A 104,461-nucleotide genomic window follows, 5' to 3' on the forward strand; every position below is an offset into this window, starting at 1 on the left:
AAAAGATCTTGATTGATTATAACGTCGCATGTAAAGATTTGCGTTACGATAAATGTTTTCATTATGGATATAATTTTTGAAGCCTTGATAATAAACGCTAAATTTAAAATCCCATTTTTCAGAAGCATGCATAAGTCCTAATTCTAGATTATTAGAACGTTCTTTTTTCAGGTCTTTATTACCATATTCAAAGGAATTGGTGGCTAAATGTTTACCATGATAATAAAGTTCCATTGGCGATGGCATACGTTCATTATGTGAAGCACTTAAAGATAAGCGATAATCTGGATGGAAATCCCACATTAATGTGCCTGAATAAGAAACGGCGTTATCACGATAAGGAGAAAGATCTGGACCATCTTTCTCATCACTTAAATTATATTTACTTTTATCGTATTTAATTGGTATTTCTTGTCTTTCCCAACGCATACCCGTTTCTAAAATAAAATTACGCCAGTTGATTTGTTCCAACGCAAAGAAGCTAAGTTGCTTTTCTGTATTTTCTACTAATGGATGTTGGTCATGTTCATTTCGTTCGCCACTTAAGTTATTAATATCATTAGTGACAATAGAAGCTAAACGAGTTGCTTTACTCTTTTTGGTTTGATATTGCACACCCACTAATCCATTAAAATGCTCGGTAGGCTGATGATAAATTTCTAAACGACTATTAAATCCTTTATTGTAAAAAAAGGCTTCTGGCTTACCTGACATTAACGCCGCAGTATGTAATAAAGCATTTTTATAGGCTTCGGATTCTGTGCCATTTAAATGAGCTTTCCCATCATGTTTCTCATCATGATAATAATCCGCATACGCTAAAGCGACTTTAATACGATCAATCCCCCACATCGGTTGTCGCCATTCCCCACGCAAATCGTAACGCTTAGAATGCATATCAATCACAGGCCCTGGTGCAGAAATATCATGCTTATGTCCATAAACATTGCTGTGGCTATGTTTTTCACCGCTCAATTCCGTACCACAATGGAAATGTAAATTGCCGATCATATCTTCATCACCCATTAAATGAGGATAAGCCAATAAATAAGATTTTACTTTGGTGATATTAAGAAGGTTTGTGGTATCAAATAAATGTCCTGAGCAATAATCAAATTCATGATTATGCCCTGGGATACCATAATGATCACGACGTTCATTATAAGAAACACCTAGATAACCTTTATCACCGACCCAAGACAATCCCACTGTACCAACCTAAGATTTATTATGGCTATCAGGCAAATAATTGAGTTTCTGTCCTAAATCAATTTCAGGAACACGATAATTATCAGCTTTACGTGTCAAACCTTCTACTCGAGCTACGAAATATTCGCCTAAATTCAAAGATACACCCGCATTCAGCACACGTTCTTTACTGGCAGTATCAAAACGAGAAACCACTTCACCTTCATAGTTTTTATCTTTAACAGAGGCAGTAGGAATGCGTCTATCCACAATATTCACCACACCAGCAGGCGATGCCATACCATACATTAACGTAGAAGTACCTCTCACTAATTCCACTTGTTGTGCTAATAATGTATCTGCGGCAACGACATGATCTGGTGACATTGATGACATATCAATAATATCAGAACCATTTTGCAACAATTTGATTCTTACCCCTTCCTGTCCACGAATAATCGGTGCACTGGAGCCGCCACCAAAGGGACTAGAATGCACGCCTAATTCAGCGGCTAAGGCATTCCCAAGGGTAGCTGAACGCTTTTTAAATTTTTTTCCTTCAATAGACACATCACTCGCTTTACGTCCTTGCTGAAAAGCTAATGACTGCACATCATCTGAAGTGGAGGTTGTCACAACCACTTCATCCAACATGTCATTGTTATCTTGAGCCATACTCACCCCAACATAGCAAGCAGAAATCACCGCTAGTGCAAGCAAATGAGGGCGAAAAATGTATTTTGGTTTATACATATTATTTATTTAACCTATTTTTTACTAATTATTTACTAAACCTTAATTTACAAAGAAAAATAAGTTTAAATATAAAAAACAAAAAATCAATAAAAAAATAAAAAATTATTAAAATATACCGATTTTAAACTGTCTTATTTCATTATAAAAAATAATGATTTTTAATTAAGGTCAAAATAATTTCATTCAATGCTTGAGTTTATTGACATTGCAATGTATGGTATCGCCACCATAATTCATTATGATTAATTATTTATAGAGGTTAAGATGAAAATTATTCTGTTAGGCGCACCAGGTGCAGGCAAAGGGACTCAAGCTCAATTTATTATGAATAAGTTTGGTATCCCTCAAATTTCAACAGGAGATATGTTCCGTGCAGCCATCAAAGCAGGTACAGAATTAGGTAAACAAGCAAAAGCATTAATGGATGAAGGTAAATTAGTGCCAGATGAATTAACTGTGGCATTAGTGAAAGATCGCATTGCCAAACCAGATTGTGCAAACGGCTTTTTATTAGATGGCTTCCCTCGTACGATTCCGCAAGCGGATGCATTAAAAGATTCAGGTGTGAGCATTGATTTCGTATTAGAATTTGATGTACCTGATGAAGTTATTGTTGAACGTATGTCAGGTCGTCGTGTTCATCAAGCTTCTGGTCGCTCATATCATATCGTTTATAATCCACCTAAAGTTGAAGGTAAAGATGACGTAACAGGCGAAGATTTAATTATTCGTGCTGATGATAAACCTAAAACGGTTTTAGATCGTTTAGCGGTATATCATAAACAAACTCAACCTTTAGTAGATTATTATCAAGCCGAAGCAAAAGCGGGTAATACGCAATACTTCCGTTTAGATGGAACAAAGAAAGTTGAAGAAGTCAGCCAAGAATTAAGTACTATCTTAGGTTAATTGGAAATCAAATGAAGAAGGCGAATACAATATTCGCCTTTTTTATTCTTTTTAGACCCTAAAGTGCGGTCTAATTTTCAGAAATTTTTTATTGATACGGATTAGCTGATTCCTTAGGATTCAACATTAATATCAAATCCTATTTCACCGCATTTTCAATTTCAGTAATCATCGTATCCATAGATTTTAAACCGCCAAAAGCTAAATACCAGTTAGCTGCATTTAAATAAACAATATGATTATTTTTAGCGGCTTTGGTAGGTTTAATTAAATCATTATTAAGTACAGTTTGGGCATTATTGACTTTATCGGTAATCGCCGCTGTACGGTCAACCACTAATAAATAATCTGGATTTTTTTCAGCAATATATTCAAAGCTCACACTGTTACCATGAGTTGAAGCAGCAAGGTTAGTATCAATAGGCGTGAAACCAAATTTTTGATAAACCATACCATAACGAGATTTATCGCCAAAAGCACTGATTCGACTTTCATTAACAATAGTCACTAAAGCTGTTTTTCCTTGAGTCAATTTTGCGAGTTCTGCTACACGAGTATCTAATTGTGCTAATTTTTCTTTTGCTAATGCCTGTTTATTAAAAATTTGGCTCAATGCAAGAATGTTCGCTTGAAAGCTTGGATAATGGTTAGCATAATCTGTGGTCGAGTAAAAAACTGGGGCGATTTCTTTTAATCGGTCTAACACTTTTTCTTGGCGACCTGAAGCAATGATTAAATCAGGATGAACTTCATTAATTTTCTCAAAAGCTGGTTCAGGTAAGGTTCCTACATTGGCATATTTACTATCATCTGCAAATTCGGCAAGATAGTCTGGCATACGTCCTTTTGAGCTAGCTACAATAGCATCTTTTACGCCTAACTCACGTAATGTATCAAGAGTACCGAAATCTAAGACTACAACTCGTTTTGGATTTTCTGGTACCACTTGTTTACCTGCAAAGTTTTCAACCGTAATATCAGCGGCATTGGCAGTTGCCACACCGAATGCTGCAATAAAACCTGCGGCTAATGTAGTGAATGTTTTTTTCATTGTGTTTTCCTCTATAAATAAAATTTGGGGATTGGGTGAATCGAGTTCATCCCACCTATTTAAAGTAGATAGCAATTTTATTATCGTTAATTTCTTCAATTGGAATATGCATACCATAGATTTCTTGCAATACGGAGGTTTGCATAATGTGTTCAATACAGCCTTGTTGTACTAATTTACCCTCTTTCATAGCAATAATGTAATCAGAATAACAAGAAGCAAAATTAATATCATGAATCACAATTACAACGGTTTTATTCAATTCCGTAACTAATTGACGTAACACTTGCATAATTTGTACAGAATGTTTCATATCTAAATTATTCAGTGGTTCATCGAGTAAGATGTAATCCGTATCTTGAGCTAAAGTCATAGCAATATAGGCACGTTGACGTTGCCCACCACTTAGCTCATCAATATATCGATAACGAAATTCCTCTAGGTTCATATAACCAATGGCATTATCAATAAAAGTGCGGTCATTTTCTGTTAAATTTCCTTTGGAATAAGGAAAACGCCCAAACGACACTAAATCTTCAACTGTCAAACGTAAATTAATATGATTAGACTGTTTTAAAATAGCCAATTGTTTAGCAATATCCGAACTTTTTTGTTCATGAAGTAATTTACCATTAAGATATACTTCTCCACTATCTGCAACCAATAAACGGCTAATAATGGATAATAAAGTACTTTTACCCGCACCATTAGGGCCGATAAATGAGGTAATTTTACCTTCTGGAATAATCACTGAAACTGAATCTACAACCTTTTTGGAGCCATAGCTTTTATTAATATTTTTAATTTCTATTGCCATTTTTTATTTGCTCTCAACAGTAAGTAAATGAAATATACTCCACCCACAAAATTTACAATAATGCTCAATGTTGTATTAAAGCTAAACACTTGTGATACCAACACTTGTCCTATGATTAAAGTTAACACAGAAATCAGCATGGCAGCTGGAATCAATATCAAGTGGCGATAACTATGAATAAATTCAAATGTCACATTCATCACTAATAGCCCAAGGAAAGTTAATGGCCCTACAAGCGCGGTGGAAACTGAAGTTAAAATAGCCACAATAACTAACAATTGTCGGATCATACTTTGATAAGGAATGCCTAAATTAATCGCTTGATCTCGCCCTAAAGCTAGCACATCAAAATAGCGCATATAACGTAAACTATAAAAAATCACAATAAGCAATACCGCTAAAGCTAACCATAAAATATTAATATTAATTCGGTTAAAACTAGCAAAGCCAATATCCTGTGCAATTTGGAATTCGTTAGGATCAATCAACACTTCCATAAAGGTGGTGAGGCTTTGAAAGAAAGTGCCAAAGATAATCCCGACTAATAATAAAAAGAAAATATTTTGTTGTTCACGTTTGAATAAGGCGTAATACAAGCCTAATGCAAACAGCACCATTAATCCTGTACAAATGACAAATAAAATAATCGGATCAATTGACTGCAAAGTCTTCGAGCCAAATAAAAAAATAATTAAGGTTTGAATTAACAAATACAAAGAATCTAACCCTAAAATACTGGGAGTCAAAATACGATTATTCACCACCGTCTGAAAAATCATAGTTGCCAAGGCAATGGCAGCACCTGTCACTATAATTGCAACCAAACTCAATGAACGATGATGTAATGCATATTCCCAACGATTAGGCAAGTGATAAAACAAATACATAGCAATCGCTACTAATGTCAACAAGCCAAGTACCAATAGCTGACGTGCACTTTTATTCTGCGGTTGATTATTTTTAATTTTAAACATGACGATACCGCTTAAATAACAAATATAAGAAAATTGCACTACCAAATACCCCAACGACAGCATTGATAGCAATTTCATAAGGGAAAATCACTGTTCTACCTAAAATATCACAAGCTAACACAAATACAGCCCCTAAAAGTGCGGTATGAGAAAGAATTTTTTTCAAATTATCCCCTAAATAAAGGGCCACTAAATTAGGAATAATTAATCCTAAAAAAGGAATCACGCCGACAGAGACAATAATAATGGAAGTCACAGTGGCAACAATGGCTAAACCCAAATAGAGAACTTGTTGATAATTTAAGCCTAAATTAATCGCAAAATCTTGTCCCATACCAATAATCGAGAATCGGTTAGCAAACATATAGGCAACAATTAATGCTGGAATACTGAAATACAAAATCTCATAACGACCTGACATAATCAACGAGAAATCCCCTTGTAGCCAGCCTGCAAGATTTTGTAGAAGATCTTGTTGATGGGCAATAAATGCGGTTATGGAACTAATAATGTTACCAAACATAATCCCGACTAAAGGCACAAAGATAGTATCTTTAAATTTGAGGCGAGATAAAATACTCATAAACAGTAATGTGCCAAGGAAAGCCACCATAATGGCTATACTGGTTTTAAGCAGCATTGAAGCGGAAGGAAACAGCAACATCGCAATTAAAATGCCAAGTCTTGCACTATCCATTGTTCCTGCGGTGGTTGGTGATACAAATCGATTGCGACTCAATTGTTGCATCACTAAACCGCAAATACTCAAGGCGGAACCAGCGATTAAAATACTCACTAAGCGTGGTACTCGGCTAATCAAAAAGACTTGCCATTGTTCCATATTAAATTGCAGTAAACCTTGCAAATTTACTGTACTTACACCGAGAAACAAAGACAAAAGAGATAAAATCAGTAGTAATAAAACTAAATATCGACGACGAATCATATTTTATAATGATAATTATTTTTAACGTTATATTAGCATGTCAATTTTTTCCTGCAAGCCATAAAATAAAAAAGAGTTGATCCAATAAGATCAACTCTTTTATTTTTATTTATGTCTTAAATACATTTTACTGTATCAGGACATCATTACCATTGGTAACCTACACCAACAGAGCCACCGACGTCACCACGAGAGTTGGTATTACCTTGAAGTTTCAAGACAAGTTTACCATTATCGCTAGCACGTGAATAACCTACTGCTAATGCGCTTTCACCACGGTATGCACCTGCTGAAGCGGCTACCATAGATTTACCAGGCATATAAGCTTGTGGTAAGCCAGCAGCCGCATTGGCACCTGCAACACCAGCACGTAATTGTTTATCCACTTTATTCACGTGGTTATGAACATCAGCTAAGCCACTACGTAATTGGCTAACATTAACAGCGTCATGATCTTCAACACCATTCGCTACATGTTTAATTTGGCTACCGTTCACGCTAACTGCGTTGATAGTTTTACCATTAGCATCTTTACCCGCGACAGAACTAATTGTTGTGCTTTGAGCGCCATTGTTAATAGTCATACTACCACCATTGATGGTTGTAGATTTATTACCTTGTTTAAATTCAGCACTTTCTAAGTTTTTGAGTTTCTTAGCAAGTTGAACTTCAAGTTTTCCTTTACCATCAGCTTTCACATTCACGTTACCAGCTGCACTTTCAAATTTTTCTGAAGCTGCTTTATCCACACCTTCACCTGCGATGGTGACTGTTGAATTAAGTTTTTGTTTATTCACAACTTCATTATTGCCTTTGAAGTTTAAGCCATCATTTAATGTTGCGATTTCTTCTTTTTCGCCGTTTGGTTTCACGTATTCAATACGGGTTTTGCTTTCACCGTTTTTACCATCGTTACCATCAAGTCCTTTCGTACCATTTTTCACGCTGATATTCGCTGAAGCACCATCTTTGCCGTCTGCTCCTTTAGGACCAGTTAAACCGATAGAACCATCCTTACCATTAATTGCAACAGATGAACCATCTTTGCCATCGACACCGATATAACCATCTTTGCCTGGTTTACCATCTTTACCTTTTTCTCCAACAGTCACAGAATCAGCTTTGATATTTTTATCTAAACCAACCACTAATTTACCATCTTCAACGAAAGTTTTGATGTTAGATGCATCATATTCGCTATTAGCTTTAGTACCTTTACCAACGATATCCACTTGATCACCAAGATTTTTCTTAATTGCATTGCCATCAGTATCTTTCACACCAAATGCATCAGTTTTTAAGGTCTTGATTTCATTATTAACAATATCACCAGCTAAGTATTTCACATCACCAATATTAGCACCGTTAGTATCTTTGTTATAGACACGTGTACCATTTTGTTTGATTTCAGTAGCACCAGAGGCTTGATTAATAATTTGTTTATTACCATTATCTAAACCATTTTTGGTGACACTTACATCACCCATATGAACACCTTTACCGTCTATAATGGTTTTATCACCCTCTTTAGAAGTATAGGTTGTGCTACCTGCGGTAATTTCAGTCTTAGAACCATCCACATTCACAATCGTGTTACCTGCTGCATTCATAGTATTTTTATTACCATTGCCATCAACAGTTTCCACGCTGGTCATATTTTTCAAGTCTTTATTAAGATCATGTTTAACCTTACCATCTGCACCAACAGATGCCTTGATATTGTCATTATCACCATTAGTAAAGTTTAAACCGTCTTTTAATTTAACAGACTGATCGTTTCCACCATTCGCTTTATATGTTAATTTCGCATTTGCAACAATTGACTCACCATCGACTTTAATATCATAGGTGTTTGTTGTTTTATTATGGTCAACTAAAATTGAACTATCACTAGATGTAACTTTAGTACGTCCTTCATCAACATATTTTTTATTAGTTACAGAGTTAGGCTTATTATCAACATTGGTTACATACATATTTTTAGCGGTAATTTTATCACCTTCAATATGTGTGTCGCCCACTTTGATATCACCAGATTTGATAATAGTATCACCAATAGTCACGCTACCATCTTTACCTAATTTTAAATCTTTAGCTAAACGAACTTTTAAGTTGTTTGTGCCATCAGATACCACACCTAAATTATCTTCTTTCGTTAATTTAGTTTCATCTGACACACCACCAATAACATTAACTTGTTCGTTAAGTTTTTTCTTGATTTCTTTACCCGTTGCAGATTTACCATTAGTTAAGTTCGCAGCTTCAGCATCACCACCGTAGATTTGACCATCATCCATAGTAGCAACTTCATGAGTTACATGGTTATGGTCTTCATATACGATGCGGTCCATGCCGTTTTTACCATTATTGCCATCGGTACCGTCAACACCGTTTTTGCCATTTCTTACAGAAATATCTGCTGAACTGCCATCAACTCCGTCTTTACCATTACCACCTGTTAAACCGATATGACCAACACCATCTTTACCATTGATAGAAACTGCGTTAGTACCATCCTTACCATCTTTACCATATACGATGATGCCATCTTTACCATCAATACCTACGCCAGATTTACCATCTGAACCGTTGACACCGATTGTACCGTTTTTGCCATCTTTGCCGATTTGAATATCATTGCCTAATGCAATATCGTAAGTACGTACATTGTTAGAAGAATCTAACTCACCACCTGTTAAGGTAATATTAGAATCAGATGTAGTTACTTTAGTATCATATGCATTCACAGTGTAATCATGATTTAATGAACCATCGGCATTCTTACCTTGATCAACAGTTGCATTAGTACCAGCATCATCAGTTTTCACTTTCACCGCAGTGCCTTCAATACCTTTGAAATTCACAGTATTGTTATTCACCACTTTACCAACGTTTTTAATATCGTTTTCAGATTCATCATAACCAATATTCCAACCCATATTATCAGCATATTGTTTATTAACTACGCTAGTATTGGTGGTTGGTGCGTTAGTAACATACATGTTATTGGCATTGATAGTGTCGCCATTAATTGTTGTAGCCGTTACACTGTTAAGATTTTTAAGGTCTTTATTTAATTTAACAGTTAATGTATCTGTACCGTCTGCAACAACTGCAATATTACCAGTTGCACTTTCAAATTCAGTGCCGTCAGCTTTGTATACTTTCGTTTTGTCAGCTCCTGCTTGAGTACCTTCACCTTGTACTTTGACAGTAGTGTTCAATTTATGAACATTTTCTGTCGCTGTATTGTTACCGGTGAATTTCAAGCCATCGTCCATAGTAGCAACTTCATGAGTGACATGGTTGTGATCTTCGTATACGATGCGATCCATGCCGTTTGTACCATTCTTACCATCAGTACCATCAACGCCATTAGATCCATTCTTAACATGCATATCAGCAGATGCGCCATCTTTACCATTGATACCAATGTGACCATCTACACCATCTTGACCATCAGCACCAGTAGCTGTAATCGTTACGCCATCTTTACCATTAGCACCTTTAACACCAACAGAACCATCTTTACCGTCTTTACCACCAACATTTACATTGTTAGCTAAACCGTAAGTTACAGTAGAGCCATTAGCTTCATCAGTTACTGTCGTTGTTAAGTTTCCATCGTTTGTAAATTTAACAGTTTCAGAATCTGTAATATTAGATTTTACAGTTTCATCTTTATTGGCTACATTAAAGGAACTCATAGAACCTAATTTAGATAAATCAGTGCTTACTGTATAAACAGTATGACCATCAGTAGCAGTAGATGTATCAACTTTTACATTGTTACCAGCTTTAACTTCTGTTTTTGCTGCTTTTAATTGGCTTACATTAACCGCATCATTATTATCTACCCCATTGGTTACGTTAGTGATTTTTGCACCACCTACGTTAACAGTATTGGTAGTATCACCTAATGTGATAGTTGTATTACCATTAGAAATAGAAGTAATACTGGTTAATGCAGAATTAAGACTTGCTTTAACCACACCATCAGCTAATGTTTCCATTGTAATATTTGTAGTATTTACAAAATCTAAACCTTTTTTAAGTTTAACAGTTTTATCTGCACCACCATTATCTTTATAGGTAAGATCTGTATTTTCAGCTACTTTGTTATAGTCTACTTTAATATCGTAGTTATTGATTTTTTCATCTGTATTGTTATCTACAACAGAAATACTTTCATCAGAAGAAGTTACGGTTGTACGGCCATCATCAACATATTTCTTAGTTGTTGCATCCGTCTCATTAGTAACATCGCCATTAATAGTCACATTATTAGTAGTAATATGATTACCGTCGATAGTTGTAGTGCCACCATTGTTAGTCACATTGACTACTTTACTATTTACAGTATCACCATTCACTGTAGTTGCATTCACTGTGGTAAAGGTGACATCTTTTTTGGTTGCAATAGATAAACCATTGTCGCTTTGAGTTAAAGCAATGTTATCGCCTGCATCATAATTAAAAGTTTCATCTAATTTAAGATTATCTGTGGTAATCCCTTTATTTTCACCAGTAGATGCAGAAGATGTAATAGTTAATCCTTTTTCAACTGTATCCACCGCTTTTTTAGTTTTATCAGAAGCAGTAACAGTGATTGTATTTTCTGCTGCACTGGTATCAATATAATCATCACCAGTCACATTCACTGTAGATCCTAGTTTTTGAACATTGGTTGAACCTGTTTCGCCAGCAAATGTTAAGCCTTTTTCCTCAACAGTTGTCACAGCATCTTTCACTTTATTGCTGACATCAACTTTAACCGTATTAGAATCTTCATCTGCGGTAGTTGTAACATAGTCAGAACCTTTCACAACCCCAAATGTTGTAGTATCTTTATCCACAGTTAAAGAACCACTATCACCAGTTACAGTAAATTTAGATCAGGCATTATCAATTTTAGTTTTGGTTTCATCATTTAAATCGTAAGAAACATCAATACCTGTTGTACTACCATCTGAAGCTGTTTTAGTTGTAGTTGTTGCCGTTGTACGGGTACCATCAACAAAGTTAACTGTATCAGAGTCTTGGATATTAGCTTTCTTAGCTGCATCTTCTGAGCCATTGCTTGTAGCGTTAAAGCCACTCATACTGCCTAATTTACTTAAGTCTGTACTTACAGTGTAAATAGATTCACCATTTTCACCTTTGGTTTCTTCAACCTTAACATTTTGACCTTGTTTAACAACAGTTTTAGCTGCTTTGACAGTTTCATTATTCGTAATGAAAGTATTCAAATTTGTTTCATCAACACTGTATTTTACGCCATCTGTATTGGTTTCAGATTTAATGATGTTACCATCACCAACAAATTTAACCGTTGGTACATTGTCTTTTGTTAACGTTACATCTTTTTGATCACCAGATTCAGCTGTTACACCAAATTTTGCACTGATATTTGTTACAGGAGTATTAGTTGCATTGTTGATATTGTTAATAACATTTTCAGTATTCACTGTGTAAGTTACTGTTTTATCAGTTAATGCCACATCCATGTTATTATTACCAGATTTAAATTCTACAGTTGGTTCTGTTTCGCCACCTAACGCAACATTAGTAGTTGTCTCGCCTGCTTTTACATTGAAACCTTTTTGTAATTTACTAATATTATTTGCATTGTTAGTAATATTGGTTGTGTTATTAGTAATTGTTTGTTTCGTTTTATCGTTTAAATCAACAGAATAATCCGTAGTGATTGCACCTGTTGAATCAGCTGCACCTGGAGTACCAATTACAGTCACACCAAAACCATCAGAACCCGCGGTCTTAGCAGAAACAGTTGTTGAAGAAGTGCCTGAACCGGTTTTGTCAACAGATAAATTGAAACCTTTATTCACTTCTTCAACTACAGCATATAATTGGCTACCATTGATTGCATCGGTTGAAGTATTAGAAATTAAACCTGGAGCTACATTTTGAATACGACGGGTTTCAACGCTAGAACCTGCCGTGCCCACAGAAACTACGCCTACGTTACTTGCACCACCAGCAAAGTTATGGCTATAACCATTCACCATACCAGAGGTATAATCTGTAGATAACCCTTCTGTAGAAGTACCTTTCTCAGTATAACCAGATTTATCTCCTAAAATCACAGAACGAGCCGCAGTAGATGTTACATTGTTACCTAATACAAAAGTATTTTCAGTGCTAACTGTATTGCTATTACCAATTACCATTGAGTTGCTACCTGTCACAGTATTGGAATTACCGATAACACGAATAGCATCACCAGAAGTGACTTTATTGTTATTACCAAAGATACCAGAATTAGTGGCTGCAAATGCCGTGCCTGCATCTTCAGTACCATTGTCATTACCTAAAGAAAAAGATCCCTCACCGGTTATGTCGGTTGGGTCACCGATAGCAACGGCTTTATTAGCTGTGACTTTATTTTTAGTACCAATAGAAATTGAATTTGTACCTGTTGCAATAGCTTGATCACCAATCGCAATTGACGCTTCTCCACTTGCTGTCGCAGATGCTGTGGTACTATCGTCATCACCACCAATCGCAATAGCGTTTTTAGCTGTAGCTTTCGCAGCGTAACCAATTGCTGTAGCTCCCGCACCTGTAGCTTGAGAGCTTACCCCAGCGGCAAAGGCATTAGCCGCAGAAGACGCAGAATAAGAACCGATAGCGGCAGTATTCACCGCTGTAGCTTGTGCACTGGTACCAATAGCAATAGTGTCCGCTTTAGCTGCATTAGATGTACTACCAATAGCAACCGCTTGTTTTTCAAGAGCATTAGCACTTTGACCAAATGCCATAGCATAATCACCCTTTGCATCAGCTTTTGTACCCAATGCCATGGTACCTAAGCTCTCAGCTTTTGCTTCAGAACCCAAGGCAATTGCGTTTTTACCCAATGCAGCTGAAGAGTTACCACCTGCAATACTATTAGAGCCACCTGAATAGGCACCAAAACCTAAAGCAAGAGATTCAAATCCTTTAGCATTAGATGCAACCCCAAGAGCAGAGGCGTAATGCCCAGAAGCATCTGCATTAGCACCAATTGCAACAGTATTATAGCCACTTGCATTGCTATAAGAACCTAATGCCATACCATCCGTACCACTAACTGTTGCATGTGCCCCCATCGCAATAGAGTTATCACGACGAGCCTTTGCATAGTGACCGATAGAAATCGCATCTGCACCTTGTTCACCAGTTTTTGTCGTTTCTTTACCAGTATCAATATCTACACTATCTATATAAGTAATAGATTTATTACTAATTTTACCTGTCGTTGTATTTTGCACAGTTGTACCTGCGGTAGCACCACCACCAAAGGCTATCGAGCGTTCACCTAAAGCTTGGGCGGACTCAAAGGGTTGATATAGCCCAGCAGATGAGGTTGTAGAATAAGCACTTATATTGGCAGAACCGATAGCAATAGATTGAGCTCCTAAAGCTGTTGCAGACTGACCAATTGCATTAGAAGAATTCCCAATACTGTTTGCCATTGAACCAAAAGATTGAGCATAAGTACCAATAGCTGCTGATTGACGACCTACCGCAGTAGATCCATTACCTTGAGCTAAAGAGCCTGCTCCTAATGCTGTCGCAGCAGCCCCTTTAGCTACAGAATATGTACCAATGGCTGTAGTAAGACCCGCATTATCACCATTGTTATTAGGTCCTCCAATCGCATAAGCATAAGCATAATCACCAATTGAAACGGAACCATTAGTAGCAATGCTTTCATTACCAATTGCAACAGAAGCAGCTCCATGACCAACTGTATTATTAGATGCACGAACTACATAATCTGAATTAGGTAGCGAAAAAGTTAAATCAACGCCACTACCGCTAAGAGTATCACTATACTCTATTGTGTTTTTTCCTGCCGCTCCATAATATCTCGTATAAGAGACATTGGTGTTATCTTCGTAGTTAGTCCCTGCATAATATGCACTGTAAGGATTACCATAGTTATATGCATTAGTATAGGTATTGCTAGCAGTATATGTACTGTCTGTAACCTGTCTAGTATATCCATCTGTATCTAGTACTGTACGGTATGTGCGACTACCAAGAATAACATCTGATTTAGCTGGTGCTAAATAAACATAACGACCATTCTCTGATGTATAAATATAGCGCTCTGTATCAAGAGTATCATTATTAATTGATGTTCCTCCATTTAGACCACTATAAGCAAAAGCCGAAGGCACGGCTAATAAGGCACTTACACATAAGGCTGAGGCTGAAACTGCGGTTAATTTTGCAGAAATTTTTCTTGTTTGACGGGATTTAACATGCCCCTTAGCAAATTCAGAAACCGCAATAAACGTTTGCGTAGCATGATTGTAGATGACCTTGTAAAATGATTCATAATTTGACCTATTTGAATAAATTGATTACATGTATCAAAGTAAATGTCGTTTAACCACTAAACTACTATGTAGCATAAAACACAATACCTATACTTTAATGAGCCGTGCAATTATATATAAAATAGGCAATCTTTCTTGTTAATTTACATAATTTTACTTAAAAAATAAGAATTTACTCTTTTTGTTAATTATTAAGAAAATATTAAACAAAATATATAGTTGATTATTAACTACAGGTAAATAATAAAACAAAAAATAAGCAAATTATGTTTACAATGCATGCTAATGTAAATTTTTTGTATCAAAAACACCTCAAAAAACCGCATAAAATACGAATTCTAAAAATAAAGCTAATTGGATTAAATAGTTATAGAAATAATATGAAGAAGGATTAAAGAAAAGATATATGTTGATGATAGCTAGCTGAAAAGAAAATGATTCATTCACGCATCAATAATTAAATGATAATATTATTCAACTATATGATGTTAAGAATAAGGACATTTCTGATATTTATCAATCAGGCGTATCTATCGCTCAAGCTAATGCACAAGCTAACGCACAAGTTAATGCACAAGCAACAAAACATATAAAATTTATTATTAGAGATGAAGAAGGACGAATTATAGGTCAGTTAGGTAAAATTATTGACAGTATAGATCAGTTAGAACAACGTTATCAAAAAGAGCTTCGTTCAAAAGTTTCTGAACATTTTTATAACTTAAAGAAAAAAAAGTCAGAACAAGTTAAAAAATTATTGCTCCTATTTTGTGATGAACAATATGTATCAAAAGTTGCTTTAGCTGATTTATTAGGAATGTCAGTATCTGCCTTAGGTCGACATATTTCAGCATTAGTTGATGAGGGTGTTCTCCTTCCCGCATTTCCTCAGCAAGCGACACATAAAGATCAGGCATATATAGCAAAATTGAAATAAATTTTACATCGCCTCAAAATTCCATTAGCGGTTCATAATGCGACTACAACAATTATATTCTCAATTGTTGTTCTGCGGACTTGGCTTTGATTAGGAATTGACGGCGTTCGCTATCTCGCATTTCACTGCTTGAACCTGGTAATTTCACAGTGAGAGGGTTAACAGGGCGTCCGTTAATGTGGAATTCATAATGTAAATGCGCACCCGTGGAAATACCTGTATTACCTGATAACGCAATACGTTCCCCACGTTTGATATTTTGCCCTGCTTTAACTAGGGCTTTGCTTAAATGCATGTACACGGTTTGATATTCACGCCCATGTCGCATAACAATATAACGCCCTGCACCACCTGGTTGATAAGCAATTTTCTCAATTACTCCATCTGCTGGTGCGATCACTGGGGTTCCAGCAGAAACACTAAAATCAACGCCTTTATGTGGGCGAATGCGCCCTGTCACGGGGTGACGGCGATTAGGGTTAAATGGTGAAGAAACCCTTGCTTGACGTTGTAATGGATAACGAGCGAAGCCTTTACCTAAGGTTTCCCCTTGTCGATTATAATAACGACCATTATCCGCTTGTACAGCATAATAGCTTTTGCCTTCACTGATAATATGAATGGCTTCTACATTACCTTGTCCAGTTAATTGTCCGCCTAGATATTCTCGGCTCACTAACAAGCTAAATTTATCGCCTTTTTTCAATTTATTCATACTAAACTGCCATTGAAGTGCGGTATTTAATTGGCTAATTTGCCGCCCGTCCAAACCTAAGGCACGTAACCCTGCGATAAAAGAAGTGGTGACTTGACCTTTTAACACTTCTTTTTTCCAAATACTTTTCTTTTCTATAACTTGGCGAGAGAATTTTCCATCTTCTAATCGTTCATAAATGCGTTCTTCTTTTTCAGAAACCAACCAGTTTAAATATTCTAACTCACCATCCTGATCGAGAATCCAATACATTTGTTGACCAGCATTTAAGTTTTTTAATTCAGGATAAGCTTTAATTAGATTCACACTGGTATCAGCCTCTAAACCAGAAAGTTCGAGCACATCTTTTAATTTATCGCCTCTCACAATAGTATGGCTAAATTGATCAGAAATGCGTTTGGCTTGTTCTGCTGCATCGAGCAGATCATTTAAGGCATTTTGGGCATTGTCAGGCAGAGATTCATAAACCTCGTCGGAATCAATTTTGATTTCATCAACCTCTTGATCTTCGCCTGATAAATCATCGTCATAAGAAGTTGTACTATTCACTTCAGATAAATTTTTTGAATTTTCTACCGCACTTTCCTTGCTTACAAGTGTAGCACTGGAGGCACTTTGATTAGCAGTTGAATCTGCGGAAAGATTATTCGGCGTCAATTTCTCAAATTGTTGATTTTGGTTTGCTACATCATAAACATTTTTTTCTTCTACACTTTCTTTTAAGCTAAGCAAAATCCCCGCCATAATCGACAAAATAGCCATAAAAAAAATCGCAGCTTTAATCCGTGATTTGCGTTTACGTCTATCTCTTGCTAATTTTACGTGCTGATGCCCCACTCAGTGTGTCCCTTATAATATCAATGCAGATGCTAAATAATGATTCTTTTATGACATAGAAAAAATTAAAGGGTTCATTATACACAATAAAAAAATTTTTATGGGAATAATTTCCATTATTAGACAGATTTTTGCCTTTATTTTCTTGAGAACTTCAATAAAATGAGCTATCGTTAAGAAATTTTTTAATACAAATAAACTTTCCTTATGAAAATCCATGCCATCAAAACGCCACTTGTTGAACTTAAACAGATTAATGTTCTGTTTGGCGAAAAAATAGCGTTGAAAAATATCAATTTAACTATTTATCCTAATACGGTGGTAACGATTGTCGGCCCGAATGGCGGGGGGAAATCTACCCTATTAAAAGTGTTATTAAAATTACAAGCCCCAAGTGAGGGGACTGTAACATATAGCGCTAATCTACGCATTGGCTATGTTCCACAAAAAATTCATTTAGATCCGAGTTTTCCGATTACTGTAGAGAAATTTCTTGGTTTGAAAAAAGGGATTCGCCATCAAGATATTCAAGAAGCATTGCAATTACTTTCCATTAAACATCTGATTCATAACAGCATGCAAAAATTATCAGGCGGTGAAATGCAACGTGTGTTGCTTGCCCGAGCAATCCTCAACAAACCCAATTTATTAGTGCTTGATGAGCCAACTCAAGGGGTGGATTTAACGGGGCAAGCAGAATTGTATCAATTGATTCATGAAACCCGTGAAAAATTAAACTGTGCAATTTTAATGGTTTCTCATGATCTGCATATTGTGATGGCGGATACTAATGAAGTGGTGTGCATTAATCAACATATTTGTTGTGCAGGCACGCCTGAAATGGTGTCGAATGATCCTACATTTATTTATTTATTTGGCGATCAGTTCTCTAAAAATGTGGCGTTTTATACCCATCATCATAATCATCAACATAATATTCATGGTGATGTGTGCTGTTCAGGTTCACAGCATTCAGAACAATGTCTTCATCAACATCAATAACGAGATAATTTATGTTTGAAATTATTTTTCCTGCTTGGCTAACAGGAATGCTACTTTCTTTAATTACTGCACCTTTAGGCGCTTTTGTGGTATGGCGTAAAATGGCATATTTCGGTGATACCCTCTCCCATTCTGCATTATTAGGGGTTGCCATTGGGATTTTCTTAAATGTTAATCCCTATCTTGCTATTCTGATTCTTACCCTAATTTTAGCTATTGCTATGGTGTGGTTGGAAAGCCATTCTCAATTTTCTGTCGATACCATACTTGGCATTATTGCTCATAGCTGCTTATCACTAGGCGTAGTCACGGTAGGATTATTGCAAAATGTGCGGGTAGATTTAATGGGATATTTATTTGGTGATTTATTGGCAGTAAATTATCAAGACTTGATTTATATTGGTGTTGGCGTCATCGTGGTAATATCCGTCTTAATTTATCAGTGGCGACCTCTAATTTCCACCACCGTTAGCCCAGAATTAGCTCAAGTGGAAGGAATAAATATTCGCCGCATGCGATTTATTTTGATGATTTTAACCGCACTTACCATCGCTTTAAGTATGAAATTTGTCGGCGCATTAATTATTACTTCATTACTAATTATCCCTGCTGCCACCGCTCGTCGATTTGCTAAAACCCCTGAAAGCATGGTGTTCATTGCGATTATCTTAAGTATGATTGCAGTGTCATTAGGTTTATTATTATCCGCTTTCTACAATACCGCAGCAGGCCCTTCTGTAGTGATCTGTTCTTCATTTATTTTCTTAATGTCCTTATTAAAGCACTCCACTGAATAGTTTTCGTCTATCTATTGATCAAAATACCGTTCTCTTCCTCCCATGGGAGGAAGAACTTCGTTTTAAAAAATATTAGAAACAAAATTTTCTAAAAAAACACCGCACTTTTAAACATAAAACCATACTAATAAACAACTTAGAGTTTCATTAGTGATAACCTTTCACAAATAAACGTTAGGAATAGCTATTTTTTACAAAGAGCAGTTAGGCAAGATTGCAAGAAATCTCATTCATTGCTTTACAATTTAAGAAATCTCCCTACAATACACATTCCTAACGGTTCACCTTGCTGTGAATCACTGACTTGAACTCAGACAAAAAGAGAAATTTATGACTACTCCATTCAAACCAGAATTATTGTCTCCAGCAGGCACGCTTAAAAATATGCGTTATGCTTTTGCTTATGGTGCAGATGCTATTTACGCAGGGCAACCACGTTATAGCTTACGTGTTCGTAACAATGAATTTAATCACGCTACTCTAAAACAAGCCATTGATGAGGCTCATAGCTTAGGTAAAAAATTCTATGTGGTGGTAAATATTGCTCCACATAATTCAAAATTAAAAACCTTCGTTAAAGATATTAAAACCATCGTGGATATGAAGCCTGATGCATTAATTATGTCTGATCCAGGTTTAATTATGTTAGTACGTGAGAATTTTCCTGAGATTGATATTCACCTTTCAGTACAAGCGAATGCAGTTAACTGGGCAACAGTAAAATTCTGGAAACAAATGGGATTAACTCGAGTGATTCTGTCTCGTGAACTCTCCATTGAGGAAATAGCAGAAATTCGTCAACAAGTTCCAGATATTGAACTAGAAATTTTTGTACATGGTGCATTATGTATGGCTTATTCTGGACGTTGTTTACTTTCTGGTTATATTAATAAACGTGATCCTAACCAAGGCACTTGTACCAACGCTTGCCGTTGGGAATACAAAATGGAAGAAGGCACAACAGATGATGTAGGCAATATTGTAGCTAAAGAAAGTGTACAAAAATTCGAGCCTGAAATTGAGGTAAAAAATGTGGCACCCACTTTAGGTGAGGGACAAACCACTGATAAAGTTTTTCTTTATACTGAGCCACATCGCCCCGATGAGCAAATGACTGCATTTGAAGATGAACACGGCACCTATTTTATGAACTCAAAAGATCTTCGTGCCGTACAACATGTTGAAAAACTCACCCAATTAGGGGTGCATTCACTGAAAATCGAAGGACGTACAAAATCTTTCTATTACTGTGCTCGTACTGCCCAAGTGTATCGTAAAGCCATTGATGATGCTGCTGCTGGAAAACCATTTGATACCAGCTTAATGGATACTTTGGAAAGTTTAGCACACCGTGGTTATACAGAAGGATTCTTACGTCGCCATACTCATGATGAATACCAAAACTACGAATACGGTTACAGTATTTCTGAACGTCAACAATTTGTAGGTGAATTTACGGGTAAACGTAATCAACAAGGTATGGCAGAAGTTGCGGTTAAGAATAAATTCTTATTAGGCGATGAAGTAGAAATGATGACACCTAAAGGTAATATTATTTTTAAAATTGAACGCATGCTTAATCGCAAAAATGAAAATGTAGATGCAGGACTAGGAGATGGGCATTTTGTATTTTTAGATGTGCCTGCCGATATTGATTTAGACTATGCTCTATTAATGCGTAATTTAGTAAATAGTAACACGAGAAATCCACATCAAAAATAAATGTTAAAAATATGTTGCATTTATTAAATTTATGTATATAATGTTTTCCATACCCTAAAAAGTATGACTCCAAATATATTTAGCCCTTTCTATTGAAAGGGCTTTTTTTATGATGAATTTTCTAAATTACGATCTATATCGCAAAAATTCTGCATTTTTCTTCTTTCTTTGCCCGTTCTCTATAAAAATACCCTCTTGCATTTATAGTTAATTGTAAATACAATTTGAGGTAACTATGTTAATTACATATGATATAAATAAATCTCAAAGAAATATTAAATTACGAGATTTATCTTTTGAAAAAACTAAAGAATTCGATTGGGACACTGCTCTTATTTGGCAGGATGAAAGATTTCAATACTTAGAAATTCGATTTATTGCTTTGGGTTATCTAGATGAGCGACTTCATTCTATCTGTTTTACTCCTAGAGATGATAGCATTCGGATAATTAGTTTTCGTAAGGCAAATAAAAGGGAGCAAAGAAAATATGAAAGAGAATATAAGTAAACCATTACCACCTTTAGATGATGAAGATCTTCCAGAATTAACCGATGAAGAACTAGAACAGTTCCGTCCGATTGAAGAAGTGATGTCTCCAGAGTTTATGGCAATGGTACGTCAGCATATGCAAGAACATGGAATTAAATCTCATCGTGGAAAACAAAAATCGCCAACTAAAGAATTAGTATCAATTCGTTTGTCAGCAGAAGTGCTACAAAAATTCCGAGCCATGGGAAAAGGCTGGCAAAGTAAGATTGATAAAGTCTTACTTGATTATGTTCATTCAAGTTTGTAATTTTAGAAAACAAAAACACGAGTCTAAGCTCGTGTTTTTTATTTCAGAAAGGAAAATTATTTTCCCCAAACTTCTTCTGCAATGCTACGAATGAATTCTAACTTCGCCCATTGTTGTTCTTCAGTAAGAATATTACCTTCTTCCGTTGAGGCAAAACCACATTGCGGACTCAAACAAAGTTGATTGATATCCACATATTGTGTCACTTCCTTGATACGAGCAATAATATCATCACGATTTTCTAATGCGCCATCCTTAGATGTTACTAAGCCTAAAACCACTTGCTGATCTTTAATAAAACGTAATGGTTTAAAATCTCCCGCACGATCCGAATCATATTCTAAGAAGAAACCATCTACACGGCATGTACCAAATAAAGTTTCAGCAACAGGCTCATACCCACCCGCAGAGAACCAAGTTGAACGGAAATTACCACGGCAAATATGCATGGTTAATGCAAGATCCTCTGGTTTAGCATCAGCAATTTTGTTGAGCATATAAACATAATCTTTAGCAATTTGGTCTAAATCAAGACCTCGTTCTTTATAAGTTTTACGTTTATCTTCTGCACAAAATTCGCCCCAACTTGTATCATCTAATTGAAGATTACGGCAACCTAATTTATAGAAGATATTCATTGCTTTGATATAGGCATTAGCAATGTCATCTAATAATAATGAGTTGTTGTTTTCATAACGTGGAATTGGCACATAATCCGTTGCTCGTACATTAGTGATAAGATGTAACATTGATGGTGAAGGAATGGTAAATTTTACTTCTGTACCATTGGCAATTTTTTGCACTGAACGAAAATGTTCAACAAAAGGATGAGATTCAGAAAAATCAATTTTATCAATAATTTTTAATGTTTTAGGACGAACATCATGATGTTTGAATTGGACTGAAAATTTTTCTGCGTCTATTTCTTCTACACCATCTAGTGCTGCTAAAAAATCCATATGCCAAAATGTACGGCGAAATTCGCCATCTGTTACCGCATGTAGCCCTACATTTTTTTGTTGGGTCACTAATTTAGCGATTTCTTCGTCTTCCACTTGAGTGAGATCGGCACAAGATATGTCACCACAGCTACATTGATGACGTGCTTTTTTAATCGCCTCTGAACGTAAGAAACTGCCTACAATATCAAAACGGTATGGCGCTTGTGTACGTGGTTGGGCATTGGGGAATAAGTTACTCATTTTAATTTCCTAGATTTTGTTTTTATTGTTGAAACGATTCTAACAAATATTTCTTGCTAATGGGGATGAAAAATATTCCCTCACAATATGAAAATCATTCATATTGTGAGATAGAGATTAAAATAAAGGCATTTACTGATACTATGCCTTTAAAAAGTGCGGTTTAAAAGCAGAAAATTTTAACCATAGGTAATAATTTCTGTATGGTCTAAATGAATCTCGCTTTGTGCAAGTTTCGTCTCTGCAATCACTTTACCCTGACGAATTGAATATCGAGTAGGCACTTGGCGACGTACCGCATCAAAGCCATTTTCTGCGGGCAAAATAATTAAATTAGCTGAATGACCTTCTTTGATACCGTAATCTGTTAAACCTAAAGTTTTTGCACTGTTTTCTGTGATCAGTTTTAATCCATCATTAATTTGTCCATAACCCATTAGCTGACAGACATGGAGCCCCATATGGAGAACTTGTAACATATTTGCCGTACCTAATGGATACCAGGGATCAAACACATCATCATGGCCGAAACACACATTAATATTCGCTTTCAACATTTCTTTTACCCGAGTAATACCTCGACGTTTTGGGTAACTATCGAAACGACCTTGTAAATGAATGTTTACCAGTGGATTGGCAACAAAATGAATTTTTGACATTTTCAATAAACGGAATAAACGTGAAGCATAAGCACCATTGTAAGAATGCATTGCTGTCGTATGACTGGCAGTCACTTTTTCACCCATTTCATATTTAAGTGCGAGTGCGGCGACAGTTTCCACAAAACGAGATTGTTCATCATCAATTTCATCACAATGGATATCCATTTGTTTACCATATTTACGAGCAATCTTAAATGCAATATGCATTGATTCCACACCGTATTCACGAGTAAATTCAAAATGAGGAATACCACCAACAACATCAGCGCCTAATTGCATGGCTTTATCTAATAAGGCTTCACCATTAGGATAAGAAAGAATACCTTCTTGTGGAAAGGCAACAATTTGCACATCAACCCAAGGAGCAACTTCTTTTTTCACTTCAAGCATCGCTTTAAGTGCCGTTAAATTTGGGTCTGATACGTCTACGTGAGTGCGAACATATTGAATACCATTTGCAATTTGCCATTTTAGCGTTTTCCATGCTCGTTGTTTGACGTCTTCATGGCTGAGTAATTGCTTACGTTCTGCCCAACGTTCAATTCCTTCAAATAAAGTTCCTGATTGGTTCCAATTAGGCTGACCAGCGGTTTGAGTGGCATCTAAATGGATATGAGGTTCGACAAATGGTGGATAGACAATGCCATTTTCTCCATCAAGTACATCACCTGAAAAATCAATTTGTTCATCATTAGGAAGAATTTTGCTGATTTTGCCATTTTCAATCAAAATCTGCCATAAACCTTCACGATCTGCTAAGTGCGTATTTTTGATTAACATAGTTTGTTCCTATTAATTGAGCAGGTTAAAACCTGCCCGATGATCACTTATTATCTTAATTTAGCGAATAATGGATTTAAGATAAAGTATGCTATCGCACCACCTAATACCGCATTGACTGGAATAATCCCGGCAATAAATTGACCGCATAAGACACCTACTGCCACCGCTAAAATAGCGGCCCAATTGATAGTAACAAAATGTGCTTTTTCAAAATCTGCATAGGATTTATTGCGTAAAATATAATCCGCAATGATCACGCCGCCCACGGGCGGTATTGCTGCTGATAAGAAAGTTAACCAACCTACGAAGTTATTGTATAACCATAATGCACAGATAGTCCCAATGATACCATTGGCTACAGATAATGGACGGCTACTTAATCCTGTAATATTGGCGAAACCTAATCCTGATGCATAAAGTGCATTATCATTAGTTGTCCAAATATTTAAACCTAATACAATGATCGCTGGAATAATTAACCCTTGAGCCACCATCACATCAGAAATATCTGACATTCCTTTTACCGCTGCTCCTGCGGCACCAAATACAAACATTAAAGTATTGCCTAAGAAGAAAGCTATCATCGCAATAACAATAGCTTGTTTAGCACGTTTACCAAAACGTACAAAGTCAGCGGTTAATGTGCCTGCACTGATAAATGAACCGACAACTAATGCGATAGCTTGTGCATTTGAAATTGTTTCTTTAGGCTGCATTCCTTGTAATACCTCTAAACCACCGACTTCGGTTACCGCTAAATAAACAGAGTAGCAACCTAAAATTGCAATCGCAGGCACCGCAATTAATGACAAAATCGTTAAAGCTGAAATACCAAAGAATACGGTTATGGTCATTAATAAACCAGAACCAAAAATAAGATAGTTAACATCGATACCCGTTACTTTGTTTACTGGAATTGCAAACATGGCAACACCAACACCAAACCAACCGACTTGTGTTCCACCCAATAATAATGATGGTAACCAAGAACCTTTCACACCGAATGAATAACGAGCGAGAATGTGAGTTGTGAGGCCAGTTTTCGCACCGATATAACCTAAAGCTGAAGTATAGATACCTAACATTAAATTACCAATAATGACTGCAAACCAGAAATTATCATAAGTTAATTGTGTACCTAAAGTGCCACCTGTCCACATACTAGCGGAGAAAAATGTTAGGCCGAGCATAACAAAAGTTAATGCAACAGCCCCTTTCCGTTCACTTTGTGGAACGGGTTTTAAACTGTAATTTTCATGACTCATAACGTATTTTTTTATCCTCTCTGAAATAAAATTAAAAATACGAGCGGATTATATACTCAAAGCAAACGTTTGCCTATGCCTTTTATAAAATAAAATTTTTTTATTTTATGCCGCACTTTTATTATTCAATATTTTCTCTTTTGCGATAAAGATCGAAAAATTCTCATCACAAACTTCACTCTTTTACAGCAGATGATAAAAAGCTAATTTTTAAATAAGAGAAGAGAATAATGAATAAATGGATTTTAACCTTATGTTTATTAAGTTTAAGTATTGAAAGTAAAACACCTCATCTGATGCTGTTAAGCTCTTACAAAGATCAAAATATTGAAGGTTGGGTGATGAGCGAAAAACTCGATGGTGTGCGAGGATACTGGGATGGCAAACAATTATTCACAAGGCAAGGTACGAAACTTTCAGTGCCAGAATATTTTATTCAAGATTTTCCCCCTTTTCCAATTGATGGAGAATTATTTAATGAACGCAATCAATTTGAAAAAATAGCTTCAATTACAAGCTCCTTAGAAGATAAAGGTTGGCACCAATTAAAACTTTATGTTTTTGACGTGCCAGAAGCACAGGGCAATCTGTTTGAACGTTTAGCTGTCCTTGAAAATTTTCTCAAAAATCACCGCACTTCTTATATTCAAATAATTGAACAAATTCCAATTAAAAATCAACAACATATTCAGCAATTTTTACAACATGTTGAACAGCAAAAAGGCGAAGGAATTGTATTGCGTAATCCAAACGCACCATATGAAAGAAAACGCAGCCATCAGATTTTAAAATTAAAATCTCAGTTAGATGAAGAATGTACGGTGATCGAACATCATAAAGGCAAGGGGCAATTCGAAAAAGTTTTGGGATCGCTTACTTGCGAAAATCATCGAGGAAAATTTAAGATTGGTTCAGGATTTAAACTAGCAGATAGGATTAATCCTCCTAGTTTAGGTTCAATTATTACCTATAAGTATCGAGGATTAACCAAAACTGGAAAACCAAGATTTGCCACTTATTGGCGAGTAAAAGAAGAATTTTCTGAAAAATAACCGCAGTTTTACTATAACAAAGCCTACTCGAGTAGGCTTTTTTAAACTTCAATTAGTACAAGAATAGCTGCATCACCACCCCATTCTTTGGGAGCTCTATGTAATGCTTTTACTCTTGGATGCTGAACTAACCAACGTGGAATTTGGCGTTTTAAGGTGTAAGTCCCATAACCAGTCATAATGCTCGCACAATAAATATGCTCATCAATGCATGCCTGAATTAAACTGGCTAATTCCAATTTAGCTTGTTCTCGAGTTAACCCATGTAAATCTAAAAATAACTCTGGTGAAAAATCACCACGGCGTAATTGTTTGAGCAAATAACTATCTTCTCCTTTTCTCAAATACTTCACTGCATCTTCTTCATTTAATAGCGGTTCATATTCATCGGAAAAATAAAATAAGGTATCAGCTTGCTCGCGAATTTCACGTTGCTCTGATTTTTTCTTTACATTAATTTGTTTTGGCGGAACATAAGTATTCTGTTTAATTTTTTTAACCCCTTGAATACTTTCACGAAACAAATTTATATCTTCATCCTCTAACATTATTGCCTCTAAATACAGATATTTACTGATATGATAGCACATATAGCGTATAATGTTGCGGAATTAATCCTAGATAGAGATTTCTTCAACAGAGATTTTCTCTAACATTTAGCTATAGGTATTATTATGACCACATCTACCTTCAATCAAGAACTTATTGAGTTCATTCAAAACGACGACATCACTAATCAACTACATACTATTAAAGATTATTTCCGTTGGACTTATAGTAATTTTAATCGCTCAGATATTTACTACGGACATGGTCAGGACAATAGTTGGGATGAATCTGTCCAATTAGTTTTATCAGGTTTAGATCTCCCCTTAGATCTTCCTAATGAGCTATATGAAACTCGTCTTACCCTATCGGAAAAACAGGCTATTATTGAGTTAGTTATTCAACGTTTAGCAAAACGTTTACCTGTGGCTTATTTGACCAATTCATCTTGGTTCTGTGGATTGGAATTTTATGTAGATGAACGTGTGATTATTCCTCGCTCTCCTATCAGTGCATTAATTGAAGATCGTTTCCAAAGTTTATTAGGCAAAGAACCTAAACGTATTTTAGATATGTGTACAGGCAGTGGTTGCATTGCTATTGCTTGTGCCGAACAATTTAAAGAGGCTGAAGTAGATGCGGTGGATCTTTCAACTGATGCTCTCAATGTTGCGGAAATTAATATTGAGCGGTATAACTTGTTAGATCGTGTATTCCCATTACAATCTGATTTATTTGATAATCTTCCTACAGATAAATATGATCTAATTGTTTCTAATCCTCCTTATGTAGATCAAGAAGATCTTGATGATATGCCTGAAGAATTTCATCATGAACCTGAAATGGCACTAGGTTCTGGTTTTGATGGATTGGATATCACCAAACGTATTCTCGCTACCGCAGCAAATTATCTTAATGATAATGGTGTATTAGTTTGTGAAGTGGGTAATAGCATGATTCATTTGATAGAGCAATATCCAAATGTTCCTTTTAATTGGCTAGAATTACGCAATGGCGGCTTAGGGGTTTTTGCTTTAACTAAAGCACAATTAGTTGAACATCAAGCTGAATTTTTAAAATAAAATTTGTGTTAGATTAAAAAGGGAAACATTTGTTTCCCTTTTATTTTAATTGATAAGAAAAATCACATGAAATTCATCATACAATGTTTTCACAGGTTATAATTTAATTAGCCTTTAATGAATTTTTCACCAGATGCAATATCAGCATGTAAGGTTTCTAACATACCTTTTAATGCTTCTTCTTCAAAGGCACTTAATTTGCCTAAAGGTAAGAATTCTTCAACACCTTCTTTACCTAAACGCACTGGTTGTGCAAAGAAACGAGCATATTTCCCGTCACCTTCAACATAAGAACATTCAACCACTTTAGCACCATTTAAACCTTTCACTAATGATAAGCAGAAACGTGCTGCAGCTTGTGCCATTGAAAGAGTTGCAGATCCGCCACCCGCTTTAGCTTCAACAACTTCAGTACCTGCGTTTTGAATACGTTTTGTTAAAGTTTCAATTTCTTCAGCACTTGACCATTCTACATTTTGAACTTGAGATAATAATGGAAGAATAGTTACACCAGAGTGACCACCGATAACAGGAATAGTTACACGAGTTGGATCTAAGCCTTTTAATTCACCGATGAATGTTTCAGAACGAAGCGTATCTAATGTAGTAACACCAAATAATTTACGTTTGTCATAAACTCCCGCTTTTTTCAACACTTCAGCAGCAATAGCCACTGTTGCATTAACTGGGTTAGTAATAATAGCAACACAAGCTTTTGGACAAACCTCCGCAACTTTTTCAATTAAACTACGAATAATATTCGCATTCACATCAAATAAGTCAGCACGTGTCATACCTGGTTTACGAGCAACCCCAGCTGAAATTAAGACAATATCCGCACCTTTTAAGGCATCTGAAGGATCAGTACCTGCAAATCCTTCTACAGCAACCTCAGTTGGAATATGGCTAATATCTTTTGCCACCCCTGGAGTAACTGGTGCAACGTCATATAAGGATAACGCTGAACCTGCTGGTAATTGTAACTTTAATAATAGTGCTAATGCTTGGCCAATACCGCCTGCGGCACCTAGAACTGCTACTTTCATTTGGATCTCCTATTAATTTAAATAACTCTTAACGGTCAGGAGTATAAAATTAATGCTTATGAATTACAAATACAACAATTCAATTTTGAGATCTAGCACAAATTTTTTGTTTTTTTATTCTTTTTTGAAGCCTATTCATAAAACTTTTTATTGCAAATTTTTGCATTTTTATGCAAAATCTAGGCAATTTTACATGTAAGAGAAATGGATATGACAACAGGGAAAACAGATAATTTACTGGCAGTTTTTAAAGAGTTATTATCACAAGAACGTTTTGGCTCACAAAGCGAAATTGTTGCTGCATTGCAAGAGCTAGGTTTTACTAATATTAACCAGTCAAAAGTTTCTCGTATGTTAAGTAAATTTGGGGCAGTGCGTACACGTAATACTCGTATGGAAATGGTTTATTGTTTACCCAATGAATTGAGTGTACCTAACACAAGTAGCCCGCTAAAAAATTTAGTTATAGATATTGATCATAATGATTTTGTTATTGTGGTTAAAACTAGCCCTGGTGCAGCTCAACTTATTGCTCGTTTATTAGATTCAGTAGGAAAAGCAGAAGGAATATTAGGTACCATTGCTGGTGATGATACAATCTTCATTACACCGACCAAAGGGACTTCTATCAGCACCCTGATTGGTAATATTCAACCATTATTTGAAAATTCTTTATAGATAATATGAACATTCTGATTACTGGCGCAACAGGATTAGTAGGAACTGCTCTGATTCCACAATTACTTGCCCAGCATCATCATATTACTGCCCTAACCCGCTCTATAAAAAAAGCGAAACAAAAATGCTCATTTGCTATTGACTGGATTGAGCAATTAGAAAATTTTACTAATTTAGATCAATTTGATGTCGTGATTAATCTTGCAGGGGAACCTATTTTCAATCACCCATGGACTAATGCACAAAAAGTGCGGTTAAAAAATAGTAGAATTTTATTAACTCAACAATTATCAACCCTCATCAATCAAGGTAATCATCCACCTTTATTCATTTCAGGATCTGCTACTGGTTATTATGGTGATGGTCAGCAGAAAATTTTGACTGAAAATTCACCGCCAGATAATTCATTTACCTCAGAATTATGCCAAGCCTGGGAACAATCGGCTTTAAATGCAAACACCCGAGTTTGTATTATTCGTACAGGCATGATAATGGCACCTAAAGGCGGTGCATTAGCTAAAATGTTACCGATTTATCGATTAGGGTTAGGCGGGAAATTGGGCTCAGGACAACAATACTGGCCTTGGATTGCTTTAGAGGATATGGTGAATGGCATTAACTTTTTACTCAATCATAAAACTACTTCTGGGATTTTTAATTTCACCGCCCCTAATCCCGTACATAATAGTGAATTTAATCAAATTTTGGCAAACACATTAAAACGTTTTCATTTCGCAATGGTTCCCGCCTTTCTATTAAAATTCCTGTTTGGCGAACGTGTGCAATTATTATTAGATAGTCAAAATGTGTATCCAACGCATCTATTAAAATTAGGCTATCAATTCAAATTTGAAACCCTAGCAGACTATTTTCAAAAAAAATTTCAAAAATAAAACCGCAGTTTTTTCACTGTCAAAACTGCGGTCAATCCTACAAAAATTTTCGTCTATAATTGATGATAAACTTTCAATGCATAAGCATCGGACATGCCCGCAATATAATCACAAATAATACGATGTTTACCATCTTCAGGTGCATTTTGCCAACGTTTAACAGTATTGCGAGGCAGTAATCTTTCAGGATCAGAGGCGAACACTTGGAACATTTCTGTTAACATTCGTTGACCTTTATACTCAATACGTTGATTCTCTACATCTTTAATCACATATTTCAATACGAAATTTTTAAATATATTTAGTGCTTTTAAGGCATTTTCAGGTAATTCTGCATTATAACGAAGTAAAGGCTCATCAAAATTATCTGTTAATTTCCATCTTACATGAGTAATAAAATAGTTTACCAATGCACCGATAGCATTTTTACGTAAATAATGTTGATCAGAAAAAAGCTTTTCAGTAATTTGATCAATATTCTCTTTAAACCATATGGAATCACATCTCTTAAATTGCTCTACTGCCTCTTGCCACTGATGGCGATTCACTAAACCTACCACCACAGCATCTTCAAAATCATGCACTCCATAGGCAATATCATCGGCTAATTCCATAATACTGCAATCTAAAGATTTAAATTTGGTTTTTAAAGTTTCAGATGGGGATTGACGAGCGCGTTGGAACTGGCTAAATAACTCACGATCCGAATTTGATAGCGGACTAAGTAACCAATCAAACATTGCTAAATCATCATAGAATAAGCCTTTACCTGGACGCCAATCATTTATTTTCACCAAACGTGCATCATGACTGGTCTGTAAATTAAGTTTGTGATATTCGGGAGAAGAAATATCCAATGATGTCGGATATTTTACTAAACCTAAAATTGTTCGACGTGTTAAATTCATGCCTGCATCTAGGCTATAAGGTTCAAGGCGAGTAACAATTCTAAAAGTTTGTGCATTGCCTTCAAAACCATGATGCTCTCTCATCATATAATTAAGTGCCACTTCCCCACCATGCCCAAAAGGAGGATGACCAATATCATGAGCAAAGCAAAGGCTTTCGATTAAATCTGTAGTCGGTAATAAATTTTTTAATGCTTGTTGTAATGAAGCTGAATCTTGCTTCAAATCACAAGCTAAATGCGACACACTATCAGCAAATCTCATTTGAGCCACGAGGCTACTACCAATTTGTGCGACTTCTAAAGAATGGGTCAAGCGGGTACGATAAAAATCATTTTCTCCCACTGCATGAATTTGGGTTTTTGCCTGTAAGCAACGGAACGCCGCACTATGTAAAATACGCCCTCTATCACGACAATAGGGCGGACGATGGTCGTTTTCTCTTGCAGGATCAGCTAAATAACGTTGTTGCCAAATATTATTAATTTCAAATTTTTCCATAGTAATCATGACATAAAAAGTGTAACTAATTTAAATACTAGCGGTGCCAGTAATGAACTAATAATCCCACATAATACTAAAGAAATTGAACTATAATTACCAGCTTTAGGATCCACTTCAAAGCAACTTACGGTACCTAAAGCATGGGATACGGAACCAATAGATAACCCGATTGCTTCCGAATGCTTCAATTTCAGTTTTTTCAGTACAACATAACCAAAAATAGAGCCTTGTAGCCCTGCAACAATGACGCCAACGGCTGCCACAGCAGGAAGCCCACCAATATTTGACGCAATAGCCATAGCAATAGGCGTTGTCACCGACTTTGGTAAAACAGAGGCAACGACTTCTAATGAGCCACCTAAAAGAACCGCTAATAATGCACCTGTGAACATTGAAAACAAAGATGATGTAACTATAATTAATAAAATAGCTTTCCAACGTGCCGCAATTTGCCCAGCCTGTTGATATAAAGGTAAGGCTAGAGCCACAACACTCACTCCAAGTAAATTATTAATTGGTGCATTACCTTGCATATAACTATCATAAGGAATTTTTGTGAGAAGTAAAAATCCCACTAAAAGAATAACTGTCACAACAAACGTATTTAAAAAAACAGATTTAATGCGTTTAGTAAATTGCAAAGCACAACAAAAAGCAACAATGGTAAGTAATGAATAAAGATAAATCATTAGAGGACTCCTTTATTCACATTAACATGGTGCTTTTTAATCACTTTTTTACGCAATCGGGTAAAAGAATTTAGTGAGAATAAATAATCCGCAAGAAAGCCTATAACAATTAAACTTACACAAGTACTCACAATATTTGGCAGGAGCAATGAAGTCGCTTGTGAAATTAATAAATCAGAATATTTAATAATTCCCACACTCACAGGCACAAATAACACCGCCATATAACGAATTAATAATGAAGCACCGAAAAATACCCATTCTAATTTTATCGCTTGTGTAGTTAAACCAAAAAAAAGCAGTAATAAGCCTAAAATACTACCTGGAATACCTAAAGGAATAACTTGAGTAATCCATTCTCCAATAAACAAAATAATATATAAAATAAGCAGAGAACGTACTAGTAGAAAAAATTTTTGTGTCATAAAATCTTACAAATAAATCGAGTCAATTAATACAAAATCAAGAAATGAGTAATTAGTTTACTCCCATTTTCTTCGTTTTGTTATATTTTTTCAGTAAAATATACCTATATAAATCAATATAATCGTAAATAAATGAAAAACTACTTATCAATAATAGTCCTGACTTTAATTATTTTTCCTTGTTTTGCTCAAGCGACACAAATAATAAACTGTTATGTTATTAAAATCTCCGATGGCGATAGTTTCACTTGTTTAACTCATCATAAAAAAATGTTAAATATTCGCTTACAAGAAATAGATGCTCCTGAACGCTATCAAGCTTTTGGTCACCAAGCACGACAACAGCTTTCTCAATTAATTTTTAAGCATCATGTAAAATTATCGATTTCAGGATATGACAGATACCAACGCATTTTAGCCACGGTATTTAATCAAAAAGGTGAAAATATCAATCTTAAGATGGTGCAGTTAGGCATGGCTTGGGCTTATAATCAATATACTCACACAACCCAATATATTTCCGCACAAGCCAAAGCAAAACAACAAAGAATCGGTCTTTGGGTGGATCCTCATCGGATTTCCCCGGGTGAATTTCGTAAAAATCGCTTTAATCACAATAAATTTAAAAAACAGCTACGACAACAGAAGAATCGAGATTAATTATGTTTGATGTTCAAAAATTTCGCTCCCATTTTCCCTACTTTAATCATTCAGATGCAGTGGTATATTTAGATAATGCAGCGACCTCATTAAAACCACAGGCGCTGATTGATGCCACTGTGGCATTTTATCAATCGGCAGGTTCAGTTCACCGTAGTCAATATGATGAAAAGCAAACAACACAATATGAACAAGCACGTACTCGAATACGTCAACTGATTAATGCTGAAAGCGACAAAGCAATCATCTGGACCTCAGGAACAACTCAAGCCATTAACACCGTCGCTAATGGTCTAATCCCATATATTCAAAAAGATGATGAAATCATTATTAGTGAAGCCGATCATCATGCGAATTTTGTGACCTGGTCGGAAATAGCTAAAAAGTGCGGTGCAAAATTGCATATTTTACCTATTTTAGATAACTGGTTAATTGATGAACGTTCGTTACTTTGCTGTTTAAACTCAAAAACAAAAGTCGTGGCATTAAACTTTGTTTCCAATGTAACAGGCACCGAGCAACCAATTCAACATTTCATCAAACTAATTCGTCAACACAGTTCAGCATTAGTCAGTGTGGATGCAGCCCAAGCAATTAGCCATATGAAAATCGATATACAAAAATTAGATGCTGATTTTCTCTCTTTCTCTGCTCATAAACTTTATGGCCCGAATGGGATTGGTGTGTTAACAGGAAAACTAGCTGCATTAGAATTATTACAACCGCTTCTCTATGGCGGCAAAATGGTCGAGCAAGTATCTAATCAAGCGATTAGATTTTCAGAATTACCCTATCGTTTAGAAGCCGGCACCCCGAATATTGCTGGGGTAATTGGTTTTAATGCGGTACTAGAATGGTTACAGCAATGGGATCTTGAACAAGCAGAACAACAAGCTATCGCTCTCGCAGAACAGGTAAAAGTGCGGTTAAAAAATTATAAAAATTGTTTGCAATTTAGTTCACCACAACCGAGTTCTGTTATAAGCTTTGTGTTTACGGATATTGCCAGTTCCGATTTAGCAACATTATTGGCGGAACAAAATATTGCTTTACGAACAGGTGTACATTGTGCTCAACCCTATCTTGCTCGCTTAGCTCAAAGCTCTACCTTGCGTTTAAGTTTTGCGCCTTATAATTCACAGCAAGATGTTGATGCATTCTTTACCGCCTTAGATAACAGTTTGGAGCTATTAACTGAATAATGGAATTATTAGAACAACTTAAGAATGCCAAAGGTTGGGAACAACGTTACCGATTAATTATTCAAGCAGGTAAAAATATTTCTCAACCCACCGAACAAGAATTAGCAGAAATGCAGCAAATTGCTGGTTGTGAAGCGAAAGTTTGGTTCAAAATTTTTCAAAATTCTGACCGCACTTTTTATCTAAAAGCCTATAGTGAAGCTCGAATTATTAATGGGCTATTATGGCTTTTAATCCTTGCTGTCCATAATAAAACCCCAGAACAATTACAGCATTTTGATCTCACTGCTTATTATGATGAACTTGGCATTGCTCAACGCCTGAGTTCAACTCGCTTAAATGGTCTAAAACAAATTGAAACAGCGTTTCATCAGTTAGGACAAATTTAATAATCGTATTTAGGGAGAATACCCTATTCTCCCTCGCCTCTTACCATAAACGAATTAATGCAACGCCAAGAAATAAAATAATTAATCCTAAAATCTGAATTCCATAAACAGGTTTTCTAGGAGCGCCTAATATGCCATATTGATCTACTAATAAACTCCCCGAAATCATCCCTAATAAGGCAAGAATAACTGTGGTTCCAGTCCCAACAATAGGCATTAAAACCACTCCCATAAACACAAAAGCAGCACCTAATAAACCACCTAGCCATAACCACCAAGGCATATGCTTTTGTGTTGTTTCAAATATCCGATGAAATCTCCCCTCTTTCACTCCGACAAAAATCAGCAATGCTAATGCGCCACCAATAAAAGATACTAATGCTGCTTGAAGAGGTGAATGCAATATTCGCCCTAATTGACCATTCACTGCTGTTTGCATTGCGCCTAGCATCCCAGCAAAAATACCCAGCAAACGCCATAACCATATCATATTAGGCTCAGACTTAGATTGAGGTTCTGGATAATAACGAGTTTTACTCATCGTCACCGCAAGGATAATTCCCATAAGAACTAAAATGAGTCCTACACCTCGATTCCAACTAAAAGAAATTAAAGGAGCATTAAACCAACCAAAGCTGTCAATCAGTATTCCCATAATAATTTGCCCGAATATAGGCATAATCACGGTTTGAACACCCCCTAGATGCGGAAAAAGTAAAATATTTGTAGTTAATGCAATTACCCCAAATAAACCACCCATCCACAACCACCATGGCGTATTTAAAAAGATATCAACATCAATAAAGAAAGGATTGCCCGTGAGAAAAGTAACAAGAATTAAAGAAAAGGTGCCAACCAAAAAAGAAACCATAGATGCAAAAAAAGGAGAACCTACATAACTACGCAATCTTGAATTAATGACAGTTTGAATGGATAACCCACAACCTGCAATAACACAAAGCAACATCAACAACATCAACACCTCCAATTTTAGGGTTTCCATTTTAGTACAAATAAAAATATATCGCTAATCACTTATTGGGATAAAATTCATTGAGTTAGTAAATATTTTAGTCATGAACTTTCCTTTTCTATTTTATTCTAAATAATAAATCACCATAAGGAGTTTATATGACTGATCTATTTTTTAATCGACGAAATTTCTTAACCGCCTCCAGTTTATTACTTTTATCAAGCGGACTCAGTTTTTCTCCATTAGCTTTAGCATTAAAACAAAAATTTAATCCTGCTAGTGATTTTTCTTTCATTTCAAATGCAGAACTTATCAATTCGTTAGTACGTATTGGCCCTTCAGCTAATAATGTTGTGCAAGGCTTTGCCATTGATTCTTTAAATAAAACTATGTTCTCTCAACATGTGGGAGGAAAACCTGAAAAATCTTATGTATGTCGTTATCACTTATTAGATGGCAATATTCAAGCAGAAAGTTATATGTCTTTAGAAAATATTGGAGGTCATCAAGGAATTGGCGTTCAATATATCGAAAAAACAATGAAACTTTGGGCTTCAGCAGGTGCAGCTATTACTGATTATGGTGCTTGTGCTATTCGATTTCCTTATCAACCCAATAAAAGTATCGATGAATACGAGGTATTTAAACTGTTTGATACAGAAAACTTTAAGCCAACAGGTACGGTGACACCATGCATTAGTTCTGATAATAAATACTTAATTGTGGTAGGCCATCTAAAGCAAAATCATAATTCTGTGATCCGAGTCTTCGATTTATCTATTTTTAATCAAGGAGGAAATTACACTGAACAATATGTATATCAATGGGAAATTACCGCGTTATCCAAAGAAAAAAGCTTTCCAGTACAAGGAGTCGCCTCAGATGGAAATATGGTCGTTATTCAATTAGGATTTACGGACCCTAATATTAATAAGGCAACCTTTGTGTATCAGCTAGACGGTCAATTATTATATTATACGCAGGATAATCAAGTGGGTAGAAAAGAAGCATTAACCACTGGACAAGGAAAACACTGGGAGCCTGAAGGTATGTGTTTTGCTCAAGATAGAAAAGGTCAATTACATCTCTACCAATGTATTGTTTGCGGTGATGCAGGGAAGAGAATTGTAAATATTTATGGTTCCGTAGTACCAATTTAATTCCTAAAATTATTGTCTTCTTGCTTTGTAGAAAAGTGCGGTCTGTTTAGGGAAAATTTTTAATTAATAAATATATACTGAACTAAATACATATATAACCCTGTTCCAGCAGCAATAGAAAGAAACATGTTCTTTTTCCAGAAATGCAATACTAATGTGACAAAACCTGCGATGAACTCAGGCAAACCATGAAATCCTGCAAAAATATCAATATTTTTATAGCAGTAAATAACCAGCATGCCAAACATAGCCGCAGGTAAAACTTTACCTAAATAACGAATATATTCAGGAATAGGGCGATTTGCGGGGAAGATAATAAAAGGTAAAAACCGAAAAAAATGCACACCTAAAATTCCCATTCCAATGGTAATAAGCTGTTCTACTAATGTCATGATGAAAGTCTCTTCAACTTAGTTTCTAATTTAGGTCGGCGGAAAGTTAATATTAACCAGATACCAATGAGTGTTGGGATCAAAAATTGATCTTTACCAACCAATAATAAACTTATTAAGGCAATACCTAACCCCAATAATGAACTTTCGTGGGAGGTTTCTTTCATCCAATTCTCCACAAAAATAACGATGAATAATGCGGTCATGGCAAATTCTACTCCCTTTAAATCAAAGGGCATTAAGCCACCTGTAATATTTCCTAACCCCGCACCTAATACCCAGTAAACTTGCAAATAAAGGCTGACAAAAAACATATACCAACCTTTATCAATATGATTAGGAATTTTTGCCATATAATTAAGAGAAAAGGATTCATCCACTAATGAAGCAATCATATACCAACGCTTTTTACCAATATTTCCACCATATTTTTCAAGCATTGAAATACCATAAAATAATTGTCTTCCACTAACCATTAAGCAAATCAGCAACACGCTTAAAGGAGAAAAAGGAGCAACCAGAGAAGCAGCGACAATAAACTCAACTGAGCCTGCATAAATCAGTAATGCCATAAATACAGGAAATAACACACCAAAACCTAATTGTTTCATATACAATCCGTAAGAGAAACCCAGGAATAAGAAACCTGTAATCATAGGCATGGAATAAGGCAAGGCCGCTTTAGCCGCCTCTTTAATGGAGTTCATGCTCGCTTCTGACATATGGCTGTTCTAACTCTCTAAAATGGATAATCCAGGCAACGTAGAAAAACTTTGCGACTTAACTGTTTCATAAAAATCTTCTAGATAAGCAATCTCTGCATCTTCTTTACGATAAGCTGCATATAAATTACTATGTAAACCCTGCTTAGTAATCTTACGAGCTACTATATAGCCTCTATCTAGGTAAGGTTTTGCCGCCCAAAATGGCATTGCCGTAATACCTCGTTTACTTGCAACGAGTTGAATAATCGCAATAGTTAATTCACTCGTGCGCCGTTCTGGATTAATTCCTGCTGGTTTCAAAACCTGTCGCAATAAATCTAACATATCATCTGGAACTGGATAGGTGATCCAGGTTTGTTCGGCAAAATCTTCAGCTTCCCAAATTTCTTTATTGGCAAGTGGATGATCTTTAGCACATAGACCGACCATCTCATAAGAAAATAGTGGTTTATGAATAATTCCATCGGTTTCCTCTATTTCTGAAACAACTGCCCAATCAGCACGATGCGTCATCACCAGTCCCACCGCATCAGTATGAAAGCCAGAGACAATATCTAATTCTACTAATGACCAATGTTGACGAAAGCTATCCATCGCGGGCATGAGCCAATCAAAACAAGTATGGCATTCAACCGCTATACGCAATTCACCTGCCTCACCTTGTTTTACACGAGAAAGATCGCGCTCTGCGGCAACAACTTTAGGTAAAATATCATTGGCTAATTGAATCAAACGATCTCCTGCAGCAGTAAAACGTAAAGGATTACTTTTACGTTCAAACAATGGCAACCCATATTGATCTTCCAACAATTTGATTTGGTGAGAAAGTGCGGATTGAGTGAGATATACTTGTTTAGCTGCTAAAGAAACAGATCCCGTTTCTTTTAATGCTAATAAGGTCTTTAAATGACGTAGTTCAAGAAATATAGGTTTCATTAAAATAATTCATATAACTTTGAAAAAAGATGAACTATTCTAGCTTAAAATTATTCATAGTTTAATAACCCAAAAGCATAGAAATTAATTCTATGCTTTTATAATATCCTAAAACTTATCCTTTTAAGCGTTCAAATCCTGCTTTTAAATCTGCAATGAGCTCATCGACCTGTTCGAAACCAATATGCAAACGGATTAATGTTCCTGTGAGTTTACGCTTAATATTAGGACGAATGGCAGCAATCTCTTCAGGTTGATTATAAAGGATCAATGATTCAAATCCTCCCCATGAATATGCCATACTAAACAATTCAAAATGATCCATTAAACATGATAATTGTTGAGAGTTTAATTTCTCATTAAATTCAAAGGAAAATAAGCCTGCTGAACCCGTAAAATCACGTTTAAAGAATTTATGCCCTGGGCAACTTAGTAATGCAGGATGATACACTGCTTTCACTTCAGGTTGTTTAGCTAACCAATTAGCTACTTTAATACTACTCTCTTCATGTTGTTTAAAACGGATCGCTAAACTGTGCAAACCTCGAGTGGTAGTATAAGCACTATCGGCATCAACCATTTGTCCCATTAAGTATGAATTTTCACGTAATTGATCCCAACAACGCTGATTAGCTACCGCTGTACCAATCATAATATCAGAATGGCCAACAAGATATTTAGTTCCCGCTTGAATTGAAATATCAATATCATGTTCTAATGCCTTAAACAAAATTCCGCCCGCCCAAGTATTATCGATCATAATGATAATTTCTGGATTCACTGCACGAACTGCTTTTACGATTGTTGGTACATCTGGTACTTCCATTGTTAATGAACTAGGGCTTTCTAGAAATAAAACTTTTGTATTATCTTGAATTAGTTTTGCAATTTCTGCACCATCCATAGGATCATAAAAGGTTGTAGATACCCCCAAGCGAGATAATACTTGAGTACAAAAATCTTGTGTTGGCTCATAGACCGCACCACTCATTAATACATGATCACCTTGTTGTACAAAAGCTAAAATACTATTTGTTATCGCTGCTGCGCCACAAGGATAAAGATAACATCCTGCTCCCCCTTCTAGCTCACACATTGCATCTTGTAAGGCAAAATGAGTTAAGGTTCCACGACGTCCATAAAATAATGCCTGTTTAGTACGATTAATTGTCGCTTGCTTTTTATCTGCAATTGAATCAAAAACTAATGAAGAGGCACGTTGTATGACTGGGTTAACACTTCCCTGAGTTACTCTTTTATTTCGACCAGCATGAACTAATGAGGTGGCTAATGAATATTTGTGTGACATAAATACTTCCTATGCTTTTTATTATGATAAGGTAACAATAATTAATTCAATAGATAAAATCAACTATTAACTTTAGGATGATTTTTTTAGAATATAGGTCATCGATTTTGCCTTGTTTAATCACAATAGGCAAAATATTTCTTAAGTTATTTGCAATAGAATAATTAAACAACTCTGGCAAATAAAAAATTAAGATATCACTAACCCATAGTTATCCATAGGTTGTAGATTAGCTCTATAGGAACTTTTTCTTTCGCCACTCCTTTTGAGTGGCTTTTTTTATATTAAACCTGTTAAACAATATGACCATTTTCAATGGTGAGAATACGATCAATTTTACCCGTTAACTCATTAGGTTGATGAGTCACTATCAGTAAAGTAAGTTGTTTATGCTCACAAATTTGAGATAATAAATTCAACATTTCTAGACGTAAGATAGGATCTAATGCCGAAAAAGGCTCATCTAATAATAGAATAGGTTTATCCCTCAATAAGCATCGAGCTAATGCAACTCGCTGTTTTTGCCCACCCGATAGTTGATCGGGTTTACGGGTTAAAAATTTTTCTAATCCTACCGCACTTGCTACCTGCTCTACTTGTACCCATTGCTTCTCATTGAGTTTTAAATGTGGCTTTATGCCTAATCCAATATTTTGTTCAACAGTTAGATGAGGAAATAAATTATTCTCTTGAAACAACATAGAAACTGGGCGTTCACTAGGTTCTGTCAATGTATGATTTTGTTGGTTTAACCAAATCTCACCTGAATTTGCATATTCAAATCCAGCAATAAGATTTAATAAAGTACTTTTTCCCGCTCCACTCGCCCCAACAATAGCAATCCGCTCCTTAGGTTGAATATGTAAATTAAACTCCATTAGCATATTTTTATATTGAAACTGAACTTGATCTAGCTTAATCATTGGGCTTTTCCTCGGTAGGAATATAGGAACGTTCCACTATCACAAACATCGCGAAACAAACTAATAATAGAATTAATGCCGTAATGGCTGCTTGATCACCTCGGTAACTGCCTAGCTGTTGATACAATAAATAAGGTAACGAAGAAAAATCTTGGCTACCAAATAAAGCGATTGCCGTAAAGTCACCTAATGATAAAGCACAAGCTAATGCAAAGGCATATTTTATCGGTGCTGCCAATGTATGCCATTCAATAAGGCGAAAACGCTGCCAACCTTTAATCCCTAAAGATTGACAAAGTTTCTCATAATATTGAAGATTCATATTCATGGGCACTGCCAAAATTTTCAGCACAAATGGCATTGCTGATAGGGCATTACATAACACCATAATGGCAAATAAATGTGCCGAAGAAAATTCAATATGTTGTAATAATAAAAATAAACCGATGGCCACAATTAAGCTTGGAATGGCTAATACTAACATGCCTAAATTAAGCAATAAATGAGCAAGCTTTTCAAAATAAAACCATGCTAAACGTCGGGATAACGCTAATAGTGCTATGGACATCAGCAATGCTAACAGGGCAGAAATTGGTGCGATAGAAAAGGAATATGCCATAGAACGCCATAATTGTGGGTCTTGCCATGCATGAAGTGCATCTTTCGCCACTAATGCACTAATCACAATGTGAACTAAAGGAGAAAGTATAAATAAACTGACTATAGCAATCATTAAAATTTGCCAAAATTTAACCGCACTTTTCTGTTTGGCAAACCATAATTCTCTAAAACTTAAATGTGTTTCTGGCAATTTACTAAACATGCTACTGAGTACAAACAATAAGAAACAAACAATAAATTGTAATAGCACAAATAAAGCCGCTTTAGATAAATCGAAATCAAAGATAATGGCTTGATAAATTGCCACTTCAAGGGTGGAATATTTTGGTCCTCCACCTAAACTCAATACGATAGCAAAGCTGGTAAAGCAAAGAGTAAAAATCAATACCAATGTAGGTAATAGTTGCTGACGTAAATAAGGCCATTCAATTAATCGAATAAATTGCCAGCCTTGTATATTTAATTGTGCGGCGAGTTGTCGTTGTTGATTAGGAATACTATGAAAACTCTGCAAAAACATACGTGCGGCTAAAGGAATATTAAAAAATAGATGGGCGATTAGAATACCTGATAAGCCATAAATATTAGGTTGCCATGAGATATTTAGATAAGTTAAAAGTTGTGCAAGCCAACCAGATGAGCCATAAATTCCTAATAAACCAAAAATTGCTACTAAAGAAGGCAATACAAAAGTTAAGGAAAATAATTTTAATAGCAATAATTTCCCTTTAAACTGCTGATAAAAAAATGCCCTTGCAAAGAACAATCCAATAAGCACTGAAAGCCCTGCAGAAAGACTAGCTTGCCAAAAGCTAAACCTTAATACTTGATATAAATAACTATCCTGCCATAAACTTTGCCAAGAGTAAGCTTCCCCCTGATAAAATACGGCTAATAAAGAGCCTCCATAAATCACCATTAATAAACATAGCACCAAAATCCCACCCACATAATGGGCAGGAGCTAAATGTTTAATGGAAGGAAATAATAAGGACATAACGCCGTTATTTACTCAATGCTGATTGCCATTGGGTTATCCAAGATTTCAATTGTTCATCACTAATCATCAAAGTATCAATAGTTTTACTTTTCATCACGGCACTTTTTAGTGCATCGTAATGAGGCTCAATATTGCCTTCAACCACTGGCAACATAATCCCTTTAGTGATAATGGTTTTTTGGCTATCTGGTTGCAATAGAAAACTTAAAAAATGATCCGCACAAGCATTATTTTTTCCTGCAATTTTGCCTGCCATATCAATTTGTAAGGTTTCACCCTCTGCAAATTCTGTGGCAGCATAGTTGGAATTATGCTCATTCAGCAAATGATAAAGCGGAGAGGTATTATTACTTAATACTAAATCAGCTTCTCCTTTTAAAAAACTACCATAGGTTTCTGACCAACCTTTGCCAACAGTAACAGTATGTTTCTGTAATGTTTGCCACTGTTGATTAATTTGATCTTGTGGATAAAGCATATTCATCCAAACTAATAATCCTCTTCCAATACTGCTTGTACGAGGATCTTGATAAATCACCTTAAGATCTTCACGCTCAATTAACTCTTTTAAGCTCTTAGGTGGATTTTGTAGTTTAGTTTTATCATAAATAAACGCATATTTTGAAAACTCATAAGGCACAAAATATTGGCTCTGCCACTTAACTGGCATGTTAACATGGTTCAAGCTGACACCATGAGGTGCAAATAAACCTGTTTTTTCAGCAGCTTCTAATTGATGATTATCCATACCAATCACCACATCAGCTTTGGTTTTCTTTCCCTCCAAACGTAAACGATTTAACATGGTCGTACGGCTATCAAAAGGAATCATATTAATTTGACATTGAGGAAAGGCTTTTTCAAAATTGATTTTTACTTCAGGACCAGCTCCCCATTGTGCAGCAAAATATTCTTCTGCATAAAGGTTGACCGATTGGAGCTCTGCAACCGCTTGTCCAGACAGAAAAAGTGCGGTTGAAAAAAGAAAAATTTTAGATTTAGACATAAAAAAATCCTTTAATTGAAATTAAAGGAATTTAAGTGCGGTACAATTTTAGAAAAATTTACTCGCTTTCTCAAATCCCTACGCTGTGATTAATCAGATCAGGTTCTACGGGTTTCTCTCAGCCTCAAATGAAGCACCCCGTTGAGAACGGCAAATAGTTTAATCGCTTTTAAGGGATTTATTCAAGCCATTTTTCTACAGAGAGATTTAAAATAAGTATGACATTAATTAAACATCCTATGAGCAACCGTATATTTAAAACATTTCTGCACAATCTAACTTTTTATAATCCTTAAGATTCAGTTACAATACACATATAAATCTACATACCAAAGACTTAGGAACATCTATGAGTATGCCCATTTCTACCTTTCAAGCAACGTTAACCCAACTTGCAGAATTATTAATTGAGCAATTTCCTGATCAATGTAATAAGCAATTGTACAAAGATGTTATTGACCAACAACAGGATCTCAACACCCCAATTGGACGGCTAGTACAAGCTATTGCGATGTCTGACTTTGTGGTAGAAATTTTCAAAAAACAACCGCACTTTTTATGGGAGTGTTGGCAAACGAGCCCCTCATTATCTGATTGTGAAAACTATACCTCTCGTTTAACCCTGATATTAAATACAGTAACTGACGAAACGGGGTTATATAAAGCATTACGACAATTCCGTAATCGTGAAATGGTGAAGCTCAGTTTTTGTCAGAGCCTGAATTTAGGCACGGTAGAGGAAATTTTTATTCGCCTTTCACAATTAGCTGAAGCATGCATTATTTGTGCAAGAGATTGGCTCTATAAACAAGCTTGTGCAGATTGGGGAACACCTGTGGATGAACAAGGACATCCTCAACAACTTTATATTCTTGGTATGGGTAAACTTGGTGGTTTTGAACTTAATTTTTCATCAGATATTGATTTAATCTTCACCTATCCTGCTAATGGGGAAACTGTTGGAGCTCGTAAACCAATGGAAAACCAAAAATTCTTTATGCGTTTAGGGCAAAAACTGATTAATGCTTTAGATGAATTTACGGTTGATGGTTTCGTTTACCGTACAGATATGCGTTTACGTCCATTTGGTGAAAGCGGTGCATTAGCATTAAGTTTTAATGGAATGGAAACCTATTATCAAGAACAAGGGCGAGATTGGGAACGCTATGCCATGATTAAAGGGCGAATTTTAGGGGCAGATGAACAAGATCCTAATATCAAAACCTTACGCCAACTACTTCGTCCATTTGTTTATCGCCGTTACATCGATTTTAGTGTTATCCAATCTTTACGAGAAATGAAACATAAAATTGAGCGTGAAATCCGTCGTCGTGGCTTAGTGGATAATATAAAGCTTGGTGCGGGTGGAATTCGAGAAATAGAATTTATTGTACAAGTTTTTCAACTCATTCGTGGTGGTCGAGAAATTGCCTTACAAAAACATGAATTACTCAAACTTCTCCCTGAAATTGAGAAACTAGGTCTGATTAGTGCTGAGCAACATCAAGATTTAATGCAAGCCTATTTATTCTTACGCCGTGTAGAAAACGTATTACAAGCCATTGATGATAAACAAACACAATTACTACCTAGCAAAGAATTAGATCAATTACGTTTAGTCGAAGCAACAAAATGTTTTACTCTTTGGGATAAAAATCATCAGAGCATTGAAATTCATTATCCTATTACTGATTGGCAAAGTTTTTATCACATATTACAACAACATCAGCAAAAAGTGCGGTCAGTTTTTCAAAATTTAATTGGACAAGATGAAGAATCAGAACAAGACAGTAAAGAAAATGAATGGCGTGATTTTCTAGATTCTCATATTGAGCAAAATGAGTTATCCGATATTTTAATCCAACAAGGAATCGGCGAAAACGAAAGAGAGGAATTAATCCATAAATTAGAAGCTTTCCGTTCTAGTGTGAAACTCCGTTCTATTGGCATTCGAGGACGAGAAGTGCTAGCTCAACTTCTACCAAATTTATTATTACAAATTTTTTCTCACGCTGAATACCGCACTTTATTACCGAGAATGTTAAACATTGTCGAGAAGATTCTAACCCGAACAACCTATTTAGAATTATTACTTGAGAACCCTCAAGCATTAACACAACTAATAGAATTATGTGCAAAATCACAACTTATTGCCGAGCAGGTGGCACAACATCCGATTTTATTAGATGAGTTATTAGATCCTAAAGCCTTATTAGATCTACCCTCTTATGAAAATTATCCTTCGGAATTACAGCAATATTTACTCCGTTTGCCTGAAGATGATGATGAACAATTTATTACTGCGTTACGCCAATTTAAACAAGCTACGCTCCTCCGAGTCGCTGCTGCAGATATTTTAGGCGTATTACCCGTCATGAAAGTGAGTGATCATCTTACTTTCCTTGCCGAAGCCATTATTCATGCCGTAGTCAATCTTGCTTGGCAACAAGTCACTGCTCGTTTCGGTAAACCCGAACATTTACAAGATAACCAAACAGGTTTCTTAGTTGTAGGTTACGGAAAACTAGGCGGGATCGAATTAGGTTATCGTTCAGACTTAGATTTAGTCTTCCTCTATGATGGAACGCATCAAGGTCAAACTATCGGTGGAAAAAAAACCATCGATAATAGCCAATTCTACCTACGTTTAGCGCAAAAGATCATTAGCATTTTCAGCATGAATACCAGCGCTGGGATTCTTTACGAAGTGGACATGCGATTACGTCCCTCAGGGAATGCAGGTCCACTAAGTTGTTCATTTAAGGCATTTGAAGATTATCAAATGAACGAAGCTTGGACTTGGGAAAAACAATCTCTTGTGCGTAGTCGTGCAGTCTATGGTGAACCTGCATTAAGAGCTCAATTTAATGAAATACGTACAAAAATTTTATCTACCTCTCGTGATTTACAAACACTTAAAATAGATGTGCGAGAAATGCGTGAGAAAATGTATGAACATCTCGCTAACACAAACCCCGATCAATTTAATATTAAAAAAGATCATGGAGGCATTACAGATATTGAATTTATTGCTCAGTACTTAGTTCTAGCACATGCCCCAGAAAATCCCGCATTAGCTTATTGGTCAGATAATGTCCGTATCTTTGATGTTATGGCGGAGCATCATATTATTTCACTTGAGCACGCAGAAACTTTGAAAAATTGCTATACCAATTTAAGAAATAAAATACATCATCTGAATTTATTGGGTGCTCCTTCTATCATTAGCAGTAATGAAGTTACTAAGGAACGCCAATTTATTGATGACGTCTGGAATACCTTATTTACAGATTAACCTTCCATAGGGTAAGCCCTAAACTTACCCTTATTATTTACCTATAAGCAGGTATCAATTTTGATTTAAATCATTAAAACCACTTGATTTTTAAAAATTACTTTCTATTTTTTGCCAAATACCCTATTATTTTTGTCAACTTATTTACTTTTACTCTATCATAAACAAAATCTGAGGTATCTATGACGTTTTCAAATCAAAAATTAAGTGATATTGCCATTTCTGTACCAGGTGCAATTAAATTATTTCGAGAATATGATTTAGATTATTGCTGTGGTGGTTCTGTGGAATTAGCCAGTGCAGCACAAGCGAAAAATTTAGATATAAATGAAATTAACACACGCCTAACTGAACTACAAAATACACCATCTGAAATTGATGAGCCTAATTGGACTGAAACACCATTTAATGAACTTATTACTTATATTATTACTCGCTTCCACGATGGTCATCGTGAACAATTGCCAGAATTACTGGAACTAGCAAAAAAAGTAGAAGAAGTACATGCTGATCGTGAAGATTGCCCTATCGGTGTAGCGGCAGAATTAGAAAATATTTTTGCAGATCTTTCCCAACATTTAATGAAAGAAGAACAAATTCTGTTCCCAATGATTAATGCTGGGAATTATATGATGGCAACCATGCCGATTCGTGTGATGGAAATGGAACATGATGAAATGGGCGATCAATTAGAAGTTTTAAAATCACTTACCAATAATGTCACCGCACCAGCAGATGCATGTACAAGCTGGAGAACATTATATTCAGGCATTGCTCATTTTATTGACGAATTAATGTTACACACTCATACTGAAAATAATATTTTATTCCCTCGAGTAAGAAAAGCAGCAGACGTAGAATAGTGTAACGACTTTTAAACCTTCAAGGGATAGTTTTTCAATAGAAAATATTAAAGATGCTCAAGGGAATACTTTAGGGTTGCGCTCGATTATTCGATTAAATGAACAAAAAGTGCGGTGAAATATTCAAAAATTTCTCAAATGAAAGGGCTAGTATACTATATCCGTGTAATTCGGCAATACAATAAACAATAGAAATACCTAAACCACTGCCTTTTTCATTTTGACCTGCGGGGCGATAAAAACGTTGACCAAGCTTTTGAATTTCTTCATCACTGACACCACCGCCATTATCCTCAATAATCACAGCATTTTTTGTCAAAATTATCCGAATAAAAGATCTCTCCGAACAATATTTAATCGCATTATCCAATAAGTTGCCTAACATTAAAGAAAGCAATAAAGGCTGACCTTGTTTTTGTAAAGGTATAGATTGTTTATCAAAAGATAGCTGCATATTACGCTTCGCCGCATAAGCTGATTGAGTCCGCAATACATGCTCTATCAGTTCTTCCCAATTAATATTTTCTAACTCATCCAACTCATCTAAATTATCAAGGCGGGATAAAGTTAATAATTGTTCCACAAGATTAGTCATACGACTAATACCTTCATTTAAATTATTAAGCGCTTCCTGTTGTAATTCAGGCTCATCATTCAGCATTTGCACCAATTCTGTTTGCACTTTTAAACCTGCTAACGGACTACGTAACTCATGAGCAGCATCAGAAGTAAAGCGTCGTTCCCGAATTAATGTCTTGGCACTTCTTGCAATATAGCTATTTAACCCATTCACTAAAGGTAATACTTCTGTAGGCATATTTTGGGTACTAATCAGCGTGTTATCATCTGGTTTACGTTTTTTAAGATTTTCAGATAATTGCTTTAATAAGCTAAATTCCCTTGTAATGATCCAAACAATAAAACCGAGCATAATGAGGAAAGTCAATATCCATACCAGCAGTTGATCCCATACAAATTTGTTAATTAACCTATCACGATATTCAATCTGTTGACCCACAGCAATTAATAATTCTTTGTCCTTAGATGGAAGCCAAAAAATACGCCATTCTTCATCACTATTAGTTAATTTAGCTGTAGAAAACCCCTGGGCAGGTTGGAAAGATAAGTATTCGCCATTAGCATCATCACTGACAACTTTTTCACCATAGCGAGTAAAAATTGCAAATGCTAAGGCGTCATCATCATATTGTTTTGATGGCACACCTTGCAGGCTTGATTGATCCACAAAACCTCCAGCAGGTGAAATAAGAGAATTTTGTTTTTCATATAAAATTTGTTGTAGTGAAGAAGAAGCTAATCGCTTAGCCAATAAAATTTGTCGACTATCAAAAATATGGTTGATCTCTATATGCACATAGTCCCATGTAAAATATCCTATAATCCCTCGAATAATTAAAGATACAAGGGATAAAATAATAATTAAACGAAAACGAATGCTCTTCATATAACGCATCTACATATTATTCACTTTTTCCTAATGTATAGCCGACTCCATGCACTGTTCGAATAAAGCTTTTACCTAATTTTTGACGTAGATTATAAATATGCACTTCCAAAGCATTGCTGTTAACTTCGCCTTCCCAGCTATACATTTTCTCTTCAATAAATGAACGAGAAAGCACTCGTTCTTTATTTAAAATAAATAACTCAAGTAATTTATATTCACGAGTCGTTAAAAAAACATCTTCTCCGTCTAATAACACTCGATGATTGGTTACATCAAATTTTATGGCTCCATGTTCAATAATTGGATTCGTTTGTCCATGATGACGACGAATCAATGCTTGCAAACGAGCAATAACTTCTGAAAGTGCAAAAGGTTTACATAGATAATCATCTGCACCTTGTTGTAATCCTAGCACACGTTCGTCCAACGTATCACGAGCGGTCAATACCAAAACTGGGCCATCAATATTACCTTGACGCCAACATGTTAAAATATCTAAACCATCCATACGAGGTAATGTTAAATCTAAGACTACAGCATCATATGGCGCCGCATCAATGGCTTCAAAACCAGTTTTACCATCAGTAAACCAATCAACTAAAAAACCTGATTTAGTCAAACCAACTTTTATGCCATTACCAATTAATAAATCATCTTCTATTAAGAGTATTCTCATCATTATCCTCAAAATTATAGAAATAAATATAGGGATACACTGCTGCTACTAAAATAACAAACAACATTATTTAGTTCTGGGCAGACGAACGCAGCAGTGTATTCCTATATTTATTATTGTTTATTATAAAAATACATGTTTATATACAAAAAAAAGCGACATCCTGTCGCCATATATCAATTATTGTACGGTTCTTTCAATATGAGAGGCTTTTTTATCCATATTGAAAGGAAGATTTATATGCTCTCCAAGAGGCTCAATTCGAATTGCTTCCACCTCAATTTTACCCCATGAAGTATCCACATCAGCAATTAATTTCACTTTATCTTGTGCGGTGAAAAGCCCTTTATTCCACGCTCGGCGATCAATCCCTAAGGTAATTTCACCACTATCATCTCTAAATAAATAAGAACGACGCCCCACTTGTTTTACGATATAACCCTCTAACACAATAATTTGATCATCTTCCCATTTTGTCGCATTCGCAACCTTATTCACTCTATTTGATGCGACCAAACTGCCTTGTGGAGCAGGCATATAACCGCCAAACTCCATAGGTGTTAAATACTCTTCTAACATTTTAGCATCCTCTTCTGATTGAGAATTAGGGGTTATTTGAGCATCTAATTCAAGCCTTGGCGGAATAATCGTTTTATTACCAACACTACTGACAGAATCGCTAAATTCTTCTGTTTTGACAGGTTCAACATTAGCCAACACAGACCCTAAGCTTGATAGCAGTAGAATTATGACAAAATTTATCTTATTCATAAATAATAATCTTCGTAATCAAGTGAAGACAATATACAACGAATTATAATGTATAATTTATGCATTGATATTGCAATGAAAATACTTTATAAGACACAAATATCAGAAAAATTTCTATCTCAACAACCGCACTTTTACATAATAAACTGCGGTTTAATTTAGAAAAATTATTACGATGTCTTCATTCGCATAAAAAATATGATCGGTAAAATAATTAAAAAAATGACCGCACTTATGATAACAGCAGCACGAAATTGCCAATGTTTGGTTTTATGGCGGAAATGTTCCATAGCAAGATGAATACCAATAAATCCACCTAAAAAACACAATGTAAAAAAGACAGATTCTTCAATCCGCCATTCTTTGTTTTGTGCTCTTTGCTTATCTGCTCGCATCAAAAAATAAGCGGCGATATTCACCGCCGCTAAGTAGATAGTTAACGTCCAAATAAACATTATTTAGCGTATACTGGCAAACGTTTACAGATAGCTAATACTTTTGCTTTGGTTGCTTCAATCACTTGTTGGTGATTGTCTTTACCCATACTATCTAATACATCACACATCCAACCTGCCAAATCCGCGGCATCATTTTGTTTAAAACCACGACGAGTAATAGAAGGTGAACCCACTCGAATACCAGAAGTAATAAAAGGTTTTTGTGGATCATTAGGAACAGAGTTTTTATTTACTGTGATATGCGCAGCACCTAATGCGGCATCAGCAGCTTTACCTGTTAAGCCTTGTTTAACAAAACTTACTAAGAATAAGTGATTCTCCGTGCCGTTGGATACAATTTCATAACCACGTTGTTTAAATACATCAACCATCGCTTTAGCATTTTGTAACACTTGTTTTTGATATTCCTTAAACGCAGGTTGTAATGCTTCTTTAAAACATACTGCTTTTGCAGCAATTACATGCATTAACGGACCACCTTGCCCTGCGGGGAAGACCGCACTTTGTAGTTTTTTATAAATTTCTTCATCTTTGGCTGATGAAAGAATTAAACCACCACGAGGACCCGCTAAGGTTTTATGTGTGGTTGTTGTTACCACATGTGCATGAGGTAATGGATTTGGATAAATTCCTGCCGCAATTAAACCTGCAACATGAGCCATATCAACAAATAAATAGGCGCCCACTTCATCGGCAATTGCACGCATTCTCGCCCAATCAACAACTTGAGAATAAGCTGAGAAACCTGCTACGATCATTTTAGGTTTCACATCTAACGCTTGTTGGCGTAAAGCATCATAATCAATCAGCCCATCTACGTTAATACCATATTGTTCAGCTTGATAAATTTTGCCAGAAAAACTGACTGATGCACCATGAGTCAAGTGACCGCCATGAGCAAGGCTCATACCTAAAATGGTATCACCTGGATTTAATAATGCCATGTACACAGCCGCATTAGCTTGAGAACCAGAATGTGGTTGTACATTCGCATAATCAGCACCAAATAGTTCTTTTGCCCGATCAATAGCTAATTGTTCAACAATATCCACATATTCACAGCCACCGTAATAACGTTTACCAGGATAACCTTCAGCATATTTATTGGTTAATTGAGAACCTTGAGCTTCCATGACGGCTTTAGTCACATAATTTTCAGAAGCAATTAATTCAATATGATCTTCTTGGCGACGATTTTCATTTTGAATAGCGTCCCATAATACTGGATCCAATTCTGCAATTGATTTATTTTCTAACATTAGGCTTTTCCTTGTTGCTGGTGAAAAGTTTTACGAATTTGCTTAATACAATGATGTATTAATCTCTTTCGCATGTAACATTAATCCATTCGGTAACATACATTACCAAATCGATGAGTATCAATTTTCTGCTCAAGTAACAGAAACTCACGATTATCAGCTGGACGCTTACCTCGTCCAATAATCATTAAATCAATTAACTCACCTTCTGGTGTTGAAGGTGGTGATGAGTATAATTTGAATAATTTTTCTTCTGCTGATTTTAAATTTTTATCTTTAGCTAATAATGCGATAACTTTATCTGAATGTTTACGAGTCACTTTATTGGTTGGCATTCGATAAGTTAAGGCATTTCCATTTAACTGCCAGGTGCCTTTCTGCTCTACACCATATACGAAAACATTGTGATTAATCATCACTCCTTCATTAAATAATGAACCATCTTGATGTATGGTGAGATTATCAACCGTCACTAAATCCATTTCTGGATATTGAGTGGTACAATTCCATTCGCCAAGCAGATCTTGTTTCGTCACAAATACATCCTGTTTATTTTGAGAAGCACAACCGACTAACAATAATCCACATAAAGTAATTAATATTTTCTTTTGCATAGCCACTTTTCCTTACATAATTTTTTACTTTTTTATCACAGGATATTGAAGGGATAAAGCACAAAATACAATTTATCAAAATTTTTAGAAAAATAACCGCACTTTGATGAGATAATTCTCAAATAAAAAGTGCGGTTGCTTTTTCAATTATTTTGATTGCTCACGAGAAACAGCACGATAACCAATATCTCGACGATAGAAACGACCTTTCCAGTTTACTTGTTCTGCTAATTTTAACGCTTTTTGTTGGGCGGCAAATACAGAATCAGCCAATGCGGTGACACAAAGTACACGACCGCCATTGGTGACTAATTTTCCGTCTTTTTCAGCAACACCTGCCAAGAATACCTTTTCGTCACTGGTTGATTGTGTCGGAAGCCCTTTGATTTCGTCAGCTTTACGATAATCCCCTGGATAACCTTCAGCGGCTAAGACTATACCTAATGCAGCTTGTTCTGACCATTCTGATTTCACTTGGTTTAACTCGCCTTTACAAGCTTTTAAACAAAGTTCTACTAAATCAGATTTCATACGCATCATAATAGGTTGGGTTTCAGGATCTCCAAAACGACAGTTAAATTCAATGACTTTAGGCTGACCATTTTTATCAATCATTAGGCCTGCATATAAAAAACCTTTATAAATATTATCTTCTGAAGCCATACCATTTACGGTTGGATAAATAATTTGTTCCATAACTCGCTGATGAATTTCTTGAGTCACCACTGGTGCTGGAGAATAAGCACCCATACCGCCAGTATTCAGCCCTTTATCACCTTCACCTACACGTTTGTGATCTTGTGAAGTTGCCATAGGCTCAACATTCTTACCATCCACCATCACGATAAAACTAGCTTCTTCGCCATCTAAAAATTCTTCAATAACCACTCGACTGCCTGCGTCACCAAAGGCATTACCTGAAAGCATATCACGCACTGCATCTTCAGCTTCTTGTAATGTCATTGCGACAATGACCCCTTTCCCAGCAGCTAAACCATCTGCTTTAATTACAATTGGTGCACCTTTCTCACGAAGATAAGCAAGCGCTGGCTCAACTTCTGTAAAATTTTGATATTCTGCAGTTGGGATATTATGACGAGCTAAGAAATCTTTAGTAAAGGCTTTAGAACCTTCTAATTGTGCCGCCGATTGACGTGGTCCAAAAATTGTTAACCCTGCTTTCTCAAATGCATCCACCACACCTACCACTAGTGGAGCTTCTGGGCCGACAATGGTTAACCCAATATTATTTTGTTGAGCAAATGCGACTAATTTTTCCACATCTGTGACCGCAATATTAACATTTTCAACATTTGCTTCATGAGCTGTACCAGCATTACCTGGTGCGACAAACACTTTATCAGCCAGTGGTGATTGTGCAGCCTTCCAAGCTAAAGCATGTTCACGACCACCGTTACCAATAATTAAAATATTCATTTATTACCCTATCAATGTTGTTAGATTCAATCTTATAGCGTTCTCTTCTTTGCCATCTAAAAAGGTTAAAATTATAGGAAAATTTATTGTCTTTTTAACTAGTTAACCACAAAATAGTACTTATAAATTTTCCATAAAAATTAAAGTTTTTCAATAAGCAAGGCAAAGTCTGAATACCTTTCGGTTAATGACGAAAATGTCTCATTTTAGTGAGAACCATCACCATATTATGTTCATCCGCTGCATCAATAACTTCTTGATCACGCATTGATCCACCTGGATGAATAACACATTCAATTCCCACTTCTGCTGCAGAATCAATACCATCACGGAATGGGAAAAATGCATCTGATGCCATAACGCATCCTTTAACCTCTAAACCTTCATCTAACGCTTTAATTCCCGCAATTTTTGCTGAATATACTCGGCTCATTTGTCCTGCGCCAATACCAATGGTTTGGTTATTTTTGGCATACACGATAGCATTTGATTTCACAAATTTTGCGACTTTCCAGCAAAATAGCATATCTTCTAATTCTTGTTTAGTTGGTTTACGTTTGCTGACCACTTCTAAATCGTCAATAGTCACTGTGCCTAGGTCGGCATCTTGAACTAACAAACCACCATTTACTCGTTTCACATCTAAACGAGCTTGAGGTTTCGTTAATGCACCACATGCTAATACACGAACATTTTTCTTACGTTTTACGACTTCTAAAGCTTCTGCTGAAACAGTTGGTGCAATAATCACTTCTACAAATTGACGTTCAACAATAGCTAATGCCGTTGCTTCATCTAATTCACGATTAAATGCGATAATTCCCCCAAAGGCAGATGTTGGGTCTGTTTGATATGCTCGATTATAAGCTTCTAACACATTTTTACCTAAAGCAACACCACAAGGATTAGCATGTTTCACAATAACACAAGCAGGTTCATCAAATGATTTTACACATTCAAGAGCCGCATCTGTATCTGCAATGTTATTATAAGAAAGTGCTTTACCCTGTAATTGTTTCGCCGTTGAAACTGATGCTTCTTTCACTTCTTTTTCTACATAGAATGCTGCATTTTGATGGCTATTCTCACCATAACGCATCGTTTGCTTACGAATGAAATTTAAATTTAATGTACGTGGGAATTGACCACATTTAGCTTCTTTATCTTCTTCATCAGCAGTAAAATAAGGTTTTACTAATTGACCAAAATAGTTTGCAATCATTGAATCGTATTGTGCGGTATGTTCAAAGGCACGGATAGCTAAATCAAAACGAGTTTCTAAAGTTAAACTATTTTGATGTTGATCCATTTCTGCAAGTACTGCATTAAAATCAGAATTATTGACAACGATAACAACATCTTTATGGTTTTTAGCTGCGGAACGAACCATTGTTGGACCACCAATATCAATATTCTCAATAGCATCTTCTAATGTACAATGAGGTTTTGCTACTGTTTGTGCAAATGGATAAAGGTTTACCACAACCATGTCAATACCATCAATACCATGTTTTTGCATGATTTCATCATCTGTGCCACGACGTCCTAAAATGCCGCCATGTACTTTCGGATGTAATGTTTTCACACGACCATCCATCATTTCAGGAAAGCCTGTGTAATCGGAAACTTGAGTGACAGGCAATCCGCTATCAGCAAGTAATTTTGCGGTTCCCCCTGTTGAAAGTAATTTAACACCACGTTTAACTAAACCTTGGGCGAACTCTACAATCCCAGTTTTATCTGAAACACTTAATAAAGCCTGGCGAATAGGACGAATTGACATGAATTTATTCCTCAAATTGAAGCAAATGAAAACGGTAAATATCATAACGCAAACGTTTGCTTTTTTAAAGAGATATTCTAAAATTTCCTATCATTTTGATAAAATTTAGCCTAAATGAGGTAGCAGATAGACCAAAATCAATAAATTTTTTATCTAATTAATCTGTTAAAAAATATGAAAAATAAGAAATAAAAAAGCCTGCAATTTTTGCAGGCAAATTTGTAAGGAAATTTAGATTTGCAATATAGGGGTTCTATATTATATCTAAGTATTGCTAAGATAAGGGGAATCTCAACAACTTGATCAAGTCTACTTGAAGTTTTTTTTGATAACAATCATCAAAAAGAGAAAAACACTTTTTACTTTTAGTTAATAATTCAATTTATTTACTTTTTCTTTCTTAAAATTATTTATCAAATATTCACAGACACCCTATATAACAAAAGGATTTATCAGATCTAAAACTCCCTTCATATACCATCTTGATTCTATTCAAAAATTTCCTCTAGATTAAAAAAATAATATTAAATTTTTTTAATTTAATTTTTATGGACAAGGAATTTTATCATTTTTAATCATAAAAATAATTGACTCTTTTTTAAGAGACTCATTATTCATTATGCGATCTACTCATTAAATGTGGTTTTAATACTTTTAAAAATGATTCCGCATCCATAAATCCAGTGATTCTTGAATTCTCAATTTCCTGCGCATTTTGATCAAAGAAAATAATAGTCGGCAAACCGAGTACATTTAGTTTTTTCATTAATTGAATATTTTCAGAACTATTTTCTGTCATATCGGCTTGTAACAATAAGATATTTTCGAAATTTTGCTGAACACGAGGATCAGAGAATGTATATTTTTCAAACTCTTTACAAGCGACACACCAATCTGCATACAAATCTAACATTGCAATAGACTTTGGATTAGCTTTTAAAAGCTGTTGCAATTCATCGTAACTGCTGACAACTTGAAAGCTTGTCGTGGATAAAATTTTTTGTTTTCCTACCGCACTATTATCTGTGAAAGGGAAATGAGAAAACTGGTTAACACTAAAGAAAATGATGAATGTGACTAATAAACCAACCCAATACCGTTTAGAAGATACCCAACAACAAAATGCGATTAGCCAAATTACAATAATAGTTGCTTCCCAATTTGGAAATACACGAATGAGTAAAAAAACGGGTAAAAGTAATAAGACGAAACCAAATAGCTCTTTAATGATAATCATCCAACTTCCTGATTTAGGTAGTATTTTATTGCCGAATACCGTGATTAACATTAAAGGCAATCCCATGCCTAATGCAAGAAGATATAAGGTAATGCCACCGGTTAAAAGATCTCCGCTTTGAGCAACATAAAGCAATACTCCAGATAATGGTGCTGTAGTGCAAGGAGATGCCACTAAGCCAGAAATCATCCCCATAATAAATACACCACTGAATACTCCGCCTTTTTGTTTTTGACTAAGTAAGGTTAACTTGGTTTGCCAAGCAACAGGCAACTGTAATTCAAAAAGGCCAAACATTGAAAGAGATAAAATAATAAAAAGGATCGATAATCCTATTAGCACATAAGGACTTTGTAATGCAACTTGGAAAGGGAGTCCAATCAGCGCAACAATTAACCCTAACAATGTATAAGTTAATGCCATGCCTTGTACATAAACAAAACTTAAAAATAATGCTTTTGAAGTAGATGGACGTTGACCATGTCCAATAACAATCGCAGATAGCAGAGGTAACATAGGTAAAACACAAGGTGTAAATGCTAAACCTAGTCCCAGAATAAAGAACCAAAATATGGAATATTTACTATTAGAAAGCTGTTGAGCGAGATGATCCTGCTCTGATAGAGTTTGTTCTTCTGAGGATATTTGCTTTGAAAGTACATCTTTAATATTAACCAGCTTTGTTTCTGGAGGATAGCAAAAACCTTCCGTACATCCTTGATAAGAAATAGATAATTGGCTGTCATTAGGTATATCCTTAATAGGTACAGCCAATGTAAGATGATGAGTAAAAATTTCTACTTCACCAAAAAACTCATCTTTATGCGATTCTCCTGCTGGAAATACAATTCCTTTCACTGGCATATTTGCAATTTCAACATGAATTTCTTTTTTATATAAATAATAGCCATCGGCAATTTGCCAATGCAAATTCACCTGCTGTTGATTTTGTTCAGCAGAAAAAATAAATGCCTCATCTACTTTTAACGGGGCATGTTTATCAAATAATCCAGCTTTTGCAGTAATTGCGACAAAAAATAATGTCAATAAAAGTAAAAAATGTTTCATCTAGTCATATATAAAATAAAGCAGAATAATGGACAGTGTATCATAATATGACGGAGATTTAGTATAAAATCATTTATATTCTAGTTGATCAAAAAACTTATTTTAATAAAAAAAATAAGTTTGACTTTAGATATTTTTTATGTAGTATACGCATTACATTTTTTTAAAATTATTTAAAATAAAAGGAAAATTTATGAAGAAAGGTATTCATCCAGACAATTATCGCACTGTCTTATTTTTCGATAGTAATGCAAAAAAAGGGTTCTTAATTCATTCTTGTGCTAGAACAACTGCAACCATGAAATGGGAAGATGGAAAAGAATATCCTGTATTTATGTGCGATACATCTTCTGCCTCTCATCCATTTTATACAGGAAAAACTCGCCAAGTTGGTAATGAAGGTCGTGCGAGTGAATTTAATAATCGTTATGGTAAATTTGGTTCCTTAAGAAGCAAATAATTATCTTATAAGAAATTTATAAAAATTAAGGGGTTTAATATGCAAGTACTTGCTTCTCTCAAAAGTGCAAAAACACGTCATCCAGGTTGCAAAATAGTAAGACGTCATGGCGTAGTTTACGTCATCAATAAGGAAAATCCACGTTTTAAAGCTCGTCAAGGCGGAAAGAAAAAGCGTTAATTGATAACCTATTCCTATTTTATTCCACAAAAAATTTTCAACCTTTTGCGAGTAAAGTTATCAATAATCAATAAATTATCCCTTGATCTTTTTTGATTGAGGGATTTTTTCTTCAATAATTAATTGATTGAACACTTCTTTTATATCTCTTAACACCTTTTCTGCTACAGGTGGCTCATCACGTTCCACAAAATATCTCATCATACCTAAAATAGTAGTTGCAAAAATATGGGCTTGTAAATCTAGATCAGCATCACTCTTATTAGTTCCTTTTTTCACTTGAGTAATATATTGACGCTTGATTATTTTTTGTAATTCACGATACAAATTAATTTTAGGACTTTCAATTTGTCCAATTAAACGAATAATTTTCTTATTTTGTAGAAATACGGGGGTTATTTTTTGGGCAAATTGTGTGGTAGGAATGGAAAAACGATCTTCAAAATTACCTAATAACGTAGCTTTCAATTCATCAATCAGTTGTAATGCTACTGCATGTTTATTTTGAAAATGTTTATAAAAAGTCGAACGATTAATTTTCGCTTTATCTAAAATATTTTGTACTACTATATTCTCAAAGCTCTTCTCTTCTAATAATGCTAAAAAGCTAATATTAATCTGCTCTATTGTTTTGGTAATACGGATATCTTGTTTCATAAATTTAACCTGATAATGCAAGATAACCAACAATTTATCCAATTTTGTCTAAATAAGCAACATTTTGTTGGTTTTTGATGGTTGAGAATGATATTTCACCTTTCTATACTGAAGAAAGTAAATTTTGTTGAAAAAGGAATATAAGATGAAAGTAAAGTATATTGTGTTTGCCTTGGTTATCATCGGTGCTGCAACATTTGCTATATGGAAAAATGCTCAACTAAAAACAGAAAACCTAGAAGGTATTGCTACTGTAAATGGACGTTTAGAACTAAAACGCCTGGATATTGCAAGCTTATATGCTGGGCGAGTAGAAGAGATTTTTGTCCATGAAGGAGATTCTGTAGAAAAAGATCAAGTCCTCGCTCGCTTATCATCTAGTCTTTCACAAACTCAAGTTAATGCTGCAATTGCCCAAAAACAACGAGCTTTAGATGCTGTTAATCAAGCAACTTCTCAAATCGATGCTCAAGAACAACAGGCTAAAGTGGCAAAATTAGAATTAGATAATGCCACCAAATTACGCCGTGATAATCTTATTTCAACAAGTGAACTACAACGTCGTCAGGCTAGTTATCAAGCGGCTATTGCTGGGGTAAATACGGCAAAATCAGCAAAAGCACAAGCACAATCGGCTGTTGCTCAAGCAGAAGCACAACTTGCCCATGCTCAATCACAAAATGAAGATATGCTAATCAAGGCGCCTAAAGCTGGATGGGTTGAATATCAAATTGCAGAAGTGGGCAATGTTCTGGCTGCTGGCGGACGAGTAATCAGCTTATTAGATCCGAATGACACTTACATCAATGTATTTCTCACATCCGAACAATCTAATCAAATTAGAATAGATGATGAAGCCCGCATTGTTATTGATGGGTTAGATGCTGTATTTCCAGCTAAAATAACCTTTATTTCTACGGATGCACAATTTACGCCAAAATCAGTAGAAACAAAAGAAGAACGCGCTAAATTAATGTTCAAAGTTAAATTACAAATTCCAACAGATGTCGCTATTCAATATCAAAAGTTATTAAAGGGTGGAATGCCTGCATTAGGTTATGTGAAATATAACAGCGATGTTCAATGGACTGAAAATTTAACCGTAAGACTTCCTGAGATAAAGTAATATGGAAAACCAAGCACTTTCTGTAAATATTAATCAGCTTTCACATCATTATGGAAAAACAACTGCACTTGAATCTATTCATTTACAGATTCCATGTGGAAAAACAGTTGGTTTAATTGGTCCAGATGGTGTAGGAAAATCAACGTTGCTGTCATTAATTGCTGGTGTCAAAATTATTCAATCTGGATCAGTAGAAGTATTTGGCTTAGATATCTCACAAAAACAAAACCGAAATCAGCTTTCTCATAAAATAGCCTTTATGCCTCAAGGGTTAGGGAAAAATCTTTATCTCACGCTTTCTATTTATGAAAATATTGATTTCCACGCTCGTTTATTTGGACTCAATAAAGCACAACGAAAAGCTCGTATTGAACGGTTATTAAAAGCAACAGGTTTATCTCCTTTTGCTGATCGTCCTGCTGGAAAATTATCTGGAGGAATGAAACAAAAACTCAGCCTTTGCTGTGCATTAGTGCATAATCCCCAACTATTAATTCTTGATGAACCAACTACAGGTGTTGATCCACTTTCTCGTCGTCAATTCTGGCAATTAGTGGAAGCATTACGTCAAGAAGAACAAGAAATGACTGTTATTGTAGCAACTGCCTATATTGATGAAGCAGAGAATTTTGAACATGTTATTGCAATGGATGATGGAAAAATTATTGCTGACTCTCCGACAAAAAAAATCATTGAGGAAACGCAAAGTGAAAATCTTGAACAAGCCTATGTTAAACTTCTTCCCCCTGAAAAACGTGGTGCAGAAAATGGCTTAATCATTCCACCTTTTGATAGATTAGAACATGAAGAACCTGCTATTGTAGCAAAAGGCTTAACTAAAAGATTCGGTGATTTTACCTCTGTAGATAATGTAAGTTTTACGATTCCTAAGGGTGAAATTTTTGGTTTTCTAGGCTCTAATGGCTGTGGTAAATCAACCACCATGAAAATGCTAACGGGTTTACTCGAGCCCACTGAAGGCACTGCTACTTTACTCGGTCAGCCAATTGACGCTAGTGATATTGATACCCGTAAACGTGTGGGCTACATGTCTCAAGCTTTCTCTTTATATGAAGAATTAACCGTAAAAGAAAACTTGGAATTACATGCTAAACTGTTTCAGATTCCTGCCTCAGAATGGAGCAATTACGTCAATTCAGCAATGGAACAATTTGATTTATCCCACATTGCTGATGAAAAACCTAGTGCCTTACCTTTAGGTATTCGACAACGCTTACAATTAGCAGCTGCCTGCTTACATAAACCAGAAGTACTCATCCTAGATGAACCGACCTCAGGTGTTGATCCTGCAGCAAGAGATATGTTTTGGGAATATTTAATCAAACTATCAAGAGAAGATCACATTACTATTTTCGTCACCACTCATTTTATGAATGAAGCGGAGCGTTGTGATCGCATTTCTTTTATGTATCGTGGTCGTGTATTAGGCATAGGAACACCAGAAGAATTACGCCAAGGTAAAAATACTTCGAGTTTAGAAGAGGCTTTTATTATTTACTTGCAGGAACAAGCTGATGATATTACATCAGCCTCCGCTGAAAAAGCAGAGGATTATAAAAAAAGTGCGGTACAAAATTCAAAAATTTCACCTTATCATCAAGGCTTATGGGCTTGGTGGTCTTTAGTTTGGATCTTTGCTGTCCGAGAAGGGAAAGAACTAATCAAAGATAATATTCGCTTATTTTTTGCATTATTTGGTCCTATCATTATGCTATTAGCGATGGCTTCGAGCATTTCTTTTGATGTTAATCCTATGAAATTTACGGTATTAGATCATGATAATTCATCAGAAAGTCGTAGATTAGTGGAATATTTTTCTGGCTCAAGATATTTTATCCAGCAACCCGATATTCATACTTTTGACGAAATTAATACCAATTTACAGCAAGGCAACGTCAAATTAGTTATTGAGATCCCTATTGATTACGGAAAAAAATTACTTAGTGTACAACAACCTGAAGTCGGTTTTTTTATTGATGGCGCTTTTCCATCTACAGCTGAAAATCTTAATGGCTCTGTAATCGGTGTTCTTACTCAATATCAACGTGAAACATTGAAAAAAATTGGCTTCAATATTTCAACACAACGCTTACTCGAACCCCGTTTTGTATATAATCAAAATTTCAAAAGTATTTTTGCAATGACACCAGGAATCATTATGTTGGCGATGGTTTTAGTCCCATCAATGATGACAGCATTAGGCGTCGTACGTGAGAAAGAAATAGGTTCTATTATGAATTTATATGGTTCACCTGCGAGTACCTTACAATTTCTATTAGGAAAACAAATTCCTTATGTTGTACTTTCTTTCATCAGTTATTTGACTGCAGTATGGGTTGCCATTGTCATTTTCGGTGTTCCCATTAATGGTTCTACTTTTGCGATGTTATTCGGGGTAATCACGGCTTTATTTGCCTCCACTGCCTTTGGTTTATTCGTCTCAACCTTTGTTAAAACTCAAATTGCAGCAATCTTTGCCACTGCAATTATTTCTATCGTACCAACCATCAATTTCTCTGGCATGATGTACCCGATTTCAACATTGCCAGACAATATTTATACCCTAGCCCATGCATTTCCTGGCTATTGGCTACAACTTATCAGCTTAGGAGGTTTCACCAAAGGATTAGGATTTATGGATTTTCTTAACGGTTACTTAGCATTATTGATTATCTTTGCTATTTATATGCTATTAGCGATATTACTCTTAAAAAAACAGGAGGTATAAATGTTCCGTTGGTTAAAAAATGTAATCTTCCTGTCTGGAAAAGAATTTAAAAGCTTATTTAGTGATCCAATTCTTGTGGTATTAATTATTTATATGTTTAGTGCGGCACTTTATACTGTTGCAAATACTATTTCCACTGAAGTCAAAAATGGTTCAGTGGCAATTATTGATAATGATCATTCTATGCTTTCTTATCGTTTACAAAATAGTTTAATTCCGCCTTATTTTCGTAAGGTCCATGAAATTCAAGAAAAAGATGCACATCGCCTAATGGATACGGGAGAATATACTTTTATTATTGATATCCCGCCTAATTATGAAATAGATACTTTAGCAGACCGAGACCCGCAAATTCATCTTTCTATTGATGCTACCGCAATGACTCAAGCTGCCATTGGTTCAAGTTATATTACACAAATCTTTATGCGTGAAAAAAATGACTTTTTACAAATAAAAGATAGTTCCCATATTATGCCGATAAAAATGGCTATCAATGTCCTTTATAATCCAAATTATTCCAGCAAATGGTTTATGGGAACCATGCAAATTGTCGGCAACCTAAATTTATTGACGATGCTATTAGTCGGTGCGGCTATTATTCGAGAACGAGAACGTGGAACAATTGAACATCTACTCGTGATGCCTGTACGCTCTAGCGAAATTGCCATTGCCAAAATTATTGCTAATGGTTCAGTGCTATTAGTTGTAGTGGCTCTCGCTCTACAGTTTGTTACAGGTGGATTATTGGGAGTGCCCTTGCCTAAACATGCTTTAATTCTATTTGTGATGGGAGCTTTTACTTTCATTTTTGCCATTGCATCTCTCGGCATCATGTTAGCGATATTTGCTCCGACAATGCCACAATTTGGGCTATTGTGCATTCCTGTTTATGTCGTAATGTACTTACTTTCTGGCACCGTTTCTCCTATAGAAAATATGCCAGAAATAGCCCAATATTTAACTCAACTTTCTCCCACAACGATCTTTGGTTCTTATGCACAAGATGTAATCTTTCGAGGAGCTAATTTAACTATGGTATGGGATAAATTACTAAAAATGATTGGGCTAGGTGCTGTTTTTCTCAGTATTGCTTTAGTCCAATTTAAAACAATGCTTTCAAAACAAGGCTAAAAGTGCGGTCATCTTTAAAAAAATTTTATAGGATAAATTATGAAATCAATTTATACCCCTTCTATTATTGCTATGCTAATAACATTAACTGCTTGTTCAAACACCAATATTGATCTCAATTCACAAGTGAATCTCCCCTCTCACTTTGAACAAACCAACCAAGCAGGAGCTACAACTGAAATCAGTCAATGGTGGCATAACTGGAATGATGCGCAGCTTACAGCACTAATTGAACAAGCATTACAGCAAAACTTAGATATTGGCATGGCAAGAGCACGTTTAGCAGAAGCTCAAGCTAACGCAAATTACACCGTTGCAGATTTAGGTCCAACCGTAGGCGCCAGTGGAGGTATTGGTGGGGCACGGTTGAAAATTGATAATCCATTAACAGAAGGTTCTACAACTTCATCAAATAATAATCAATATGCTGCAATTAAAGCCAGTTGGGAATTAGATTTATTTGGTAAAAAACAAAGCGATCATGATGCTGCTGAAGCGATGGTATTAAGTAAACAAGATCAAATTTATGCAACACAAATGCTAATAACTAGCCAAATTGCTGAAAATTACTTTAATATTAATGCATTACAACAACGCCAAGCTATATTACAACAATATATCACTGTGTTAAAAAAATTAAAAAATTATGCACAAGGTCGTTTTAACGCTGGCCAAGCCAATGCTAACGATGTATTACAAGTGGAAAGCCGTATCCATTCAGTGCAAGCGAACCAAACTACTTTAACTAGCCAAATTGATGCTCACCAACGTGCTATTGCGGTTCTGCTAGGAAAAACAGCTCAAGGATTTAAAATCGCAAAAACAACAAAAAATTTACTAATCAATTTACCTCAAGCCCCTCATGGAATACTACCAAGTGATGTACTTGCTCGCCGTCCTGATTTACATTCTTATAAAAATCAAGTACAAGCTGCTGCTGCCAAATTGGTCAGTGCAAAAGCAGATTTATATCCTCACTTTGATATTCAATTCTTAGGGGGCACAGGACGTATAGATATCAATTCAGATATTTCAGAATTAAAAGGTTGGAGTAACTTAATAAGTGCGGGGCTTTCTATTCCAATTTTTACCAACGGACGAATTCAAGCCAATATTGATGCGGCTGATGCTCGCTTAAAAGCAGCATTATTACAATATGACAAAGCATTAATTCAATCTCTTGCTGATGTAGATAACAGCTATCAAGCTCACTTCGCCTTAACACAACAAGCTCAACTATTAGAAAAGACAGTCAATCAAATACAAAAAACCGCACTAAATGCAGGGAAATTATTCCAATATGGTGAAAAAAACTTAGATAATGTACTGTCTGAACAAATAAATGCATTAAATGCTCAAGAACAACTCCTTCAAACTAGATTAGCCCAAGCAAAAAATTTAATAAACTTATATAAAGCGATTGGTGGTGGTTGGGTGAAGTGATTATAGCTTTATTCTCTTAATAATCTCATTTATCGCCCTGTTGGCTATGTTCTAAAGTGCGGTAGGATTTTTAGAAATTTCCATCTTTATAAAAAATTTTTTCACAAATAACTAAAACGATTAACCTAATTAATAAATTTTGTGATATGTTTAAAATCTTTTTAAACCATAAAGGAACAATTAATATGCAAACACTTTTAAAATTAACTCATTTTGTGAGTAAAACTTTTGCTCTTTGGGCAATTTTTTTTTGGATTACTCGCATTTATTTATCCACCAACATTTGCTATTTTCGCCCCTTATATTCCTTATTTATTGGGCCTAGTCATGTTTGGCATGGGAATTACCTTAACTTTCCAAGATTTCGGAGAGGTTTTCAAACACCCTAAATCTGTTTTAGTAGGTGTAGTGGGTCAATTTGTCATTATGCCGTCTATTGCTTTCTGCTTAGCAAAATTATTTAATCTACCCGCTGATTTAGCTGTTGGAGTAATTTTGGTGGGTGCCTGCCCAGGTGGAACATCATCCAATGTGATGACGTATTTAGCTAAAGGCAATACGGCTCTATCTGTTGCCTGTACTACAGTATCTACGTTACTTGCACCATTTTTGACCCCGATAATTTTCTATGCATTGGCGAGCCAATGGTTAGACATTGATGCACAAGCTATGTTTATTTCTGTATTAAAAATGGTACTTTTCCCTATTTTCTTGGGACTCGTGGTAAGAGCTTTATTTAAGAAACAAATGCTACAACTCAGTGAAACCATGCCATTGATTTCTGTAGTTTCTATCGTCTTAATTCTTGCCGCCGTAGTTGCTATAAGTAAAGATAAAATTCTTGCTTCAGGTTTGATGATTTTTGGTGTTGTTGTTTTACACAATGGGCTTGGTTATTTAATTGGATTTATAGCCGCACGCCTACTCAAACTAAATATCTCAGATAGTAAAGCGGTTTCTATTGAAGTAGGTATGCAAAACTCAGGTCTGGGAGCAGCCCTTGCCACCAATGTATTAGTTAATCCAGCGGCAGCAGTACCTAGTGCAGTATTTAGTTTCTGGCATAATGTATCGGGTCCTATTTTAGCCAATATTTTTTCTAATCTTAAAAATAATGATGAATCATCTCAATAATGTGATCCACATTAAATTATGCTAAAAATTACTAAAAAGTGCGGTCGAAATAATCGCACTTTTTTGTTAGAATCTTTATTCATTTTTATAATCCAATATTTCTTCTTATCGCTCATAAGAAACAATTAGATAAAACAAACTATGGCAAATAATTATTCAGCAGAAGATATTACCGTTCTCAAAGATCTTGAACCAGTTCAGCTTCGTCCTGGTATGTACACTGATACCACCCGCCCAAATCATTTAGGTCAAGAAGTTATTGATAACAGTGTCGATGAAGCATTAGCAGGTTTTGCAAGCAAAATTGAAGTGATTTTACATAAAGATCAATCTTTAGAAGTGATTGATAATGGTCGAGGTATGCCTGTAGATATTCACCCAACGGAGAAAGTTTCAGGGATTGAATTAATTCTGTCTAAACTTCATGCAGGTGGTAAATTCTCTAATAAAAATTATGAATTCTCAGGGGGTTTACATGGCGTGGGAATCTCTGTGGTAAATGCCCTTTCAGAGTTAGTGGAAGTGATTGTTCGCCGAGATGGGCAAGTGTATAAAATTGTTTTTGCAAACGGTCAGAAAATTGAAGAATTAAATGTGATTGGCACCTGTGGTCGTCGTAATACCGGAACCGCAGTTCACTTCAAACCCAATCCAAAATATTTTGATAGCGATAAATTCTCAGTAAGTCGCTTACGCCATTTATTACGAGCAAAAGCGGTTCTATGTTCTGGTTTAGAGATCAAATTTGTAGATAAAGTTAATGACACCGAGGAAACCTGGTGTTACCAAGATGGTTTGGCTGATTATCTGACAGAAGCAGTAAAAAAATATGCAACACTGCCAGAAACCCCATTTATTGGCGAATTTAAGGCGGATAGCGAAGCTGTTAGTTGGGCATTATGCTGGTTGCCAGAAAGTGGTGAACTGATTGGTGAGAGCTATGTTAACTTAATTCCAACTATTCAAGGTGGTACCCATGTAAATGGTTTACGTCAAGGCTTATTAGATGCAATGCGTGAATTCTGTGAATTCCGTAATCTGTTGCCTCGAGGCGTAAAATTGGTGGCTGATGACATTTGGGATCGATGCGCTTATGTGCTTTCATTAAAAATGCACGATCCTCAATTTGCCGGTCAAACTAAAGAACGCCTTTCCTCTCGTCAAAGTGCGGTATTTATTGGAGGAGTTGTTAAAGATGCATTCAGCTTATGGCTCAACCAAAATGTTGAGATGGGTCAACAACTAGCTGATTTAGCAATTAATTCCGCCCAACGTCGTTTGCGAGCATCAAAAAAAGTGGTTCGTAAAAAACTTGTGAGTGGTCCTGCACTTCCGGGTAAATTAGCCGACTGTTCACAACAGGATTTGGATAAAACTGAATTATTCCTCGTAGAAGGGGACTCTGCGGGCGGTTCAGCTAAACAAGCTCGTGATCGTGAGTATCAAGCGATATTACCTTTACGTGGAAAAATCTTAAATACATGGGAAGTCTCTTCTGACCAAGTTCTTGGTTCGGAAGAAGTTCATAATATCGCAGTGGCATTAGGGATCGATCCTGATAGTGATGATTTATCACAATTGCGTTATGGTAAAGTTTGTATTCTTGCGGATGCGGACTCGGATGGTTTGCATATTGCTACCCTACTCTGTGCCTTATTCTTACGCCATTTTCCAAAGCTCGTACAAAATGGTCACGTTTATGTGGCAATGCCTCCACTTTATCGTATCGACTTAGGAAAAGAGGTTTATTATGCTCTTAATGAAAGTGAAAAAGAAGGCATTTTAGATCGTCTAAAATCTAAACGAGGTAAACCTAATGTACAACGTTTTAAAGGTTTGGGCGAAATGAATCCATCACAATTACGTGAAACAACTATGGAACCCAATACTCGCCGATTAGTTCAACTGACTTATGAACAAGATGAAAGCAATATGACTGAAACCCTTGAATTAATGGATATGTTATTGGCTAAAAAGCGAGCGGAAGATCGTAAAAACTGGTTACAAACAAAAGGCGACCAAGTGGATCTCCAAGTTTAAGTTGAAGGAAAAATGATGAAAAAAACATTTTTAGCACTTTTATTAAGTAGTACATTAGTATTTTCAAATACTCTTTTGGCAGAGGAAAATTCTAATAAAATTTCGGCAAAAACAACCGCACTTTCAGCAGAATTACCTATCGTCAACGCTGAATTAACTTTTGCTCCAAATGTGCCTAAACCTATTACACGTAAAACACTAGCTCGTGTTGTGGTTAACTTAACCGCATTAGAAAAAGTAGATGAAATTGCTACTGGTGTTAAAACTAAATTCTGGACCTTCAATGGCGGCGTTCCTGGTCCATTTATTCGGGTGCGTGAAGGTGATCAAGTAGAAGTTCACCTATCAAACTCGGCTAATGCTCGTATGCCACATGCCTTAGATTTTCATTCTTCTGCGGCACCTGAAGGTGGAGCTCAAGCAAGCTTAACTAACCCAGGTGAAACTACCACCTTTGCTTTTAAAGCGTTAACTCCAGGTCTTTATTTATATCATTGTGGTGCAGATCCTGTGGCATTACATATTGGTAAAGGAATGTATGGTTTAATGCTAGTTGAACCTAAAGATGGTTTAAGCCCTGTAGATAAAGAATTCTATATTATGCAAAGCGAACTCTATCTGTCTGAAGGAAAAAATAAACAAGATATTTATATCTTTGATATGAATAAAGCTGAATATGAATTACCTGATTATGTGGTCTTCAATGGTAAAGTAAATTCGATGATGGGTGACAATGCACTAAAAACCAAAACTGGTGAAAAGATTCGTTTATATTTAGGTAATGCTGGCCCTAATAAAATTTCTTCATTCCATGTGATTGGTAAAAACTTTGATACTGTTTATGTGGAAGGTGGCTCGCTACAAAATCATCATGTACAAACCGCTTTAATTCCTTCTGGTAGTGCATTAATGGCAGAATTAAAAATTGATGTTCCAGGGCAATACCCTTTTATTGATCATTCAATTTTTAGAGCCTTGAAAGGCGCAAAAGGCATGTTTGTGGTTGAAGGCCCAGAAAATCCTGAAGTTTTCCAAGGCAAAATCAAAACAGAAAAATATACTGAAACCAATAAAGATGCCGATGTAGATACCGGTTATAGTCATTAAAATTTTTAGAAAAATTACCGCACTTTTGTGCATAAAAGATAAACATTATGTCTGAAATTAATTATGAAGGTATTGAACAAATGCCTCTCCGCACTTTTACTGAAAGTGCCTACTTAAATTACTCAATGTATGTCATCATGGACCGTGCATTACCTTTTATCGGTGATGGATTAAAACCTGTTCAACGACGTATTGTCTATGCCATGTCTGAACTTGGTTTAAATGCTGCTGCTAAATATAAAAAATCAGCTCGTACGGTGGGGGATGTATTAGGTAAATTTCATCCTCATGGAGACACTGCCTGTTACGAAGCGATGGTGTTAATGGCTCAACCTTTCTCTTATCGCTATCCATTAGTGGATGGTCAAGGGAACTGGGGAGCACCTGATGATCCCAAATCCTTCGCAGCAATGCGTTATACAGAATCTCGTTTATCTAAATTCTCTGAATTATTATTAGGAGAATTAGGTCAAGGTACTGTAGATTATCAACCAAACTTTGACGGCACGATTGCTGAACCTCAATATTTACCTGCTCGCTTACCACATATTTTATTAAATGGTACAACAGGTATTGCTGTAGGCATGGCGACAGATATTCCACCACATAACATTAATGAAATTGCTAATGCAGCAGTGATGTTATTAGATAGTCCCAAAACTACTTTAGATGATATTCTTACAGTAGTTCAAGGCCCAGACTTTCCAACTGAAGCAGAAATTATTTCACCAAAAGATGAAATTCGTAAGATCTACGAAAATGGTCGTGGATCCATAAAAATGCGTGCGGTTTGGAAAAAAGAAGAAGGTGAAATTATCATCACTGCTCTACCTCATCAATCTTCTCCATCAAAAGTCATTGCGCAAATAGCAGAACAAATGACAGCGAAAAAACTCCCTATGGTAGAAGACATTCGTGATGAAGCAGATCATGAAAATCCTGTTCGTATCGTATTAGTGCCTCGTTCTAATCGTGTAGATACTGATTCACTAATGGCTCATTTATTTGCCACTACAGATTTAGAAAAAAATTACCGCGTTAATATGAACATGCTAGGTTTAGATCGTAAACCTGCGGTTAAAAATTTGCTAGAAATTCTAACTGAATGGCTTACATTCCGTCGCACAACAGTCACTCGTCGTTTACAATATCGTTTAGATAAGGTACTTTCCCGCTTACATATTTTAGAAGGGTTGATGATATCTTATCTAAATATTGATGAGGTCATTCATATTATTCGTAATGAAGATGAACCCAAACCTGTCTTAATGACACGTTTTAACTTAAGTGATGAACAAGCGGAAGCTATTCTAAATTTACGTTTACGTCACTTAGCTAAATTAGAAGAGCATGAACTACAAGCTGAAAAAACTCAATTGGAAGAAGAGCGCCATTATTTAGAACAAATCCTTGGTTCTGAACGTCGTTTAAATAGCTTAATTAAGAAAGAAATTCAGCAAGATGCAAAAATCTATGAAAGTCCTCGTCGTTCCCCAATAGTGGAACGTGCTGAAGCAAAAGCAATCTCTGAAAGTGATATGATTCCAGCGGAACCTGTGACCGTCATTCTTTCTGAAATGGGTTGGGTGCGTTGTGCAAAAGGTCATGATATTGATGCAACCTCTTTAAGCTATAAAGCAGGTGATAAATATCTTGCTCATGCTTATGGTAAATCTAGCCAGCCTGTGGTTTTTATTGATAGTACTGGTCGTAGTTATGCACTAGATCCACTTTCATTACCATCTGCTCGTTCACAAGGTGAGCCATTAACAGGCAAGCTCACGCTATCAGCAGGGGCAACTATTGAACAACTGCTAATTGAAAATGACAGCCAAGCGCTATTGATGGCATCTGATGCTGGTTATGGTTTTATTTGTAAATTTGAAGATTTAGTAGCACGTAATAAAGCTGGTAAAGCAGTAATTAGTTTGCCTGAAAATGCGAAAGTGTTACCTCCGAAAACAATTCAAGATGAGAATGCATTATTAGTCGCATTAACTGCTGCAGGACGTATGTTAATCTTCCCTGTTAAAGATTTACCTTCATTATCTAAAGGTAAAGGAAATAAAATTATTACTATTCCAGCGGCGGCAGCGAAAGAACGTAGTGATTTCTTAGTTAAAATTCTATTAATCTCTGAAAATGCAAGTTTAATCTTCCTCTCAGGTAAACGTAAAATTACTTTAAAACCTGAAGATCTACAAAAGTTTCGAGCTGAACGAGGTCGTAAAGGTACACAGCTTCCTCGAGGTTTACACAGTGGTGTCGATATTGAGGTTATTGAGCCTGAGACTACAATATAAATATCAATAAACCCTGTCTATCATATCGGCAGGGTTTATTCATATAATTGATTATTTTATCATTGTTCTAATTGATTCCATTCCTTTTAGAAATTCCCAGAATTGTTCTGCATAACTATTTAATCGGGTATTCATACGATATACATAACCTTTTATAGGAATACTCATCTCTTTATCATTCAAAATCATTAATTTCCCATCTTTTAGCTCATTAATAATTGAATATTCGGGTAACCATGCAATACCTTGTCCATTTAATACCATATTTTTCAGTAACTCTGACATCGACGAAATAAATTTTGTCTGTAAATTTAATTGAGGATATTGCACTAACTTACGATTGACTAATCGTCCCATATAAGAATCTAATGTGTAATTAAGTAAAGGTAAATGCGCATCATCTAAGCTAAATAATGGATTACCAAAGGCATCCTTTAATGTTACAGGATAAATTTTTGACTCCAAAATTTCAGTGTATAAAAAAGGTTCTTGCAACAATTTTTCATCATAAAAAGAAAAAATAAAATCACATTTTCCATCAAGTAAGGTAATGATTGTTTCATCCACATCAATAGATTCGACTAAATAAATAAACTTATCACTTTGTAATGAAAGTTTTTGAATTAATTTAGGCATAATAGATAAAGATAAAGAATGTGCTGCTGCAAATTTTATATTAGGAGAATTACTTCGGTGCCCTAATAATTCATCCAAATTTAGTTGTAACTGTCGCAAAATATTACGAGCTTGAGAATGAAATAACTTGCCTTCTTCTGTAAGCTGTAAAGGAGTAACCAACCGATTAAATAATTTCACCCCTAATGATTCTTCTAATGCTAATATTCTTCGACTAAATGCTGATTGAGATAAATTTCTCGCTTCTGCAGCTTGTGAAAAATTACGATAGGCTTCTAAAGTAAGAAAATCATCTAACCATTTTGTTTCAATATTATTCATTTTTACCTCTACTCAATGCATATTTTGCAACACGAAGTTGTTTTTTGCATAATAACTCTTTATAAGCAATTGTGCAATTACTTGATTTTATATAGAAAATTATAATTTATTTAAAATTAAATCGTTTTTTTGCATAATGCAAAGAAATTTTGCATTTATTTTTTGCATAAGTATTCGCTATAAAAGGCACATCATATGGCAATATTATTAAACAAAGGAGTGCTAACTATGGCCAAAAAAATCATTGGTATTTTAGGTGGAATGGGGCCTGCCGCAACAATGGATATGTTCCAAAAATTTATTCAGCTTACCCCTGCAACTTGTGATCAAGAACATATACCTCTTTTAATTTCTTCTATTCCTGATATTCCTGATAGAACCACATGTATTTTACATAATGGTGCGAATCCAGGTCCTATACTCATAGAACAAGCAAAACGTTTAGAAAGTGCGGGGGCAAATTGTATTATTATTGCCTGTAACACTGCGCATAATTGGTTTGATGAAATTCATAAACAAGTTAATGTTGAAATGATCAGCATGATCGAAAGTACTGCTGATGCAGCTGTTTCAACAGGTAAAAAGCGAATTGGTATTCTTGCCACAGATGCTACTTTAGAAACTGGATTATATAAGAAAAAAATTGAAGAGTTTAACTTGGATTATATTGCTCCAGATCCTGATAGCCAAACACAAGTCATGCATAGTATTTATCTTTACAAAGCAGGAAAAATTGCTGAATCAACTGAAATTATGATGAAACAAAAAGATGCCTTAATAAAGAAAGGTGCTGAAATTATCATTCTAGGCTGTACGGAAGTTCCAATGATTTTAATGACAGATATCAATATTTCGCCAGAATTATATGTAGATTCTACGTTATGCTTAGTGAAATCAGCTATAAACTGGTATAGAATGTGACGCTTTTCTAAACAAAATAATAAAAAGGAGTTATCTATGATTTGGGTAGAAATATTTGTGGTACTTGGTGCTATTTTTATGGGATTGAGATCAGGGGGAATTGGTATAGGTCTATGGGGTGGTTTAGGACTCGCTATTCTCACCTTAGGTCTTGGTCTTCCTGTAGGAAGCATCCCTGTTGATGTTATTCTCATTATTATGACGGTTGTTCTTTCTGCTGCAACGTTACAGGCTTGTGGTGGTATGGATTTAATTGTTCAATATGCAGCAAAATTAATGCGGAAAAATCCCAAATACATTACCTTCATTGCCCCTGCAATTACATGGTTGATGACAATCATGGCAGGAACTGGATTTATCGTTTTCTCTACACTACCTGTTATTGCTGAAATTTCTCGAGAAAGTGGTGTTCGTCCATCTAAACCATTAGCTGCTTCTGTCGTTTCATCACAAATGGCTGTTGCGGGCTCACCACTTAGTGCAGCAATGGCAGCCATGGTTAGTGTGATGGAAAATAATGGCGTAACGTTCTTTCAAGTAATGGCTGTATGTATTCCAGTTTCATTTGTTGCCTCGATGGTGGCTGCATTCATCTCTTCTTTACAAGGTTGTGAATTAAAAGACGATAAAATTTATTTAGAACGCTTACAAGCGGGACTTGTCACAAAATCTGAAACTAAAAAAGATACTGTCTTTGGAAGTGGCTCAAAATTATCTGTAATTATATTCTTACTAGCAACTATTTTGATCGTTTTAATTGCCGCTGTACCAGGATTAAAACCTGTATATGAAAATGGTAAATCATTAAGTTCTCGAGATCTTATTATTATCGTCATGTTAGCATCAGCGTGCTTAATGTTATTATTTGGAAAAATTAAACCTGACGCAATCACAACAAGTTCTATTTTCCGTTCAGGTATGACATCCGTTGCGGTTATTATTGGTATTGTAACTTTAGGAACAACATTTGTTGACTACCATTTACCTGAAATCAAGGCCGCGGCTGGTGATGTATTGACGGCTTACCCATTATTACTCGCACCAGTTCTTTTCTTAACTTGCGCATTGTTGTATTCTCAAGGTTCAACTGCACCATTAATTATTCCTTTAGCTGTTGCTTTAGGCGTTCCAAATTGGACAGTATTAGCTTCATTTATTGCAGTAACTGGTATTTTTATTCTTCCAACTTATCCTACAAGTTTGGCAGCTATGGAAATCGATACCACAGGATCAACCCGAGCAGGTAAATATCTCGTTGATCATCCATTCTTCTTACCTGCCTTAATTGGGGTTGCAGCTGGAGTGGGATTTGGTTTTGTTATTGCGCCAATGATTGTTGCATAAAATTTATATTCATGAGATAAAAAAGCCGAACTATCAGTTCGGCTTTTTCTATTACAACACTTAATTTTCTAATGCAGATAAACGTTCCTGAGCGTATCTTGCTATCTTATCATTCGCTTTTAATGTCGCTTGGTACCAATAAATTGCTTGTTTTTTATCTTTTACCGTACCTTCCCCTTTTTCGTACATCATACCTAATTTAAACTGTGCTTCACTTACCCCTTTCATTGCGGCACGTTCAAACCATAAGAAAGAAGCATGCAAATCCTTTTGCATATAATAAGCATTTCCTAAAGCTAACATAGCACTAGGATAATTCACTTTACCTGCTTGTTCTAAAATCTTAATAGCATGCTTAATATCTTTTTTTACTCCTGCTCCATCAAGATACATTAACCCAATATAAGTAATTGCTTTAGCACTACCCTGTGCGCCTGCCTCATTAAACCACCAATAGGCTTGATAAAGATCTTTTTCTACATAACGACCAGAAAAATACATGATGCCTAAGTTGACTTGAGCAATTGCATTACCTTTCTGAGCTAATGGTAACAATAATTCATATACTTGCTTCCAATCGCCTTTATCCGCAGCTATTTGTGCCTGATCTTGAATCTGCTCATCTGTCAGCCTTTCTGAAAGGTGATTGATTACATTAGAAGGCTTAGCTAAATTGCTTGAAATTTCCTCTACAGCTAATAACTGAGTAGAAATACTGGCAAATAATAATGCAATACATAACTTATATTTTAATTTCATATCAACTCTACAGGGTTGCACATAGCAACATAATGAAGAAACACAATGACACCCCCATTTCAATTAGTCCCACTTGTTTTATTGATAATTTTTTATGTGGTAACCAAATAGCACGAATAAATGGAACAATAAATGCCAATGCTAAAAGATATTGTTGCATACAAGCAAACATCACAATACAAGCGAGATGAAAAACAATGGAAATTCTTAAATAAACTGGATTTTTACGTTCCCTCATCATGGATTTCACATAAAATGTTGTGCCAATAAAAAAGAGACTTGGATAAATTGCTATCCAGTAAATTTTTTCATCCCAATCTGAATTAGCAAAATAATAACTACACATACCCGCAATTGCAAAAATAAGAATTCCATTAAAATCATTTAATAAAGAGCGTTCATCTTTTCGCTTCACATAATAAATACTAATAGGAGATAGTAAAATAATTGCTATTGCAAAGTACAAAATACGCCAATTATGCAACACCGCAGGAATAGCAAAAATAATGACCGCACTAAAATAAATGACCGTCCATTTTTTATATAGTTCCAAATTACGTCCTTTAAAGAGATTCAAAAATGGATAAGTCATTAAATAAAGTGAAAACCATGCTAATAATAAAAATCCATGTTGCCAAATCGGTGTTGACAATAACATACCATAGATAAATGGCATTAAAGCCATCACTATTGCGCCGTGTTGATTGGAAATGAGTAATTTCATATAAATCCGTTTATAATTAAATAAATCTAAATGGGTTGATATAATACTCTAACCTAAAGATGAAAAAAAGGAAAAGAAAATGAGTTCTATTCAATATTTACATATGAGCAAACGCTACAGCGAAGTTATAACCCATAATGGTGTAGCTTACTTCTCGGGACAAGTACCTGAACAAACTATTCATGATAATGCTTATGAACAAACTAAAGAAGTTTTACGGCAAATTGATCAGCTACTGGCTGAAATTCATTCACATAAAAGCCGTATTTTAAACGCCCAAATATTTCTCGCAGACATGGCTGACTATGCACAAATGAATCAAGCTTGGGATGAATGGGTTGATAGTCATCCTCCTTGCCGAGCAACCGTACAAGCTAAACTTGCGGATACCAATTGGAAAGTAGAAATTGTCATTACCGCAGCGATATAAAGTGCGGTCAATTTTAAAAAAATTTAGGATTTTAGAGTAACTTTATCTAAAATCCTTTAATTTTCTAACTCTACATCAATCACAATAGGATTATGATCGGAACTCGTCGTTTCAAAACTGATGCTTTGTAAAACTTTTACGCCTCTAACAAAAACATGATCTAATGGATTGCCCATAAAACGTAAGCGTACATCTTTTTCATAATCAACTGCTTGTAAGCCATGTTGATAGGATAATTTATTGAGTAAATCTAAGCGCCCTTGATTCCATGTATTAAAATCACCCGCTAAAATAATAGGACCTTTATGCTTAGAAACTAATTGCATAATATTTTCAAGTTGGGCTCGGTAATTAGTGGGCTGAAGTTCAAAGTTAACTAAATGCAAATTAACTAACAACAATGATTCTCCATTAATTAATGGAAATAGCATCGCACTTCCTACTTTAGGAATAATAATCCAAGGTTCTTTTTCTGATTTGGCACAAACGATATTAGGCATTTTTTTAGACAAGATATTGACACCAGATTCATTATCTAAATAAGAAAAGGCGCTTACATAAAGCGAAATTGGAAATTTATCATAAAGTATTTGTGCGAGATTTTGTTTTGTTGAAACTTCTTGTAAGAAAAAAAAGTCAGCAATATCCGCATAATTTTGAATGACTTTTTGCCAGCCTGCATCCTCGCCTTTATGCACATTCCAAACTAATAACTTAAATTTTTTCTGTGTTAGCGGTAATTTATCATCATTAACTGATATACATTGATCATGATAAGTGGAAAATGCGGCGTGCTGAGCCGTTGAAAAAGTCATTTTCGGTGCATCAAAAATTTTTATGCTATAAAAACAATACCCACCGATGAATAGTAAAAGCGCCCCAATAACCAATAAAATAGAAGAAAATTTACGCATAACTTAACCTATTTATTATACTGGACGAATACTATCCATATCTAACTTAGCATCAAAGATATCTTGTAACAGCTTAATTTTCTTATCTTTTAATAAATTTTGTTTAGCTTGCTCGCTTAGTTCATGATAAATCTGGCGACGATAATCTAAAGGTGTTAATAGACTTTCATCATCACAAAAATCAATACTCAAAGAAATTGAGCAAGCATAAAATGTGGTTAATGTTTGCTGTAAAATCTCAACGGATTTTTCAGTAATCAAATGTTTCTGTGCAGAACGTAAGCCTAATTTAATTGTATTATCGGTTTTTTCTAGCAATACTGCATTTAATGCAATTTGCTTAACCAGTTTAATGCTATCAAGGTTTAGTTGACTAATGGTTTTACCCCACTCATCACGAGTTTCAGCCATAGCAATTACTTTCGCTATCACTTCTGGGGTTTTCTCTTGTAAAATGGCTTGCTTGATATCAGAGGGTCTAATACCCGTATTATCTTGTGCCAATTCAGGATTCGACCATTCCCAGCGATAAGTTTCCGCTAAATTTGTTTCCTCATCTTCATTAGCTTCCACTGGCTCTTCTAATTCTGGTTTATCTTCTGTTTTAGGATTAGAAAGACTCACTAAACGATCTAATAGATCTGTTTGTTTTTTTAATTTATGAGATACCACTGGAAGTGCGGTAACATTTTGAGAAATTTCTTCAGAATTTGAACTTAACGAGGTTACAGCTACGCTAGTGTTTTTTTTTTCATTATTCTCAGAAGCCTGAGAACGTAACTTTTGAATTTGAGCTAAAGCATTCATGGCAGCGGAACCTGTTGTTTGAGCAGGCGCTGTTTGAGGTTCGACTGGTGATTGTGAAGCGGTTTGATATTGAGCCTTGATAGATTGAGAGACGACAGGCATATCAACTAATTTTTCTGATTTTCTAACCGCAATTTGTTCAGACTGATTAGCAATTTCAACTGGCTGAGATTTAATTAATTTAGGGTGAAATGCTAAAGCACGTAATAAAGTCATTTCTACCCCAACTCGAGGATTAGGGGCAAACGCTAATTCTTTACGTCCATTCACTACAATTTGATAAAAAAACTGCACATCTTCAGGGGAAATATGCTTAGCTAAGAAAGCAATTTGTGATTCCTCATTATTATTAGCTGACAACAATTGTTGCATGGCAATTTGATGTAATACATCACTAACCTCAATCAATAATTGCTCCCAATCCCCACCTTTATCAGCAACGGATTGAATCACTTTCATTAAGTTTTCGCCATTACCTTGTTGTAAGGCATAAACCACTTCAATCGGTTGATTGTCATCTAATAAGCCAAGCATGGTACGCACAATATCCAATGTAATGTTACCATTTGACATAGCAATAGCCTGGTCAGTTAAACTGAGTGCATCACGAATACTTCCCTGTGCAGCTTTTGCGAGCTTATCAAGTGCGGTGGTTTCATAAGGAATTTGTTCTTGTTCAAGAATATGTTCTAAATGCAGAGCAATTTGTTGTTGCTCTAAAGCTTTCAAATGGAACTGCATGCAACGAGACAAAATCGTCACTGGTAATTTTTGTGGATCGGTTGTTGCAAGTAAGAATTTCACATATTCAGGCGGTTCTTCTAATGTCTTCAATAAAGCATTAAAAGAATGACGAGAAAGCATATGAACTTCATCAATCAAATAAACCTTGTAACGACCTTGAACAGGCTTATACTGTACGTTATCCAATAATTCTCGAGTATCTTCTACCTTCGTACGAGATGCGGCATCGATTTCAATCAGATCAATAAAATTGCCTTCTTCAATGGCTTTGCAATGTTCACAAACACCACAGGGTTCTGCTGTTACACCATTGACACAGTTAAGCCCTTTAGCAAATAAACGGGCAATAGAAGTTTTTCCTACGCCACGAGTGCCCGAAAAGAGATAAGCGTGATGTAAGCGATTTTCTTTTAATCCATTAGAAAGTGCAGTCAAAATATGCTCTTGACCGACAACTTCGGAAAAGGTTTTTGGTCGCCATTTTCTTGCTAGAACTTGATAACTCATTGCTTATCTCTTATTAACTATAATTTAGTGACCTTCAAAATCCACTAACGTAAAAGGTTCAACGCCTAACTTACGTAAACGCTCTCCACCGCCTAACTCAGGAAGACTAATCACAAATGCAGCATGTTTTACTGTACCGCCTAAACGTTCAATCAGTTTAATCGTTGCTTCAACGGTTCCGCCCGTTGCTAATAAATCATCAATAATTAGGACATTATCCCCTTTGGAAACTGCATCTTCATGCATTTCTAAAGTATCTTGACCATATTCTAATTGGTACGTTTGCGAAATTGTTTTACGAGGTAATTTACCAGGTTTACGCACTAAAATAAAAGGTAAATTTAATCCTAAAGCCACTGGAGCACCAAAAATAAAACCTCTAGATTCCGTTCCCGCCACTTTAGTAATACCTTTATTTTTAAAATGTTCTACCAATAATTGAACTACAGTGGAAAATGCTTCTGGAGTTTCAACTAAGCTTGTAATATCACGGAAAATAATCCCCTCTTTCGGATGATTAGGAATGGATTTAATAGAAGACTTAATAAGTTGTAATTTTTCGTTCATTGTATTGCCTAAAGTGCGGTCTAAAATTTGACCTTTTTTATTAAAAATCAAGGGGGTGAATTTAAAGTAAATTAATTTAGATTGCAAGTCATCTAGATCAATTAATCGTAAATATCTTGACCATATTTACGAGTTTTAAGTAAACGTAAGACCCAAACATACTGTTCTGGGGTTGGTGTAACAAAACTTTCAATTTCCTTGTTCATTGCACGTGCAGACTGAACAGGATCTTCACTTAATTCCATCGCAGGATGAATTTCCATTTCATAAAGCCCAGTATCTGCGTTATAGCGTGGAAACATGGGAATAACTACCGCTTTAGCTAATTTCGCCATTTTATTCAATCCTGGCAAAGTAGCTTTGTAAGTCGCAAAAAAATCCACAAATTCACTGGCTTCTGCACCGTAATCCTCATCAGGCAGATAATACCCCATATCGCCTTTGCGAATCATATTCAAAAAAGGCTTAATGCCATTCTGGCGAGCATGCATTTTACCACCAAAACGCTGACGAGTGATTGTCCATAACCAATCTACTAATGGATTACGATGAGGATTATACATTGATGTCATCGGTAAACCATGGGTATGTAAAATAATTCCTGAAGCATCAATTGCCCAGCCATGAGGCACCATCAGAATAATATTATATCCCTGTGCCTTAGCCTGTTTAATATGTTCAATTCCCAAAAATATACTACGACTTTGTAAATGTGCTTTGGAACGAATAGCAATCTCACCGATCCCTAACATCACTTGAGTGACCGTAATAAACATCTTATCAATCACTTTTTCACGCTGTTCCTCTGTCCATTGAGGGAAACAATATTGCAAATTTACACGTGCTTTATGACGAGGTTTTTTAGCCTGACGACCAATGAAAACACCAAGTTTTGCGGCAATTTTATCTCTTAATCGAAAAGGAATATAAGCAAGAATCAACAAGGCAAATATTCCAAGCCAAATTCCCCAATATTTTGGCATTAAGTAAGACCAAGAAAATGCAGGTTCATACCCCACTCTTGCTGTTAATCGTTTATTTTGTTCTGACATACAACACTCTTAACTAAACCAACCTTGATCATAAGCCATTTTAGCTGTCATGATAAATGACATAATAACAACCATAGGTCTAATAATTTGTTTTCCTTTAGAAAGCACAACTTTCGCACCTAAATTAGCTCCGATGAATTGTCCAACCATCATGATCAAGCCTACAGACCACAATATTTGTCCACCTAATAGAAAAAAGAGGAAAGATCCTATATTTGAGGCAAAATTCATAACCTTAGCATGTGCGGTTGCTTTAGCAATATTAAAACCGAGTAGCATAATTGCTGCCACACTAAATAACGAACCTGCACCTGGTCCAAAAAAGCCATCATAAAAGCCGATAGGAAAAGAAGCAAAAAATGCAAATAATAGATAAGAAACCCGTTGTTCACGATCTTCATTGCCTAATTTTGGCATTAAAAGAAAATATATGCCGATGGCAAAAACAAGAAAAGGAATCAATTTTTTAATCATACTACTATCAATTTGTTGTACTGCAATAGCACCCAAAACTGATCCCATAAAGCTCATTAGCACTATTAACCAAATATTTTTTAAATTAACGGTCTTACGAAATAAAAAATACAAACTCGCAGATAGAGAACCACCACAACCTTGTAGTTTATTAGTTCCTAATGCTAAGGTTGGTGGCATACCTGTCATTAATAAGGCTGGAATCGTAATTAATCCACCTCCACCTGCAATGGCATCAATAAATCCGGCTAGTATTGCAACAATAAATAAAATGCTTAACATTTCAAAAGTAATATCCACGCTGATTCCTTTTAACAATGGTTAATTAATCTACCCATTCACTACGGTTTGGTGAATTTAATACTTGCTGACATAAAAAAGGCTCTGGTGGCAGAACTTTCTTTTTCGGTATAGCAGTTGATGGCTTTTTCGGTTCAAACCATGAATATAGTTCAGCACCACAACCATCACCTAAAGGAACGGGATCTTGATTTTCACAATAAGTTGCTCCCTGAGGACACAGAATACGCACATGGAAATGGGAATCATGCCCGAACCAAGGACGAATTTTTCTTAACCAACTACGATCACCATGCTCAGTCTGGCAAAGTTTAACTTTAATTGCTGGGTTCACAAAAATACGGGCAACATTATTATCCTGAGCAGCTAACTTAATTAAATTAAAATGGTTAACATTCCAGATATGCTCATCTACTCGCTGAGTGGCTGGATTAACCACAAGTAATCCTTTACCATCTGAATTTTGAGCATCATTATCAGATAACGTCCCCATTCGTAACCAAATATCCGCATCTAAGCCCATTTGATGACTCGCATGCCCCGTTAGAAACCGCCCCCCACCAGGCATAGCGATATCGCCAATTAACATGGTCGGTAAACCGGCGTGTTTCACTTTTTTACCTAATCGTTCTAAATAGCTAATCATATCAGGGTGTCCATAGAAACGATTTTTATTCATTCGGATCACTTGGAAACCCTCACCTTTTGCTGGCATTGGCACTGCACCTAAAATGCAACCATTACTGTAAGAACCTATAGGTTGGGGCTTACCATCATTAGTTGGAATCGGACGTTTGATATTTTGCCAATCTTGTGGCGTCGCCTGTATTGAGCTCACTAAGCCAATTAGTGCGGTCAAAAAACAGAAAATTTTTATATATCTATTCATGATTTATGGGCATCTATAAATATGCGGAAAATAACCGCACTTTTTGCTACTTTGTTTATTTTAAGCCACATTGTGCCTTATGTCTAAGAAGATGGTCTAATAATACAATCGCCACCATAGCTTCCGCAATAGGTACAGCTCGAATGCCGACACAAGGATCATGACGACCTTTAGTGATCAGCTCGACTGGCTCATTATTTAAATTCACAGTTCTACCAGGGATCGTAATACTTGAGGTAGGTTTTAAAGCGATTGTGGCAATAATCGGTTGACCATTACTAATTCCACCAAGAATACCGCCTGCATGATTTGATAAAAATCCTCCAGGAATCATTTCATCACGATGTTCTGTACCTTTTTGCTCAACCACATCAAAACCATCACCAATTTCTACAGCTTTTACCGCATTAATGCCCATTAATGCATAGGCAAGTTCAGCATCTAAACGATCGAATACAGGTTCACCTAAGCCTACAGGTACATTTTCTGCCACCACCGTTAGCTTAGCACCAATGGAATTGCCTTCTTTTTTAAGCTCACGAATTAAATTTTCGAATTTTTCTACCGAACTTTGATCAGGACAAAAAAATGGATTGCTATTTACTTGTTCCCAGTCAATTTTAGTGAGCTCCTGTTTTTCAATTTTAATCGGGCCTATCTGCGATAAAAACCCACGGACTTCAATAGCAAAATTGTCACGTAAATATTTTTTTGCTATTGCCCCAGCAGCCACGCGCATAGCGGTTTCACGAGCTGATGAACGACCACCACCACGATAATCTCGAAGACCATATTTCTGCTGATAAGTATAATCCGCATGTCCAGGGCGGAATTTATTCATAATATCCTTATAATCGTTGGAACGTTGATCAGCATTTTTAATGATCATTCCAATGCTAGTACCCGTAGTCTTGCCTTCAAAAACACCTGATAAAATTTGAATTTCATCAGCCTCACGGCGAGCTGTAGTATAATGCGACGTTCCAGGTTTACGGCGATCTAAATCGAGTTGAATATCTGCCTCTGAAATTGCTAATCCTGGTGGCACACCATCGACAATGCAACCTAATGCTACACCATGAGATTCACCAAATGTTGTGACTCTAAATAATTGACCAATACTATTTCCTGCCATGTTGTGTTCCTTTTTTATAAGATTATAGATTTTTTAAGGGAAATTTTTCAGATCCAACTTTCACTTCTTCATTGGTCTCTTGATTTTTAATAAACACATCTAATTGGTTAAATGCGATTTCAATATTATGTTCTGCAAATAATTCATGAATACGTCTATTTAAGGCATCAAGGGTTCTCGTACGATCAATCAAATCTCCCACATAAACACGTAATTCATGATCTAGCGTACTTGCCCCAAAAGTTAAAAAATATGCCATAGGTTGTAACGCTTTAGGCTCTTTCAATACTTTGTCGTTTTCTTCAGCCGCTTGTAATAATAAATTACGAACTAATTCAAGATCTGATCCATAAGCCACACCGACCGAAATCACCACTCTTGTCACAGAAGTGGTCAATGCCCAGTTAACAATACGCTCAGTCACAAAAGCTTTATTAGGAACAATAATTTCTTTCTTATCATAGTCAATTAAGGTTGTGGCACGAATCTTAATTCTTGATACGGTTCCTGTAAATTCGCCAATAGTAATCTGATCGCCAATACGTACTGGACGTTCAAATAAAATAATAATCCCTGATACAAAATTAGCAAAAATCTCTTGCATACCAAAGCCTAACCCCACAGAAAGTGCGGCAAATAACCATTGTAATTTCGACCAAGACATCCCTAAAGTGCCGAAGGCTAGGGTTGCACCTAATGCAATAATAATATAGGTCAATAATGTTGTGATGGTATATGGAGTACCTTGCGATAATTCCAAATTGGAAAAAACAAAAACTTCAAGTAACCCACCAATATTGCGAATTAAGACATAAGTTGCAAAAAGAACTAAAACTGCAATCAGTAAATTAAATAATGTCACGGATTCCATAACCGTACCAGTTTCAGTAACTACCGATTGTTTCCATAACGTCACACCATCAAGATAATAGGCTACAGTGACGAGATCCGACCAAACCCAATACATTAAGCCAAATAACACAAACCATAATAAGAAATCCGTGATTTTGGAAATTTGGTGTTTAACTTCACTGACTGCTAAGGTTTCCTCTTTAACTTCTAGTGCGACTTCTCCACCATCAGACTCTGCATTCTCATTTGCTTCAGCACGTAATCTTGCTTGTTCCCGTTTCTCTTGTAAACGTTTTGCCGCCAAACGACGAGCTGTCACAGCAAATCCACGTCTGACAATGTTGCGGAAAATAACCCAACTCATAGCAGCAAAATACGTTGCTACTAAATGTTCAATAATCACTAATCCCGTATAGTAATAACCACAAGCAATCAGCACAATTAAAATAATCGGTGCTAATAACAAAATCGCTCGGACGGCATAAAGAGAATAAACCGCAGCACTTTTCTTTTCTTCTTTTGTTTCTTTTTGGTAATCGGAAATCGCTTTTCTAAATGCTGGTGCAACAATAAAAATGGTGACCACTAACATAATAATTGTCATCACCTGACCAATAACGTCGTAAGTTACCCCCATATCCAAATTGGTGAAAATAGAGATATTCAGCATTAATGCAATGACCCATACTGAACGTTTTAAAATATTACGGAAAGTTTCATTACTTTGTCTTGGCATGCCAAAATGGCTATAGGCAATTCCATTTGGACGTAACATCGCTAACAAAAAGGCAAAATATAACCAATAAAAGGACATCTTCAATCCCCAAGGCCATGCTGGGGCAGGATCTTGAAAACAAATATAGGTAACAAAGATAAATACAGCCAAAAACATAAATGTACTTGGCAGACATAAAATTAATGTCCAAAAAATTGCCAACGGTGTATTCCAATGATTATCAGTACCAATAGATTTAATTTTATTATTAATATGATTTAATCGTTGCTTAATTGCATTTTTCTTTCTAAGAATAAGCATAGTTAAGACGACTAATAATAAAATCCAAGACATGGCTGGAGCGAGATTGTCTTTCCAATTGGAAAAATCAAAAATTTTGCCAATTTCTCTCAATTGAAATTTAATTAGTAGCGGTGCTTCTGAAAACCATTTTAAATCAATATTATTATTGCTTTTCACCCAAAAGCTTTGCTGTTTTAATTTTTCCTGTAAAGTATCACTAATAGTTTGTACTTGTTGTTGATTTAATTCCAAATTAATTGATACATTTAACTGGCTATTTAACTGTTTTAACAGATCGGTGAGCGATTTCTCACGACTCAACAAAATCTCTTGTAATTGTTTTTTCTCACTGTTAGTGAATGTGACCTTCTCTGATTTTTCAAGATTTGCGATATAGGTTTCCGTATTTCCTGAATTGTTTTTAAACTCCGTCACATCAAAAATTCTTACACGAAGATCAGCAATTTGTTTTGACAACCCTTTAATCATTGAGTCTTGTGGTAAAGCTTGTTTTTGCTTATTGATAATACGTGAAAGTACCAATGTCCCTTGTAAAGCACTAATCTGTTCTTCAATATTATGTTGAGTTTGTTGTAAGTTATCTAAAATGCCTTTAATACGTAAATTATCTTGCGATAATTCATTATATTTACTGGTTTGTTCTAGAAGCTCTTTAGTTACAATCGTATTAAGTTCTAATTCATGTACTATGACAGGATTCGTATCTGTAGTGACATTTTTTTGCTGAGACTCCGCAGCTTTCTCTGCTTGCTGCTGAGATTGCTGTAAATTTTTCTCGTTGATAGCATCTTGTAATGCTGTTAATTCAAGCTGTAGTTGCTGCTGAGCTAAATTCTTTTCGTTGACTTGGCTAGTATATAATGCAGTAAGGGCCTCATTTCCTGATAACAAGACTTGATTATATGCATTTTTCGCTTCGGCTAATGCTTGTTCAGTGACTAATTTAGTGCGTAAGGTGTTATCAAGATTTACATCAGATAATTTTTCATTAATCGTTTGAATATTCTTTAAATTTTCTGCCAATGCTGCTTGAGTACGCTCTGGCGCAGTCTTCTGACTAGATAAATTTGCATTTAGTGAAGTCAATTGCGTTTGCAAGCTTTGCAACTGATTTAATGTATCAACACTTTTAGCTTGTAATACTGATGTACTTAATTTTGAAAATTCAGCTTTTAACTGCTCAGAAGTTTTCTCTTGTGCCGTTAATTTTTCAATATTACTTTTACTTTCAGCTAAAGATTTTGCTGAATTATCAATATCTTTACGTAACTGATCGGTATCTGCTTTTTGCTTAGTAAGCTGACCTAACAAATTTTGCGTATCTTGCAAATTTTGCAGAGTGCTCTTAACTGTTTCAGTCTGCTCTTCTTTTTGTAGCGTATCTATTTGTGATTGTAATGACTTTTCAGTGGGAAGTTCAACGGCAAAAACATTACTTACAAAAGTAAGCAATAAGCCAATACTAAACAAAAAGGAACGAGAATGTTTTAACATGGATTTTAATTTCCTAATAACTTAACTAATTCAGCTTTAAGCAAACTACGTGAGATTTTGATACTACCTTGTTGCTGATATTTTTCTACATCTAAAGGGAAATAGATTATAGGTTGTTTAAATTTTTCTATTCTATCTGATAACCAAATTTTTAAATTTTCTACCGCACTTTTAAATTCATAAGCGGGATGAAATTGAACCATCGCAACAGGTCGTTGCCCAAATTCGGGATCGTCTTTGGGTAAAATAAACACTTGAGCGACGGAAACATGACGTTGAATACATTTTTCAATATCTTCAGGTTGAATATTCTCACCGCCAGAAATAAACATATTATCTAAACGCCCTAAAATAACTAGTTCATCATCAAGCCATTGTGCTTTATCTCGAGTCTGAAACCACCCTTGAGGATTAGTCAATGATTGAATATGATTTTCTATCCAATAACCACTGGCAAGCCCTGCGCCCTTCAACCATACTTCTTGATCTACCAATTGATATTCACGGCCTTTCAACGCTTGACCAACACCAACCTTTCCATCACTTTTTTTAGCAAATACCGTAGATGCCATCTCCGTCATACCATAACCAGAATAACACTGAATATCAAATGACTTAAGTTGAGAAGTTAAATCAACTGGAATTTGTGAGCCCCCTAATAAAATATGTTTAGTATGATATTTATCAATTTGGGATGCTGAAAGATAAGTTAACAAACGCTGTAACTGTGTTGGTACTAAAGAAACATGTGTTGCATGTAATACTGAAGCATAAAAATCACTTCCTGCTAAATGTAATTCAGCGCCTACATTCAACCAACGCCAAATTACACCTTGACCAGAAACATGATACAAAGGTAAGGACAATAACCAACTATCTTGGCAACCAAAATGCATTAATTCACATACGCCTTCTGCATTTGCCAAATGAGCATTAATATTATGCACTACTGCCTTAGGTAAACCTGTTGAACCTGATGTTAGCGTGAGAGTATATCCCTCGTTTAAGTCAAAACTGCGGTCAGTTTCAGAAAAATTTTGGGTTAATTCAAGTCTGTCTAATTGGGAACTAAAAAAAAGGCAATAAGTTATTTTATTAACTTTACATAATTGGCTAATTTTTTCCGCTGTAAAAGCAGGATTAAGCATTAATACTCGTAATCCTAATTGTAAACCTGCTAAATAATAACATACTATATCTAGGCTATTTTTGCCACACAATGCAATGCCTTGCCCAGGCTGTAAGGAGTGATCTCGCAATGTTTGTAAAGCACATTGAATACGGCTATTAATCTGTTGCCAAGTAAAAACTTCGCCCTGCGAAAAATCTCGCAAGGCGATTTTATGTTTAAACTGTTCTAATTCAGCATATTGCTGCCAAAGAAAACTCATAATTAATTTGCAGTAAAAAATGGTCTCACTTGATCGATCAATTGTTCTGGCAAATGCATAAACTGCATTGCACGCTCCAACATCAACATTTTACGTCCACTATTAGTATTGGTGATTACCCAATATGGCGTATCAGGAATTTGACGAGGCTTAGTATGGTTACCCGCAGCTAACAAAGTTGCCTCATCACGAGCAAAATAAGTCCGTGTACGACCTTGCGAAGTTTCTTGCTCTGTAGCCTGAGCAAAACTTTCAGGGTTAGTACGATAAAGAACGGACAAAATAGCTAAAAAACGTACGACAGCCTTTGACTCTTCTTGAAAACTTTTTGAATCTAACAAATTCTGAACTTTAGTCACAACCTGTTGAATAGATTGTTCTGATTGTTTTTTTGTTGTCACTTTCACCGGTGCTTCAACAGCCACCTTAGAATCATCTAGCTCATGAGCTTTTTTGCTCAATAACGCTTTTTCTGCCACTATTGTCTCTTTCGGTTGAGCAAAATCAAGAGCGGTAGAACTTACGCTAGATGAGGATAAATTTAGCAGCCGACGTAAAATATCAGAGGCACTTTCACCAATTGATTGTGTCTGACTCGCAATATATTGATAAAGTTCTTCATCTACTTCAATAATTTTCATATTATCTTCTCTCAACAAATGACTTGATCCAAGACGGAATTTTTATCATTATAACCATTTATTTACAAATACTCTATGCAAAAATTATCAAACTATGCAATTACTTAATCATAACTTTCATCAACTAAAACAACCTGCTAATTCACAAACTATAGTCTTTATTCATGGTCTATTTGGCGATATGAATAATCTTGGTGTAATTGCACGTGCCTTTAGTGAGAATTACAATATTTTGCGCATTGATTTACGTAACCATGGACATAGTTTTCATGCACCAGACATGACCTATGATGTAATGGCTAAAGATGTCATTGTTCTCCTTGAATATTTGCAAATTACACATTGTATTTTAGTAGGGCATTCTATGGGCGGAAAAACAGCTATGAAAGTTGCAGATTTACGCCCAGATCTTATTGATAAACTGATTTGCATTGATATTGGACCGATCGTCTATGGACAAGGTTGGCATGAAAATGTATTTGCTGGATTAAATGCTGTAAAACAAGCTGAAGCTCAATCTCGTCAACAAGCCAAACCGATTTTAGAACAACATATTGAGGATCAGAGCATCATTCAATTTATGTTAAAATCTTTTGATGCTAGTGCAACTGAAAAATTTCGCTTTAATTTGACCGCACTTTATCAAAATTATTCCTATATTATGGGCTGGAATCCTGTCTATTTTGATAAGTCTACACTCTTTATCAAAGGGGGCAATTCTAACTACTTATTACCAGAATACACTCAGCAAATTCTACAGCAATTTCCTCATGCAACCTCATTTACTATTGCTGGCTGTGGGCATTGGATACATGCAGAAAAACCCCACTTAGTAATAAGCACAATAGAACGATTTTTAGCATTAAATTAATCGGTAAATCCTATTTAATTTGTATGGATTTTATGATATAGTTCGACATATTTTCATAAAGAAGAAAATCATTCTCAAGGTGAGAATGATTTGTTCTTTGATAATTTCAGTGATTTGAAATATGGCAAAACAAGACTCAGATTGTATAACTTTAGATCTGTTCGCTAACATTCCGAAAGTTGGACGCCCTAAAACAAATCCACTGAGTCGCGAACAACAAATCAGAATTAACAAACGTAATCAACTTAAACGTGATAAATCTAGTGGTTTAAAACGAGTAGAATTGAAATTACATACTGATTTAGTTCAGCAATTAGAAGATTTAGCATCTCAACTTCGCCTTAGCAGAGCGGAAGTGATTGAAAAAATTTTACAAAATTATTTTAGTATTGAAAAAAATAGGTAAGAAAAAGAATGGCTATTGTTGGTTTATTTTATGGCAGCGATACAGGCAATACAGAAAATATTGCTAAAATGATCCAAAAACAATTAGGTAATGAATTAGTTGATATCCGTGATATTGCAAAAACAACAAAAGAAGATATCGAAGCATATGATTTTCTAATGCTTGGCATTCCTACTTGGTATTATGGAGAAGCTCAAGCAGATTGGGACGATTTCTTTCCTACTTTAGAACAAATTGATTTTACAGATAAATTAGTAGCCATTTTTGGTTGTGGAGACCAAGAAGATTATGCTGATTATTTCTGTGATGCAATGGGTACAGTGCGTGATATTGTTGAACAACGTGGAGCAATTGTAGTAGGTAATTGGTCAACAGAAGGCTATACATTTGAATCTTCACGTGCATTAATTAATGATAATACATTTGTTGGTTTATGTATTGATGAAGATCGCCAACCAGAATTAACCAATGAACGCGTAACTACTTGGGTTAAACAAGTTTACGATGAAATGTGTTTAGCAGAATTAGCTTAACCATATGGGGAGAATAAAATGTCTGAAGAAAATATACAACTATTAAAAAAGGCTGGTTTAAAAATTACAGAGCCTCGTCTCACTATTTTAGCCTTAATGCAAGAACATAAAATGCAACACTTCTCTGCTGAAGATGTATATAAAATTCTTTTAGAAAAAGGCGAAGAAATTGGTTTAGCAACGGTATACCGTGTATTGAACCAATTTGACGAAGCTCACATTTTAACTCGCCATAATTTTGAAGGTAACAAATCAGTATTTGAGCTGGCTCCAACAGAACACCATGATCATATTATTTGTGTAGACTGTGGTAAAGTTTTTGAATTCAATGATGAAGTCATCGAACAGCGTCAACAAGAAATCAGTAAAGAACATGGTATTAAATTACAAAATCATAGCTTATATCTTTATGGAAAATGTTCAGATATTGAGAAATGTGGTAAATGACTAAATTAGAAAATTGAAGCCCGATTTATTCGGGCTTTTTTTACAAAATTATTTTAGAGAAATGATGCTTTTTGTGCTATAATTTGCCTAATTTTTCATAAGAAAATTAGGATATGTAAATGACTGAATTAGTCCAAGATATAACCCCTGTTAGTATTGAAGAAGAACTAAAATCTTCCTATCTCGATTATGCAATGTCTGTTATTGTCGGACGTGCATTACCTGATGTGCGTGATGGTTTAAAACCAGTTCACCGCCGTGTTTTATTCTCTATGAATCAAAGTGGCAACACTTACAATAAAGCTTATGTAAAATCCGCTCGTGTGGTAGGTGATGTTATCGGTAAATACCACCCTCATGGAGATAGTGCGGTATATGATACTATCGTGCGTATGGCTCAGCCATTTTCACTTCGTTATATGTTGGTCGATGGTCAAGGTAACTTTGGTTCAATTGATGGCGATGCCCCTGCTGCAATGCGTTATACTGAAGTGCGCATGCAAAAAATCACACAAGAATTACTTACTGACTTAGATAAAGAAACCGTTGATTTCTCGCCTAACTATGACGGCAAAGAAATGATCCCTGACGTATTACCAACAAAGATCCCCGCTTTATTAGTAAATGGTTCTTCTGGTATTGCTGTTGGTATGGCAACCAATATTCCACCACATAATTTAGGTGAAGTCATGGATGGTTGCTTAGCTTACATGGATAACGAAAATATTAGTATTGACGAATTAATGCAGTTTATTCCAGGCCCAGACTTCCCTACTGCAGCATTAATTAATGGTCGTAAAGGTATCGAAGAAGCTTATAAAACGGGTCGTGGTAAAGTTTACGTACGTGCAAAAGCAAGTGTAGAAACTAACGATAAAGGTCGTGAACAAATCATCATTACTGAAATTCCATACCAAGTCAATAAAGCCAAATTAGTAGAAAAAATTGGCGAATTAGTTCGAGATAAAAAAATTGAAGGTATCAGTGGTATCTTAGATCTTTCAAGTAAAGAAGGTATCCGTTTAGAAATAGATATTAAACGTGATACTGTAGGTGAAGTCGTTTTAAATAACCTTTATGCATTAACGCAAATGCAAATCACCTTTGGTATTAACATGGTAGCATTAGACCATGGACAACCAAAACTTTTCAATTTAAAACAAATTATTGAGGCTTTCGTAAAACACCGTCGTGAAGTGGTTACTCGACGTACTGTATATGAACTACGTAAAGCGCGTGAACGTGCTCATATTTTAGAAGGCTTAGCTATTGCTCTCGCCAATATTGATCCTGTTATTGAACTTATTCGTGCTTCGAAAACTGCGGATGAAGCTCGTGAAGCATTACTTGCTCGTTCTTGGAATTTAGGTAACGTTGCCCCAATGTTGGAAGCTGCTGGTGTAGACTCATCTCGTCCAGATGGCTTAGCTGCTGAATTAGGTGTACATAACGGGCAATATTTCTTATCTGATACTCAAGCTCGTGCTATTTTAGAATTGCGTTTACATCGTTTGACAGGTTTAGAACATGAAAAAATTGTGGAAGAATACCACGAAATTCTTGTTCAAATTGGTGAGTTGATTCATATTTTAACGAGTGCGATTCGCTTAAATGAAGTGATTCGAGAAGAATTAGAACTTGTCAAAGACACTTATAATGATGCACGTTGTACTGAAATTACTGCGGCATCAGGTGATATTAACCTTGAGGACTTAATTGCTCAAGAAGATGTTGTTGTAACACTTTCTCATGAAGGTTATGTGAAATATCAACCACTTGCTGATTATGAAGCTCAACGTCGTGGTGGTAAAGGTAAATCTGCAACGAAGATGAAAGAAGAAGACTTCATCGAACGTTTATTGGTTGCCAATACGCATGACACAATTCTCTGTTTCTCAAGCCGTGGGCGTTTATACTGGCTAAAAGTATATCAATTACCAGAAGCAAGTCGTGGCTCACGTGGACGTCCAATCGTCAATATTCTTCCTTTAGAAGATAATGAACGTATCACTGCAATCCTTCCAATCGCAGGTTATGATGAAGATAAATTTGTGGTTATGGCAACTGCTGGCGGTATAGTGAAGAAAACTGCCTTAACTGAATTCAGCCGCCCTCGTGCAAATGGTATTATTGCCGTGAATTTACGTGATGAAGATGAATTAATTGGCGTAGATATCACTGATGGTTCAAATGAAATCATGTTGTTCTCATCACAAGGCCGTGTAGTACGTTTTGCAGAAACTGCAGTTCGTGCAATGGGACGTACGGCAACGGGTGTTCGTGGTATTAAACTTGCCTTAACTAATGATTTATCTGATGATGAAAGTGCGGTAGAAATTGAAGAAATTTCTGATGATAATGCAGAAGAATCTTTAGATCTAAATGTTGATAAAGTGGTTTCATTAGTCGTGCCAAAAAATGAAGGTGCGATATTAACTGCGACACAAAATGGTTACGGTAAACGTACTCAACTGGCTGAATATCCAACGAAATCACGTAATACTAAAGGTGTAATCTCAATTAAAGTCAGTGAGCGTAATGGTAAAGTTGTGGCTGCAACGCAAGTTGAAGAAACAGATCAAATTATGCTGATTACTGATGCAGGGACTTTAGTTCGTACTCGTGTAAGTGAAGTAAGTATCGTCGGCCGTAATACTCAAGGTGTGCGTTTGATCCGTACCGCAGAAGAAGAACAGGTGGTAAGCTTAGAACGTGTTGCTGAAGCAGAGGAAGATTTTGATACTGTTGACATTGATGTCTCAGAATAAGATTCTAAATCTAATAAATATCATCACTCAAAAGGCTAGTATAAACTAGCCTTTTTCTATCATAAAAGTGCGGGACAAATTTTTAAAATTTTGACCGCACTTTTAGCGCAATTTATCTGCCAGTAAAAACTGTAGTACTGAATCCATTCTTAAATGAGGAATAATATCACCATTTTCTAGATGCTGTGGTTCAAAATGATCAAATTCAAAACGTTGCGTTTCCCAAAAATCAGCACTTGGTAATTTACTTGGAACTGAACCAGGATAGATTGTAATCTTTTGTTTATCTCTAGAACGAACACCTTGCACCGCTTTTATGCTCTTACCATTTTGATTCACAATAACTTGTTGAGTCGCACGAATTGCAGCTATCGCTGTATATTCTGTTTCAATACCTTCAAATTCTGCATGACGCCCACCATCTTGTACAAGTTGACGCATTAAACTGACTAAATTAGGCAATTGATCAGTCGTAATATGATCAGCTTTCGTAGCAATAAACATTAGTTTGTCTATCCGTGGTGAGAATAACCGATTAAGTAAAGTACGTTTACCATAGTGAAAATTCTTAAAGAGTTGTTGTAGCCCTTCTTGCATATCTGTAAAGGCTTGATGACCATGATTAATTGGTGTTAAACAATCTGCTAAAATAACTTGCCGATCAAAATTGGCAAAGTAATTTTCATAGAAACCTTTTACTATTTTATTGCGATAATAGTCGTAACGTTGAGTTAATATACTAAAATAACTATTTGATTTACAAGTATTTCTAAGATGATGCCATTGTTGTTCCGATAAATGAGATAAAGGAAAAAATTGTAATGCAGGAGCCCCTTCTAATTCACCTGGAAGCACAAAACGACCAGGCTGAATAAAATGCAAACCTTGTGCCTTACAAGCTTGTAAGTAATCGGTGTAATCTTTCGCAATTTGAGCCAACATATCTTCATTAGCAATTGCCGTTAAATCCAATTTTTTGACTTTATTCAACCAAACTTGTGAAAGCTCAACACGTCTACCTTGGTATATGTGCGCTTGTTCCATTGACCATTTTTGATAATTTAAATCTAATAAAGGTAAATCTAATAACCATTCTCCAGGATAATCAAAAATATCCACATATAATGTCCCCTTTTCTTTAATGTGGCTAAGAATTCCTTGATTATAATATCGAATAGCTAAACGAGTTTCGCTTACTCCACGTGTTGACTCTGGCCATTTAGGGGGTTGACTCATCAGAGCATTAAGATTACTTTCATAATCAAACCGAGGAATACTCAAATTCACTTGAGGTATACGCTTCACACCCACAATATTTTTATTACGTACAGCTTCAAACAATGGCAGATGTTGGTTTGTGATACCATCAATACTCGTTAATTGATTAATTAAGCTAGTAATAAAAGCAGTTTTACCACTTCGACTCAAACCTGTAATCGCAATACGCAAAGTTCGATCTAAACCACGATTAATAAATTGATTTACTTCTCTTTGAATGCTGTGAAACATATAAATATTTTTCCCAAAATGTATCAATAAAAAATGTCAGATGATTTATTCGCAATCTTATAAAATGCTTTAAAATACCGTTTTTCCCTGAATTCCAATAGATTAAAGATAGCCAATTTCATCAATATATTTTAAAATTCCCCTATAATTTATCACGAATAACTTTGATATGCTTATTAGAAAAATTGCTTTTATTCATTTTCTGTTTCTTTTTATTAGCTTACCATCAATTGTATTAGCTGCACCTCGTGTACCTGAAGAATTAACAGAAAATGGACTAGTTTACTGTACACATAGTTCTGGCTTCTCATTTAATCCGCAAACTGCGGATGCAGGAACCAGTATGAATGTAGTCACAGAACAAATCTATAATAAATTATTTGAAATCAGAAATAATAGCTCTCGACTTGAACCATCGCTTGCTGAATCTTATAAAATTTCTGAAGATGGTAAATTAATTACTATTCATTTGCGTAAAGGGGTTAAATTCCATAGCACACCTTGGTTTACACCTAGCCGTGATTTTAATTCAGATGATGTTGTTTATTCCTTAAATCGTGTTTTAGGTCATGATACTTCATTACCTGAATTTGATAACAATAATGAAGAAAATAATACTAACCGCCAATATCAAATTTTTCATGAGCTAGCTAAAAAAACAAGATTTCCCTATTTTGATAGCATAAAGCTCAATAAAAAAATTGAAAAAGTTACCGCACTAGATCCTTATACCGTACAAATTCAATTATTTGCACCAGATGCATCTATTCTGTCTCATTTAGCCAGCCAATATGCTATTATTTTCTCTCATGAATATGCACTTCAATTAAATTCGGATGATAATTTAATTCAATTAGATTTATTACCTGTAGGAACAGGTCCATATCAATTAAAAAATTATTTTCGTAACCAATATATCAGACTTATCCGCAACGAAGACTATTGGAATAAAGAAGCTAAAATTCAAAATATTATTATTGATTTATCACCAGATCGCACAGGACGTTTGGCAAAATTCTTTAATGGAGAATGTCAAATTGCTGCCTTTCCTGATGTCAGCCAATTAGGTTTATTGCGTCAAGATGGAGAACGTTTCCAGACAACATTAACAGACGGTATGAATTTAGCCTTCTTAGCATTTAATTTTAAACGTCCACAAATGCAAGATATTGAATTGCGTAGAGCTATTTCTCAAGCAATTAATCGTCATCGAATTATTAAAGATATTTATTACAACACTGCAAGTGTTGCCAATAGTATTATTCCAAGTGTTTCTTGGGCAGGCATTGCGGACAATCCAACATTTGCTTACGATTATTCGCCAGTCAAAGCTCGTAAAGTTCTTGCTAATCAAAAACTCACCTTAGAAATGTGGGTATTAAATGAAGATCAGGTTTATAATCCATCCCCGATAAAAATGGCTGAACTTATAAAGTATGATCTAAAACGCGCTGGAGTTGATGTAAATGTGCGGTTAATTTCGCGTAATTTTTTAATGGAACAACTACGTAATAATAATGAAAATTATGATCTTATTTTAGGTGGCTGGCTTGCTGTTAGCCTTGATCCAGATAGCTTCATGAGACCTATTTTAAGTTGTAGAACAACAAATGAAATTACTAACATTTCTAACTGGTGTTCATCAAGTTTTGAAGAAATTCTTGATCGAGCATTGATTAGCCCAAATCCCAATTTACGTGCTATAGATTATCGTCTTGCAGAACAGCAAGTTTTATCTGAATTGCCGATAATCCCAATTGCCAGTGTAAAACGGATTTTAATATCTAATACAAAGGTTAAAGGCGTGAGTATGAACCCATTTGGTAGTATTTCATTTGATAAACTCTCCTTAGAAAAAGGAAATAAAAAATGATTTATTCTTTATTACGCCGCATATTTCTATTTATTATTATCTTATTTATTTTAAGTTTAGTTAGTTATACTATTTTCATGCGGGATCCTGTTAATCAAGTCTTTGCTGAACCTTATTTTTATTCAGGTTATTTAGTTTATGTAAAAAACTTATTACAAGGTGATTTTGGAATAACATACAATGGTGGTGATTCCCTACTGACTCTGATTCTTACTGTGCTTCCTCCCACATTAGAATTATGTTTCTTTGCTATGTTTTTAGCCCTTTTATTTGGTTTACCTTTAGGTCTGGCTGCAACGTACCTAAATAAAAACTCATTTGGTAAAACGATCAAAGTACTTTCTTCTTTAGGTTTATCCGTTCCGATTTTTTGGATCGGACCACTATTACTCTATGTCGCTGCGATTTATCATTGGGAAATTTCTGCTGTAGGTCCTTTCAATTTACTCTATGAAATACCCACAATCACAGGATTTACTGCTATTGATGTGTGGTTTATAGATGAACCTTATCGGATCAAAGTTATCCAAAATGTATTCCAACATTTAGTTTTACCAACTTTAGTACTATCCATTTCACCGACCATGGAAATTACGCAATTTGTACAACAACGGACAGAATATATTTTGTCACAAAATTATGTAAAATTATCACTAACCCAAGGTTGGTCTCCATGGAAAATATTGACCAGATATATTATTCATAACACATTACCCGTTCTTATTCCTCTAATGCCTCGTTTAGTTACATTTGTATTAGCACAAAGTATGTTAATTGAGGGAATTTTTGCGTGGCCTGGGATTGGTCGTTGGATGATGGATGCTGTTGCACAACAAGATTATAATAGTATCTCTGCAGGAGTAATGGTTATCGGCTTATTTATTATTTTAATTAATCTATTTGCTGATATATTAACATTCATTCTTGATCCATTTAATAAGAAGGGCTGGTATGCAAGATAAAGAGCCTTATGAATTCCGTAACACAGAAGCTGTGAAAGCTATCTGGTATATTTTTCGACGTTCTCGAATTACCATGTTTAGCCTTTATGCTTTCATTGGTTTAATTTTATTAGCGATACTTAGTCCATTCATTACACCTTACAACAGTAATACACAATTTATAGGACAAGAACTTATCCCCCCATCTTGGTTTCCAGATGGTGAAGTCATCTATTTTTTTGGTACTGATGATATAGGACGTGATCTTCTAAGCCGTTTAATTGCAGGTGTCACATATACCTTTGGTTCCGCAACAATTGTCATTATCTTTACAGGAATTTTAGGTGGCATATTAGGCATCATCGCGGGAATGTCTACAGGAATAAGATCAAGAATTTTAAGTCATTTTCTTGATGCTTTCTTATCAGTCCCTATTTTATTAATTGCTATGATTATTGCAACGCTCATGGAAGCAAGTCTATTCAATGCAATGCTAGCTATTTTTTTAGCTTTATTACCGCACTTTATCCATGAAATTTATCAAGCGATTCAGCAAGAGTTAAAAAAAGAATATGTACTTATGTTACAACTAGATGGTTCATCTAATATAGAATTATTAAAAGAAACTATTTTGCCAAATATTAGCGTACACTATATTAAAGAACTGACACGTGCATTTGTTGTTGCTATTCTTGATATTAGTGCTCTTAGCTTTATTTCCTTGGGTGCACAGAGACCTGCTCCTGAATGGGGAGCGATGATTAGAGATTCATTAGAACTCATTTATCTCGCACCTTGGACTGTGATCTTACCAGGTATTGCAATTATAACTTCTTCTCTCATTGTTATTATTCTAGGAACAGGCATAAGTAAAGCCATTGAAAAATATTATAAATAGGTACAAATATGGCATTATTAGATATCAGAAACCTTAGTATTGAAGTTGATACGCCAAATGGACGAATTAAAATTGTTGATAATGTTGATCTCACCTTAAATGACGGCGATATTTGTGGACTCGTTGGAGAATCAGGCTCAGGAAAAAGTATTATTGCAAAAGTCATCAGTAATTCATTTAAAGATAGCTGGATTATTACTGCCGATAGATTTCGATTTAACGACATAGAATTACTCAAACTAAGTCCTTATAAACGTCGTAAATTAGTCGGCAAAGAAATTTCAATGATCTACCAAGAACCACTTACTTATTTAGATCCAAGTAAAAAAGTGGGCAAACAAATCATCCAAAATATTCCCTCCTGGACATTTAAGGGTAAAATTTGGCACTGGTTTGGGTGGAAAAAGCGTCGTGCAATTGAATTATTACATCGTGTCGGGATAAAAGATCATCAAGACATTATGAATAGTTATCCAAATGAAATTACTGAAGGTGAAGGCCAAAAGGTTATGATTGCTATTGCAATAGCTAACCAGCCTCGATTACTTATTGCGGATGAACCAACTAATTCATTAGAACCCACGACACAGCTACAAATATTTAAATTACTCTCCAGTATGAATCAAAATAATGGAACCTCTATTTTATTAGCTAGTAATGATATTTCTGGAATTAGTGAATGGTGTAATACTTTCACTGTACTTTATTGTGGACAAAATGCTGAATCAGGGCCAAAAGAAAATATTTTAGAAACACCACATCACCCATATACGGCTGCATTATTACATTCAACACCAGATTTTACTCAACCATTACCATTAAAAAGTAAATTAAATACTTTAAAAGGAACTGTACCATTAATAGAACAAATGCCTATTGGTTGTAGATTAGGCCCACGTTGTCCTTTTGCACAAAAGAAATGTATTACAAAGCCGCCTTTACGTCATATTAAACAACATGAATTTGCCTGCCATTATCCACTTAATTTATTGGAAACAGCACCTCGCAAAGAAAAATATATAATGAGCCCATTAACATTAAGCTCTGAAAGTAAAATTAGTTAAAAGAGGAAAATATGAGTTCATTATTACAAGTTCAATCATTATCTAAGTCTTTCGGGCGTAAATCTAGACTGTTCGGTAAAAATGATGTTAAAGCTGTGCAAAATGTTAGTTTTACTCTAGAAAAAAAGCAAATGCTTGCTATTATTGGCAAAAATGGTTCTGGAAAATCAACCTTGGCTAAAATGATTGTTGGCATCACTGAGCCAACTTCAGGAAATATATTGTTTAATGGTAGTTCTCTTGTATATGGCGATTATCAACGCCGAGCGAATCATATTAGAATGGTATTCCAAGACACGAATAATGCATTTAACCCGAGATTAAACGTGGGGCAAACCTTAGATGATCCGTTAAGATTGCTCACAACATTAAATGAAAAAGGCAGAAATGAACGTATATTTGATACATTATACTTAGTGGGGCTATCAGCTGAACATGCTAATATTCCTATTCACACACTAACAATGAGCCAAAAACAACGTGTTGCTCTTGCTCGTGCAATCATATTGGAGCCTGAAATTATAATAATTGATGATGCTATTGGTTTTCTAGATGCCTCCGTAAAAACGCAGCTAACGAATTTATTACTAGATTTACAAGAAAGATTAGGACTTTCTTATATTTATGTAGGTCAACATTTAGGCATTATCAAACATTGTGCAGATCAACTGTTAGTCATGGATAATGGGGAAATGATTGAATATGGTTCAACTAGAGAAATTCTTACTCATCCCCAAAATGATATAACAAAACGCTTAATTGAAAGCTATTTTGGTAAGCTACTTACTGATAGTTCATGGCAAAATACACAAACTTAGCCTATAAAAATATGCTGATATATCTATCTAATATGTATAAAACTAATTGAGGGACGCTTTGCTAGATTAGCCTATATATCTCTCTATCGCCTACATCAACAAAAACTACATGGTTGCTTTAAAACGGGTCTTATTATTCTTATTGGTCGTTTAAATCGCTTTATCCGCCCATCATTAAAACTACACTAAAACGACAAAATAGAGCTTATGCTCTCTTTTTAATTTTAATAGATAAAAGTGCGGTATCACATGCTAAAATTTTTATTAATCATACGAGAGCCTTTTTATATCCAAATAGCAACA

General features: G+C 35.4%; 88 protein-coding genes, 4 pseudogenes and 1 riboswitch. Of the genes and pseudogenes, 41 read left to right on the top strand and 51 right to left on the bottom strand.

The features are described 5' to 3' along the window. Both HMPREF1052_RS11485 and HMPREF1052_RS11490 read right to left on the bottom strand, forming a co-directional pair. The coding region (locus HMPREF1052_RS11485; RefSeq protein ID WP_005760088.1) for a TonB-dependent receptor domain-containing protein at positions 1 to 1,209 on the bottom strand (1,209 nt) is incomplete at its 3' end. 9 nt (positions 1,210 to 1,218) lie between these two features. After that, positions 1,219 to 1,941, bottom strand: coding sequence for a TonB-dependent receptor plug domain-containing protein (locus HMPREF1052_RS11490; protein ID WP_005760109.1), 723 nt, complete (start codon positions 1,939 to 1,941; stop codon positions 1,219 to 1,221). A 267-nt stretch (positions 1,942 to 2,208) separates the two neighbouring features. Here HMPREF1052_RS11490 and adk point away from each other — a divergent pair, with 267 nt between their 5' ends. After that, a complete protein-coding gene (adk, locus tag HMPREF1052_RS04185) occupies positions 2,209 to 2,853 on the top strand; it encodes an adenylate kinase (RefSeq protein WP_005760097.1) in 645 nt (214 codons plus the stop codon). Positions 2,854 to 2,992: 139 nt separating this feature from the next. Here the strand turns inward: adk and HMPREF1052_RS04190 are convergent, their stop codons facing one another. The 7 genes and pseudogenes from HMPREF1052_RS04190 to HMPREF1052_RS11645 form a co-directional block, all read right to left on the bottom strand. Then, complete coding sequence (locus tag HMPREF1052_RS04190; RefSeq protein ID WP_005759995.1) at positions 2,993 to 3,904, bottom strand: siderophore ABC transporter substrate-binding protein; 912 nt, start codon at positions 3,902 to 3,904, stop codon at positions 2,993 to 2,995. A gap of 55 nt (positions 3,905 to 3,959) precedes the next feature. Further along, positions 3,960 to 4,721: an iron ABC transporter ATP-binding protein gene (locus HMPREF1052_RS04195; RefSeq protein WP_005760163.1), complete on the bottom strand. Its 762-nt coding sequence runs from the start codon at positions 4,719 to 4,721 to the stop codon at positions 3,960 to 3,962. Further along, positions 4,712 to 5,695: an iron chelate uptake ABC transporter family permease subunit gene (locus HMPREF1052_RS04200; protein ID WP_005760162.1), complete on the bottom strand. Its 984-nt coding sequence runs from the start codon at positions 5,693 to 5,695 to the stop codon at positions 4,712 to 4,714. The genes HMPREF1052_RS04195 and HMPREF1052_RS04200 overlap by 10 nt, the downstream gene beginning before the upstream one ends. Continuing rightward, positions 5,688 to 6,641, bottom strand: coding sequence for an ABC transporter permease (locus tag HMPREF1052_RS04205; RefSeq protein WP_005760003.1), 954 nt, complete (start codon positions 6,639 to 6,641; stop codon positions 5,688 to 5,690). Before HMPREF1052_RS04205 ends, HMPREF1052_RS04200 begins: the two co-directional genes overlap by 8 nt. Positions 6,642 to 6,787: 146 nt before the next feature. Next, on the bottom strand, positions 6,788 to 11,497 hold the full coding sequence (locus HMPREF1052_RS04210; RefSeq protein WP_005760081.1) for a collagen-binding protein: 4,710 nt from the start codon (positions 11,495 to 11,497) through the stop codon (positions 6,788 to 6,790). Positions 11,498 to 11,536: 39 nt separating this feature from the next. Then, positions 11,537 to 14,830 carry a hemagglutinin gene (locus HMPREF1052_RS04215; protein ID WP_005760040.1) on the bottom strand — a complete coding sequence of 1,098 codons (3,294 nt, stop codon included), beginning with the start codon at positions 14,828 to 14,830 and terminating at the stop codon, positions 11,537 to 11,539. A 33-nt stretch (positions 14,831 to 14,863) separates the two neighbouring features. Then, positions 14,864 to 15,013: pseudogene (locus tag HMPREF1052_RS11645) on the bottom strand (ESPR domain-containing protein); the annotation flags it as partial. Between the two features lie 634 nt (positions 15,014 to 15,647). Here HMPREF1052_RS11645 and HMPREF1052_RS11580 point away from each other — a divergent pair. Next, complete coding sequence (locus tag HMPREF1052_RS11580; RefSeq protein WP_256593618.1) at positions 15,648 to 15,929, top strand: winged helix-turn-helix transcriptional regulator; 282 nt, start codon at positions 15,648 to 15,650, stop codon at positions 15,927 to 15,929. 52 nt (positions 15,930 to 15,981) lie between these two features. On the opposite strand, the gene mepM is transcribed toward HMPREF1052_RS11580, so the two are convergent. Beyond that, positions 15,982 to 17,481 (bottom strand): murein DD-endopeptidase MepM, encoded by a 1,500-nt coding sequence (gene mepM, locus HMPREF1052_RS04225; protein ID WP_005760005.1) that lies wholly within the window; start codon positions 17,479 to 17,481, stop codon positions 15,982 to 15,984. A gap of 207 nt (positions 17,482 to 17,688) precedes the next feature. Between mepM and znuC the strand changes: the two genes are divergently transcribed. The 5 genes from znuC (at position 17,689) to HMPREF1052_RS04250 (ending at position 21,799) form a co-directional block, all read left to right on the top strand. Beyond that, a complete protein-coding gene (gene znuC, locus HMPREF1052_RS04230; RefSeq protein ID WP_005760036.1) occupies positions 17,689 to 18,483 on the top strand; it encodes a zinc ABC transporter ATP-binding protein ZnuC in 795 nt (264 codons plus the stop codon). Positions 18,484 to 18,494: 11 nt separating this feature from the next. Beyond that, positions 18,495 to 19,280, top strand: a complete 786-nt coding sequence (znuB, locus tag HMPREF1052_RS04235; RefSeq protein ID WP_005760012.1) for a zinc ABC transporter permease subunit ZnuB — start codon at positions 18,495 to 18,497, stop codon at positions 19,278 to 19,280. Between the two features lie 330 nt (positions 19,281 to 19,610). Then, a complete protein-coding gene (gene trhP, locus HMPREF1052_RS04240) occupies positions 19,611 to 21,002 on the top strand; it encodes a prephenate-dependent tRNA uridine(34) hydroxylase TrhP (RefSeq protein WP_005760129.1) in 1,392 nt (463 codons plus the stop codon). A 235-nt stretch (positions 21,003 to 21,237) separates the two neighbouring features. Further along, on the top strand, positions 21,238 to 21,510 hold the full coding sequence (locus HMPREF1052_RS04245) for a BrnT family toxin (protein WP_040596283.1): 273 nt from the start codon (positions 21,238 to 21,240) through the stop codon (positions 21,508 to 21,510). Further along, positions 21,491 to 21,799, top strand: coding sequence for a BrnA antitoxin family protein (locus HMPREF1052_RS04250; protein ID WP_005760115.1), 309 nt, complete (start codon positions 21,491 to 21,493; stop codon positions 21,797 to 21,799). Before HMPREF1052_RS04245 ends, HMPREF1052_RS04250 begins: the two co-directional genes overlap by 20 nt. Before the next feature lie 56 nt (positions 21,800 to 21,855). On the opposite strand, the gene HMPREF1052_RS04255 is transcribed toward HMPREF1052_RS04250, so the two are convergent. From HMPREF1052_RS04255 to codB, 3 genes are all read right to left on the bottom strand, one after another. After that, the gene (locus HMPREF1052_RS04255) at positions 21,856 to 23,001 is read right to left on the bottom strand and encodes a 5-methyltetrahydropteroyltriglutamate--homocysteine S-methyltransferase (protein ID WP_005760150.1); all 1,146 of its coding nucleotides are present in this window, start codon (positions 22,999 to 23,001) and stop codon (positions 21,856 to 21,858) included. A gap of 179 nt (positions 23,002 to 23,180) precedes the next feature. Continuing rightward, on the bottom strand, positions 23,181 to 24,443 hold the full coding sequence (locus HMPREF1052_RS04260) for a cytosine deaminase (protein ID WP_005760015.1): 1,263 nt from the start codon (positions 24,441 to 24,443) through the stop codon (positions 23,181 to 23,183). 50 nt (positions 24,444 to 24,493) lie between these two features. Continuing rightward, positions 24,494 to 25,711, bottom strand: a complete 1,218-nt coding sequence (gene codB / locus HMPREF1052_RS04265) for a cytosine permease (protein WP_005760027.1) — start codon at positions 25,709 to 25,711, stop codon at positions 24,494 to 24,496. Positions 25,712 to 25,941: 230 nt separating this feature from the next. Between codB and HMPREF1052_RS04270 the strand changes: the two genes are divergently transcribed. Then, complete coding sequence (locus HMPREF1052_RS04270; RefSeq protein ID WP_005760173.1) at positions 25,942 to 26,763, top strand: DNA ligase; 822 nt, start codon at positions 25,942 to 25,944, stop codon at positions 26,761 to 26,763. Between the two features lie 41 nt (positions 26,764 to 26,804). On the opposite strand, the gene smrB is transcribed toward HMPREF1052_RS04270, so the two are convergent. Then, the gene (smrB, locus tag HMPREF1052_RS04275; protein ID WP_005760057.1) at positions 26,805 to 27,311 is read right to left on the bottom strand and encodes an endonuclease SmrB; all 507 of its coding nucleotides are present in this window, start codon (positions 27,309 to 27,311) and stop codon (positions 26,805 to 26,807) included. Between the two features lie 126 nt (positions 27,312 to 27,437). Between smrB and prmB the strand changes: the two genes are divergently transcribed. Then, a complete protein-coding gene (prmB, locus tag HMPREF1052_RS04280) occupies positions 27,438 to 28,391 on the top strand; it encodes a 50S ribosomal protein L3 N(5)-glutamine methyltransferase (protein WP_005760126.1) in 954 nt (317 codons plus the stop codon). Between the two features lie 107 nt (positions 28,392 to 28,498). On the opposite strand, the gene mdh is transcribed toward prmB, so the two are convergent. After that, on the bottom strand, positions 28,499 to 29,437 hold the full coding sequence (mdh, locus tag HMPREF1052_RS04285) for a malate dehydrogenase (protein WP_005760117.1): 939 nt from the start codon (positions 29,435 to 29,437) through the stop codon (positions 28,499 to 28,501). A 210-nt stretch (positions 29,438 to 29,647) separates the two neighbouring features. On the opposite strand from mdh, the gene argR reads away from it, so the two are divergent. Together argR and HMPREF1052_RS04295 are read left to right on the top strand one after the other, a co-directional pair. Beyond that, a complete protein-coding gene (gene argR / locus HMPREF1052_RS04290; RefSeq protein ID WP_040596285.1) occupies positions 29,648 to 30,115 on the top strand; it encodes a transcriptional regulator ArgR in 468 nt (155 codons plus the stop codon). 5 nt (positions 30,116 to 30,120) lie between these two features. Beyond that, positions 30,121 to 31,008 (top strand): TIGR01777 family oxidoreductase, encoded by an 888-nt coding sequence (locus HMPREF1052_RS04295; RefSeq protein WP_005759980.1) that lies wholly within the window; start codon positions 30,121 to 30,123, stop codon positions 31,006 to 31,008. A gap of 53 nt (positions 31,009 to 31,061) precedes the next feature. Here the strand turns inward: HMPREF1052_RS04295 and HMPREF1052_RS04300 are convergent, their stop codons facing one another. From HMPREF1052_RS04300 to HMPREF1052_RS04310, 3 genes are read right to left on the bottom strand one after another with little or no spacing between them, the layout of a single operon-like run. After that, positions 31,062 to 32,417, bottom strand: a complete 1,356-nt coding sequence (locus HMPREF1052_RS04300) for an anti-phage deoxyguanosine triphosphatase (RefSeq protein WP_005760014.1) — start codon at positions 32,415 to 32,417, stop codon at positions 31,062 to 31,064. Between the two features lie 5 nt (positions 32,418 to 32,422). Next, positions 32,423 to 33,109: a CidB/LrgB family autolysis modulator gene (locus HMPREF1052_RS04305; protein ID WP_005760049.1), complete on the bottom strand. Its 687-nt coding sequence runs from the start codon at positions 33,107 to 33,109 to the stop codon at positions 32,423 to 32,425. Beyond that, complete coding sequence (locus HMPREF1052_RS04310; RefSeq protein ID WP_005760120.1) at positions 33,109 to 33,534, bottom strand: CidA/LrgA family protein; 426 nt, start codon at positions 33,532 to 33,534, stop codon at positions 33,109 to 33,111. Before HMPREF1052_RS04310 ends, HMPREF1052_RS04305 begins: the two co-directional genes overlap by 1 nt. Positions 33,535 to 33,666: 132 nt before the next feature. Here HMPREF1052_RS04310 and HMPREF1052_RS04315 point away from each other — a divergent pair, with 132 nt between their 5' ends. The 3 genes from HMPREF1052_RS04315 to HMPREF1052_RS04325 are packed head-to-tail and all read left to right on the top strand — an operon-like array spanning position 33,667 to position 35,785. Further along, positions 33,667 to 34,194 (top strand): thermonuclease family protein, encoded by a 528-nt coding sequence (locus HMPREF1052_RS04315; RefSeq protein WP_005760106.1) that lies wholly within the window; start codon positions 33,667 to 33,669, stop codon positions 34,192 to 34,194. Further along, positions 34,194 to 35,396, top strand: coding sequence for a cysteine desulfurase (locus tag HMPREF1052_RS04320; protein WP_040596286.1), 1,203 nt, complete (start codon positions 34,194 to 34,196; stop codon positions 35,394 to 35,396). Before HMPREF1052_RS04315 ends, HMPREF1052_RS04320 begins: the two co-directional genes overlap by 1 nt. Then, entirely contained in the window at positions 35,396 to 35,785 is a 390-nt protein-coding gene (locus HMPREF1052_RS04325; RefSeq protein ID WP_005760046.1) for a SufE family protein, read from the top strand. Before HMPREF1052_RS04320 ends, HMPREF1052_RS04325 begins: the two co-directional genes overlap by 1 nt. 40 nt (positions 35,786 to 35,825) lie before the next feature. On the opposite strand, the gene HMPREF1052_RS04330 is transcribed toward HMPREF1052_RS04325, so the two are convergent. Then, complete coding sequence (locus tag HMPREF1052_RS04330; RefSeq protein WP_005760111.1) at positions 35,826 to 36,788, bottom strand: DMT family transporter; 963 nt, start codon at positions 36,786 to 36,788, stop codon at positions 35,826 to 35,828. A 128-nt stretch (positions 36,789 to 36,916) separates the two neighbouring features. On the opposite strand from HMPREF1052_RS04330, the gene HMPREF1052_RS04335 reads away from it, so the two are divergent. After that, the gene (locus HMPREF1052_RS04335) at positions 36,917 to 37,918 is read left to right on the top strand and encodes a phage baseplate protein (RefSeq protein ID WP_005760062.1); all 1,002 of its coding nucleotides are present in this window, start codon (positions 36,917 to 36,919) and stop codon (positions 37,916 to 37,918) included. Positions 37,919 to 37,977: 59 nt separating this feature from the next. Here the strand turns inward: HMPREF1052_RS04335 and HMPREF1052_RS04340 are convergent, their stop codons facing one another. The 7 genes from HMPREF1052_RS04340 to thiB form a co-directional block, all read right to left on the bottom strand. Continuing rightward, positions 37,978 to 38,310, bottom strand: a complete 333-nt coding sequence (locus HMPREF1052_RS04340) for a branched-chain amino acid transporter permease (RefSeq protein WP_005760048.1) — start codon at positions 38,308 to 38,310, stop codon at positions 37,978 to 37,980. After that, complete coding sequence (gene azlC / locus HMPREF1052_RS04345) at positions 38,307 to 39,032, bottom strand: azaleucine resistance protein AzlC (protein ID WP_005760007.1); 726 nt, start codon at positions 39,030 to 39,032, stop codon at positions 38,307 to 38,309. The genes HMPREF1052_RS04340 and azlC overlap by 4 nt, the downstream gene beginning before the upstream one ends. 9 nt (positions 39,033 to 39,041) lie before the next feature. Beyond that, positions 39,042 to 39,971, bottom strand: a complete 930-nt coding sequence (locus tag HMPREF1052_RS04350; RefSeq protein WP_005760092.1) for a LysR family transcriptional regulator — start codon at positions 39,969 to 39,971, stop codon at positions 39,042 to 39,044. Positions 39,972 to 40,086: 115 nt separating this feature from the next. Beyond that, positions 40,087 to 41,280: a cystathionine beta-lyase gene (gene metC / locus HMPREF1052_RS04355; protein WP_005760032.1), complete on the bottom strand. Its 1,194-nt coding sequence runs from the start codon at positions 41,278 to 41,280 to the stop codon at positions 40,087 to 40,089. Between the two features lie 293 nt (positions 41,281 to 41,573). Continuing rightward, complete coding sequence (thiQ, locus tag HMPREF1052_RS04360; protein WP_005759993.1) at positions 41,574 to 42,203, bottom strand: thiamine ABC transporter ATP-binding protein; 630 nt, start codon at positions 42,201 to 42,203, stop codon at positions 41,574 to 41,576. Further along, positions 42,196 to 43,821: a thiamine/thiamine pyrophosphate ABC transporter permease ThiP gene (thiP, locus tag HMPREF1052_RS04365; RefSeq protein ID WP_005760169.1), complete on the bottom strand. Its 1,626-nt coding sequence runs from the start codon at positions 43,819 to 43,821 to the stop codon at positions 42,196 to 42,198. The genes thiQ and thiP overlap by 8 nt, the downstream gene beginning before the upstream one ends. A gap of 7 nt (positions 43,822 to 43,828) precedes the next feature. Next, complete coding sequence (thiB, locus tag HMPREF1052_RS04370; protein WP_005760156.1) at positions 43,829 to 44,830, bottom strand: thiamine ABC transporter substrate binding subunit; 1,002 nt, start codon at positions 44,828 to 44,830, stop codon at positions 43,829 to 43,831. A 57-nt stretch (positions 44,831 to 44,887) separates the two neighbouring features. Next, positions 44,888 to 44,981, bottom strand: a riboswitch (TPP riboswitch). A gap of 198 nt (positions 44,982 to 45,179) precedes the next feature. On the opposite strand from thiB, the gene glnE reads away from it, so the two are divergent. Together glnE and ytfE are read left to right on the top strand one after the other, a co-directional pair. Continuing rightward, positions 45,180 to 48,125 carry a bifunctional [glutamate--ammonia ligase]-adenylyl-L-tyrosine phosphorylase/[glutamate--ammonia-ligase] adenylyltransferase gene (gene glnE / locus HMPREF1052_RS04375; protein WP_005760085.1) on the top strand — a complete coding sequence of 982 codons (2,946 nt, stop codon included), beginning with the start codon at positions 45,180 to 45,182 and terminating at the stop codon, positions 48,123 to 48,125. 182 nt (positions 48,126 to 48,307) lie between these two features. Beyond that, positions 48,308 to 48,988: an iron-sulfur cluster repair protein YtfE gene (gene ytfE, locus HMPREF1052_RS04380; protein ID WP_005760142.1), complete on the top strand. Its 681-nt coding sequence runs from the start codon at positions 48,308 to 48,310 to the stop codon at positions 48,986 to 48,988. Positions 48,989 to 49,082: 94 nt separating this feature from the next. On the opposite strand, the gene HMPREF1052_RS04385 is transcribed toward ytfE, so the two are convergent. From HMPREF1052_RS04385 to HMPREF1052_RS04425, 9 genes are all read right to left on the bottom strand, one after another. Then, positions 49,083 to 50,453, bottom strand: coding sequence for an ATP-binding protein (locus HMPREF1052_RS04385; protein WP_115172949.1), 1,371 nt, complete (start codon positions 50,451 to 50,453; stop codon positions 49,083 to 49,085). A 16-nt stretch (positions 50,454 to 50,469) separates the two neighbouring features. Next, positions 50,470 to 51,132: a response regulator gene (locus HMPREF1052_RS04390; RefSeq protein WP_005760167.1), complete on the bottom strand. Its 663-nt coding sequence runs from the start codon at positions 51,130 to 51,132 to the stop codon at positions 50,470 to 50,472. Positions 51,133 to 51,312: 180 nt separating this feature from the next. Further along, a complete protein-coding gene (locus HMPREF1052_RS10925) occupies positions 51,313 to 51,903 on the bottom strand; it encodes a YgiW/YdeI family stress tolerance OB fold protein (protein ID WP_081484390.1) in 591 nt (196 codons plus the stop codon). A 170-nt stretch (positions 51,904 to 52,073) separates the two neighbouring features. After that, a complete protein-coding gene (locus HMPREF1052_RS04400) occupies positions 52,074 to 52,358 on the bottom strand; it encodes a DUF1294 domain-containing protein (protein WP_005760158.1) in 285 nt (94 codons plus the stop codon). Further along, positions 52,358 to 53,620, bottom strand: a complete 1,263-nt coding sequence (glyA, locus tag HMPREF1052_RS04405; protein WP_005760073.1) for a serine hydroxymethyltransferase — start codon at positions 53,618 to 53,620, stop codon at positions 52,358 to 52,360. The genes HMPREF1052_RS04400 and glyA overlap by 1 nt, the downstream gene beginning before the upstream one ends. Before the next feature lie 80 nt (positions 53,621 to 53,700). Continuing rightward, entirely contained in the window at positions 53,701 to 54,234 is a 534-nt protein-coding gene (locus tag HMPREF1052_RS10930) for a hypothetical protein (RefSeq protein ID WP_005760043.1), read from the bottom strand. Positions 54,235 to 54,381: 147 nt separating this feature from the next. Next, complete coding sequence (gene purD, locus HMPREF1052_RS04415; RefSeq protein ID WP_005760022.1) at positions 54,382 to 55,671, bottom strand: phosphoribosylamine--glycine ligase; 1,290 nt, start codon at positions 55,669 to 55,671, stop codon at positions 54,382 to 54,384. Positions 55,672 to 55,855: 184 nt separating this feature from the next. Then, on the bottom strand, positions 55,856 to 57,454 hold the full coding sequence (gene purH / locus HMPREF1052_RS04420) for a bifunctional phosphoribosylaminoimidazolecarboxamide formyltransferase/IMP cyclohydrolase (RefSeq protein WP_005760154.1): 1,599 nt from the start codon (positions 57,452 to 57,454) through the stop codon (positions 55,856 to 55,858). A 610-nt stretch (positions 57,455 to 58,064) separates the two neighbouring features. Continuing rightward, positions 58,065 to 59,759, bottom strand: coding sequence for a protein-disulfide reductase DsbD (locus tag HMPREF1052_RS04425; RefSeq protein ID WP_005760060.1), 1,695 nt, complete (start codon positions 59,757 to 59,759; stop codon positions 58,065 to 58,067). A gap of 193 nt (positions 59,760 to 59,952) precedes the next feature. Between HMPREF1052_RS04425 and HMPREF1052_RS04430 the strand changes: the two genes are divergently transcribed. Together HMPREF1052_RS04430 and ykgO are read left to right on the top strand one after the other, a co-directional pair. Then, positions 59,953 to 60,219, top strand: a complete 267-nt coding sequence (locus tag HMPREF1052_RS04430; protein WP_005760053.1) for a type B 50S ribosomal protein L31 — start codon at positions 59,953 to 59,955, stop codon at positions 60,217 to 60,219. A gap of 39 nt (positions 60,220 to 60,258) precedes the next feature. Then, entirely contained in the window at positions 60,259 to 60,399 is a 141-nt protein-coding gene (gene ykgO, locus HMPREF1052_RS04435; protein ID WP_005760152.1) for a type B 50S ribosomal protein L36, read from the top strand. Positions 60,400 to 60,474: 75 nt separating this feature from the next. Here the strand turns inward: ykgO and HMPREF1052_RS04440 are convergent, their stop codons facing one another. Further along, entirely contained in the window at positions 60,475 to 61,056 is a 582-nt protein-coding gene (locus HMPREF1052_RS04440; protein WP_005760118.1) for a TetR/AcrR family transcriptional regulator, read from the bottom strand. 145 nt (positions 61,057 to 61,201) lie between these two features. Here HMPREF1052_RS04440 and HMPREF1052_RS04445 point away from each other — a divergent pair, with 145 nt between their 5' ends. The 8 genes and pseudogenes from HMPREF1052_RS04445 (at position 61,202) to parC (ending at position 74,089) form a co-directional block, all read left to right on the top strand. Beyond that, positions 61,202 to 62,182, top strand: a complete 981-nt coding sequence (locus HMPREF1052_RS04445) for an HlyD family secretion protein (protein WP_005760011.1) — start codon at positions 61,202 to 61,204, stop codon at positions 62,180 to 62,182. 1 nt (position 62,183) lies between these two features. Beyond that, complete coding sequence (gene rbbA / locus HMPREF1052_RS04450; RefSeq protein WP_005760064.1) at positions 62,184 to 64,931, top strand: ribosome-associated ATPase/putative transporter RbbA; 2,748 nt, start codon at positions 62,184 to 62,186, stop codon at positions 64,929 to 64,931. Then, on the top strand, positions 64,932 to 66,062 hold the full coding sequence (locus HMPREF1052_RS04455) for an ABC transporter permease (protein WP_005760160.1): 1,131 nt from the start codon (positions 64,932 to 64,934) through the stop codon (positions 66,060 to 66,062). It begins immediately after the preceding gene. Between the two features lie 39 nt (positions 66,063 to 66,101). After that, positions 66,102 to 67,505 carry an efflux transporter outer membrane subunit gene (locus HMPREF1052_RS04460; RefSeq protein ID WP_005760171.1) on the top strand — a complete coding sequence of 468 codons (1,404 nt, stop codon included), beginning with the start codon at positions 66,102 to 66,104 and terminating at the stop codon, positions 67,503 to 67,505. 185 nt (positions 67,506 to 67,690) lie between these two features. Continuing rightward, a pseudogene (locus HMPREF1052_RS04465) lies at positions 67,691 to 68,639 on the top strand (bile acid:sodium symporter family protein). Between the two features lie 141 nt (positions 68,640 to 68,780). After that, positions 68,781 to 70,679: a DNA topoisomerase IV subunit B gene (gene parE, locus HMPREF1052_RS04470; RefSeq protein ID WP_005759998.1), complete on the top strand. Its 1,899-nt coding sequence runs from the start codon at positions 68,781 to 68,783 to the stop codon at positions 70,677 to 70,679. A gap of 15 nt (positions 70,680 to 70,694) precedes the next feature. Beyond that, positions 70,695 to 71,786, top strand: a complete 1,092-nt coding sequence (gene nirK / locus HMPREF1052_RS04475) for a copper-containing nitrite reductase (RefSeq protein WP_005760138.1) — start codon at positions 70,695 to 70,697, stop codon at positions 71,784 to 71,786. A 47-nt stretch (positions 71,787 to 71,833) separates the two neighbouring features. Next, positions 71,834 to 74,089, top strand: coding sequence for a DNA topoisomerase IV subunit A (parC, locus tag HMPREF1052_RS04480; RefSeq protein ID WP_005760143.1), 2,256 nt, complete (start codon positions 71,834 to 71,836; stop codon positions 74,087 to 74,089). 51 nt (positions 74,090 to 74,140) lie between these two features. Here the strand turns inward: parC and hypT are convergent, their stop codons facing one another. After that, on the bottom strand, positions 74,141 to 75,046 hold the full coding sequence (gene hypT / locus HMPREF1052_RS04485; protein WP_005760148.1) for a hypochlorite stress DNA-binding transcriptional regulator HypT: 906 nt from the start codon (positions 75,044 to 75,046) through the stop codon (positions 74,141 to 74,143). A gap of 228 nt (positions 75,047 to 75,274) precedes the next feature. Between hypT and cuyB the strand changes: the two genes are divergently transcribed. Next, positions 75,275 to 75,967, top strand: coding sequence for a cysteate racemase (gene cuyB, locus HMPREF1052_RS04490; RefSeq protein WP_005760132.1), 693 nt, complete (start codon positions 75,275 to 75,277; stop codon positions 75,965 to 75,967). A gap of 36 nt (positions 75,968 to 76,003) precedes the next feature. Further along, positions 76,004 to 77,311, top strand: a complete 1,308-nt coding sequence (locus HMPREF1052_RS04495; RefSeq protein WP_005760124.1) for an anaerobic C4-dicarboxylate transporter — start codon at positions 76,004 to 76,006, stop codon at positions 77,309 to 77,311. A gap of 60 nt (positions 77,312 to 77,371) precedes the next feature. On the opposite strand, the gene HMPREF1052_RS04500 is transcribed toward HMPREF1052_RS04495, so the two are convergent. Together HMPREF1052_RS04500 and HMPREF1052_RS04505 are read right to left on the bottom strand one after the other, a co-directional pair. Then, positions 77,372 to 78,070 (bottom strand): tetratricopeptide repeat protein, encoded by a 699-nt coding sequence (locus HMPREF1052_RS04500; protein WP_005760066.1) that lies wholly within the window; start codon positions 78,068 to 78,070, stop codon positions 77,372 to 77,374. A 7-nt stretch (positions 78,071 to 78,077) separates the two neighbouring features. Beyond that, positions 78,078 to 78,794, bottom strand: a complete 717-nt coding sequence (locus HMPREF1052_RS04505) for a YwiC-like family protein (RefSeq protein ID WP_005760051.1) — start codon at positions 78,792 to 78,794, stop codon at positions 78,078 to 78,080. 79 nt (positions 78,795 to 78,873) lie between these two features. On the opposite strand from HMPREF1052_RS04505, the gene HMPREF1052_RS04510 reads away from it, so the two are divergent. Next, entirely contained in the window at positions 78,874 to 79,224 is a 351-nt protein-coding gene (locus HMPREF1052_RS04510; protein WP_005760128.1) for a RidA family protein, read from the top strand. Positions 79,225 to 79,280: 56 nt separating this feature from the next. Here the strand turns inward: HMPREF1052_RS04510 and HMPREF1052_RS04515 are convergent, their stop codons facing one another. From HMPREF1052_RS04515 to HMPREF1052_RS11650, 11 genes and pseudogenes are all read right to left on the bottom strand, one after another. Further along, positions 79,281 to 80,138, bottom strand: coding sequence for an endonuclease/exonuclease/phosphatase family protein (locus HMPREF1052_RS04515; RefSeq protein ID WP_005760038.1), 858 nt, complete (start codon positions 80,136 to 80,138; stop codon positions 79,281 to 79,283). Between the two features lie 15 nt (positions 80,139 to 80,153). After that, positions 80,154 to 82,196, bottom strand: a complete 2,043-nt coding sequence (gene dnaX / locus HMPREF1052_RS04520) for a DNA polymerase III subunit gamma/tau (RefSeq protein ID WP_005760076.1) — start codon at positions 82,194 to 82,196, stop codon at positions 80,154 to 80,156. A 24-nt stretch (positions 82,197 to 82,220) separates the two neighbouring features. Further along, on the bottom strand, positions 82,221 to 82,763 hold the full coding sequence (gene apt / locus HMPREF1052_RS04525; RefSeq protein ID WP_040596290.1) for an adenine phosphoribosyltransferase: 543 nt from the start codon (positions 82,761 to 82,763) through the stop codon (positions 82,221 to 82,223). A 101-nt stretch (positions 82,764 to 82,864) separates the two neighbouring features. Continuing rightward, entirely contained in the window at positions 82,865 to 83,815 is a 951-nt protein-coding gene (lpxM, locus tag HMPREF1052_RS04530) for a lauroyl-Kdo(2)-lipid IV(A) myristoyltransferase (protein ID WP_005759986.1), read from the bottom strand. Between the two features lie 9 nt (positions 83,816 to 83,824). Next, a complete protein-coding gene (locus HMPREF1052_RS04535; RefSeq protein ID WP_370446580.1) occupies positions 83,825 to 84,571 on the bottom strand; it encodes a TSUP family transporter in 747 nt (248 codons plus the stop codon). Between the two features lie 43 nt (positions 84,572 to 84,614). Further along, on the bottom strand, positions 84,615 to 85,478 hold the full coding sequence (mepA, locus tag HMPREF1052_RS04540; RefSeq protein ID WP_005760019.1) for a penicillin-insensitive murein endopeptidase: 864 nt from the start codon (positions 85,476 to 85,478) through the stop codon (positions 84,615 to 84,617). Positions 85,479 to 85,533: 55 nt separating this feature from the next. Next, positions 85,534 to 86,613 (bottom strand): chorismate synthase, encoded by a 1,080-nt coding sequence (gene aroC / locus HMPREF1052_RS04545; protein WP_005760136.1) that lies wholly within the window; start codon positions 86,611 to 86,613, stop codon positions 85,534 to 85,536. A gap of 22 nt (positions 86,614 to 86,635) precedes the next feature. Further along, complete coding sequence (mscK, locus tag HMPREF1052_RS04550; protein ID WP_005760145.1) at positions 86,636 to 89,998, bottom strand: mechanosensitive channel MscK; 3,363 nt, start codon at positions 89,996 to 89,998, stop codon at positions 86,636 to 86,638. Between the two features lie 5 nt (positions 89,999 to 90,003). Next, the gene (menE, locus tag HMPREF1052_RS04555; RefSeq protein WP_005759983.1) at positions 90,004 to 91,389 is read right to left on the bottom strand and encodes an o-succinylbenzoate--CoA ligase; all 1,386 of its coding nucleotides are present in this window, start codon (positions 91,387 to 91,389) and stop codon (positions 90,004 to 90,006) included. Between the two features lie 2 nt (positions 91,390 to 91,391). Then, positions 91,392 to 91,970 carry a replication initiation negative regulator SeqA gene (seqA, locus tag HMPREF1052_RS04560; protein ID WP_370446581.1) on the bottom strand — a complete coding sequence of 193 codons (579 nt, stop codon included), beginning with the start codon at positions 91,968 to 91,970 and terminating at the stop codon, positions 91,392 to 91,394. Between the two features lie 3 nt (positions 91,971 to 91,973). Then, positions 91,974 to 92,030: pseudogene (locus HMPREF1052_RS11650) on the bottom strand (hypothetical protein); the annotation flags it as partial. Between the two features lie 94 nt (positions 92,031 to 92,124). Here HMPREF1052_RS11650 and HMPREF1052_RS04565 point away from each other — a divergent pair. The 5 genes from HMPREF1052_RS04565 to gyrA all read left to right on the top strand — a co-directional run bounded on the left by HMPREF1052_RS04565 (position 92,125) and on the right by gyrA (position 97,055). Continuing rightward, on the top strand, positions 92,125 to 92,901 hold the full coding sequence (locus HMPREF1052_RS04565) for an alpha/beta fold hydrolase (protein ID WP_005759991.1): 777 nt from the start codon (positions 92,125 to 92,127) through the stop codon (positions 92,899 to 92,901). A 121-nt stretch (positions 92,902 to 93,022) separates the two neighbouring features. Beyond that, positions 93,023 to 93,307: a LexA regulated protein gene (ybfE, locus tag HMPREF1052_RS04570; RefSeq protein WP_005760020.1), complete on the top strand. Its 285-nt coding sequence runs from the start codon at positions 93,023 to 93,025 to the stop codon at positions 93,305 to 93,307. Between the two features lie 8 nt (positions 93,308 to 93,315). After that, positions 93,316 to 93,840 (top strand): flavodoxin FldA, encoded by a 525-nt coding sequence (gene fldA / locus HMPREF1052_RS04575; protein ID WP_005760108.1) that lies wholly within the window; start codon positions 93,316 to 93,318, stop codon positions 93,838 to 93,840. 18 nt (positions 93,841 to 93,858) lie between these two features. Next, the gene (gene fur / locus HMPREF1052_RS04580) at positions 93,859 to 94,287 is read left to right on the top strand and encodes a ferric iron uptake transcriptional regulator (protein WP_005760113.1); all 429 of its coding nucleotides are present in this window, start codon (positions 93,859 to 93,861) and stop codon (positions 94,285 to 94,287) included. A 119-nt stretch (positions 94,288 to 94,406) separates the two neighbouring features. Next, the gene (gyrA, locus tag HMPREF1052_RS04585; RefSeq protein WP_005760100.1) at positions 94,407 to 97,055 is read left to right on the top strand and encodes a DNA topoisomerase (ATP-hydrolyzing) subunit A; all 2,649 of its coding nucleotides are present in this window, start codon (positions 94,407 to 94,409) and stop codon (positions 97,053 to 97,055) included. 102 nt (positions 97,056 to 97,157) lie between these two features. On the opposite strand, the gene HMPREF1052_RS04590 is transcribed toward gyrA, so the two are convergent. Next, positions 97,158 to 98,564, bottom strand: a complete 1,407-nt coding sequence (locus HMPREF1052_RS04590) for a YcjX family GTP-binding protein (protein ID WP_005760067.1) — start codon at positions 98,562 to 98,564, stop codon at positions 97,158 to 97,160. Positions 98,565 to 98,733: 169 nt separating this feature from the next. Here HMPREF1052_RS04590 and HMPREF1052_RS04595 point away from each other — a divergent pair, with 169 nt between their 5' ends. The 6 genes and pseudogenes from HMPREF1052_RS04595 to HMPREF1052_RS11495 form a co-directional block, all read left to right on the top strand. Then, positions 98,734 to 100,437 carry an ABC transporter substrate-binding protein gene (locus HMPREF1052_RS04595; protein ID WP_005760134.1) on the top strand — a complete coding sequence of 568 codons (1,704 nt, stop codon included), beginning with the start codon at positions 98,734 to 98,736 and terminating at the stop codon, positions 100,435 to 100,437. Continuing rightward, positions 100,434 to 101,399: an ABC transporter permease gene (locus HMPREF1052_RS04600; protein WP_005760017.1), complete on the top strand. Its 966-nt coding sequence runs from the start codon at positions 100,434 to 100,436 to the stop codon at positions 101,397 to 101,399. The genes HMPREF1052_RS04595 and HMPREF1052_RS04600 overlap by 4 nt, the downstream gene beginning before the upstream one ends. Beyond that, a complete protein-coding gene (locus HMPREF1052_RS04605; RefSeq protein WP_005760140.1) occupies positions 101,389 to 102,276 on the top strand; it encodes an ABC transporter permease subunit in 888 nt (295 codons plus the stop codon). The genes HMPREF1052_RS04600 and HMPREF1052_RS04605 overlap by 11 nt, the downstream gene beginning before the upstream one ends. A gap of 8 nt (positions 102,277 to 102,284) precedes the next feature. Next, positions 102,285 to 103,340: a peptide ABC transporter ATP-binding protein gene (locus HMPREF1052_RS04610; RefSeq protein ID WP_005760095.1), complete on the top strand. Its 1,056-nt coding sequence runs from the start codon at positions 102,285 to 102,287 to the stop codon at positions 103,338 to 103,340. Between the two features lie 11 nt (positions 103,341 to 103,351). Beyond that, positions 103,352 to 104,158 carry a peptide ABC transporter ATP-binding protein gene (locus tag HMPREF1052_RS04615; protein WP_005760025.1) on the top strand — a complete coding sequence of 269 codons (807 nt, stop codon included), beginning with the start codon at positions 103,352 to 103,354 and terminating at the stop codon, positions 104,156 to 104,158. A gap of 45 nt (positions 104,159 to 104,203) precedes the next feature. Further along, positions 104,204 to 104,347 (top strand): annotated as a pseudogene (locus tag HMPREF1052_RS11495) (FAD-dependent oxidoreductase); the annotation flags it as partial. Positions 104,348 to 104,461: the final 114 nt, after the last annotated feature.

The organism is Pasteurella bettyae CCUG 2042, from assembly GCF_000262245.1.
GTDB lineage: Bacteria > Pseudomonadota > Gammaproteobacteria > Enterobacterales > Pasteurellaceae > Basfia > Basfia bettyae.

What these genes read in the sequence shown, in the direction of transcription:
- HMPREF1052_RS11490 (WP_005760109.1), bottom strand. Translation starts at nt 1,941, where the DNA reads ATGTATAAACCAAAATACATTTTTCGCCCTCATTTGCTTGCACTAGCG.
- adk (WP_005760097.1), top strand. Translation starts at nt 2,209, where the DNA reads ATGAAAATTATTCTGTTAGGCGCACCAGGTGCAGGCAAAGGGACTCAA.
- HMPREF1052_RS04190 (WP_005759995.1), bottom strand. Translation starts at nt 3,904, where the DNA reads ATGAAAAAAACATTCACTACATTAGCCGCAGGTTTTATTGCAGCATTC.
- HMPREF1052_RS04195 (WP_005760163.1), bottom strand. Translation starts at nt 4,721, where the DNA reads ATGGCAATAGAAATTAAAAATATTAATAAAAGCTATGGCTCCAAAAAG.
- HMPREF1052_RS04200 (WP_005760162.1), bottom strand. Translation starts at nt 5,695, where the DNA reads ATGTTTAAAATTAAAAATAATCAACCGCAGAATAAAAGTGCACGTCAG.
- HMPREF1052_RS04205 (WP_005760003.1), bottom strand. Translation starts at nt 6,641, where the DNA reads ATGATTCGTCGTCGATATTTAGTTTTATTACTACTGATTTTATCTCTT.
- znuC (WP_005760036.1), top strand. Translation starts at nt 17,689, where the DNA reads ATGAAAATCCATGCCATCAAAACGCCACTTGTTGAACTTAAACAGATT.
- znuB (WP_005760012.1), top strand. Translation starts at nt 18,495, where the DNA reads ATGTTTGAAATTATTTTTCCTGCTTGGCTAACAGGAATGCTACTTTCT.
- trhP (WP_005760129.1), top strand. Translation starts at nt 19,611, where the DNA reads ATGACTACTCCATTCAAACCAGAATTATTGTCTCCAGCAGGCACGCTT.
- HMPREF1052_RS04245 (WP_040596283.1), top strand. Translation starts at nt 21,238, where the DNA reads ATGTTAATTACATATGATATAAATAAATCTCAAAGAAATATTAAATTA.
- HMPREF1052_RS04250 (WP_005760115.1), top strand. Translation starts at nt 21,491, where the DNA reads ATGAAAGAGAATATAAGTAAACCATTACCACCTTTAGATGATGAAGAT.
- HMPREF1052_RS04255 (WP_005760150.1), bottom strand. Translation starts at nt 23,001, where the DNA reads ATGAGTAACTTATTCCCCAATGCCCAACCACGTACACAAGCGCCATAC.
- HMPREF1052_RS04260 (WP_005760015.1), bottom strand. Translation starts at nt 24,443, where the DNA reads ATGTTAATCAAAAATACGCACTTAGCAGATCGTGAAGGTTTATGGCAG.
- codB (WP_005760027.1), bottom strand. Translation starts at nt 25,711, where the DNA reads ATGAGTCATGAAAATTACAGTTTAAAACCCGTTCCACAAAGTGAACGG.
- HMPREF1052_RS04270 (WP_005760173.1), top strand. Translation starts at nt 25,942, where the DNA reads ATGAATAAATGGATTTTAACCTTATGTTTATTAAGTTTAAGTATTGAA.
- smrB (WP_005760057.1), bottom strand. Translation starts at nt 27,311, where the DNA reads ATGTTAGAGGATGAAGATATAAATTTGTTTCGTGAAAGTATTCAAGGG.
- prmB (WP_005760126.1), top strand. Translation starts at nt 27,438, where the DNA reads ATGACCACATCTACCTTCAATCAAGAACTTATTGAGTTCATTCAAAAC.
- mdh (WP_005760117.1), bottom strand. Translation starts at nt 29,437, where the DNA reads ATGAAAGTAGCAGTTCTAGGTGCCGCAGGCGGTATTGGCCAAGCATTA.
- argR (WP_040596285.1), top strand. Translation starts at nt 29,648, where the DNA reads ATGACAACAGGGAAAACAGATAATTTACTGGCAGTTTTTAAAGAGTTA.
- HMPREF1052_RS04295 (WP_005759980.1), top strand. Translation starts at nt 30,121, where the DNA reads ATGAACATTCTGATTACTGGCGCAACAGGATTAGTAGGAACTGCTCTG.
- HMPREF1052_RS04300 (WP_005760014.1), bottom strand. Translation starts at nt 32,417, where the DNA reads ATGGAAAAATTTGAAATTAATAATATTTGGCAACAACGTTATTTAGCT.
- HMPREF1052_RS04305 (WP_005760049.1), bottom strand. Translation starts at nt 33,109, where the DNA reads ATGATTTATCTTTATTCATTACTTACCATTGTTGCTTTTTGTTGTGCT.
- HMPREF1052_RS04310 (WP_005760120.1), bottom strand. Translation starts at nt 33,534, where the DNA reads ATGACACAAAAATTTTTTCTACTAGTACGTTCTCTGCTTATTTTATAT.
- HMPREF1052_RS04315 (WP_005760106.1), top strand. Translation starts at nt 33,667, where the DNA reads ATGAAAAACTACTTATCAATAATAGTCCTGACTTTAATTATTTTTCCT.
- HMPREF1052_RS04325 (WP_005760046.1), top strand. Translation starts at nt 35,396, where the DNA reads ATGGAATTATTAGAACAACTTAAGAATGCCAAAGGTTGGGAACAACGT.
- HMPREF1052_RS04330 (WP_005760111.1), bottom strand. Translation starts at nt 36,788, where the DNA reads ATGGAAACCCTAAAATTGGAGGTGTTGATGTTGTTGATGTTGCTTTGT.
- HMPREF1052_RS04335 (WP_005760062.1), top strand. Translation starts at nt 36,917, where the DNA reads ATGACTGATCTATTTTTTAATCGACGAAATTTCTTAACCGCCTCCAGT.
- HMPREF1052_RS04340 (WP_005760048.1), bottom strand. Translation starts at nt 38,310, where the DNA reads ATGACATTAGTAGAACAGCTTATTACCATTGGAATGGGAATTTTAGGT.
- azlC (WP_005760007.1), bottom strand. Translation starts at nt 39,032, where the DNA reads ATGTCAGAAGCGAGCATGAACTCCATTAAAGAGGCGGCTAAAGCGGCC.
- HMPREF1052_RS04350 (WP_005760092.1), bottom strand. Translation starts at nt 39,971, where the DNA reads ATGAAACCTATATTTCTTGAACTACGTCATTTAAAGACCTTATTAGCA.
- metC (WP_005760032.1), bottom strand. Translation starts at nt 41,280, where the DNA reads ATGTCACACAAATATTCATTAGCCACCTCATTAGTTCATGCTGGTCGA.
- thiQ (WP_005759993.1), bottom strand. Translation starts at nt 42,203, where the DNA reads ATGATTAAGCTAGATCAAGTTCAGTTTCAATATAAAAATATGCTAATG.
- thiP (WP_005760169.1), bottom strand. Translation starts at nt 43,821, where the DNA reads ATGTCCTTATTATTTCCTTCCATTAAACATTTAGCTCCTGCCCATTAT.
- thiB (WP_005760156.1), bottom strand. Translation starts at nt 44,830, where the DNA reads ATGTCTAAATCTAAAATTTTTCTTTTTTCAACCGCACTTTTTCTGTCT.
- glnE (WP_005760085.1), top strand. Translation starts at nt 45,180, where the DNA reads ATGAGTATGCCCATTTCTACCTTTCAAGCAACGTTAACCCAACTTGCA.
- ytfE (WP_005760142.1), top strand. Translation starts at nt 48,308, where the DNA reads ATGACGTTTTCAAATCAAAAATTAAGTGATATTGCCATTTCTGTACCA.
- HMPREF1052_RS04385 (WP_115172949.1), bottom strand. Translation starts at nt 50,453, where the DNA reads ATGAAGAGCATTCGTTTTCGTTTAATTATTATTTTATCCCTTGTATCT.
- HMPREF1052_RS04390 (WP_005760167.1), bottom strand. Translation starts at nt 51,132, where the DNA reads ATGAGAATACTCTTAATAGAAGATGATTTATTAATTGGTAATGGCATA.
- HMPREF1052_RS10925 (WP_081484390.1), bottom strand. Translation starts at nt 51,903, where the DNA reads ATGAATAAGATAAATTTTGTCATAATTCTACTGCTATCAAGCTTAGGG.
- HMPREF1052_RS04400 (WP_005760158.1), bottom strand. Translation starts at nt 52,358, where the DNA reads ATGTTTATTTGGACGTTAACTATCTACTTAGCGGCGGTGAATATCGCC.
- glyA (WP_005760073.1), bottom strand. Translation starts at nt 53,620, where the DNA reads ATGTTAGAAAATAAATCAATTGCAGAATTGGATCCAGTATTATGGGAC.
- HMPREF1052_RS10930 (WP_005760043.1), bottom strand. Translation starts at nt 54,234, where the DNA reads ATGCAAAAGAAAATATTAATTACTTTATGTGGATTATTGTTAGTCGGT.
- purD (WP_005760022.1), bottom strand. Translation starts at nt 55,671, where the DNA reads ATGAATATTTTAATTATTGGTAACGGTGGTCGTGAACATGCTTTAGCT.
- purH (WP_005760154.1), bottom strand. Translation starts at nt 57,454, where the DNA reads ATGTCAATTCGTCCTATTCGCCAGGCTTTATTAAGTGTTTCAGATAAA.
- HMPREF1052_RS04425 (WP_005760060.1), bottom strand. Translation starts at nt 59,759, where the DNA reads ATGAAACATTTTTTACTTTTATTGACATTATTTTTTGTCGCAATTACT.
- HMPREF1052_RS04430 (WP_005760053.1), top strand. Translation starts at nt 59,953, where the DNA reads ATGAAGAAAGGTATTCATCCAGACAATTATCGCACTGTCTTATTTTTC.
- ykgO (WP_005760152.1), top strand. Translation starts at nt 60,259, where the DNA reads ATGCAAGTACTTGCTTCTCTCAAAAGTGCAAAAACACGTCATCCAGGT.
- HMPREF1052_RS04440 (WP_005760118.1), bottom strand. Translation starts at nt 61,056, where the DNA reads ATGAAACAAGATATCCGTATTACCAAAACAATAGAGCAGATTAATATT.
- HMPREF1052_RS04445 (WP_005760011.1), top strand. Translation starts at nt 61,202, where the DNA reads ATGAAAGTAAAGTATATTGTGTTTGCCTTGGTTATCATCGGTGCTGCA.
- rbbA (WP_005760064.1), top strand. Translation starts at nt 62,184, where the DNA reads ATGGAAAACCAAGCACTTTCTGTAAATATTAATCAGCTTTCACATCAT.
- HMPREF1052_RS04455 (WP_005760160.1), top strand. Translation starts at nt 64,932, where the DNA reads ATGTTCCGTTGGTTAAAAAATGTAATCTTCCTGTCTGGAAAAGAATTT.
- HMPREF1052_RS04460 (WP_005760171.1), top strand. Translation starts at nt 66,102, where the DNA reads ATGAAATCAATTTATACCCCTTCTATTATTGCTATGCTAATAACATTA.
- parE (WP_005759998.1), top strand. Translation starts at nt 68,781, where the DNA reads ATGGCAAATAATTATTCAGCAGAAGATATTACCGTTCTCAAAGATCTT.
- nirK (WP_005760138.1), top strand. Translation starts at nt 70,695, where the DNA reads ATGAAAAAAACATTTTTAGCACTTTTATTAAGTAGTACATTAGTATTT.
- parC (WP_005760143.1), top strand. Translation starts at nt 71,834, where the DNA reads ATGTCTGAAATTAATTATGAAGGTATTGAACAAATGCCTCTCCGCACT.
- hypT (WP_005760148.1), bottom strand. Translation starts at nt 75,046, where the DNA reads ATGAATAATATTGAAACAAAATGGTTAGATGATTTTCTTACTTTAGAA.
- cuyB (WP_005760132.1), top strand. Translation starts at nt 75,275, where the DNA reads ATGGCCAAAAAAATCATTGGTATTTTAGGTGGAATGGGGCCTGCCGCA.
- HMPREF1052_RS04495 (WP_005760124.1), top strand. Translation starts at nt 76,004, where the DNA reads ATGATTTGGGTAGAAATATTTGTGGTACTTGGTGCTATTTTTATGGGA.
- HMPREF1052_RS04500 (WP_005760066.1), bottom strand. Translation starts at nt 78,070, where the DNA reads ATGAAATTAAAATATAAGTTATGTATTGCATTATTATTTGCCAGTATT.
- HMPREF1052_RS04505 (WP_005760051.1), bottom strand. Translation starts at nt 78,794, where the DNA reads ATGAAATTACTCATTTCCAATCAACACGGCGCAATAGTGATGGCTTTA.
- HMPREF1052_RS04510 (WP_005760128.1), top strand. Translation starts at nt 78,874, where the DNA reads ATGAGTTCTATTCAATATTTACATATGAGCAAACGCTACAGCGAAGTT.
- HMPREF1052_RS04515 (WP_005760038.1), bottom strand. Translation starts at nt 80,138, where the DNA reads ATGCGTAAATTTTCTTCTATTTTATTGGTTATTGGGGCGCTTTTACTA.
- dnaX (WP_005760076.1), bottom strand. Translation starts at nt 82,196, where the DNA reads ATGAGTTATCAAGTTCTAGCAAGAAAATGGCGACCAAAAACCTTTTCC.
- apt (WP_040596290.1), bottom strand. Translation starts at nt 82,763, where the DNA reads ATGAACGAAAAATTACAACTTATTAAGTCTTCTATTAAATCCATTCCT.
- lpxM (WP_005759986.1), bottom strand. Translation starts at nt 83,815, where the DNA reads ATGTCAGAACAAAATAAACGATTAACAGCAAGAGTGGGGTATGAACCT.
- HMPREF1052_RS04535 (WP_370446580.1), bottom strand. Translation starts at nt 84,571, where the DNA reads ATGTTAAGCATTTTATTTATTGTTGCAATACTAGCCGGATTTATTGAT.
- mepA (WP_005760019.1), bottom strand. Translation starts at nt 85,478, where the DNA reads ATGAATAGATATATAAAAATTTTCTGTTTTTTGACCGCACTAATTGGC.
- aroC (WP_005760136.1), bottom strand. Translation starts at nt 86,613, where the DNA reads ATGGCAGGAAATAGTATTGGTCAATTATTTAGAGTCACAACATTTGGT.
- mscK (WP_005760145.1), bottom strand. Translation starts at nt 89,998, where the DNA reads ATGTTAAAACATTCTCGTTCCTTTTTGTTTAGTATTGGCTTATTGCTT.
- menE (WP_005759983.1), bottom strand. Translation starts at nt 91,389, where the DNA reads ATGAGTTTTCTTTGGCAGCAATATGCTGAATTAGAACAGTTTAAACAT.
- HMPREF1052_RS04565 (WP_005759991.1), top strand. Translation starts at nt 92,125, where the DNA reads ATGCAATTACTTAATCATAACTTTCATCAACTAAAACAACCTGCTAAT.
- ybfE (WP_005760020.1), top strand. Translation starts at nt 93,023, where the DNA reads ATGGCAAAACAAGACTCAGATTGTATAACTTTAGATCTGTTCGCTAAC.
- fldA (WP_005760108.1), top strand. Translation starts at nt 93,316, where the DNA reads ATGGCTATTGTTGGTTTATTTTATGGCAGCGATACAGGCAATACAGAA.
- fur (WP_005760113.1), top strand. Translation starts at nt 93,859, where the DNA reads ATGTCTGAAGAAAATATACAACTATTAAAAAAGGCTGGTTTAAAAATT.
- gyrA (WP_005760100.1), top strand. Translation starts at nt 94,407, where the DNA reads ATGACTGAATTAGTCCAAGATATAACCCCTGTTAGTATTGAAGAAGAA.
- HMPREF1052_RS04590 (WP_005760067.1), bottom strand. Translation starts at nt 98,564, where the DNA reads ATGTTTCACAGCATTCAAAGAGAAGTAAATCAATTTATTAATCGTGGT.
- HMPREF1052_RS04595 (WP_005760134.1), top strand. Translation starts at nt 98,734, where the DNA reads ATGCTTATTAGAAAAATTGCTTTTATTCATTTTCTGTTTCTTTTTATT.
- HMPREF1052_RS04600 (WP_005760017.1), top strand. Translation starts at nt 100,434, where the DNA reads ATGATTTATTCTTTATTACGCCGCATATTTCTATTTATTATTATCTTA.
- HMPREF1052_RS04605 (WP_005760140.1), top strand. Translation starts at nt 101,389, where the DNA reads ATGCAAGATAAAGAGCCTTATGAATTCCGTAACACAGAAGCTGTGAAA.
- HMPREF1052_RS04610 (WP_005760095.1), top strand. Translation starts at nt 102,285, where the DNA reads ATGGCATTATTAGATATCAGAAACCTTAGTATTGAAGTTGATACGCCA.
- HMPREF1052_RS04615 (WP_005760025.1), top strand. Translation starts at nt 103,352, where the DNA reads ATGAGTTCATTATTACAAGTTCAATCATTATCTAAGTCTTTCGGGCGT.